Source organism: Streptomyces sp. NBC_00212, assembly GCF_045206365.1.
Taxonomy (GTDB): domain Bacteria; phylum Actinomycetota; class Actinomycetes; order Streptomycetales; family Streptomycetaceae; genus Streptomyces.
The window spans coordinates 6769618-6882610 of sequence record NZ_CP108115.1; the positions used below are offsets into that span (position 1 = coordinate 6769618).

Annotated in this window: 101 protein-coding genes and 2 pseudogenes (2 of these 103 running past the window's edge); 60 read left to right on the plus strand and 43 right to left on the minus strand. The window is 71.6% G+C overall.

Annotated features, from left to right (window positions below; genetic code table 11):
* Positions 1–172 carry the 3' end of an ADP-ribosylglycohydrolase family protein gene (locus OHA17_RS30850; protein ID WP_398879733.1) on the plus strand. 842 nt of this gene lie to the left of the window's left edge, so only the last 172 of its 1014 coding nucleotides appear in the window; its start codon lies beyond the left edge, outside the window; the stop codon is at positions 170–172.
* A gap of 7 nt (positions 173–179) precedes the next feature.
* On the opposite strand, the gene OHA17_RS30855 is transcribed toward OHA17_RS30850, so the two are convergent.
* The 3 genes from OHA17_RS30855 to OHA17_RS30865 form a co-directional block, all read right to left on the minus strand.
* Positions 180–902, minus strand: a complete 723-nt coding sequence (locus tag OHA17_RS30855; RefSeq protein WP_406509241.1) for a DNA polymerase beta superfamily protein — start codon at positions 900–902, stop codon at positions 180–182.
* 17 nt (positions 903–919) lie between these two features.
* Positions 920–1405, minus strand: a complete 486-nt coding sequence (locus OHA17_RS30860) for a Rieske (2Fe-2S) protein (RefSeq protein ID WP_406509242.1) — start codon at positions 1403–1405, stop codon at positions 920–922.
* 221 nt (positions 1406–1626) lie between these two features.
* Positions 1627–1962 (minus strand): DUF952 domain-containing protein, encoded by a 336-nt coding sequence (locus OHA17_RS30865; protein ID WP_406509243.1) that lies wholly within the window; start codon positions 1960–1962, stop codon positions 1627–1629.
* Between the two features lie 236 nt (positions 1963–2198).
* Between OHA17_RS30865 and aroH the strand changes: the two genes are divergently transcribed.
* The 5 genes from aroH (at position 2199) to der (ending at position 6617) form a co-directional block, all read left to right on the plus strand.
* Complete coding sequence (gene aroH, locus OHA17_RS30870) at positions 2199–2561, plus strand: chorismate mutase (RefSeq protein WP_398879725.1); 363 nt, start codon at positions 2199–2201, stop codon at positions 2559–2561.
* Complete coding sequence (locus OHA17_RS30875; protein WP_406509244.1) at positions 2558–3643, plus strand: prephenate dehydrogenase; 1086 nt, start codon at positions 2558–2560, stop codon at positions 3641–3643. The genes aroH and OHA17_RS30875 overlap by 4 nt, the downstream gene beginning before the upstream one ends.
* A gap of 100 nt (positions 3644–3743) precedes the next feature.
* Positions 3744–4451, plus strand: a complete 708-nt coding sequence (gene cmk / locus OHA17_RS30880) for a (d)CMP kinase (RefSeq protein ID WP_406509245.1) — start codon at positions 3744–3746, stop codon at positions 4449–4451.
* The gene (locus OHA17_RS30885; protein WP_053723377.1) at positions 4448–5098 is read left to right on the plus strand and encodes a 1-acyl-sn-glycerol-3-phosphate acyltransferase; all 651 of its coding nucleotides are present in this window, start codon (positions 4448–4450) and stop codon (positions 5096–5098) included. Before cmk ends, OHA17_RS30885 begins: the two co-directional genes overlap by 4 nt.
* A gap of 70 nt (positions 5099–5168) precedes the next feature.
* Positions 5169–6617 (plus strand): ribosome biogenesis GTPase Der, encoded by a 1449-nt coding sequence (gene der, locus OHA17_RS30890; RefSeq protein ID WP_406509246.1) that lies wholly within the window; start codon positions 5169–5171, stop codon positions 6615–6617.
* Between the two features lie 34 nt (positions 6618–6651).
* Here der and OHA17_RS30895 read toward each other — a convergent pair whose 3' ends face one another.
* Positions 6652–7044, minus strand: a complete 393-nt coding sequence (locus OHA17_RS30895; RefSeq protein ID WP_406509247.1) for a hypothetical protein — start codon at positions 7042–7044, stop codon at positions 6652–6654.
* A gap of 127 nt (positions 7045–7171) precedes the next feature.
* Complete coding sequence (locus OHA17_RS30900) at positions 7172–7945, minus strand: hypothetical protein (protein WP_406509248.1); 774 nt, start codon at positions 7943–7945, stop codon at positions 7172–7174.
* Between the two features lie 504 nt (positions 7946–8449).
* Between OHA17_RS30900 and OHA17_RS30905 the strand changes: the two genes are divergently transcribed.
* From OHA17_RS30905 to OHA17_RS30915, 3 genes are all read left to right on the plus strand, one after another.
* Positions 8450–9136: a transglycosylase family protein gene (locus tag OHA17_RS30905; protein ID WP_406509249.1), complete on the plus strand. Its 687-nt coding sequence runs from the start codon at positions 8450–8452 to the stop codon at positions 9134–9136.
* A 239-nt stretch (positions 9137–9375) separates the two neighbouring features.
* Positions 9376–10656, plus strand: coding sequence for a glycosyltransferase family 4 protein (locus OHA17_RS30910; protein ID WP_406510857.1), 1281 nt, complete (start codon positions 9376–9378; stop codon positions 10654–10656).
* Positions 10653–11480 (plus strand): transferase, encoded by an 828-nt coding sequence (locus OHA17_RS30915; RefSeq protein ID WP_406509250.1) that lies wholly within the window; start codon positions 10653–10655, stop codon positions 11478–11480. The genes OHA17_RS30910 and OHA17_RS30915 overlap by 4 nt, the downstream gene beginning before the upstream one ends.
* Here the strand turns inward: OHA17_RS30915 and ctaD are convergent.
* Positions 11477–13198, minus strand: a complete 1722-nt coding sequence (ctaD, locus tag OHA17_RS30920; RefSeq protein WP_406509251.1) for a cytochrome c oxidase subunit I — start codon at positions 13196–13198, stop codon at positions 11477–11479. The two genes, OHA17_RS30915 and ctaD, sit on opposite strands and share 4 nt — an antisense overlap.
* Before the next feature lie 458 nt (positions 13199–13656).
* Here ctaD and OHA17_RS30925 point away from each other — a divergent pair, with 458 nt between their 5' ends.
* On the plus strand, positions 13657–13872 hold the full coding sequence (locus OHA17_RS30925; protein ID WP_053723384.1) for an I78 family peptidase inhibitor: 216 nt from the start codon (positions 13657–13659) through the stop codon (positions 13870–13872).
* Between the two features lie 93 nt (positions 13873–13965).
* On the opposite strand, the gene OHA17_RS30930 is transcribed toward OHA17_RS30925, so the two are convergent.
* Entirely contained in the window at positions 13966–14964 is a 999-nt protein-coding gene (locus tag OHA17_RS30930; protein ID WP_398879708.1) for a phosphatase PAP2 family protein, read from the minus strand.
* 501 nt (positions 14965–15465) lie between these two features.
* On the opposite strand from OHA17_RS30930, the gene OHA17_RS30935 reads away from it, so the two are divergent.
* Positions 15466–17145 (plus strand): MFS transporter, encoded by a 1680-nt coding sequence (locus OHA17_RS30935; RefSeq protein ID WP_406509252.1) that lies wholly within the window; start codon positions 15466–15468, stop codon positions 17143–17145.
* Positions 17146–17218: 73 nt separating this feature from the next.
* Positions 17219–18412 carry an acyl-CoA dehydrogenase family protein gene (locus tag OHA17_RS30940; protein WP_406509253.1) on the plus strand — a complete coding sequence of 398 codons (1194 nt, stop codon included), beginning with the start codon at positions 17219–17221 and terminating at the stop codon, positions 18410–18412.
* Positions 18413–18496: 84 nt separating this feature from the next.
* Here OHA17_RS30940 and OHA17_RS30945 read toward each other — a convergent pair whose 3' ends face one another.
* Both OHA17_RS30945 and OHA17_RS30950 read right to left on the minus strand, forming a co-directional pair.
* Positions 18497–18934: a cell division protein SepF gene (locus OHA17_RS30945; protein ID WP_406509254.1), complete on the minus strand. Its 438-nt coding sequence runs from the start codon at positions 18932–18934 to the stop codon at positions 18497–18499.
* 483 nt (positions 18935–19417) lie between these two features.
* Entirely contained in the window at positions 19418–20383 is a 966-nt protein-coding gene (locus tag OHA17_RS30950) for an ABC transporter substrate-binding protein (protein WP_406509255.1), read from the minus strand.
* Positions 20384–20824: 441 nt separating this feature from the next.
* On the opposite strand from OHA17_RS30950, the gene OHA17_RS30955 reads away from it, so the two are divergent.
* The 10 genes from OHA17_RS30955 to OHA17_RS31000 all read left to right on the plus strand — a co-directional run bounded on the left by OHA17_RS30955 (position 20825) and on the right by OHA17_RS31000 (position 31141).
* Positions 20825–21679 (plus strand): amino acid ABC transporter permease, encoded by an 855-nt coding sequence (locus tag OHA17_RS30955; protein WP_406509256.1) that lies wholly within the window; start codon positions 20825–20827, stop codon positions 21677–21679.
* The gene (locus OHA17_RS30960) at positions 21676–23448 is read left to right on the plus strand and encodes an FAD/NAD(P)-binding protein (RefSeq protein WP_406509257.1); all 1773 of its coding nucleotides are present in this window, start codon (positions 21676–21678) and stop codon (positions 23446–23448) included. The genes OHA17_RS30955 and OHA17_RS30960 overlap by 4 nt, the downstream gene beginning before the upstream one ends.
* 35 nt (positions 23449–23483) lie before the next feature.
* On the plus strand, positions 23484–24368 hold the full coding sequence (locus tag OHA17_RS30965; protein ID WP_406509258.1) for an amino acid ABC transporter permease: 885 nt from the start codon (positions 23484–23486) through the stop codon (positions 24366–24368).
* Positions 24369–24376: 8 nt separating this feature from the next.
* Entirely contained in the window at positions 24377–25129 is a 753-nt protein-coding gene (locus OHA17_RS30970; RefSeq protein ID WP_406510858.1) for an amino acid ABC transporter ATP-binding protein, read from the plus strand.
* Positions 25129–26136: an ABC transporter substrate-binding protein gene (locus OHA17_RS30975; RefSeq protein WP_406509259.1), complete on the plus strand. Its 1008-nt coding sequence runs from the start codon at positions 25129–25131 to the stop codon at positions 26134–26136. The genes OHA17_RS30970 and OHA17_RS30975 overlap by 1 nt, the downstream gene beginning before the upstream one ends.
* A 109-nt stretch (positions 26137–26245) precedes the next feature.
* Complete coding sequence (locus OHA17_RS30980; protein ID WP_406509260.1) at positions 26246–27268, plus strand: LLM class flavin-dependent oxidoreductase; 1023 nt, start codon at positions 26246–26248, stop codon at positions 27266–27268.
* Positions 27255–28595, plus strand: coding sequence for an NtaA/DmoA family FMN-dependent monooxygenase (locus OHA17_RS30985; RefSeq protein ID WP_406509261.1), 1341 nt, complete (start codon positions 27255–27257; stop codon positions 28593–28595). The genes OHA17_RS30980 and OHA17_RS30985 overlap by 14 nt, the downstream gene beginning before the upstream one ends.
* Positions 28596–28599: 4 nt before the next feature.
* Positions 28600–29397, plus strand: coding sequence for a DUF1684 domain-containing protein (locus tag OHA17_RS30990; RefSeq protein WP_406509262.1), 798 nt, complete (start codon positions 28600–28602; stop codon positions 29395–29397).
* A 192-nt stretch (positions 29398–29589) separates the two neighbouring features.
* Positions 29590–30495, plus strand: coding sequence for a S1 family peptidase (locus tag OHA17_RS30995; protein ID WP_406509263.1), 906 nt, complete (start codon positions 29590–29592; stop codon positions 30493–30495).
* A 166-nt stretch (positions 30496–30661) separates the two neighbouring features.
* On the plus strand, positions 30662–31141 hold the full coding sequence (locus OHA17_RS31000) for a hypothetical protein (protein ID WP_053723397.1): 480 nt from the start codon (positions 30662–30664) through the stop codon (positions 31139–31141).
* Between the two features lie 21 nt (positions 31142–31162).
* On the opposite strand, the gene OHA17_RS31005 is transcribed toward OHA17_RS31000, so the two are convergent.
* On the minus strand, positions 31163–32059 hold the full coding sequence (locus tag OHA17_RS31005) for a DUF4231 domain-containing protein (protein ID WP_406509264.1): 897 nt from the start codon (positions 32057–32059) through the stop codon (positions 31163–31165).
* Between the two features lie 207 nt (positions 32060–32266).
* On the opposite strand from OHA17_RS31005, the gene OHA17_RS31010 reads away from it, so the two are divergent.
* The 5 genes from OHA17_RS31010 (at position 32267) to fxsT (ending at position 40803) form a co-directional block, all read left to right on the plus strand.
* Positions 32267–32452 carry a hypothetical protein gene (locus OHA17_RS31010; RefSeq protein WP_406509265.1) on the plus strand — a complete coding sequence of 62 codons (186 nt, stop codon included), beginning with the start codon at positions 32267–32269 and terminating at the stop codon, positions 32450–32452.
* A 138-nt stretch (positions 32453–32590) separates the two neighbouring features.
* Positions 32591–34789 (plus strand): radical SAM/SPASM protein FxsBH, inactivated beta-hydroxylase extension form, encoded by a 2199-nt coding sequence (gene fxsBH / locus OHA17_RS31015; protein WP_406509266.1) that lies wholly within the window; start codon positions 32591–32593, stop codon positions 34787–34789.
* Complete coding sequence (locus OHA17_RS31020) at positions 34770–35555, plus strand: aminoglycoside N(3)-acetyltransferase (protein WP_406509267.1); 786 nt, start codon at positions 34770–34772, stop codon at positions 35553–35555. The genes fxsBH and OHA17_RS31020 overlap by 20 nt, the downstream gene beginning before the upstream one ends.
* Before the next feature lie 3 nt (positions 35556–35558).
* The gene (gene fsxC / locus OHA17_RS31025; RefSeq protein WP_406509268.1) at positions 35559–36899 is read left to right on the plus strand and encodes an FxsC protein; all 1341 of its coding nucleotides are present in this window, start codon (positions 35559–35561) and stop codon (positions 36897–36899) included.
* Positions 36883–40803, plus strand: a complete 3921-nt coding sequence (gene fxsT, locus OHA17_RS31030) for an FxSxx-COOH system tetratricopeptide repeat protein (protein WP_406509269.1) — start codon at positions 36883–36885, stop codon at positions 40801–40803. The genes fsxC and fxsT overlap by 17 nt, the downstream gene beginning before the upstream one ends.
* Positions 40804–40822: 19 nt before the next feature.
* Here fxsT and OHA17_RS31035 read toward each other — a convergent pair whose 3' ends face one another.
* Entirely contained in the window at positions 40823–41689 is an 867-nt protein-coding gene (locus OHA17_RS31035; protein ID WP_398879673.1) for an alpha/beta fold hydrolase, read from the minus strand.
* A 156-nt stretch (positions 41690–41845) separates the two neighbouring features.
* On the opposite strand from OHA17_RS31035, the gene OHA17_RS31040 reads away from it, so the two are divergent.
* Positions 41846–42706 (plus strand): SPFH domain-containing protein, encoded by an 861-nt coding sequence (locus OHA17_RS31040; protein ID WP_406510859.1) that lies wholly within the window; start codon positions 41846–41848, stop codon positions 42704–42706.
* Positions 42707–42927: 221 nt separating this feature from the next.
* Complete coding sequence (gene adhE / locus OHA17_RS31045) at positions 42928–45549, plus strand: bifunctional acetaldehyde-CoA/alcohol dehydrogenase (RefSeq protein ID WP_406509270.1); 2622 nt, start codon at positions 42928–42930, stop codon at positions 45547–45549.
* A gap of 42 nt (positions 45550–45591) precedes the next feature.
* On the opposite strand, the gene OHA17_RS31050 is transcribed toward adhE, so the two are convergent.
* Both OHA17_RS31050 and OHA17_RS31055 read right to left on the minus strand, forming a co-directional pair.
* On the minus strand, positions 45592–46245 hold the full coding sequence (locus tag OHA17_RS31050) for an acetate uptake transporter (RefSeq protein ID WP_406509271.1): 654 nt from the start codon (positions 46243–46245) through the stop codon (positions 45592–45594).
* Positions 46242–47258 (minus strand): DUF3533 domain-containing protein, encoded by a 1017-nt coding sequence (locus OHA17_RS31055; RefSeq protein ID WP_406509272.1) that lies wholly within the window; start codon positions 47256–47258, stop codon positions 46242–46244. The genes OHA17_RS31050 and OHA17_RS31055 overlap by 4 nt, the downstream gene beginning before the upstream one ends.
* 177 nt (positions 47259–47435) lie before the next feature.
* Between OHA17_RS31055 and OHA17_RS31060 the strand changes: the two genes are divergently transcribed.
* The 3 genes from OHA17_RS31060 to OHA17_RS31070 all read left to right on the plus strand — a co-directional run bounded on the left by OHA17_RS31060 (position 47436) and on the right by OHA17_RS31070 (position 52825).
* Positions 47436–48224, plus strand: coding sequence for a VOC family protein (locus OHA17_RS31060; protein ID WP_406509273.1), 789 nt, complete (start codon positions 47436–47438; stop codon positions 48222–48224).
* 123 nt (positions 48225–48347) lie between these two features.
* Positions 48348–51812, plus strand: coding sequence for a DNA polymerase III subunit alpha (locus OHA17_RS31065; RefSeq protein ID WP_406509274.1), 3465 nt, complete (start codon positions 48348–48350; stop codon positions 51810–51812).
* Positions 51809–52825, plus strand: a complete 1017-nt coding sequence (locus OHA17_RS31070) for a hypothetical protein (protein ID WP_406509275.1) — start codon at positions 51809–51811, stop codon at positions 52823–52825. Before OHA17_RS31065 ends, OHA17_RS31070 begins: the two co-directional genes overlap by 4 nt.
* 94 nt (positions 52826–52919) lie before the next feature.
* Here OHA17_RS31070 and OHA17_RS31075 read toward each other — a convergent pair whose 3' ends face one another.
* Positions 52920–53612, minus strand: coding sequence for a hypothetical protein (locus OHA17_RS31075; protein WP_406509276.1), 693 nt, complete (start codon positions 53610–53612; stop codon positions 52920–52922).
* A 205-nt stretch (positions 53613–53817) separates the two neighbouring features.
* A complete protein-coding gene (locus OHA17_RS31080; protein WP_406509277.1) occupies positions 53818–54624 on the minus strand; it encodes an SDR family oxidoreductase in 807 nt (268 codons plus the stop codon).
* 102 nt (positions 54625–54726) lie between these two features.
* Here OHA17_RS31080 and OHA17_RS31085 point away from each other — a divergent pair, with 102 nt between their 5' ends.
* Together OHA17_RS31085 and OHA17_RS31090 are read left to right on the plus strand one after the other, a co-directional pair.
* Entirely contained in the window at positions 54727–55440 is a 714-nt protein-coding gene (locus OHA17_RS31085; protein WP_406509278.1) for a TetR/AcrR family transcriptional regulator, read from the plus strand.
* A 242-nt stretch (positions 55441–55682) separates the two neighbouring features.
* Positions 55683–56543, plus strand: a complete 861-nt coding sequence (locus tag OHA17_RS31090) for an esterase/lipase family protein (RefSeq protein WP_406509279.1) — start codon at positions 55683–55685, stop codon at positions 56541–56543.
* A 74-nt stretch (positions 56544–56617) separates the two neighbouring features.
* Here OHA17_RS31090 and OHA17_RS31095 read toward each other — a convergent pair whose 3' ends face one another.
* Entirely contained in the window at positions 56618–57640 is a 1023-nt protein-coding gene (locus OHA17_RS31095) for a lytic polysaccharide monooxygenase (protein ID WP_406509280.1), read from the minus strand.
* Between the two features lie 205 nt (positions 57641–57845).
* On the opposite strand from OHA17_RS31095, the gene OHA17_RS31100 reads away from it, so the two are divergent.
* Entirely contained in the window at positions 57846–58322 is a 477-nt protein-coding gene (locus tag OHA17_RS31100) for a GNAT family N-acetyltransferase (protein ID WP_406509281.1), read from the plus strand.
* Between the two features lie 41 nt (positions 58323–58363).
* Positions 58364–58942: pseudogene (locus OHA17_RS31105) on the plus strand (class I SAM-dependent methyltransferase); the annotation flags it as partial.
* A gap of 118 nt (positions 58943–59060) precedes the next feature.
* Here the strand turns inward: OHA17_RS31105 and OHA17_RS31110 are convergent.
* Positions 59061–59555: a DUF402 domain-containing protein gene (locus tag OHA17_RS31110; RefSeq protein ID WP_406509282.1), complete on the minus strand. Its 495-nt coding sequence runs from the start codon at positions 59553–59555 to the stop codon at positions 59061–59063.
* Positions 59556–59741: 186 nt separating this feature from the next.
* Between OHA17_RS31110 and OHA17_RS31115 the strand changes: the two genes are divergently transcribed.
* On the plus strand, positions 59742–60116 hold the full coding sequence (locus tag OHA17_RS31115) for a GntR family transcriptional regulator (RefSeq protein ID WP_406509283.1): 375 nt from the start codon (positions 59742–59744) through the stop codon (positions 60114–60116).
* 240 nt (positions 60117–60356) lie between these two features.
* Here the strand turns inward: OHA17_RS31115 and OHA17_RS31120 are convergent, their stop codons facing one another.
* Positions 60357–61451, minus strand: a complete 1095-nt coding sequence (locus OHA17_RS31120) for a DUF5925 domain-containing protein (protein ID WP_406509284.1) — start codon at positions 61449–61451, stop codon at positions 60357–60359.
* 128 nt (positions 61452–61579) lie between these two features.
* On the opposite strand from OHA17_RS31120, the gene OHA17_RS31125 reads away from it, so the two are divergent.
* Positions 61580–62971 (plus strand): xylan 1,4-beta-xylosidase, encoded by a 1392-nt coding sequence (locus OHA17_RS31125; protein ID WP_406509285.1) that lies wholly within the window; start codon positions 61580–61582, stop codon positions 62969–62971.
* A 227-nt stretch (positions 62972–63198) separates the two neighbouring features.
* On the opposite strand, the pseudogene OHA17_RS31130 reads toward OHA17_RS31125, so the two are convergent.
* The 5 genes and pseudogenes from OHA17_RS31130 to OHA17_RS31150 all read right to left on the minus strand — a co-directional run.
* Positions 63199–64392 (minus strand): annotated as a pseudogene (locus OHA17_RS31130) (lipopolysaccharide biosynthesis protein); the annotation flags it as partial.
* Positions 64393–64554: 162 nt separating this feature from the next.
* Positions 64555–65358, minus strand: coding sequence for a polysaccharide deacetylase family protein (locus OHA17_RS31135; protein ID WP_406509286.1), 804 nt, complete (start codon positions 65356–65358; stop codon positions 64555–64557).
* Entirely contained in the window at positions 65355–66380 is a 1026-nt protein-coding gene (locus OHA17_RS31140) for a glycosyltransferase family 2 protein (protein ID WP_406509287.1), read from the minus strand. The genes OHA17_RS31135 and OHA17_RS31140 overlap by 4 nt, the downstream gene beginning before the upstream one ends.
* Positions 66377–67240 (minus strand): glycosyltransferase family 2 protein, encoded by an 864-nt coding sequence (locus OHA17_RS31145; RefSeq protein WP_406509288.1) that lies wholly within the window; start codon positions 67238–67240, stop codon positions 66377–66379. The genes OHA17_RS31140 and OHA17_RS31145 overlap by 4 nt, the downstream gene beginning before the upstream one ends.
* A 329-nt stretch (positions 67241–67569) precedes the next feature.
* Positions 67570–67986, minus strand: a complete 417-nt coding sequence (locus OHA17_RS31150) for a hypothetical protein (RefSeq protein WP_406509289.1) — start codon at positions 67984–67986, stop codon at positions 67570–67572.
* 270 nt (positions 67987–68256) lie between these two features.
* Between OHA17_RS31150 and OHA17_RS31155 the strand changes: the two genes are divergently transcribed.
* Positions 68257–69066 (plus strand): SGNH/GDSL hydrolase family protein, encoded by an 810-nt coding sequence (locus tag OHA17_RS31155; RefSeq protein WP_406509290.1) that lies wholly within the window; start codon positions 68257–68259, stop codon positions 69064–69066.
* Positions 69067–69075: 9 nt separating this feature from the next.
* Here OHA17_RS31155 and OHA17_RS31160 read toward each other — a convergent pair whose 3' ends face one another.
* Positions 69076–70716 carry a serine/threonine-protein kinase gene (locus tag OHA17_RS31160; protein ID WP_406509291.1) on the minus strand — a complete coding sequence of 547 codons (1641 nt, stop codon included), beginning with the start codon at positions 70714–70716 and terminating at the stop codon, positions 69076–69078.
* Positions 70717–70992: 276 nt separating this feature from the next.
* Between OHA17_RS31160 and OHA17_RS31165 the strand changes: the two genes are divergently transcribed.
* A complete protein-coding gene (locus OHA17_RS31165; protein WP_078966037.1) occupies positions 70993–71256 on the plus strand; it encodes a hypothetical protein in 264 nt (87 codons plus the stop codon).
* Between the two features lie 29 nt (positions 71257–71285).
* On the opposite strand, the gene OHA17_RS31170 is transcribed toward OHA17_RS31165, so the two are convergent.
* The 3 genes from OHA17_RS31170 to OHA17_RS31180 are packed head-to-tail and all read right to left on the minus strand — an operon-like array spanning position 71286 to position 74272.
* Entirely contained in the window at positions 71286–72482 is a 1197-nt protein-coding gene (locus tag OHA17_RS31170; protein ID WP_406509292.1) for a CaiB/BaiF CoA transferase family protein, read from the minus strand.
* Between the two features lie 48 nt (positions 72483–72530).
* On the minus strand, positions 72531–73313 hold the full coding sequence (locus OHA17_RS31175; protein WP_406509293.1) for an ABC transporter permease: 783 nt from the start codon (positions 73311–73313) through the stop codon (positions 72531–72533).
* Positions 73310–74272: an ATP-binding cassette domain-containing protein gene (locus OHA17_RS31180; RefSeq protein ID WP_406509294.1), complete on the minus strand. Its 963-nt coding sequence runs from the start codon at positions 74270–74272 to the stop codon at positions 73310–73312. The genes OHA17_RS31175 and OHA17_RS31180 overlap by 4 nt, the downstream gene beginning before the upstream one ends.
* Before the next feature lie 64 nt (positions 74273–74336).
* Between OHA17_RS31180 and OHA17_RS31185 the strand changes: the two genes are divergently transcribed.
* Together OHA17_RS31185 and OHA17_RS31190 are read left to right on the plus strand one after the other, a co-directional pair.
* Positions 74337–75044 (plus strand): TetR/AcrR family transcriptional regulator C-terminal domain-containing protein, encoded by a 708-nt coding sequence (locus OHA17_RS31185; protein ID WP_406509295.1) that lies wholly within the window; start codon positions 74337–74339, stop codon positions 75042–75044.
* A gap of 47 nt (positions 75045–75091) precedes the next feature.
* A complete protein-coding gene (locus OHA17_RS31190; protein WP_053723426.1) occupies positions 75092–75625 on the plus strand; it encodes a GNAT family N-acetyltransferase in 534 nt (177 codons plus the stop codon).
* 23 nt (positions 75626–75648) lie between these two features.
* Here OHA17_RS31190 and OHA17_RS31195 read toward each other — a convergent pair whose 3' ends face one another.
* From OHA17_RS31195 to hmgA, 3 genes are read right to left on the minus strand one after another with little or no spacing between them, the layout of a single operon-like run.
* Positions 75649–76854, minus strand: coding sequence for a type ISP restriction/modification enzyme (locus tag OHA17_RS31195; protein ID WP_406509296.1), 1206 nt, complete (start codon positions 76852–76854; stop codon positions 75649–75651).
* A gap of 14 nt (positions 76855–76868) precedes the next feature.
* A complete protein-coding gene (locus OHA17_RS31200) occupies positions 76869–77621 on the minus strand; it encodes a GntR family transcriptional regulator (RefSeq protein ID WP_406509297.1) in 753 nt (250 codons plus the stop codon).
* A gap of 23 nt (positions 77622–77644) precedes the next feature.
* The gene (gene hmgA, locus OHA17_RS31205) at positions 77645–78970 is read right to left on the minus strand and encodes a homogentisate 1,2-dioxygenase (protein WP_406509298.1); all 1326 of its coding nucleotides are present in this window, start codon (positions 78968–78970) and stop codon (positions 77645–77647) included.
* Positions 78971–79117: 147 nt separating this feature from the next.
* On the opposite strand from hmgA, the gene OHA17_RS31210 reads away from it, so the two are divergent.
* The 5 genes from OHA17_RS31210 (at position 79118) to OHA17_RS31230 (ending at position 86334) form a co-directional block, all read left to right on the plus strand.
* Complete coding sequence (locus OHA17_RS31210; protein ID WP_398879619.1) at positions 79118–79693, plus strand: TetR family transcriptional regulator; 576 nt, start codon at positions 79118–79120, stop codon at positions 79691–79693.
* Positions 79694–79807: 114 nt separating this feature from the next.
* Entirely contained in the window at positions 79808–82033 is a 2226-nt protein-coding gene (locus OHA17_RS31215; protein WP_406509299.1) for a molybdopterin oxidoreductase family protein, read from the plus strand.
* Between the two features lie 122 nt (positions 82034–82155).
* Positions 82156–83550, plus strand: a complete 1395-nt coding sequence (locus tag OHA17_RS31220; RefSeq protein ID WP_406509300.1) for a CitMHS family transporter — start codon at positions 82156–82158, stop codon at positions 83548–83550.
* 247 nt (positions 83551–83797) lie between these two features.
* Complete coding sequence (locus OHA17_RS31225) at positions 83798–85192, plus strand: aldehyde dehydrogenase family protein (protein ID WP_406509301.1); 1395 nt, start codon at positions 83798–83800, stop codon at positions 85190–85192.
* 47 nt (positions 85193–85239) lie between these two features.
* Positions 85240–86334 (plus strand): Zn-dependent alcohol dehydrogenase, encoded by a 1095-nt coding sequence (locus tag OHA17_RS31230; protein WP_406509302.1) that lies wholly within the window; start codon positions 85240–85242, stop codon positions 86332–86334.
* Here OHA17_RS31230 and OHA17_RS31235 read toward each other — a convergent pair.
* Both OHA17_RS31235 and OHA17_RS31240 read right to left on the minus strand, forming a co-directional pair.
* Complete coding sequence (locus OHA17_RS31235; RefSeq protein ID WP_406510860.1) at positions 86331–87320, minus strand: DMT family transporter; 990 nt, start codon at positions 87318–87320, stop codon at positions 86331–86333. The genes OHA17_RS31230 and OHA17_RS31235 overlap by 4 nt on opposite strands.
* Positions 87321–87407: 87 nt before the next feature.
* Complete coding sequence (locus OHA17_RS31240) at positions 87408–88079, minus strand: TetR/AcrR family transcriptional regulator (protein ID WP_398879611.1); 672 nt, start codon at positions 88077–88079, stop codon at positions 87408–87410.
* 66 nt (positions 88080–88145) lie between these two features.
* Between OHA17_RS31240 and OHA17_RS31245 the strand changes: the two genes are divergently transcribed.
* The 3 genes from OHA17_RS31245 to OHA17_RS31255 all read left to right on the plus strand — a co-directional run bounded on the left by OHA17_RS31245 (position 88146) and on the right by OHA17_RS31255 (position 90413).
* Positions 88146–89303, plus strand: a complete 1158-nt coding sequence (locus tag OHA17_RS31245) for an acyl-CoA dehydrogenase family protein (protein WP_406509303.1) — start codon at positions 88146–88148, stop codon at positions 89301–89303.
* Positions 89304–89379: 76 nt separating this feature from the next.
* A complete protein-coding gene (locus OHA17_RS31250; protein WP_053723528.1) occupies positions 89380–89667 on the plus strand; it encodes a YiaA/YiaB family inner membrane protein in 288 nt (95 codons plus the stop codon).
* A gap of 107 nt (positions 89668–89774) precedes the next feature.
* Positions 89775–90413, plus strand: a complete 639-nt coding sequence (locus OHA17_RS31255; RefSeq protein WP_406509304.1) for a TetR/AcrR family transcriptional regulator — start codon at positions 89775–89777, stop codon at positions 90411–90413.
* On the opposite strand, the gene OHA17_RS31260 is transcribed toward OHA17_RS31255, so the two are convergent.
* A complete protein-coding gene (locus OHA17_RS31260) occupies positions 90401–90862 on the minus strand; it encodes a MaoC family dehydratase (RefSeq protein WP_406509305.1) in 462 nt (153 codons plus the stop codon). The two genes, OHA17_RS31255 and OHA17_RS31260, sit on opposite strands and share 13 nt — an antisense overlap.
* Positions 90863–91059: 197 nt before the next feature.
* Between OHA17_RS31260 and soxR the strand changes: the two genes are divergently transcribed.
* Positions 91060–91521 (plus strand): redox-sensitive transcriptional activator SoxR, encoded by a 462-nt coding sequence (gene soxR, locus OHA17_RS31265; protein ID WP_406509306.1) that lies wholly within the window; start codon positions 91060–91062, stop codon positions 91519–91521.
* A gap of 65 nt (positions 91522–91586) precedes the next feature.
* On the opposite strand, the gene OHA17_RS31270 is transcribed toward soxR, so the two are convergent.
* Positions 91587–92294 carry a 3-keto-5-aminohexanoate cleavage protein gene (locus OHA17_RS31270; protein ID WP_406509307.1) on the minus strand — a complete coding sequence of 236 codons (708 nt, stop codon included), beginning with the start codon at positions 92292–92294 and terminating at the stop codon, positions 91587–91589.
* Between the two features lie 149 nt (positions 92295–92443).
* A complete protein-coding gene (locus OHA17_RS31275; protein WP_053723440.1) occupies positions 92444–93055 on the minus strand; it encodes a hypothetical protein in 612 nt (203 codons plus the stop codon).
* A 553-nt stretch (positions 93056–93608) separates the two neighbouring features.
* On the opposite strand from OHA17_RS31275, the gene OHA17_RS31280 reads away from it, so the two are divergent.
* Positions 93609–96443, plus strand: coding sequence for a penicillin acylase family protein (locus OHA17_RS31280; RefSeq protein WP_406509308.1), 2835 nt, complete (start codon positions 93609–93611; stop codon positions 96441–96443).
* Between the two features lie 18 nt (positions 96444–96461).
* Here OHA17_RS31280 and OHA17_RS31285 read toward each other — a convergent pair whose 3' ends face one another.
* Positions 96462–97775: a serine-threonine protein kinase gene (locus tag OHA17_RS31285; RefSeq protein ID WP_406509309.1), complete on the minus strand. Its 1314-nt coding sequence runs from the start codon at positions 97773–97775 to the stop codon at positions 96462–96464.
* Between the two features lie 107 nt (positions 97776–97882).
* Complete coding sequence (locus OHA17_RS31290) at positions 97883–99106, minus strand: exo-beta-N-acetylmuramidase NamZ domain-containing protein (RefSeq protein ID WP_406509310.1); 1224 nt, start codon at positions 99104–99106, stop codon at positions 97883–97885.
* Positions 99107–99681: 575 nt separating this feature from the next.
* Here OHA17_RS31290 and OHA17_RS31295 point away from each other — a divergent pair.
* The 3 genes from OHA17_RS31295 (at position 99682) to OHA17_RS31305 (ending at position 102774) form a co-directional block, all read left to right on the plus strand.
* Positions 99682–100455 carry an SDR family oxidoreductase gene (locus tag OHA17_RS31295; RefSeq protein ID WP_406509311.1) on the plus strand — a complete coding sequence of 258 codons (774 nt, stop codon included), beginning with the start codon at positions 99682–99684 and terminating at the stop codon, positions 100453–100455.
* The gene (locus OHA17_RS31300; RefSeq protein ID WP_406509312.1) at positions 100452–102104 is read left to right on the plus strand and encodes a class I adenylate-forming enzyme family protein; all 1653 of its coding nucleotides are present in this window, start codon (positions 100452–100454) and stop codon (positions 102102–102104) included. The genes OHA17_RS31295 and OHA17_RS31300 overlap by 4 nt, the downstream gene beginning before the upstream one ends.
* 73 nt (positions 102105–102177) lie before the next feature.
* On the plus strand, positions 102178–102774 hold the full coding sequence (locus OHA17_RS31305; RefSeq protein ID WP_398879588.1) for a TetR/AcrR family transcriptional regulator: 597 nt from the start codon (positions 102178–102180) through the stop codon (positions 102772–102774).
* Positions 102775–102786: 12 nt separating this feature from the next.
* On the opposite strand, the gene OHA17_RS31310 is transcribed toward OHA17_RS31305, so the two are convergent.
* The 6 genes from OHA17_RS31310 to OHA17_RS31335 all read right to left on the minus strand — a co-directional run bounded on the left by OHA17_RS31310 (position 102787) and on the right by OHA17_RS31335 (position 107343).
* Positions 102787–104001, minus strand: a complete 1215-nt coding sequence (locus tag OHA17_RS31310) for an acyl-CoA dehydrogenase family protein (protein ID WP_406509313.1) — start codon at positions 103999–104001, stop codon at positions 102787–102789.
* Between the two features lie 9 nt (positions 104002–104010).
* Positions 104011–105033, minus strand: a complete 1023-nt coding sequence (locus OHA17_RS31315; RefSeq protein WP_406509314.1) for a phosphotransferase family protein — start codon at positions 105031–105033, stop codon at positions 104011–104013.
* 112 nt (positions 105034–105145) lie between these two features.
* Positions 105146–105466 (minus strand): DUF202 domain-containing protein, encoded by a 321-nt coding sequence (locus OHA17_RS31320; RefSeq protein WP_406509315.1) that lies wholly within the window; start codon positions 105464–105466, stop codon positions 105146–105148.
* Complete coding sequence (locus OHA17_RS31325; protein WP_100577397.1) at positions 105466–105858, minus strand: YidH family protein; 393 nt, start codon at positions 105856–105858, stop codon at positions 105466–105468. Before OHA17_RS31325 ends, OHA17_RS31320 begins: the two co-directional genes overlap by 1 nt.
* 38 nt (positions 105859–105896) lie before the next feature.
* Entirely contained in the window at positions 105897–106412 is a 516-nt protein-coding gene (locus tag OHA17_RS31330; RefSeq protein WP_406509316.1) for an NUDIX domain-containing protein, read from the minus strand.
* Positions 106413–106446: 34 nt separating this feature from the next.
* The gene (locus OHA17_RS31335; RefSeq protein ID WP_406509317.1) at positions 106447–107343 is read right to left on the minus strand and encodes a DMT family transporter; all 897 of its coding nucleotides are present in this window, start codon (positions 107341–107343) and stop codon (positions 106447–106449) included.
* A gap of 166 nt (positions 107344–107509) precedes the next feature.
* Here OHA17_RS31335 and OHA17_RS31340 point away from each other — a divergent pair, with 166 nt between their 5' ends.
* The 5 genes from OHA17_RS31340 to OHA17_RS31360 all read left to right on the plus strand — a co-directional run.
* Positions 107510–109165 (plus strand): FAD-binding dehydrogenase, encoded by a 1656-nt coding sequence (locus OHA17_RS31340; RefSeq protein WP_406509318.1) that lies wholly within the window; start codon positions 107510–107512, stop codon positions 109163–109165.
* 337 nt (positions 109166–109502) lie between these two features.
* Positions 109503–110453, plus strand: coding sequence for a hypothetical protein (locus OHA17_RS31345; protein ID WP_406509319.1), 951 nt, complete (start codon positions 109503–109505; stop codon positions 110451–110453).
* A gap of 75 nt (positions 110454–110528) precedes the next feature.
* Positions 110529–112118 (plus strand): APC family permease, encoded by a 1590-nt coding sequence (locus tag OHA17_RS31350; protein ID WP_406509320.1) that lies wholly within the window; start codon positions 110529–110531, stop codon positions 112116–112118.
* An 83-nt stretch (positions 112119–112201) separates the two neighbouring features.
* On the plus strand, positions 112202–112933 hold the full coding sequence (locus OHA17_RS31355; protein ID WP_406509321.1) for a molybdopterin-dependent oxidoreductase: 732 nt from the start codon (positions 112202–112204) through the stop codon (positions 112931–112933).
* Positions 112875–112993: the beginning of a cytochrome b/b6 domain-containing protein gene (locus tag OHA17_RS31360; protein ID WP_406509322.1), read on the plus strand. The gene runs 547 nt beyond the window's last position; the window shows 119 of its 666 coding nt (coding positions 1–119); the start codon lies at positions 112875–112877; its stop codon lies off the right edge, out of view. Before OHA17_RS31355 ends, OHA17_RS31360 begins: the two co-directional genes overlap by 59 nt.

The window sequence follows — 112993 nt, forward strand, 5'->3', positions numbered from 1 at the left end:
CACGGCGCTGCGCCGGGCCGCCTGCACCCAGGGCGACTCGGACTCCATCGCCTGCCTGGCCGGCGCGTTCGCGGGCGCCCACCTCGGGGCCGCGGCCTGGCCCAAGGAGTGGGCCGAGCGCATCGAGTACCGCGGCGAACTCCTGACCCTGGGGGCCCTCTGGGACGCCTGAGCCCGGGCTACCGCCCGACGCGCCGCACGACCTCGTCGTACCCGTCCGCCTTCAGGGCCGACTCGCGGCGCACCCGGAACAGGAACTCCGCCACCCGGGCCCGGTCGGGCCCGGGTGGCAGGGGCGAGGTGGCGGCCGCCTCGTCGGAATCGGTGACCAGGCGGGCCATCCAGGACTCCACCTCGGCCCAGGAGATCTCGCCCCGCTTGACCGCGAGCAGCCGCTCGCGCTCGGCGCCGACGTCGATGGTGAGCACGCCGGTGCGCAGCAGATCGCGGCAGCTCATGAGCAGCCGCAGCAGATGCATGGCGTGCTTCCACCGTGGCGCGCCGTGTTGGCGCACATCCGCGTCGAGCTTCTTGCGCTGGCCCAGCGCGTAGCGCGCGAACGTCACGTGGGCCTGACGGGAGAGGAACGCCCCGCGCAGGGCCAGGAGTTCCCGCCCGATGTCGTCGATGTGCTCGACGAGCGGGGAGTGCAGGCACTCCAGGACGTTCGGATTGGCGCGCAGGGCCAGCTCGCAGAACCGCTCCAGCTCCCAGCTGAACTGCTCGTCGGCGGGACCCTCGACATGCGTCGGGGGCTTCTCGAAGCGCCAGAACAGCTCGGTCGGCGCCAGGTAGATCCCGCGGACGTCGGTGTCGCTGTCCTCGGTCGCGAGACCGAAGGCGCGCGAGCCCATGACGCAGGAGTAGACGGTGTGGCCGGCGACGAGTTCCTCTGGCGTCATGGCTCCATCGTCGCTGGTCAGGGCAGCAGGATCGAATCCTTTTCGACGGTGATCGGCTGTACGGGCAGCGGACGCGTGGCGGGCCCGTTGGCGACGGAGGCGTCCGCGATCCGGTACTTGCTGCCGTGGCAGGGGCAGTTGATGGTGCCCCCGGACACGCTGGAGACCGTGCAGCCCTCGTGGGTGCAGATCGCCGAGAAGCCCTTGAAGGTGCCGGCCTCCGGCTGGGTGACGACGACCTTCTGGTCCGCGAAGACCTTGCCGCCGCCGACCGGGATGTCCGAGGCTTTGGCGAGGACCTTGCCGGCCTGGGCGGGCCCGCTGGGCTGGCCGGACATGCTGGCGGGGCTCGCGGGCGGGTTCGCCTGGCCCGGAGCGGCGGAACCGGTGGCCGTCGGAGGCGGCGTCGAACTTCCGCCGCCCCCGGAGTTCGAACAGCCCGCCAGGGCCGCCGCTCCGGCCGCGGCCACGAGTACCGTCCTGCGGCTGTTGACTGCGTCCATCGTGTGCTCCTCAAGTCGTCACGCCGAACGTGAAGCCGTCACGCCGGACATCGGCAAGGTCGACGGTCCGCCCGGAAGAACGTCATGGGTTCCGTCCGGAAGTACGCGCGGCAGGAGCATCCTGGCGTCGAATGCCCCCGGGGCGAAGCACCGACGGCCCGGATGTTCCCGCGCGTTCCCACTCAACTCCCGCGCCGGGGGTGGGAACAGGCCCGCCCAGGTCACATCCGGGGCGTGAGACCCAGCGCGCGCCCCTCGGCGTCCCGGCGCACTTCGAGGACCGCCGTCACGGCCGCCCGCTCGACGGGCCCGTACACATGGGGGAACAGGACGTCCCCGGTGCCTTCCCAGCGGACCTCCGCGGCCAGCGCCGACTCGTCGATGCGCAGCACCAGGAGCGGGTCGGGCACGGCGCGGTAGTGGGCGTCGGCGATGGACAGGGCGGCCGCCTCGTCGGCCGAGCAGTGCACGAAGCCCTCGGCGGCCAGGGAGGGCGGGGCGTAGGGCAGGCCGGGTGCGGCCGACCACTCGTCCAGGGGAACCACGTGCAGGATCATCCGTCGGTTCTACCGCAGAGACGGCCCGGCCGGGTCTCCGGGGCGCGGTTCGCCCAGGTGGCGGAGCCGGACCGACGGGCCACCGCAGGACCTGATCCGGCAGCTCAACCCGGGGCGCGGACCGCCCCGCGACGGCCGTCCTGTCCCGGAGGGCGGCCGCCGCGTCCGCGATGTCGGTGGCGCTGACTACGCTGAACGGGAACGAAAGCCGAAGTCCGAAGTCCGAGGAGTACGTCGTGGCGGTACGAGCGGTCCGTGGGGCCGTCCAGCTGGAGCGGGACGAGGCCGGACACATGGACGAGCAGGTCGGCGCGCTGCTCACCGAGATCCTGGAGCGCAACGGGCTGACCCCGGACGACCTCATCAGCATCTGGTTCACGGCCACCCCCGATCTGCACAGCGACTTCCCGGCCGCCGCCGCGCGCCAGCTGGGCATCACCGACGTGCCCCTGATCTGCGCGCAGGAGCTCGACATATCCGGCGCCATGCCCCGCGTGGTGCGGATCCTCGCGCACGTCGAGACCTACCTCGACAAGGCCGAGATCGCCCACGTCTACCTCGGCTCCGCCGCCGCCCTGCGCAAGGACATCGCCCAGTGAGAACCGCCCTCGTCATCGGTACCGGCTTGATCGGCACCTCCGCCGCCCTGGCGCTCGCGAGCCGCGGGATCACCGTGCACCTCGCCGACCACGACCCGGGCCAGGCCCGCACCGCCGCCGCGCTCGGCGCCGGCACGGACGAGCCGCCCGAGGGCCGGGTCGACCTCGCCATCGTCGCCGTGCCGCCCGCGCACGTGGCCGAGACCCTGGCCGAGGCGATCCGGGGCGGGACCGCCCGCGCCTACATCGACGTGGCGAGCGTCAAGGGCGGCCCGCGCCGCGAGCTGCTCGCGCTCGGCTGCGACCTGAGCTCCTACATCGGTACGCACCCGATGTCGGGCAAGGAGCGCTCGGGCCCGCTGGCCGCGACCGCCGACCTCTTCGAGGGCCGGCCCTGGGTCCTCACGCCGACCCGCGACACCGACACCGAGGTGCTCAACCTGGCGCTCGAACTGGTCGCGCTCTGCCGCGCCGTGCCGGTCGTCATGGACGCCGACGCCCACGACCGGGCCGTCGCCCTGGTCTCGCACACCCCGCAGCTGGTCTCCTCCATGGTCGCCGCCCGCCTCGAAGAGGCCGACGAGACGGCGGTACGGCTCTGCGGCCAGGGCATTCGCGACGTCACCCGCATCGCGGCCTCCGACCCCGGGATGTGGGTCGAGATCCTCTCCGCCAACCCGGGCCCGGTCGCCGATGTCCTGTCCGGGATCGCCGCCGACCTCGACGAGACGGTGCGCGCCCTGCGCTCCCTGGAGTCCGCCGACGACGACAAGCGGCGTGTGGGAACCGCCGGCATCGAGGACGTGCTGCGGCGCGGCAACGCGGGCCGCGTCAGGGTGCCCGGCAAGCACGGGGCGGCGCCCGCCACGTACGAGATCGTCGCCGTGCTGCTCAGTGACGAGCCGGGCGGGCTCGCGCGGCTGTTCGCGGACGCGGGCCGGGCCGGGGTCAACATCGAGGACGTCCGCATCGAGCACGCCACCGGCCAGCAGGCGGGCCTGGTCCAGCTGATGGTCGAGCCGGCCGCGGCCCCCGGCCTGACCGCCGCGCTGCGCGAGCGGGGCTGGTCGATCAGGCAGTGAGGCGGTGAGACACCCGGGCGGGACGGGAGGCTCGCACGAGCCAGTAACCTTGTACGGGGCGGATTTGCGCCCCGAGCAAACCCCGCCCCGTACCAGGAAGGTGTCCGTCACCGTGGAAAGCGCCGCCCGGACCGCTCCGGCAGCAGTGATTGTCGCCATCGACGGCCCCTCCGGCACCGGCAAGTCCAGCACCTCCAAGGCGGTCGCCGCCAAGCTGGGGCTGAGCTACCTGGACACCGGAGCCCAGTACCGGGCGATCACCTGGTGGATGATCAGCAACGGGATCGACATCGACGACCCGGCGGAGATCGCCGTCGCGGCCGCCAAGCCCGTGATCGTCTCCGGCACCGACCCGTCGGCGCCGACCATCACGGTCGACGGCGAGGACGCCTCCGGGCCGATCCGCACCCAGGACGTCACCTCCAAGGTGAGCGCGGTCAGCGCCGTCCCCGAGGTGCGGGCCCTGATCACCCAGCTCCAGCGCGACATCGCGGCGGCCGCCGGGCAGGGCATCGTGGTCGAGGGCCGCGACATCGGCACCACCGTGCTGCCCGACGCCGACCTGAAGGTGTTCCTCACCGCGTCCCCCGAGGCGCGTGCGGCCCGCCGCAGCGGCGAGATCAAGGGCTCCGACGTGGCGGCCACCCGGGAAGCCCTGATCAAGCGGGACGCGGCCGACTCCGGCCGCAAGACCTCCCCGCTGGCCAAGGCCGACGACGCGGTCGAGGTGGACACCACCGAGCTCACCCTGGACCAGGTCATCGAGTGCGTGGTCACCCTCATCGAGGAGAAGCGGGCCGCCAAGTGACAGCAGTTCCTGTCTCCGAGCGGGGCGCGGAGATCGGGCGCCGCATCGGTGTCGGCCTGATGTACGGGCTGTGGAAGCCGCGCGTGCTGGGATCCTGGCGGGTCCCGGCGGCCGGGCCGGTGATCCTCGCCGTGAACCACTCGCACAACATCGACGGCCCCATGGTCATGGGCACCGCCCCGCGCGGCACCCATTTCCTGATCAAGAAGGAAGCCTTCGTCGGGCCGCTCGGCCGGTTCCTCGAAGGCATCGGCCAGCTCAAGGTGGACCGGGCGGTCGCCGACCGCGCCGCGATCACCGACGCGCTGGCCGTGCTCGACCGGGGCGGCGTCCTCGGGATCTTCCCCGAGGGCACCCGGGGCGACGGCGACTTCGCCTCGCTGCGGGCCGGCCTCGCCTACTTCGCCGTACGGTCGGGGGCGCCCATCGTCCCGGTCGCGGTGTTGGGAAGCACCGAAGCCCGGGGACGGTTGATAAAGGGGCTGCCGCCGCTGCGCAGCCGGGTCGACGTCGTCTTCGGCGACCCGTTCGAAGCGGGCGACGGCAGCGGACGCCGCACTCGCAAAGCCCTGGACGAGGCCACCGTCCGCATCCAGGACCGGCTGACCGGCCACCTGGAGAACGCCAGGCGCCTGACCGGGCGCTAGGCCAGACTTTCAGTAGTGGACCGCCCGATCGCGGTCCACCGATCACCACGATGAACGAGGTACGGACTTCATGAACGACCAGCACGAACACGGAGCACTCGGCGACGCCGAGTTCGCGGAGTTCATGGAGCTCGCCGCCGAAGAGGGCTTCGACATCGACGAGGTCGAGGACGCGCTCGGCGAGGCCGGCCACGGCCCGCTCCCGGCCCTCGCCGTCGTCGGCCGCCCGAACGTCGGCAAGTCGACCCTGGTGAACCGCATCATCGGCCGCCGCGAGGCCGTCGTCCAGGACAAGCCCGGCGTCACCCGTGACCGCGTCACCTACGAGGCCGAATGGGCCGGCCGGCGCTTCAAGGTCGTCGACACCGGCGGCTGGGAGCAGGACGTCCTCGGCCTCGACGCCTCCGTCGCCGCCCAGGCCGAGTACGCCATCGAGGCCGCCGACGCCGTCGTCTTCGTCGTCGACGCCACCGTGGGCGCCACCGACACCGACGAGGCCGTCGTCAGGCTCCTTCGCCGGGCCGGCAAGCCCGTCGTCCTCGCCGCCAACAAGGTCGACGGCATGTCCGGCGAGTCCGACGCCGCGGCCCTGTGGTCGCTCGGCCTCGGCGAGCCCTACCCGATCTCCGCGCTGCACGGCCGCGGCACCGGTGACCTGCTCGACGAGATCCTCAAGGCGCTGCCCGAGGCCCCGCCGCAGCGCTTCGGCACCGCGGTGGGCGGCCCGCGCCGCATCGCCCTCATCGGCCGCCCGAACGTCGGCAAGTCCTCGCTCCTGAACCAGGTGGCGAAGGAGGACCGGGTCGTCGTCAACGAGCAGTCCGGCACCACCCGCGACCCCGTCGACGAGCTCATCGAACTCGGCGGAATCACCTGGAAGTTCGTCGACACGGCCGGCATCCGCCGCCGCGTCCACCTCCAGGAGGGCGCCGACTACTACGCCTCGCTGCGTACCGCCGCCGCCGTCGAGAAGGCGGAGGTCGCGGTCGTCCTCATCGACACCAGCGAGTCGATCTCCGTGCAGGACCAGCGCATCATCACGATGGCCGTCGACGCCGGGCGCGCGCTGGTCATCGCGTACAACAAGTGGGACACCCTCGACGAGGAGCGGCGCTACTACCTGGAGCGCGAGATCGAGACCGAGATGCAGCAGGTCGCCTGGGCGCCCCGGGTCAACGTCTCCGCGCTGACCGGCCGCCACATGGAGAAGCTGGTCCCGGCGATCGAGACGGCCCTGGCGGGCTGGGAGACCCGGATCCCGACCGGCCGTCTCAACGCCTTCCTCGGCGAGCTCGTCGCCGGCCACCCGCACCCGATCCGCGGCGGAAAGCAGCCGCGCATCCTGTTCGGTACGCAGGCGGGGACCAAGCCCCCCCGGTTCGTGCTCTTCGCCTCCGGCTTCATCGAGGCCGGCTACCGGCGCTTCATCGAGCGCCGGCTGCGCGAGGAGTTCGGCTTCGAGGGCACCCCGATCCACATCTCGGTGCGGGTGCGCGAGAAGCGCGGCCGTAAGAAGTAACTCCCTTGCGGGAGAGGGCCCTTCGCGAGGGGGGCTAGAGGCCCCGGCGGGGGCCGGGCGGCAGTGCTGCCGGGAGCTGGTGCCCGGCGTACTGCCGCCCGTGCGCGTTCATGGCGGGGTGCAGATGCCAGTTCCCGGCGTACGTGACCGGGAAGTGCTGGGTCTGGTGGCCGGACTGCTGGCCGACACGGTTGCCGTGCGTCGCGGTGAACCCGCCCCCGAGCGCTCCGAACGCGATGAACCCGAGATCCTCCTCGCCGGACCGGTCACCGGGGAGGGTGCGGAAGGACCGGAGGAACTCCGAGTACAGCGCGTCGTAGATCGGCGTGAGGGACGTGGGGGAGTGGGTTCCCGATGCGTCGCCCGACGGGCGCATGGCAGGGATCTGGGCCTGGTACGGCTGGCGGGACGCGTCGTATGTGTGCACGTATGTGCCAACGACCCCGTAAGGCCGGGGATGCGGGGTGTTTCGGCTTATCGGTAGCACGTGGCTCGATGCCCTACGCCCCTTTTGCGCCCACCCCGTACCGGCCGGGGTGGGCGCGCGGGAAGTCTCAGGTGCCGGCCAGCGGCATGGCGGCGGCGACCAGGCGGCCGTCGGCGGCAGCCTTCTCCAGGGCGTCCCTGAGCAGATCCTCGCGCGGCTGCTGGCCGATCATGCCGACCGGGGCCGCGAAGACCAGGACGCGCTGGGACTTGTTGGCCGCCGCGCGCCAGCCGTCCGTCACCTGGAGCGGCTGGTGTGCCTGCCACCAGGAGACCGAGCTGCTGCCGCCGCCGGTGCCGGGCTGCAGGACCGCGTGCAGCTGGCCCATCGCGAGCAGCACGGACCAGCCCGGAAGCACCGAGGGCAGCCGCCCCATGTCGGTCACCGGCACGAAGCCCTGCTCGATGAGGAGCGGGAGGAATTCGTCGGTGCTGCCGCCGGAGCCGGGCCGGGCGATCGGTCCCGTCGGCTCGACGACGAGCGCGGGGTGCAGCTCGCCCTCGATCAGCACCAGACCGCTGGTGATGCCGAGCACCGCCTGCTCGGGTGCCCTGCCGCCCGGCTCCGCGCCCGTGATGGAGCGGACGGCGCCCTGGAGCTGCTCCTCGGCGACCTGGACGACCTGGGAGGGGATGCAGCTGGCATGGGCGAAGGCGAGGACGGCGGTCTCCTCGCCGACGAACAGGACGGTGCTGGTGCGCTCCTGCTCGGAGTCGCCCGGCGTGCGGCAGGAGGTGCAGTCGTAGCTGCCCGGGGCGTTCTCGCCGGCGAGCAGCCGCTCGGCTTCTTCGTCGCCGATCTCGGCGCGGACGTCCTCACTGACGTCGAGCATGCGCGGCACGGGTGGCTCCTAGGAACTGAGTGGATGCGCCGGGCGGTTCCCGGCTTCTCTCGTACAAACGACAACGGACGATCTGTGGCCGGGGTCACGCGCGAAGGCGAACGGAATCGAACCGTCCCCAGCGGAGGGTGAATTCACCCGCGGAACCCCTCACTCCCCGTCAACACCTGTGGGCCGCATGGAAGTTGGGTCGGTGAGCTGAGTCACAGATCACTTCGGAGACAGGTCGACAAAAGGCGATATCCGCGCATCAAGTGGGTGTCCGGAAATCGCCGATACTCCCGGTAACGGGCAACTGGCCTCGAATGACGGGGCATCGGTTGATGCCGGAGCGTGCGGGTCCCTAGATTCCAGCGCCGTGTGCATCGAGCACCGCCCGGGAACGCCCGCCGGCCGCACAGCCAGCTACGACCTTCCGGTGGGCGGGGGCGGCACGGAACGAGGCGCCGGACGCGCCGAAGGCCGCGCAGCCAGGGGGACCCCGGGTCCTTCGAGAGGGATTTCATGTCTGTTGGTACCAGTGGTTCCAGCTCCATACGCAGGCGTGGGACGGCAGTGCTGATCGGAGCCGCAGTCGCGGCACCGCTCGCCCTGCTCGGCGTCGCCGGTCCGGCCTCGGCGGCGGACAGCGGTGTGTGGGACCGCATCGCCCAGTGCGAAAGCGGTGGAAACTGGCACATCAACACCGGCAACGGCTACTACGGCGGGCTCCAGTTCGCCGCCGGGACCTGGCGGGCGCACGGCGGCGGGGCGTACGCGTCCACCGCCGACAAGGCCACCAGGGCCCAGCAGATCGCCGTCGCCACCAAGGTCCAGCGCTCGCAGGGCTGGGGCGCCTGGCCGGCCTGCTCGCGCCAGGCGGGGGCGTACGGCAGCGCCCCGGCGGCGGGCGAGCCCGCCCGGCAGAAGCCCGCCCAGAAGCCCGCCCAGAAGAAGGCCGGGAGCGGCTCGCAGCAGGCCGCCCCGAAGCCGCACAAGGCGCCCGCGCCACAGCCGCGCACCGCCCCGCTCCGCACCGAGAGCGCGCCCGCCACCCCGGCAGGCGGCTCCTACACCGTCAGGAGCGGCGACACCCTGTCCGCCATCGCGGCGGCCCACGGCACCGGGTGGGAGGCGCTGTACGCGGCCAACAAGGCCGTCATCGGGGGTGACCCGGATCTCATCCTCCCCGGGCAGCAGCTGAAGATCTGAGGCCCAGGGCCCCGTCCGGCCGTCCGGACGGGGCTCGCCGCTGCCCGGGAACCGCCCACGCCGCGCTGCCCGCCCGCGTCCCCGGGTGGACCTGGGGTGATCCGCCCGGGGAATACAGGTGACGGGCAACCCAAGTACAGTCCGTTCCTGACCGGAGGGTGTCGGTCCCGACCGAACCGGCCGGCCGAATGATCAAGCGCATGATCGACCGATCGAACGACCAAGGGGACGCGTGGCGCATGCACATCTCATTCCTGCTGCACAACGCGTACAGCCTGGGCGGCACCATCCGGTCGACCTTCAACCTCGCCGGTGAGCTCGCCCGGCGGCACGACGTCGAGATCGTCTCCGTCTTCCGCCACCACGACGAGCCCACCCTCGCCGCGCCCGAAGGCGTCCGGCTGCGGCACCTCGTCGATCTGCGCAAGAGCGGCCCCGGGTACGAGGGCGACCACCCCCAGCACCTCCGGCCGGCCAAGGTCTTCCCGCGCGGCGACGGCCGCCACAGCCAGTACAGCCGGCTCACCGACGCCCGGATCGGCGCCCACCTGCGGGAGACCGGGGCGGACGTCGTCATCGGCACCCGGCCCGGGCTCAATGTGCACATCGCCCGCGAGACCCGGCCCGGCGTGGTCCGCATCGGCCAGGAACACCTGACGCTCGCGGGACACAGCTATCGCCTTCGCAGCGAGATGGCCCACTGCTATCCGCTGCTCGACGCGATCACCACCGTCACCGAGGCCGACGCGGCGGCCTACCGGGCCCTGCGACTGCCCGGCGTCCGCATCGACGCGGTGCCCAACGGCGTACCCACGCCCCGTGTCGAACCCGCCACCGGCGACGGCCGGCTGGTCGTGGCAGCGGGCCGGCTCACCCCGGTCAAGCGGTACGACCTGTTGGTGAAGGCGTTCGCGCAGGTCGTCGCCGTACGGCCGGACTGGAAGCTGCGGATCTACGGCTCCGGCGACGCCTTCGGCAACGAACGCGAGGCTCTGCGCAACCTCATCGACGATCTTGGCCTCTACAACCATGTGTTCCTCATGGGCCTGGCCGGCGATCTCGACAGCGAGTGGATCAAGGGCTCCCTCGCGGCCGTCACCTCAAGCCACGAGTCCTTCGGCATGACCATCGTCGAGGCGATGCGCTGTGGACTCCCCGTCGTCTCCACGGACTGTCCACAGGGGCCACGCGAAATCATCAACGACGGGGTGGACGGCCGGCTCGTCGAAACCGGCAACGCCGACGCGGTGGCCGCGGCCCTGCTCGAACTGATCCAGGACGACGGGCTGCGCCACCGCATGGCCAAGGCGGCCCTGGAGAGCTCCGAGCGCTTCGACCCGGCCCGGATCGCCGAACGCCACGAGGCGATCTTCGGCGAGCTGCACGCCCAGGGCGGCGGCAGCCGCTCCGCCGGGGTGGTGCGCGACTCGCTGCACCGGGCCCGCAGCACCGCCCTCGACGGGGCCTACGCCCTGCGCCACAAGGCCGCCTCCGTGCTCCGGAAAGGGCAGACCGCATGACCACCACCGCCGAGTCCCCGGACACGGGCAGCGCCTCCGCGGCCCCGCGCGCCGACTGCATAGCCGACTCCGCGGGCGGGGTGACCTTCGACGTCACGGGCGCCGGACGGCCGGGTGCCGCCCTCGTCCTGCGCCGCCGCGGCACGAACCCCGGCGCGGATGTGCTGCTGCCGCTCACCCCGGCCGCCGAGGGCCTGCTCAGGGCGGTGCTGCCCAGCACGGTCGACCTCGTCGAGGGCGTGTGGGACGCGTACCTGCGCTTCGGCGAGGGCGCCGAGCAGCGCCTTGAGCCGGGCACCCGGGACCTGCGCGCGCTCGTCGACAGGGAGCCCGGCCCGGACGCCGACCGGTTCGCGGTGCGCATCCCCTACCCGGGCCGCTCCGGCGAGCTCGTCGTCCGCAGCTGGCTGCGCAGACCGCACGCCGAGACCGGCACGATGGGCTTCGGCGCGGGCGGCGTCACGGTGCACGGGCGACTGTACGGAGTGGAGCTCGGCCCGGACGCGATCGTCGAGGCGCGGCTGCGGGGCGGGGGCGGCCGCGTCCACCGGGTGCCCGCGACCGCCGACGGCGACGGCTTCGCCTTCACGCTGCCGTACGCCCCGCTCGCGGAGGGCCTGGACGCCAAGGAATGGCTCTGGGACCTGTGGCTGCTCACCGGCAATGGCGGCCCGGCCGTCCGCCTCGCCCGCATCCTGGACGACGTCCCGCTGAAGCAGGTGATCTTCGTGTACCCGGGGTCGACGGTCGGCCCCGGAGTGGTGCGCCCGTACTACACGGGCGCCAACGACCTGAGCGTGCGCGTCGACGCGGTGCGGGCCTAGGCCCCGGGCTCCGCAGCACCGGGCTCCTGCGTGGACGGCACAGCCACCGGCTGCTCACCGGGCGGCAGGTCGTCGCGGAACGGGGCGAACTCCGGGTGGTGCAGGTCGAAGGCCGGGGACTCGGTACGGATGCGCGGGATGGTCACGAAGTTGTGCCGGGGCGGCGGGCAGGAGGTGGCCCACTCCAGCGAGCGGCCGAACCCCCAGGGGTCGTCGACCTCCACCTTCTTGCCGTACCGTGCCGTCTTCCACACGTTGTAGAAGAACGGCAGCGTGGACAGGCCGAGCAGGAACGCGCCGATCGACGAGATCGTGTTGAGCGCCGTGAAGCCGTCCGCCGCCAGGTAGTCCGCGTACCGCCGGGGCATTCCTTCCGCGCCCAGCCAGTGCTGGACCAGGAACGTGATGTGGAAGCCGATGAACAGCGTCCAGAAGTGGATCTTGCCGAGCCGCTCGTCGAGCATCTTGCCGGTGAGTTTCGGCCACCAGAAGTAGAAGCCGCCGAAGGTCGCGAAGACCACCGTGCCGAACACCACGTAGTGGAAGTGGGCCACCACGAAGTACGAGTCGGTGACGTGGAAGTCCAGCGGGGGCGAGGCGAGGATGACGCCCGTGAGGCCGCCGAACAGGAAGCTCACCAGGAAGCCGACCGCCCACAGCATGGGTGTCTCGAAGCTCAGCGAGCCCTTGAGCATGGTGCCGGTCCAGTTGAAGAACTTCACTCCGGTGGGCACCGCGATCAGGAAGGACATGAACGAGAAGAACGGCAGCAACACCGCTCCGGTCGCGAACATGTGGTGGGCCCACACCACGATGGACAGGCCGGTGATGGCCGCCGTCGCCCCGATCAGGGTCATGTAGCCGAAGATCGGCTTGCGCGAGAAGACCGGGATGATCTCCGTGATGATGCCGAAGAACGGCAGCGCGATGATGTAGACCTCGGGATGGCCGAAGAACCAGAAGAGGTGCTGCCACAGCAGCGCCCCTCCGTTCTGCGCCTCGAAGACCACCGAGCCGAACCTGCGGTCCGCCTCCAGGACGAGCAGCGCCGCCGCGAGCACCGGGAACGCGATGAGCACCAGGATCGAGGTGAACAGGACGTTCCAGGTGAAGACCGGCATCCGGAACATCGTCATGCCGGGCGCGCGCATCCCGATGATGGTGGTCACGAAGTTGACCGCGCCGAGGATGGTGCCGAAGCCGGCGAGCGCGAGGCCCATGATCCAGAGGTCGGCGCCCGCGCCGGGGGAGCGGGTCAGCGAGTTGAGCGGTGCGTAGGCGAACCAGCCGAAGCTCGCGGGCCCGGTGGGCAGCAGCACCGAGCCGAGCACGATCAGGCCGCCGAAGAGGAACAGCCAGTACGCGAACATGTTCAGCCGCGGGAAGGCCACGTCGGGGGAGCCGATCTGCAGCGGCATGATCGCGTTGGCGAACCCGGCGAAGGTCGGCGTCGCGAAGAGCAGCAGCATGATCGTGCCGTGCATCGTGAAGAGCTGGTTGTACTCCTCGTTGGTCATGATCTGCAGCCCCGGGCGGGCCAGTTCGGCCCGCATCAGGAGGGCCATCACGCCGGCGATGAGGAAGAAGACGAACGACGTGATCAGGTAGAGGTGCCCGATCTTCTTGTGGTCGGTGGTGGTCAGCCAGTCCACGATCACCGCGCCCGGCCGTCCGACCCTGGCGGGCTTCGCCGCCGGGGTCACCGTCTCCGTACCCATTGCACCCCCAGAGGTGTCTGGCGTCAGGCCAGGGGCCATGATGCTCGCGCTCGGGCCCGCCGCAACAGGGGGCGTACGCCATCCGGCCGAGCTTCGCCGGGCCCCGGTCACGGGGTTGCGGGTAGGGATTGTGTAAGGGTGCGGTGAATTACCTATGCGTCGTCAATTTCCTGTGGCGGGCTGCCGAGTGAGAATTACCCAAGTGTCCGGCGTAAGAATTCTGTCAATTCCAGTAATGCGTTCGACTGGCCGGAAGTGTGGCATGCGATAACCGGGCAAGGGGTCAGGAACTGCCCGTACGAGTGACAGAGTTCGAAGCCGACCGGGGCCCCGATCCTGTGACAGAAGTGTGACTGGTGGGGTACCGGGGGCGGACAACCAGCGGGTTCCCGGCGGTCCCGCGGGGCCCGGCGGGCCCCCACTTCCGTCGTCGGGGCGGCACGCCTACGGTGGGTGGCATGGCACCGATACCGTCCCACCCCGCACATCCCGACGACGCCCCCGAGTCCTATGTCGGCCTCGACGCCGAGGGCGCCGAGCGGCTCGCCAGGTCGCGCGGCTGGTCCACCGTCAGGTCGCTCCCGCCGGGCTCGATCATCACCATGGAGTATCTGGCGGGGCGGCTGAACTTCGAGGTCGAGAACGGCACCGTGACCCGCTGCTGGCACGGCTGAGCCCGCCCCCGAGCGCGCGTACGACGAAGGCCCCCGGTGAACACCGGGGGCCTTCGTGCTGTGTGCGTACCGTGCGGGTCGTCCGCGGGGCCGTCAGCCGCCCAGGGGGCGGGCCGGGGCGGTGCGTGGCGTCCGCTCGGTGTGCGGGGGGCGCCGGGTGCCCGCGGGGACGACCGGGGGCCGCTCCGAACGGGCCGGCTGGTAGGGCCTGGCCGGGAGCGGCCGGCCGGGACCGCGCCCGCCGGCGACGCCGACCGGCTCGCGCACGGGGGCGTCGTCCTCGTCGTGCCCGCGCTGGGGCGGCATCGCGGGCACCGCCGGGGCGGGCACCGGGGCCGGGACGCTCGCGCGGGACCGCCTGCGCTCGCGCACCTTCTCGCGCACGGCGAAGACGAAGGCCTCCGCGCGGGCGATCAGCGGCTCGAACCAGGGCAGGGCGAGCAGGATGAGCAGCCCGGCCGCCCAGCCCAGGAGCACGTCGCTCACCCAGTGCGTGCCGAGGTAGACGGTGGTCGCGCCGACCCCCAGGGCCACCATGGCCGAAATGACCGAGAGCCAGCGCCGGGCGCGCGGCGTGGTGGCGAGGTAGGCGAGGATGCCCCAGGTCACGACCGCGTTGGCGGTGTGCCCCGAGGGAAATATGTCGCCGCCGGCGAAGAGCTCGGCGGACCCTATCTGCGTCGCGTAGTGCGGGCCGAGCCGGCCGAGGCCGAGCTTGACCGAACCGACCGTCATGTTGAGCAGCAGAAGGGCCGCCCCGAGGGTCAGGAGCGGCCGGAGTGTGTGCTGGCGCCAGGAGCGCCAGCCGAGCCAGGCCATCACCATCACCGCGGTGGGTCCGCGCTGGCCGAGGACCACGAAGTAGTCCAGGAAGGCGTGCAGCTGCGGCCACTGCTCGTACGGCCGGTACAGCATGACCTTCCAGTCCAGCTCGACGAGCCAGGAGGAGCCCAGCACGGCGACGACGATGGCGAGGTAGAACGCCATCGTCGCGCCGAAGAGGACCACGCGGTGACGGCTCATCCGCGGGATCTCTATCTTCGGTGGCTCGGGCTCCCGGTCCAGGCGGGCGAAGATTCGGTCAGTACGCACTCAATCGACGTTACAGCGAGTGAGTGAGCGCCCAGGCCGATCCGGGGTCTTTGTGATGACGATGTGATGTGGAGTATGTCTCACGCCCACCTTTATTCCCGGGCGCCGTGAAATACCTCGGGGCCTTGTCCTCTATTCATTCGACTCGGGGCCGGAAGGCTTGTTTGTATCCATCGGAATTACGTTTGCCGGGTGGGGGAGCGGAATTCACGCTTCGGTCACCGGTCCGGCACGGAGCGTAAAGATCACCCCATGGGTGGACCCCGCGTGGCGCACGCCACACCTCGGCGTCGTTCGCCGTGAGAGGTGGACCACGCGCCACATGGGTGAACTCGCGTAGTCTGACGAATCACTCGCCCGTCGATGCCGGGCCTCGGGGATCCCGATCAGGGCTGGTCACTGGTCCGCCGGGCCCACCGACCGCGAGAGTGGTGGTGGCACGGTCCGTCGCGACCGCACCGTCCCGGACCCGGAGGGTCCGCAGTACTGGGAGGTACGTACATGACAGGGACGACCATGACCGGTGCGCGACCCGGTGTCCGCGCCGGCGGCGCCAACCGCTGGGTCATCCTCGTCGTCCTCTGTGTGAGCCTGCTGTTCGTGGCGCTCGACGCCACCGTCCTGCACGTCGCGATCCCCTCGGTCACCGAGGACCTGCGGCCCGGCTCCGTGGAACTCCTCTGGATCGTCGACGCCTACCCCCTGGTCTGCGCCGCCCTCCTCATCCTCTTCGGCACCCTGGGCGACCGGGTCGGCCGGCGCCGGGTCCTGCTGCTCGGCTACGCGATCTTCGGCGCGGCCTCCGCGGTGGCGGCCCTCGCCGAATCGGCGCCCGTACTGATCGCGGCCCGCGCGCTGCTCGGCATCGGCGGCGCGATGATCATGCCCGCCACGCTCTCCATCCTGCGCGTCGTCTTCCCCGACCGCCGCGAGCGGGCCACCGCCATCGGCATCTGGACGGCGGTCGCCGCGATCGGCGCCGCCGTCGGGCCGGTCCTCGGCGGCTTCCTCGTCCAGCACTTCTGGTGGGGCTCGGTCTTCCTCATCAACATCCCGCTGATGGCGCTGATCCTGCCGCTCGGCCGCTGGATCCTGCCCGAGTCCAAGGGCAGCTCCGACGGACCCTGGGACGTGCTGGGCGCGCTGATGGCGGCCGGCGGCATACTCGCCGTGGTCTTCGGCGTGAAGCGGCTCGGCGCCGGACACGGCATATTCGACGGCCGCACCCTGGCCACCCTCTGCCTGGGCACCGCCCTGCTCATCCTCTTCGTCCGCAGGCAGCGCCGCCGCGCGCACCCGCTCATCGACATCCGGATGTTCTCCAGGCCCGCCTTCGCCACCTCGGTCGGCTGCATCATCGTCGCCATGCTGGCCCTGGTCGGCCTGGAGCTCATAGCCGTCCAGTACCTCCAGCTCGTCCTCGGGCTCTCCCCGCTCCAGACCGGTCTGCGCATGCTGCCGCTCACCTTCGCCGCGATGGCGGCGGGCGCGACCGGCTCGTACACACTGCGCAGGCTCGGCCCGCGCCGGATGGTCTGTACGGGCTTCGCGCTGACCGCGGGCGCCGTGCTGCTGCTCGTCCTGATGGGCCAGACCGACTGGCCGTCGCTGATGATCGTCTCGTTCGTCATGCTCGGCTTCGGGCTCCAGACCACGCTCTTCGCGGCGTACGAATCGATGCTCAGCGAAGCCCCGCCCGAGCGGGCCGGCGGCGCGGCCGCCATCGGCGAGACCTCCTACCAGCTCGGCGCCGGCATGGGCATCGCGCTGCTTGGCAGCGTCATGAACGCCGCCTACGCACCGGGCCTCGCATCCGTCGGCGGGGTCCCCGCCAAGGCGTCGGCCGCCGCGTCCAATTCGCTCGGCGAGGCCTACGAGGTCGCCGGCCGCCTCGGCGGCCCGGCCGGCGAGGCGCTGCGCACCGCGGCCCGCACCTCCTTCGTGCACGGTCTGCACGTCACCCTCTTCGTCAGCGCCGCGCTGCTGCTCCTCGGCGCGGTGGCCGGGCTGCGGCTGCCGCGGATCATGGACTGCTCGGTGGCCGGGCAGGAGCGGGAACCCGAGCCGGAGGTCCCGTTGGGACCCGAGCCGCGCCACGCACAGCAGCTGAGCGTGAAGCTGCCGTCCCCGGCGCGGCCCGGCGATGTGGCGACCGTGGAGTCTGGACGCACGGGACACTGACCCGTAACGTCAGCGCTCAGGTAATAACTATCACTGCTAGTTTTAGTTGAGCGAGAGCCGCGGAGGCGCCCTCATGTCCGCTCCTTCCTCCACGCTGCCCCCCTTCGACCCGGCCGACCCGCTCGGCATCGACGACCTGCTGAGCCCCGAGGACCTCGCGATCCGCGACACCGTCCGCGCCTGGGCCGCCGACCGGGTCCTGCCGCACATCGCCGAGTGGTACGAGAACGGCGAGCTGCCCGGCATCCGTGAACTGGCCCGCGCGCTCGGCTCGATCGGCGCGCTCGGCATGTCCCTGACCGACTACGGCTGCGCGGGCGCCACCGCCGTCCAGTACGGGCTGGCCTGCCTGGAGCTGGAGGCCGCCGACTCCGGCATCCGCTCGCTCGTCTCCGTACAGGGCTCGCTCGCCATGTACGCGATCTGGCGGTTCGGCTCCGAGGGGCAGAAGCGGCGCTGGCTGCCCGGGATGGCGGCGGGCGAGATCATCGGCTGCTTCGGCCTCACCGAGCCCGACCACGGCTCCGACCCGGCCGGGATGCGCACGTACGCGAAGAGGGACGGCACCGACTGGGTGCTGAACGGCCGCAAGATGTGGATCACCAACGGTTCGGTGGCCGGGGTCGCGGTGGTCTGGGCCCAGACCGACGACGGCATCCGCGGCTTCGTGGTCCCCACCGACAGCCCCGGCTTCTCGGCCCCCGAGATCAAGCACAAGTGGTCGCTGCGGGCCAGCGTCACCAGCGAGCTGGTCATGGACGAGGTGCGGCTGCCCGCCGACGCCGTACTCCCCGACGTGACCGGCCTCAAGGGCCCGCTCAGCTGCCTCTCGCACGCGCGGTACGGAATCGTGTGGGGCGCGATGGGCGCGGCCCGCGCCTCCTTCGAAGCGGCCGTCGACTACGCCAAGACCCGCGAACAGTTCGGAAAGCCCATCGGTGGCTTCCAGTTGACCCAGGCCAAGCTCGCCGACATGGCCCTCGAACTGCACAAGGGGATCCTGCTCGCCCACCATCTGGGCCGCCGCATGGACGCGGGGCGGCTCCGGCCGGAACAGGTCAGCTTCGGCAAGCTCAACAACGTGCGGGAGGCGATCGAGATCTGCCGCACCTCGCGCACCATCCTCGGTGCCAACGGGATCTCCCTGGAGTACCCGGTGATGCGGCACGCCACCAACCTGGAATCGGTGCTGACCTACGAGGGCACCGTCGAGATGCACCAGCTGGTGCTGGGCAAGGCGCTCACCGGACTCGACGCGTTCCGGTAACCCCGGCGAGCGCCCTGCCCCAGCTCTGATCGCCGTGTCTTCCCGGGGGTGCCCCCGGACCCCCGGCCGGTGGGCATCTTCGACTCAGCTCTGGTTGAAGAAGCCACCGGTCCGACGGCCGGCGGGCTCGCCGTTGACGATCTGGGTGTCGGCGGGGGTCAGCAGGAAGACCCTCGTCGCCACGCGCTCGATGGAGCCGCGCAGACCGAAGGTGAGCCCGGCCGCGAAGTCGACGACGCGCTTGGCGTCACCGGCGTCCATGGACGTCAGGTTCACGATGACCGGGACGCCCGCGCGGAACAGTTCCCCGATGCCCCGCGCGTCCCGGAAGCCGTCCGGTGTGACGGTGGCGATCCGGCGGCCCTGGTCCTCGGCCGTCTCGGAGGCCACCCGCACCCGCGGGTCGGTCACCCAGGCCTCGCCGGACTCGGCGGCACCTTCGGTGTACTCGTCGTCGTAGTAGCGGTCGTCGTTGTCCTCGACAAGCCCCAGCCAGGCACTGGCCTTGCGCACCGATCCCATGGACGCCTCCTCTCACTGCGGTCTTCTTCTTGCTGCTTCTTCAGTCTCGTGTCCCTATGGTCGTCCATGATGCGGATACCGCGCCAAGTGGATAGTCGCCGTGCAGGTGATTCGTGACGGTACTGGCACAGATCATGTGGCGATTCGTCAGGAATCCTCTGGGATACGCCCGGTACGTGAAGTCCGGCGTAACAAAATTATGTATGTCCCTCCACATGAGTGACACAGGGCTCGTACGGGTGAACGGATCAATCGATACGATGCCTGCCGCACTGAAGAACGAGGCGTTGGGCGGGGTGCCCAACGTCACTCGGGGGAGAGCCGCGTTCGGAATCGACGGGCCCTGTTCGCCTCGGTTCTGACGGAGGCTCAGGCCGAGCGGAGCACCGACTGGCGGGGCACCGCGGGGCCGCCCATGTCACAGCCCCGCGTCTCTTGAGGGCACGGCGGCGCAGCGGCGCTCAAGATGCGTGCCCGGCATGGCTACTTGTGTTCCGGCGGTGAGATCTCGGACCGCTCTATGCCCGACCCCGTCGTGCCCCACTTCGCCAGGATCCTGTCGTACGTCCCGTCCTTCTTCAGCTCGTTCACCGCAGCCTGGAAGGCGGGGGCCAGGGGGGTGCCCTTCTTGAAGGCGAAGCCCACGTCCAGGCGGTGGAACTCGTTGAGGAACTTCAGGCCCTCCTGTTGGCCCACCGCGTACCGCAGGCCGTTGATCGTCGACATGACGACATCGCTGCGGCCCTGCTGGAGCGAGATCCACAGCGCGCCCTGGTCGCTGTAGGTCTGCACCTCGTACGGCTTCTTGCCGGCGGCCCCGCACTTGGCCCTGTTCTTCTCCAGGGTCGCCTCGAACGTGGTGCCCGCGCCGGTCGCCACGTTCAGCCCGCAGAGCTGGGCGAGGTCGGTGACGTCGGTGAGCTTGCTGTCCTTGCGGACGGCGAAGCCCTGGCCGTCGTTGATGTAGGTGACGAAGTCGATGGTTTTGCGGCGCTCGTCGGTGACGCCGAAGTTGCCCGTGCCCAGGTCGTACTTGCCGCTGTCGAGCGCGGGCAGGATCACCTCGAACGAGGCCACCTCGCGCTTCAGCTTCAGGCCGAGCACCTTGGCGACGGCGTCCGCGAAGTCGACGTCCTGCCCGGCCACCGTCTTCCCGTCCTCCAAGTAGGTGGCCCCCGGCGGGGTCCCGACGCTGGTGGCGATGGTGAGGGTGCCCGCCTTGCGGACGCTCTCGGGCAGCAGCGCGGCCGCGGCCTCGTCCTTGTGGACGGCCGACACCACGTCGGCGGTGGGGATCTTCCCCCGCTGCCCGGCGGGCGCGGCGTTGCCGGCCGCCCCCACGTCGGCCGGGTCCCCTGACCCGCAGGCGGTGAGGCCGAGTGCCGCGGCGGTGATCAGGGCGAACGCGGCGTAGTTGCGCGATCTGGTCAGGCTTGGGGACCTGCTCATGACGGGGTGCGCTCCAGGGATTTCGGGCAGGCGGAAGTGCCGACGGGGGCACTGAGGTACGGCGAGGGGAGGGGTGCGCGAGTGATCAGTGAGGTGAAGGCGCGGGGACGCGGCGCGACGGCGCGCGCGGGACGCGGAAGAACAGGCCGTGCAGGGGGTCAGCTCAACAGGAAGAGGACCACACTCGACCGAAGTCGATGTGGGAGCGCGTGACCAGCCACTGCTGCGGATGCATGGCCCAAGTGGAACAGGCATCCGTTTCCGCGTCAACCACGCTGAGACGTAACGCCCACAGTGCGGACAAGCTTGACAACCTCCAGCATGCAGCGCATAGCCTCAGGAACGGAACCCGTGCTGAGGGGCTCGGTTCCGCACCACCTCGCGCCATGTGTTCGTGAAGGCCAATCCCGTGTTCGATCTCTGCATCCACGGAGCCTTCGCATGTCCCTCGCCCTGTCCAAAAGCCCGTCCATAGCTCCCGAGGACGGCACTCCCGAAACCCTGCGCATCGTTCCCCTGCGCCGAACAGGCCAGCGGATCACGGCAGTTGTCGTCGTCGTGCTGCTCGGTCTCGCGCTCGACTCCGTCGTGCGCAACGAGGCCTTCCAGTGGGGTGTGGTCGCCGACTACTTCGCTACCACCGCCGTACTGCGCGGGCTCTGGCTCACCCTGTGGCTCACCGCCGCCGTCATGGCGCTCGGCTTCGCGCTCGGCACGCTGCTCGCGGTCATGCGGCTGTCCGCCAACCCTGTGCTGAGAGCGGTGAGTTGGGGCTACGTCTGGCTGTTCCGGTCGACGCCGATCCTGGTGCAGCTGCTCTTCTGGTTCAACATCGGGGCGCTCTACCCGCAGATCCTCGGCGTGCGCACGGTCGACCTCATGGGCCCGGTGACCGTCGCCGTCGTCGGGCTCACCCTGCACGAGGCCGCGTACGCCGCCGAAGTCGTGCGCGGCGGCATCCTCTCCGTCGAGCGCGCCCAGATCGAGGCCGCCCAGTCACTGGGCCTCGGACCCTGGCGCCGACTGCGCCGCATCGTCCTGCCCCAGGCCATGCGCTCCATCGTGCCGCCTGCCGGGAACATGCTGATCGGCACCCTCAAGGGCACCTCGATCGTCTCCATCATCGCTGTCAACGACCTGCTGTACTCCGTGCAGTTGGTCTACCACCGCACCTACCAGGTGGTCCCGCTGCTCCTGGTCGCCACCATCTGGTACGTCGTGGTGACCTCGCTCCTGTCCATCGGCCAGTACTACGTCGAGCGGTTCTACGCGCGCGGCTCGGCGGGTGCCCGGTGAGCGCGTCCATCGTGGTGGTAGGAGCCGGTCCGCGGGGGACCGGCTTCCTGGAGCGGCTCGCCGCCAACATCCCTTCCCTGTACGGAGACCGGGCCCTCGACGTCCACCTGGTGGACCCGCATCCCGCGGGCGGCGGACGGATCTGGCGGGCCGACCAGTCGCCGCTCCTTTGGATGAACTCCATGGCCGAGGACGTCACCATGTTCACCGACGACACCGTCCAGCAGGACGGCCCGGTGCGCCCGGGGCCCACCCTCGCCGAATGGTCCGGCCTGGACGCCCGCACCTTCCCCAGCCGGCGGGCGCAGGGCGCGTACCTGCGCTGGGTGTACGAGGACGCCGTGGCCGCGCTGCCGGCCACCGTCACCGTGCACGAGCACCGCACCCGCGCCACGCGGGTCAGCGGGCCGCGCGAGGGGCGGCAGCGGGTGTGGCTCGAAGGCCGCACCGAGCCCCTCGTCGCCGACCTGGTGGTGCTCACCCTCGGCCACCTGGACGCCGAACTCGACGAAGAGCAAAGGGAGTTGGCCGACTTCGCCGACCGGCACGGACTGGTGCACCTGCCGCCCGCCTTCACCGCCGACAGCGACCTGTCGGCCCTGCGCCCCGGCCAACCCGTCATCGTCCGCGGCTTCGGACTCGCCTTCGTCGACCTCATGGCCCTGCTCACCGAAGGCCGCGGCGGCCGCTACGACGCGGACGGCGTCTACCACCCCTCCGGCCGGGAACCCGTCCTCCACGTCGGATCCCGGCGCGGGGTGCCCTACCACTCCAAGATCGGCTACACCTGGACCGGCGAACGTCCGCCGCTGCCCCGCTTCTTCGGCCCCGCCGAGGTCGACGAACTCCTGAGCCGCCCGCACCGGCCCGACTTCCGGCGCGACCTCTGGCCCCTGATCGACAAGGAACTGGGCTTCGCCCACTACCACCGGCTTTTCACCGCCCACCCCGAGCGCACCGCCGTCGACTGGCCCGACTTCGAGGAGAAGTACGCCGCCGCCGACCCCGGCAGTCCCGAACTCCAGGCCCTCGTCGCCGCCTCCGTCCCCGACCCCGCCGACCGCCTCGACCTCGAAGCCCTGGACCACCCGCTCGACGGGCTCCGCTTCACCTCGTACGAGAGCCTCCAGGACGGCCTTCGTTCCTACATCCGGGCTGATCTGACTCGGCGTCATGATGCTGGTCACAGCGAGGACTTGGCAGTTTTTCTCGGGTTGTTGTCGGTCTACGGGCAGCTGTTGCGCGTCGGGGACGTGGGTTCCTGGTGGCACGGGTTCTTCAGCTTCCTCGCCTCCGGGCCGCCCGGGCCCCGGCTCCGGCAGTTGCTCGCGCTGTCGGACGCGGGCATCGTGCGCTTCCTCGGCGCGGGCGTCACCGTCGAGGCCGACGAGGCCAAGGGCGTCTTCCGGGCGGGCAGCGCCAGCGTGCCCGGGCAGTGGATCGAGGCGGCGGCCCTCGTCGAGGCCCGGCTGCCCGAGCCCAGCGCGGAACGCCCCGGCAGCCCGCTGCTGCGCGCGCTGTACGAGGAGGGTGCGGGCGCCGCCGACACCGGCCTGCTCCACGTGGACCCCGCCGACGGGCGCGTCACCGGACGCGACGGCCGGGCCCACCCGCGCCGGTTCGCGCTCGGCCCGTTCACCGTCGCGCGCGCGTCGGGGGCGTTCACCAGGCCACGCACCGGAGGCGCGGCCTTCGGACAGAACGACGCCACGGCCCGCGCCGCGCTGACCTTCCTGCGCGACCTCGCGTGTCGTCGCCTCAGCGCCTGACCGCCGCCCCCGTACCCCCTTCCCGAAGGACGCCCATGTCGCTCACCAGCGATCCACCCCTCGACACGGCCGCGCCCGCACTGCGGCCCGACTACGCCTCGCTCGAAGTGGTGCCCGTGCGCCGGCCCTGGCGCTGGGCCGCGGTCGCCGTCACCGCCGTGCTCGTCGCCCAGTTCGGGCACGGGCTGCTCACCAACCCGGCCTGGGAGTGGGACGTCTTCGCCCGCTTCTTCACCACCGAGACCATCCTCAAGGCCGTCTGGATCACCCTCCAACTCACCTTCTACGGGACGGCACTCGGCTTCGCGCTCGGCATCGTCCTCGCCTTCATGCGCCTGTCGGGCAGCCCGTTCCTGAAGGCGGTGGCCTTCGGCTACATCTGGGCGTTCCGCTCGATCCCGCTGATCGTGCAGCTGTTGTTCTGGTTCAACCTGGCCTATCTGTACAAGGAGTTGTCGTTCGGCATCCCCTTCGGTCCTGGCCTGTTCACCTTCGACACGGTGGGGCTCGTCGGCGCGATGAGCGCGGCCGTCCTCGGGCTCGCCCTGCACCAGGCGGCGTACGCGGCCGAGATCGTGCGCGGCGGTGTACTGGCCGTCGACGGCGGCCAGTTGGAGGCGGCGGCCGCCCTCGGCATCCCGCGGCTGCGGCAGATCCGGCGGATCGTGCTGCCGCAGGCGATGCGCTCGATCCTGCCGAACGCCGCCAACGAGATCATCTCGCTCTTCAAGGGCACCTCGATCGTCTCCGTCATGGCGATCGGCGAACTCTTCTACCAGGTCCAGGTCATCTACGGCCGCAACGGCAGGGTCGTACCGCTCCTCATGGTCGCCACCGTCTGGTACGTGCTCCTCACCACCGTGCTCTCCGTCCTCCAGCACTACGTCGAACGCCACTACGCGAAGGGGGCCGTGCGATGAGCACCTCCATGGTCGAAGTCCGGTCCGTGCACAAGAGCTTCGGCCCACTCGAAGTCCTGCGGGGCATCGACCTGGACGTCCGGGCCGGCGAGGTCGCCGTCGTCCTCGGACCGTCCGGCTCGGGCAAGTCGACGCTCCTTCGCACCATCAACCATCTGGAGAAGGTGGACAGCGGCTGGATCACCGTCGACGGCACGCTCGTCGGCTACCGCCGGTCCGGAAGCAAGCTGTACGAGCTGCGCGAGCGCGACGTCCTCAAGCAGCGCACCCAGATCGGCTTCGTCTTCCAGAACTTCAACCTCTTCCCGCACCTCACCGTCCTCGACAACATCGTCGAGGCGCCGGTCGCGGCCCTGAAGCGGCCCCGGAAGGACGCGGTGGCCGCGGCTGAGAAGCTGCTCGCCCGGGTGGGGCTCGCCGACAAGGCGGACGCGTATCCCAAGCAGCTCTCCGGCGGACAGCAGCAGCGCGTCGCCATCGCCCGCGCGCTCGCCCTCGAACCGAAGCTGCTGCTCTTCGACGAGCCGACCTCCGCGCTCGACCCCGAGCTGGTGGGCGAAGTCCTCGACGTCATCAAGGACTTGGCGGCCTCCGGCACCACGATGATCGTCGTCACGCACGAGATCGGCTTCGCCCGTGAGGTCGCGGACACCGTCGTGTTCATGGACGGCGGGGCGATCGTCGAGCAGGGCCCGCCCGCCGAAGTGCTCGACGCCCCCCGGCACGAGCGCACCCGCGCCTTCCTCTCGAAGGTCCTGTGATGTCCCTTCCCAGCAGTTTCAGGAGTACGTACGTGTTCTCGCGCCGCACCCTCGCCGCCGCACTCGCCACGCTGGCCGCCGCCGGGCTCCTCACCGCCTGCGGCACGGGCGACGCCGCGACCGACGAGGTCGCACCCAGGGGCGGCAAGGGCACCGGCATCAACCTCGGCCCCGACCAGTACCGCATCAGGGAGCAGAAGGTCGACGCGATAGCCGCCGAGCTCCCGGCGGGCGTACGCGACCGGGGCACCCTCAGCGTGGGCGTGGCCACCGGGTCGGTGCCGCCGCTCAGCTTCTACGCGACCGACGACAAGACGCCCATCGGCGTGGAGCTCGACATCGCCACGCTGGTCGCCGACACCCTCGGTGTGAAGCCGCAGTTCCAGCCCGTCTCCTGGGAGAACCTCTTCGTCGGGCTCGACAGCGGCAAGTTCGACGGGGTGTTCTCTAACGTCACCGTCACCGAGGAGCGCAAGGACAAGTACGACTTCGCGACCTACCGCAAGGACCAGCTCGCCTTCGAGGCGAAGAAGGGTTCCGGTTGGAAGGTCGGCGGGCCGCAGGACGTGGCGGGCAGGACCGTCGCGGTGTCCTCAGGGACCAACCAGGAGAAGATCCTTCTCGACTGGAGCGAGCAGAACGTGAAGGCCGGGCGCAAGCCCGTGTCCATCAAGTACTTCCAGACGGCGACGGACTACTACCTCGCCCTCCAGTCCGGGCGCATCGACGCCTACCTCGGGCCCAACCCGTCGGCCGCGTACCACGTGGCGTCGGCGGGCCAGACCGAGATCGTCGGCACGTACTCCGGTGGCGGCGCGGGGCTCCAGGGGGAGATCGCCGCGACGACGAAGAAGGGGAGCGGGCTCGTGGCCGCCTATGCGGCGGCTCTGGACCACGTGATCCAGGACGGGTCCTACGCGAAGGTGCTGGCGAGGTGGGGGCTCTCCGCCGAGGCGGTGCCGCGGTCCGAGATCAACCCGCGGGGGTTGCCCAGGGTCGCGAAGTGACCCGGGTCTGGGGGCGCCGCCCTCAGACCCCTGCTCCTCGAACTCCCCCGAGGACTTCGTCCAGGGGGACCCCCAGGGGCTGACCTGCATCCTCCAGAAAGGTTCACCCATGTCCGCACCACTGGTCCGCGGCCCCGTGCACCTCGCCGTCTCCCTCGACGGGGCCGGGCACTACGACGCCGGGCACTTCGTCCGGCTCGCGCGCCTCGCCGAGCAGGGCACGCTCGACTTCGTCACGCTCGGGGACTCCTTCGCCCGGGCCGGGCTCGACGCGCTCGCCGTGCTGTCCCGGGTCGCGCCCGCCACCGAGCGGATCGGGCTCGTCCCGGTCGTGAACACCACCCACACCGAGCCGTTCCACGTGTCCTCGGCCGTGGCCACCCTCGACTGGGTGAGCCGGGGCCGGGCCGGGTGGAGTCCCGAGGTGTCCACCTCCGAGGCCGAGGCGCGGCTCTTCGGGCGGCGGCCGGCGGCCAGAAGAGCCGAGGTGTGGCACGAGGCGCGCGAAGTCGCCGATGTGGCGGCCAAGTTGTGGGACTCCTGGGAGGACGACGCCGAGATACGCGACGAGCCGACCGGGCGGTTCATCGACCGCGACAAGCTGCACTACGTCGATTTCGAGGGGCGTGGATTCTCGGTGCGCGGACCGGCCATCGTGCCCCGGCCGCCCCAGGGGCACCCCGTCACCGTGGTCGACGCGACCGCCGCCGAGCCGAGGGCCGCAGCCGTCCGGCACGCCGACGTCGCGCTCGTACGCACCCAGGATCCGCTCGCCGCCCGCACCGCCCGCGGGGAGTTGCGGGACCGGGCCCGCGCGCACGGCCGGGACCCCGAGCGGCTGCGGGTGCTCAGCTCGATCCCGGTGGCGCTTGCCACCACCGCCGACGCCGTGGAGCTGGCCGGCCTCATCGGCGACTGGCACGAGGAGGGCGCCGTCGACGGCTTCCACCTGCGCCTCGCCGACCCCGAGCGCGACCTCGCGCTCGTCGTGAAGGCCACCGTCCCGGTCCTCCAGCACCGCTGTCTGCTGCGGCGCTTCTATCCGGGCGCCACCCTCCGCGAACACCTGGGCCTGGCACGGCCCGTCAACCAGTACGCCACCGCAGGGGGAGGCCGCCATGAGCGCAGCTAAGAAGCAGATCCATCTCGCCGCCCATTTCCCCGGCGTCAACAACACCACCGTCTGGGCCGACCCGCGCTCCAAGTCGCAGATCGACTTCTCCTCGTTCGAGCACCTCGCCCGGACCGCCGAACGCGGCAGGTTCGACTTCTTCTTCCTGGCCGAAGGGCTCCGGCTGCGCGAGCACAAGGGCCGCATCCACGACCTCGACGTGGTCGGGCGGCCCGAGTCGATCACCCTGCTCAACGCGCTGGCCGCCGTCACCGACTGGCTCGGGCTCGCCGCCACCGTGAACGCGACCTTCAACGAGCCGTACGAGATCGCCCGCCGCTTCGCCTCGCTCGACCACCTCAGCGGCGGCCGGGCCGCCTGGAACGTGGTCACCTCGCCCGACGCCTTCACCGGCGAGAACTTCCGCCGCGGCGGCTTCCTCGACCGGGCGGACCTCCCTCAAGGTCTCGACTCCGCTCGACCAGGGGGGACCCCCATCACCCGCGCCGCCGAATTCGTCGCCACGGCACGGGAGTTGTGGGACTCCTGGGGGCCGGACGGGGCGCCGCGGCCCTTCGCCCACCACGGGCAGCACTTCTCCATCGAGGGGAAGTTCGGCGTGCCGCGCTCCCCGCAGGGGCACCCCGTCGTCATCCAGGCCGGCGACTCCGGCGAGGGGCGCGAGTTCGCGGCCTCGGCCGCCGACGTCATCTTCACCCGGCACGGCACCCTGGAGGCGGGCCGCGCCTTCTACGCCGATGTGAAGGGGCGCCTCGCCCAGTACGGCAGGGAGCCCGACGACCTCAAGATCATGCCCGGGGTCACCTTCGTGCTCGGCGACACCGCGGCCGAGGCCCAGGAGAAGGCCGCCGAGATCCGCCACCAGCAGGTCTCGCCGCAGAACGCCATCCTCGCCCTCGAACAGATCTGGGGCCGCGACCTGTCCGCCTACGATCCCGACGGGCCGCTGCCCGCCGTCGACCCCGACCCGGACTCCGCGCTCGTCCAGGGCCGGGTGAAGATCACCAACGCCTTGGAGATCGCCGCCAAGTGGCGTGCCCTGTCCGAGGCCAAGGGGCTCTCCATCCGGCAGACCGTCATCGAGACCACCGGCCGCCAGTCCTTCATCGGCACCCCGGACACGGTCGCCGCCGAGCTCGACGCGTTCGTGCAGGGCGGCGCCGCCGACGGCTTCATCCTCGTACCCCATCTCACCCCCGGCGGCCTGGACGACTTCGTCGACCAGGTGGTGCCACGGCTCCAGGAACGCGGCGCGTTCCGCACGGAATACACCGGGTCCACGCTGCGCTCGCACCTCGGACTGCGCACCCCGGTATGGAAAGGTTGATCGCATGACCACGCAAGCACCGCAGGACCCCCGGTCCGACCACGCCCTCGACTGGAAGACGTGGCACGAGCACCGCATCGCGTCGGTCTCCGCGCCCTACGGACCGCTCGCCCTGACCGGCACCCACTGGCTCGCGGACGGCGTGCCCGAGGAGCTCGGCCGGTGGCGGGAGGACGGGGACGAGGTGGTGCTCAGTGCCGACGAGAGGTACCAACTGCGGCTGGACGGAGCTCTGTTGACGGGGGAGGCGCGGCTCGGCGCCGACGTCGGGCCGGCCGCCGGGTCCCGGCTCGCGCAGGGCGACCGCAGGCTCGTGGTCCTGCGCCGCGAGGGGCTCTGGGCGGTACGGGTGTGGGACCCCGAGTCCCCGGCGCGGCAGGCCTTCGCGGGCATCGACGCCACCCCGTACGAGGAGCGCTTCCGGCTGCCCGGCACCTTCCGCCCGTACCAGGGGCGGCAGGTGAAGGTGGCGAACGCCGACGGGGTCGAGCGCGGGCTCGAACTCGCGGGGGAGATCGCCTTCACGCTCGGCGGGCAGGAGCACACCCTTCAGGTCTCGGTCGAGGCCGACGGTTCGCTGTGGGCCGTGTTCGCCGACGGGACCAGCGGGAAGTCCACCTTCCGGTTCCGCTTCCTGCGGCCCGAAGCGCCCGGCGAGGACGGCACGGTGACCGTCGACTTCAACCGGGCGCAGCTGCCGCCCTGCGCCTTCGCCGATCACTTCATCTGCCCCTTCCCGCCCCCGGGCAACACCCTCCCCATCGACATCCCGGCGGGGGAGCGGAACATCCGCACCAGCTGACCCCGGCGCGCGCCTCCTCGCGGAGCCCGGCCTGAAGGCGCTCTTGCGCGCCCCGGCCGGGCCCCCGAATACTCCTCCGCAGCGCTTGTCAGGAGCACGGCTTGCGCCTTATTGGGCTGCCGTGGTCCTTGGCTGCGCCTCACGGGGTCCCCCCTTGCACGGGCCCCTCGATTCCCCTCGGGAGGAACAGAAGTGAGGATCAAGCGCACCACCCCCACACCCCCCACCGGTCTCGCGAGACGCACCAGGCTGGCCGCCGTCGCCACCGGCCTGCTCGCCGCGGTGGCCATAGCCGTCCCCAACGCCAGCGCCACCCCGGCCCATACGTTCGGCGTCGCCGCCCTGACCGCCGCGAGCGACGCCGTGCGCGGAGCGGACGTCGCCGGAACCGCCTGGAGCGTGGACAGCGCGACCGGCAAGGTCGTCGTCACCGCCGACTCGACCGTCTCGGCGGCCGGCCTGGCGAAGATCAAGCGCGAGGCCGGGGCCAACGCGGGCGCCCTGCGCATCGAGCGGACCCCCGGCCGGTTCACCAAGCTGCTGTCCGGCGGCGACGCCATCTACACCACCAGCTGGCGCTGCTCACTGGGCTTCAACGTCAAGAAGGGCTCCACCTACTACTTCCTGACGGCCGGTCACTGCACCCAGGGCAAGCCGAACTACTACACCAACTCGTCGCACTCGACGAGCATCGGGCCGACCGTGGGCACCAGCTTCCCGGGCAACGACTACGGTCTCGTGCAGTACACCAACACCTCCCTCGCGCACCCGAGCGCCGTGGGCAGCCAGCACATCTCCAGCGCCGCCAACCCGACGGTCGGCCAGACGGTCACCCGGCGCGGTTCGACCACCGGCGTGCACAGCGGCAAGGTCACCGCGCTCAACCAGACGGTCAACTACGGCAGCGGCGACATCGTCTCCGGCCTCATCAGGACCACCGTGTGCGCCGAGCCCGGCGACTCCGGCGGCCCCCTCTACGCCGGCTCCACCGCCCTCGGCCTCACGTCGGGCGGCAGCGGCGACTGCGCCTCCGGCGGAACGACCTTCTTCCAGCCGGTGGTCGAAGCGATGAACGCCTATGGCGTGAGCCTCTTCTGACGATGCGTCACTGAACGTCGGCCGACCGCAGGCCAAGGCCCCCGCCCGGGCGAACCGGGCGGGGGTTTCCGGCTGGACGCGATGCGCTGTTTTGAGAGGATGTGCAAGGGCACGACGTAGAACAGGTCCGTCAGTGACCGGCGCCGGACACACGGGGTGAGACGCATTGAAGCGCATCGGAGTGACCGGTCACCGCGACATCCCGCCCGACGCCTTCGAGGAGATCCGCGACCGGCTGCGCGCCCTGCTCGGCGGCCACGAGGGCTCCCTGGAGGCGCTGTCCAGCCTGGCCACCGGCGCCGACCAGCTCTTCGCCGACATCGCCCTGGACTGCGGCGCCGCCCTCACCGTGGTGATCCCGAGCGGCGACTACGAGACGGGCTTCGCGGACGCGGCCGAACTGGCCCGCTACCGGGGCCTGAAGCGGCGCGCCAGCCAGGAGATCGCGCTCGGCTACCCGCACTCCACGGACGAGGCCTACTACGCGGCCGGGGCCTACATCGCGGACAACTGCGACCGGCTGGTCGCCGTCTGGGACGGCCTGCCGGCCCGCGGCCTCGGCGGCACCGGCGACATCGTGCAGTACGCCCGCAGCCTCGGCAGGCCCGTCACGGTCATCTGGCGGGACGGCAGCCGCAGGGCGTGACGCGGGCCGGGGCAACGGGGGTCAACTGCGCAGCCGGGCGAGCCAGTCCGTGTGCTGGGGCGAGACGATCCGCTCGGTCTCGTACACGGCCTGCGGCCACTGCCGCTCGGTCACCATGTTCTCCATCGCCACGTGCATCTCCATCAGGTCCTGCTCGACCAGCGCATGTGCCGAGATCAGGGGCTGGTGGCGGCGGATCTCGCTCCAGGCGAGACAGGCCGCGGCCGATGCTGACAGAACACCCGCCATGTTTACCTTCTCCACGACCGAGAAGGTTTGGAGAGTGGCGGAAAAAAGGGCGAGAAGGGTCAACAGTGTGATCGCCGTCGACCACAGCCTGGTCGCGCGCCGCGAGGTCTCCTGGCGGCGCCGGTACCAGTTGCGCTGCTCGATGAGCCGGTCGCGTACGTATGTCTCCTTGCGCACGTTGAACGACTTGCCCCGCAACTCCCGCATGCTCGCGGTCACAAGCCCTCCCGAAGCGAGCTCGCCGTCCTCGCGGGGGTCGCGCCAGCCGACCTTCTTCAGCTCCCGCAGGCCCTCCTCGACGCGGGTGACGAACAGCGCGTCCGGGTCGGGAGCACTGAGGTCGAAGGGGGCGCCGTGAACGGCGTAGCGCCAGCACATCGACTTGATGAACTCGGCGGCGGAACGGTTGAGCTGCCAGTGCGAGGCGGCGTGCCGACGGGCCGCCCCGAAGCTCGCGAGCAGCACTCCCGCGTAGGCGAGCGCACTCAGCGCGCCGAGTACCTGGAAGTCCTCGCCGACCCGGACCTGCGGCAGCGCCGCCGCGAGCGCGCCGACGACGAGGAGCGAGAGCTGGGTGCGGGTCAGCTTGACCGCCGACTGCTGCCGGCCGATCGCCAGCGCGTCCGCGTGGTGGAAGAGGCCCGGCAGATCCGCGTTCCGGAAGACCATGCTCTGCAATGGGCCGGGAATCGCCGTCACATGCACCCCCGTCTGCGGTTTTGCCTTCATTCTTTCGTAGGGATGGCAGGTGTGCGCTCTGTTTGCGTGCTCCATCCACTGGTTGGGATGAGAGTAAAGTCGTCCCGCCGGTACTGCAACGGTGCATGTGCCGGTGCCACTGTCCACGTGCGGTTATCACTCACCCCAGGGACGAACGTGAACCCCACCGTAAATTCAGCAAATTCAGCCTCATTCGCCGCCGCGAAGAAGGACCGGGTGCCGCTGGCCGAACTGGCCGCGAAGGCCGCGGACCGAACCTCCGAAAGGAGCCTCAGCAGGGTCCTGGCCCCCCGGGAAGGCAGCCGCCCGGTCACGGTGGCCACCTTCAACTCGGCGATCTGACACGGGAGTTGGTGGTCGGCCCTGCCGGGTGCGCCCGGTGGGGGCCATGGGGCAACAGGGCAGGGCGGGGGCTCCGGGGCATTCCCGGGGAACTCTCGGGCCGGGCGCCCGAATTCCCGCCCTCGCTAAACTGGTGGAATGACAGGACCGCTGGTCCCATTCCGCGAGATCGTGCTCAAGGTGCACAGCAGGTGCGACCTGGCCTGTGACCATTGTTATGTGTACGAAGCCGCAGACCAGAGCTGGCGGCAGCAGCCCAGAGCGGTCTCCGACGACGTCATAGAGCACACTGCCCGACGGCTGGCCGAGCACGCCGAAAAGCACCGCCTGAGTTCCGTTTCGGTGATTCTGCACGGCGGCGAACCGCTGCTCGCCGGGCCCGAGCGGCTGCGCCGGGTCTGCGAGGTGCTGACCGCCGCCGTCGCACCCGTCGCCGAGCTCGATCTGCGCATCCACACCAACGGTGTGCTGCTCAGCACGCGCCACCTCGACCTGTTCGGCGAGTTCGGCGTGAAGGTCGGCATCTCGCTCGACGGCGACCGCGCCGCCAACGACCGCCACCGGCGCTACGCCGACGGCCGCAGCAGCCATCCAGAGGTCCTGGCCGCCGTCGCACTGCTCCAACAGCCGTGCCACCGGCGGCTGTTCGCCGGGCTGCTCTGCACCGTCGACCTCGCCAACGACCCCGTCGCCGTGCACGACGCGCTCGTCGCCCTCGACCCGCCCCGCATCGACTACCTCCTGCCGCACGCGACCTGGGAGAGCCCGCCCGCGCGACCCGACGAGATCCCGGCGCCCTACGCCGATTGGCTGCTCGCCGTCTTCGACCGCTGGGACGAGCAGGGCCGGACCGTCCCGGTGCGCCTCTTCGACTCGGTGCTCTCCACCCTGCACGGCGGCCCCAGCCTCACCGAGTCCCTGGGCCTCGCCCCCACCGACATCGTCGTGGTGGAGACCGACGGCTCCCTCGAACAGGTCGACTCGCTCAAATCCGCCTACGAAGGCGCCGCCGCCACCGGATTCTCCGTGTTCCAGGACGACTTCGACGCGGTCGCCGCCCACCCGGGAGTGCGCGCCCGCCGGCGCGGCCTCGCCGGGGTCGGCGAACAGTGCCGCCGCTGCCCGGTCGTCCGCTCCTGCGGAGGCGGCCACTACACCCACCGCTACCGCGCGGACCGGGGCTTCGACAACCCGTCCGTGTACTGCCCCGACCTGATGGCCCTGGTGCGCGGCATCGAGGCCCGCACGCCGGTCCCCGAACTTCCCGATCCTCATCAACTCACCGATCGCGGGCTTGAGTTGAACCGGCTCCTGCTCGCCCGGCTGCACACCGGGCTCGACGGGCGGGGCGGCGCCGAGTGGGCCCGGATCTGGGAGCTCACCACCTCCGTCGACGGCCCGGGGCTCGACACCGTACTGGCCCACCCCTACGCCCGCAGCTGGCTCCTCGCCGCACTGGAGGCGCTCGACGCGGGGCGTCCCGAAGCGGTGGCGACGGCCCTGCGCCTGGCCGCGTACACGGCGGCCGCGGCCGTGCACGGCGGCGCCGACCTGACCGTCCCCGTCCGCTGGTGCGACGGCCGGCTCCACCTGCCGACCCTGGGCGAACTGCGCCTGCCCGCCGCCCGGGGCGTGGCCGAGGTCACCGTCGCGGGGCGCGGCCTGCGGATACGGCACGCCGACGGCGAGCGGCACATCGCCCGCCCTGCCGAACCGGCCCCGGGCTGGCGCCCGCCGAGCGGGACCGACGGTCTGGTCCTGGACGACCTCGACCCGTACCGCGACTGCTTCGGCAGCCCCGTACTGCCCCGGTCGGAGCCGCGCGAGGCGGGGGAGTGGGGCCGTCGGCTTGCCCGGGCCCGCGCGCGCCTCGCCGAGAGGGTTCCGCGGTTCGCCGGCGCGCTTGCCGCGATCACCACGCTCACCCCGCTCGCCCACGGAGCGGAGCCGGTGGTGGGGCGGCACGGCTTCGGCGCGCTCGGCCTTCCCGTCGGTCTCGTCGCTCTCGCGGACGAGCCGCTCGCCCTGGCCCTGCTGCGCGGGGCGCGCAGGGCGGCCCTGCGCGCCCTCCTCGACGTCGAGGACCTGTACGACATGGACGGGGCGTGGCAGCATCCGACGCCCTGGGGACCGCTCCCGGTCTCCCGGCTGCTCGCCGAGACGTACGAGGGGGTCGCGGTCGCCGCGTACGGCGGTGGTGCGCGAATCCTGGCGGAGCTCGGCCGGGCGCTGGAGGCTCTGGAGCGGGCGGCCGAACTCACCGTCACCGGAAAGCACTTGGTGCACACCGTGCGCCAGGAATGGGAAGAGGCATCGCGTGGGCGAGAACACCACTGAGGTTCCGGGGGAGCCCGGCCCGGCCGACCAACTGCGCGCCCTCGGCGTGGAAGAGGGCGGGGTCCTGCTCGTGCACGCCTCGCTGCGCGGCACCGGGCTCCGCGCCGAGACGCTCCTGGACGCGCTGCGTACGGTGCTCGGCCCCGAAGGGACACTGGTGGTCCCCGCGTTCACCCCCGAGAACTCCGACACGTCCCCGGCCCACCTGGCCCTCGTGCGCCACGCCCCCGACCCGGTCGCGTTCCGGGCCGCGATGCCGCCCTTCGACCCGGAACACACCCCGTCCCTGGGCACGGGACGCCTCGCCGAGCGGGTCAGGACCACCGGGGGAGCCGTCCGCAGCGACCACCCGCAGACCTCCTTCGCGGCGCTCGGCGCGCGGGCCGCCGAGCTCATGAAGGGCCATGCGCTCGACTGCCACTTCGGCGCCGAGTCCCCCCTGGGCAAACTCGTCGCAGCCGACGCACAGGTCCTGCTCGTGAATGTGGGCTTCGCGGTCTGTTCCGCCTTCCATCACGCCGAATACCTGGTGCCGGCCCACCCGACCCGCACCTACCGGGCGGTGATCAGGGACGAGCGGGGCGGCGCCACCTGGTTCGCGTACGAGGACGCCGTGCTCGACGACAGCGACTTCGCCCGCATCGGCGCCGACTTCCCCGCCGGACACCTGCGCGGCGGACCGCTCGGGCGGCGCGGCGCACGGCTCTTCCCGATCGGGGCGGCGGTCGAGCACGCGACCGCCTGGATGGCCGAGAAACGGCACTGACCGATGACCGGGAAGGACGGTGAGGGTCCCGTGCCCGACGGGCCGTACTTCTTTCTCAGTTACGCCCCCGCCGGGGGGCGCGGCGGGGGCGGACCCGACCCCGACATGTGGGTGGGACGGCTCTTCGAGGACCTCTGCCAGGACGTGGCGGAGCTGACCGCGCTGCCCGCCGGCACACCCCCCGGCTTCATGGACCGCGGGCCGCGCCCCGGCGCCGGCTGGTCCGAACAGCTCGGCCGCAGCCTCGCCTCCTGCCGGGTGTTCGTGCCGCTCTTCTCGCCCCGCTACTTCGCGAGCGAGTGGTGCGGCAAGGAGTGGTACGCCTTCGCGCAGCGCGCCATCCGCCAACGGGCCGCCACCAACCGGCCCGCCGACGCCATCGTGCCCGCGCTGTGGATACCCGTACCGCCTCGCCAACTACCGCTGCCCGCCGAGCAGTTGAGGTTCGATCACCGCGACCTGGGGGAGCGGTACGCCATCGACGGGCTCTACGGTCTCATCAAACTCCGGCTGTTCGCCGAGGAGTACCGGCGGGCGGTGCACTGCCTCGCCCAGCACATCGTCGCGGCGGCCCTCGCCGGCCGCGTCGGCCCCGGCCGCCCCCTCGACCGCCGCACGCTCCCCAGCGCCTTCGGCACCGCCGCGGGGCCCCGCCCGCTGCGGGTCACCGTCGCCGCCCCCACCCGCGACGAGCTCCCCGAGGGGCGCGACGGCGTCTACTACGGGGAGAGCCCGCTCGACTGGAACCCCTACCACCCGGACACGCGGCGGCCGTTGGCGCTGGTCGCCGAGGACATCGCGGGCTCGCTCAACTACCGTCCCACCGTGGCCTGCTTCGACGAGGAGAGCCCGCCGGGCGAGGAGAACGGGCCCCCGAGCCGGCCCGAGATCCTGCTCGTCGACCGCTGGGCGCTCCGGGACGAGAAGCGGCGCGCCCGGCTCGCGGCCCTCGACGCCGCGAACCGGCCCTGGGTCGGCGTGGTGGTCCCGTGGAACCGGGACGACCCGCAGAGCCGGGCCGCGGCCGACGAGCTCACCGCCCGCACGGCGGCTACGCTGCCCAACAGAGCGAACCACGGGCGGCCCGCCTGCCGGGCCGCGGCCCAGGGCGTGGAGTCCATCGACGCCTTCGAGGAACTGCTGCCGCACGTGGTCGAGGCGGCCGCCCAGCAGTACCTGAGACACGCCCCGGCCCACCCCCCGGCCGGCCCCGCACCCCGCCGGCGGCCGCGCCTGATCGGCCCGATGGACAACGGCCCCGAGGCCGGGCACCGCACCGTACAACCGCACGACGCGCTCGATGGGGCACCCGATGTGGAGGACACGGATGACAGCCAGCCGTGACGGACATGTCGTCACGTTCTACTCGTACAAGGGCGGCACAGGGCGCACCATGGCGCTCGCCAACACCGCCCTGATCCTCGCCGCGAACGGCAAGCGGGTGCTCGCGGTGGACTGGGACCTGGAGGCACCGGGCCTGCACCGCTTCTTCCACCCCTTCCTCGACCCGGCCACGCTCGGCGCCACCACCGGCGTCATCGACCTGGTCACCGACTACGCCTGGGCCGCCACCAACCCCGAACACCGCGACGGGGACTGGCACTTGGCGTACGCCCGCATCCAGCCGCACGCGGTGTCGCTGGTGCCGGACCACCTGGGCTGGCAGTTCCCCGACGGCGGCACCCTCGACTTCGTGTCGGCGGGCCGGCAGAACCGCGAGTACTCCGCGACGGTGTCCACCTTCGACTGGGACAACCTCTACGGCCGGCTCGGCGGCGGCACCTTCTTCGACGCCCTCCAGGCCGACATGAAGGCCAACTACGACTACGTCCTGATCGACAGCCGCACCGGGCTCAGCGACGTCGCCGACATCTGCACCGTCCACCTGCCCGACGTCCTCGTCGACTGCTTCACCCTCAGCGACCAGTCCATCGACGGCGCCGCGGCCGTCGCCCGCCAGATCGCCGAGGGCTACGGCGCCCGCAGCATCCGCGTGCTGCCCGTCCCCATGCGCATCGACGAGGGCGAGAAGGAGAAGGCGGACGCCGGACGGGCCCTGGCCCGGCTCAAGTTCGACGGCTTCCCCGCCGGGCTCGCGGGCGACCGGCTCGCCGCGTACTGGGGCTCGGTGGAGATCCCGTACCGCCCCTACTACGCGTACGAGGAGTCGCTCGCGACCTTCGGCGACGAGGCCGGGCTCTCCAACTCGCTGCTCTCCGCCTTCGAACGGCTCACCGCGGTCATCACCGACGGCGAGGTCACCTCCATGCCGGGCGTGGGCGACGAGGCCCGGCTGCGGATCAAGGAGGCCTTCACCCGCCGCCGCCCCGCACAGGCCGTCGACGTCCACCTGTCGTACGCGGCCGAGAACCGGATGTGGGCCGACTGGATCGAGGCGGTCCTGAGCCGGGCCGGGTTCCGGGTCCATCCGCGCGACGTCTCCGACCCGGCGCCCGAACGCACCGAGCCCACCGACAACGGGCGGACCGTGGTGGTGCTCTCGGCCGCCTACCTCAAGTCGGCCCGGGCGATGGGTATTTGGCAGGCCGCGGCCTCCGCCGACCCCACCGGGCTCCGCCGCACGATGCTCTCGCTGCGCGTCGACGACGTACGCCTGCCGGGCGCCTACCTGGACCGCAACCCCGTGGACCTGTTCCGGCTCGACCAGGCGCACGCCACCGAGGCCCTGCTGCGCGCCCTGGACCGGCCGGGCCAGAGCGGCGGGCAGAGCGGCGGCCCGAGGTTCCCCGGCACCGTGCCGCGGATCTGGAACGCGCCGCCGCGCAACCCCGAGTTCACCGGCCGCTCCCAGGCCCTGGAGCGGATGCGCGACCAGCTCGGCAGCGGCCTCGCGGTCGTCCTGCCGCAGCCGCAGACCCTGTACGGACTCGGCGGCGTCGGCAAGACACAGGTCGCGCTCGAATACGCGCACCGGTTCATGGCCGACTACGACCTGGTCTGGTGGATCAACTGCGCCCGCGCCGGCGACGTGGCCGCGGGCCTCGCCGAACTCGGCGGGCGCCTCGGCGGGCAGGGCGGCGACGACATCGGGGTGGCCTCGCGCGAGGCCATCGACCTGCTGCGGCGCGGGGTGCCCACCGAACGCTGGCTGCTGGTCTTCGACAACGCGGACGACCCCGAGGCGCTCAAACGATTCATCCCCCAGGGCGGCCCCGGCCACGTCCTGGTGACCTCGCGCAACCAGGACTGGTCGCAGTACGGCGACGCGCTGCCCGTCGACGTGTTCCGGCGCGAGGAGTCCGTCGAGCACCTCCGGCGGCGGGCGCCCGGCCTGTCCGTCGACGAGGCGGACCGGGTCGCGGCCGCGCTCGGCGACCTGCCGCTGGCCGTCGAGCAGGCGGCCGCCTGGATCGCGGAGACCGCGACCCCCGTCGCCGACTACCTCGACCAGCTCGCCGAGCAGACGGCCGGCGTGCTCTCGCTCAACCAGCCGGTCGGCTACCCCGAACCGGTCGGCGCCACCTGGAACGTCTCCATCGAACTCCTCAAGGACCGTTCCCCGGCCGCGGTCCGGCTCCTCCAGCTCTGCGCCTTCTTCGCACCCGAGCCGATCTGGGCCGGCCTCCTCTACAGCAAGGAGATGATCGACGCGCTCACCCCGTACGACCCCTCCCTCCAGGAGAAGCTGGTGCTCGGCCGGGTCATCCGGGACATCGGCCGGTTCGCGCTCGCCAAGGTCGACCCGGTCGAAGGCTCCATCCAGGTACACCGGCTCGTCCAGGCCGTGGTCCGCTCGCAGCTGACCGAGGCGGAGCGCCACGAGGCGCAGCACACCGTCCACCGGATCCTGGCCGGCGCCCGCCCCGGCGGCGACGAGCCGATCGACAACCCGGAGACCTGGCCGCAGTTCGCCGGCATCTGGCCGCACCTCGGCCCCTCCGAGGCCCGCCGGTGCACCGAGCCCGAACCCCGCAGGCTCCTGATCGACCGGATGCGTTACCTGTGGAAGCGCGGGGAGTTCACCGCGGCCTCCGCGCTCGGCGAAGAGCTGCGCGAACAGTGGCGGGAAGAGCTCGGCTGCAACGACATCCAGTACCTCTACCTGCGCTTCCACATCTCCAACGTCTGCCGCTCGCAAGGGCGTTACACGGAAGCGCTGGAACTGGACGAGGAGACCCTGGAGCGCCAGCGCGCCACGCTCGGGCCCACGCACCCGCACACGTACATGACCACCAGCGCCCTGGCCATGGACCTCGGCGCGCTCGGCCGGTACGAGCGGGCGATCGACCTGGCGACCGAGGCGTACGACGGCTTCCGCACGATCTTCGACGACTCGCACCCGAGAACGCTGGCCGCGGCCAACAACCTGGCCCTCACCCGGCGCATGACCGGCCGGTACGCGGGGGCCCGGGAGCTCGACCAGGACGTGTACGACCGGCGCACCGAAGTCCTGGGCCCGGAGCACCCCTACACGCTCTCCTCCGCGATGTGCCTGGCGCGCGACCTGCGGGAGATCGGCCGGTACGAGGACTCGGTGACGCTCCTCTCGCGTACGTACGCGATCTCCAAGCAGCGCCTCGGGCGCTCCTTCCCCGGCACCCTCGCGGCCGCCAAGAGCCTGTCGGTGGCGCTGCGCAGGACCGGCCGCTTCGAGGACGCCCGGCGCCTCACCCAGGCGGCCCGCTCCCGCTACCGGGCCAAGTACACCTCGGTGAACCCGGACTCGCTGGCCTGCGAACTCAACCTGGCCGCCGACCAGTTCGCGGCGGGCGAGCGCGCGGCGGCCCGCGACACCGCGCGGGAGGTGGTCGAGGAGTACAGCAAGAACCCGGGCCCCGGCCATCCCTACACCCTGGCCGCGCTCAACAACCTGGGCATCTACCAGTGGGGCTGCGGGGAGCTGCCGGCCGCCCGGGCGGTCCTTGAGGGCGCGATCGCGACGATGCGCGAGGTGCTCGGCGCCGAGCACCCGCACACCCTGTTCGCGGCCGTCAACCTCGCCAATGTGAAGGCGGACCTCGGCGAGCTGCACGACGCCCTGGAGATCGAGCGGGCGGCGGTCGCCGGGCTTGGCAAGACGCTGGGCCGCCACCACCCCGAGCGGCTCGCGTGCTCGGCGAACCTGGCGCTGACCCTGGACGCCCTGGGGCGCCGCGAGGAGGCCCAGCGGCTGCGCTCGGAGGCGCTCCTGGAACTCGCCCGGCTGCTCGGCGAGGACCACGTCGTCGTGCGGTCGGTGCGCGAACTGCGCCGCGTGCACCGGGACTTGGAGCCACTCGCGGTGTGAGGGCGAGGGCGGGGGGAGCTCACTCCTCGATGAGCCAGCGCAGCACTCGGGGCAGCGCGTGCAGGGCGTCGAAGTGCGCGGCGGCCGGTTCCAGGACGGCCGTCACGCCCGGGATGCGCTCGGCGAGCCAGTGGTAGTGGCCGACGGGCGAGAACACGTCCTGCTCGCCGTGCCACAGCAGGACGTCACCGGGGATCGTCGCCGGGTCGAACCCCCACGGGTTGCAGAACGCGAGCGCGTCGTCGATCCAGCCGTACGCCGAAGTCCTCAGCGCCTCCTGGTAGTTGCGCAGCAGCATCGAGCGGACCCCGGCGTCCCTGACCACCATGCGGTCGGCGTGGGTGAGCTCTTTGCGCAGGTCGTCGAGGAGCTGCACCGGGTTCTCGCGGATGCGCGCCGAGCGCGCGATGAAGTGCGCGGCCATCTCGTCCGGGTCGGCGACGCCCGTCGTGTAGGCGAGGACGTTGGAGGCGGCCATGCCCTCGAACCAGTCGAGCCCCTCGGCGTCCGGCGGCGCGAGGGTGACCAGGGCGGCGGCCCGGGTGACCCGCTCGGGCAGCAGCGCGGCACAGGCAAGCGCGTGCGGGGCTCCCCCGGAGCGGCCGACGACCGCGAAGCGTTCGAACCCGTAACGGTCCGCCATCGCCTCGACGTCCCGCGCCGCGTCGGCGACCCGGCGCCCCTTGAGCCGGTCGGAGCCGCCGTAGCCGGGCCGGTCGTAGGCGATGACCTGCATGCGGCGGTGGTAGAGCACCATGCTGCGGGGCGCGGGGCCGAGCCTGCTGCCGGGTGTGCCGTGCAGCAGGAACACCGGGCTCCCCAGCGGGTCCCCGAACCGTTCCACCGTGAGAATCCGCCCGTCGGCCGTGCGCACCCGGTCCCGCACCGTGGCCCCCTCACCCGGTCAGGGCTCTGACCGCCGCCTCGTCACCCGTGCGGCCGCAGCCTACTCGCGCGGCGGGGGCCCGACGGGGTCTCCCCTTGGGAGAGCGGCGGAGTTACCGTCGAGGTACACGTCCGATTCGGACCCTTGGGGGCCGTGATGGTCGAGGAGCTGGTGGCGGCGGGCATCGCCGTGGGTTCCGCCGGTGTCGTCTATGCGATGGCGGCGGCGCGGGTCGTCAAACAGTACGAGCGAGGAGTGGTCTTCCGGCTCGGCAAGCTGACGGATTCGGTGCGCGGGCCGGGCTTCACGATGATCCTTCCGTTCGTCGACCGGCTGCGGAAAGTGAACATGCAGATCGTGACGATGCCGGTGCCCGCACAGGACGGCATCACGCGGGACAACGTCACGGTCCGGGTGGACGCGGTGATCTACTTCAAGGTGATCGACCCGGCGGACGCGGTCATCCAGGTCGAGGACTACCAGTTCGCGGTCTCGCAGATGGCGCAGACCTCGCTGCGCTCGATCATCGGCAAGAGCGACCTCGACGACCTCCTGTCCAACCGGGAGAAGCTCAACCAGGGCCTGGAGCTGATGATCGACAGCCCGGCCATCGGCTGGGGCGTGCAGATCGACCGGGTCGAGATCAAGGACGTGTCGCTGCCGGAGACGATGAAGCGCTCGATGGCCCGCCAGGCGGAGGCCGACCGTGAGCGGCGGGCCCGGGTCATCAACGCGGACGCCGAGCTCCAGGCCTCGAAGAAGCTGGCCGAGGCGGCGGGCGTGATGTCGGAGCAGCCGGCCGCCCTCCAGCTGAGGCTGTTGCAGACCGTGGTGGCGGTGGCCGCCGAGAAGAACTCGACGCTGGTGCTTCCGTTCCCGGTGGAACTCCTGAGGTTCCTGGAACGCGCCGCCCCCTTGCCGACGGAGCCGACGGCACCGGCCACGCCGGAAGTGCCCCCGGCGCAGGCGCATTCGGAGATCGGTGACGTAGGAAATGACACCCAGAAAAACTTGTGAAAGTTTTCACAAGCGCGCATGGGTCTAAAGTCCTCACCCACATGCCCAGCTCAAGGGCATGTTTTGCATGACACCCGATCACTTGAAGGGACATTCGGCCCCCAGGAACAGGGCTTTGTCGGGCCCGCGAGCGCGGTGCGCAGGTGTCGAATTGAGACATCGGAAAAGGCATCGCAAACGCTCGCAATGCTCGTAGCGCTCGACAAGAAGGAGTTCCTGCCATGGAGGCCAAGAACGCCGAGAACGTCACGACCGCCGAGGTCATGGTCGACGGACTGGTGCGGGGGGCCCTTTCGGCGCTCGGCCGGTTCGAGACGTTCACCCAGGAGCAGGTCGACCACATCGTCAAGAAGGCCTCCCTGGCCGCGCTGAGCGAGCACGGCGAACTGGCCCGGCTCGCCGTCGAGGAGACCGGCCGCGGCCTCTTCGAGGACAAGGCCGTCAAGAACCTCTTCGCCTGCGAGCACGTCGTCAACTCGATGCGCGGCCTGAAGACCGCCGGCGTCATCGGCCGCGACGAGCTGAACGGGATCACTGAGATCGCCGAACCGGTGGGCGTCATCTGCGCGATGACCCCGGTCACCAACCCCACCTCGACCACCATCTTCAAGGCGCTGATCGCGCTGAAGACCCGCAACCCGATCGTCTTCGCCTTCCACCCCTCCGCGCAGAACTGCTCGGCCGCGGCCGCCCGCGTGGTGCGGGACGCGGCGATCGAGGCCGGGGCGCCCGAGGGCTGTGTGCAGTGGATCGCCGAGCCGTCGATGGAGGCCACCGGGCTCCTGATGAACCACGAGGGCGTCTCCACCATCCTCGCCACCGGCGGAAACGCCATGGTCAAGGCCGCCTACTCGTGCGGCAAGCCCGCCCTCGGCGTCGGCGCGGGCAACGTTCCGGCGTACGTCACCAGGAGCGGCAAGCTCGGCCGGGCCGTGCACGACATCGTCCTGTCGAAGTCCTTCGACCACGGCATGATCTGCGCCTCCGAGCAGGCCGTCATCCTCGACAAGGAGGTGTACGAGCGGGGCCTGGCGGAGTTCGAGCGGCTCGGCGCGTACGTCCTGAGCGCGGCCGAGAAGACCAAGCTGGAGGAATTCGTCTTCGACACCACGGCGTTCGCCGCCAACTGTGCGGGCGCCAAGCTGAACGCCTCGGTCGTCGGCAGGTCGCCGCAGTGGATCGCCGAACAGGCCGGCTTCGAGGTGCCCGCGACCACCTCGATCCTGCTCGCCGAGTGCGCGGAGGTCGGCGAGGGCGAGCCGCTCACCCGCGAGAAGCTGTCCCCGGTCCTGGCCGCCCTCAAGGCCGACTCCACCGAGCACGGCCTCCAACTCTCGGCGCAGATGGTCGAGTTCCACGGCCTGGGCCACAGCGCCGCCATCCACACCGAGGACGACGAGCTCGCCGAGGAGTTCGGCCGGCGGGTCAAGGCGATCCGCGTGATCGTGAACGCGCCGTCCACCTTCGGCGGCATCGGCGACGTCTACAACGCCTTCCTGCCCTCCCTCACCCTCGGCTGCGGCAGCTACGGACACAACTCGGTGTCCAACAACGTCTCCGCGGTCAACCTGGTCAACATCAAGCGGATCGGACGGCGCAACAACAACATGCAATGGTTCAAGGTCCCGCCGAAGATCTACTTCGAGCGCAACTCCATCCGCTACCTCGGCGAGATGGACGGCCTGGAGCGGGTCACCATCGTCACCGACAAGACGATGGGCAGGCTCGGCTTCGTCCAGAAGGTCAGCGACATCCTCCAGGCCCGCCCCGGCCCGGTCGTCCTCCAGGTCATCGACAACGTCGAGCCCAACCCGGAACTGGCGACGGTCCGGACGGGCGCCGCGATGATGCGCGACTTCCGGCCCGACACGATCGTCGCGCTCGGCGGCGGCTCGGCCATGGACGCGGCCAAGATCATGTGGCTGATGTACGAGCACCCGGAGATCGAATTCGCGGACACGAAGGAGAAGTTCTTCGACATCCGCAAGCGCGCCTACAAGTTCCCGGCGCTCGGCGAGAAGGCCCAGCTGGTCGCCATCCCGACCACGTCGGGAACGGGCAGCGAGGTCACCCCGTTCGCGGTCATCTCCGACCCGAAGGCCGCCCAGAAGTACCCGCTGGCCGACTACGCGCTGACCCCGAACGTCGCGATCGTCGACCCGGTGCTCCCGATGGGCCTGCCCGCCACCGTCACCGCCGACTCCGGCTTCGACGCCCTGACCCACGCCACCGAGGCGTACGTCTCGGTCTACTCCAACGACTACACCGACGGCCTCTGCCTCCAGGCCATCAAGCTGATCTTCGAGAACCTGGAGCGCTGCGTCGTCGACGGTGCGGGCGACCCCGAGGCCCGCGAGAAGATGCACAACGCCTCGACCGTGGCGGGCATGGCCTTCGCCAACGCCTTCCTGGGCCTGGTGCACGCCATGGCGCACACGCTCGGCAACACCTTCCACGTCGCCCACGGCCGCACCAACGCGCTGCTCCTGCCGCACGTCATCCGGCACAACGGCCAGGTCTCGGGCAAGGCCACCCCGTGGCCGAAGGCCGAGGTCTACCGGGCCCCGGAGCGCTTCCAGGAGATCGCGAAGATGCTGGGCCTGCCGGCCGCGACCCCCGAGGAGGGCGTCGAGTCCTACGCCCGCGCCGTCGAGGAACTGCGCGCCAAGTGCGGCATTCCCGCCTCCTTCCAGGAGGAGGGCGTGGACGAGACCGCCTTCATCGAGGCCCTGCCGGTCCAGGCGATGAACGCCTACGCCGACCAGTGCGCCCCGGCCAACCCGCGGATGCCGATGATCGACGACATGAAGGAGCTCATGACCCGGGCGTACTACGGAAAGTAGGCCTCTCGAAAGCGGGGCCGTCCCACCCGGGGCGGCCCCGCCTCACGTCTCCGGATGGTCGGGCGGCGAGAGGAAGCGGCCCATCGGCAGGACCGGGCGGCCCCACGTCGAGGCGAGGATCTGGCCCGCGAGGAGGTAGGTCGCCCCGAGCGCCGCGCACAGACCGGCCCACCCGGTGATCCGGGTCCAGATCACCTCGCCCGTGAAGCCGATGCAGACGAGCCCGACGAACACGACCAGTACGCAGGTGAAGGTCGAGAGCAGCGCCAGATGGATGCGCCAGCTGCCCAGCCACAGGACGAACACCACGAACACCCAGGGCAGCGTGAAGAGCCCCATCGCGTCGCCGCGCAGCGGCGGATCCAGGCCCGGCAGCACCCACTGGAGCATCAGCGCCTTCGACATCCAGAACACCCCGAAGCCGCCGAAGACCGTGGCGTGCCAGGTGTCGCCGCGCTGGGCCTGGAAGAGCCCGGCGAGCAGCTGGGCCAGGCCCCCGATGAAGAACCCGACCAGCGGGAGCACGGATGCCGAGAGCTTCTCGGGGAAGATCCCCGCGTCGATGCCGGTGGCGATGACGGTGACCACGATGAACCCGGTCAGGCCGAGCGGACCGAGCTGGGCCTGCGCGCTCGGCTCCATCCGCCGTACGGAGAAGGCCTGTTCGGCAGGACCGGAGCGGCGCGGGACGCTCATGCGCCCACCGGCTTCTCATCGCGGTCCCGGTTGAGACGGGCAAGGACCACGGTGATGACGGCGCCGAGCAGCGCCCAGATCGAGAGCACCTGGAGCGGGCCGCTGATCGACTCGCCCTTGAAGTAGGCGATGGAGCGGGCCGCCCAGGTGCCCGCGCCCGGCGGCAGCCAGGGCCCGATCGCCCGCCAGAACGGCGGGAGCAGCGGATACGGATAGGCGCCGCCCGCGCTCGGATTGCCGAGGACGACGACGACCAGGATCGCCAGGCCGATGCCGACGACCCCGGCGAGCCCCTGGAAGGCGAGTGTCGTCGCGCCCACCGCGAACACGACGAGGGCGCCGAGCCCGGCGAGCCCGATGTAGCTGCCCGGCAGCGCGCCGAGCACCGGCCCGATGATGAGCGAGCCGAGCAGTCCCGCGGCGATCGCGTACACCGCGAGCACCGCGAGCCGGATCAGCGCCCGGTGGGTGTTGGCGGGCCGGGCACCCGCGCTGATCGCCAGGATCGCGGAGCACAGATAGCCGCCGACGCACCAGCCGACGACGAGGTAGAACGAGGACAGGGTGCGGGAGTCGCCCGCGGCGGCGGGCGCGACGTCGACCACCTGCACGGTGCGCTGCTGCGCCTTCTCGGCCGCCGTCGCGATCGCCTCCACGGCCTGCGCGAGCGAGGCACCGCCGCCGCTCGCCACGAGCAGCCTGTCGGTGGTGCCCCGCGGGTCGACGACCAGGACCCCGTCGACACCGCGGTCGCGCAACTGCCGGGTGGCGTCGGCCTCGTCCTTGGCCGTCCGTACGTCCAGCGGGCCGCCGGGCAGCGCGCCCAGCCGCTGCGCGAGCTGCCCGCTGACCTGCGCGGGCGCGACCAGGGCGAAGGGGATGTCCTTCGGCTTCGGGCTGTGGAAGGCGCCGGCATAGGACGCGATGAAGGCGACCGTCAGGCCCAGTACGCCGATGACCAGCAGGGCGGCCCGCACGGTGACGGCGCTCTTCACCTCGTCGACGAAAGTCATGCCCCCACGCTCTGCCGCACTACGCGTTCACGCAGTCGGTGCGGGGCCGAATGGCTTAGAACCCGTGCCTGACCTGAGGCGTCCGGCTGTCGGGGGGAGGGGCCCGCTGCCACGCTGGAGGAAGGTTCCCGGGACCGTCGTTCCGGGGCGGACGACGCACGCGACAGGAGCACCTCAATGCTGACCTCCACACAGGTACCGGGCGGGCTGAACTGGCTCGACCTGGGAACCCCCGACATCGACGCGGCCGTCGCCTTCTACACCGGCCTGTTCGGCTGGCAGTTCCAGTCCGCGGGGCCGGAGGCCGGGGGCTACGGCTTCTTCCAGAAGGACGGCAAGACCGTGGGCGCGGCCGGCCCGCTGACCGAGGACGGCGCGAGCTCGGCCTGGACGGTGTACTTCCGCACCGTGGACGCCGACGCCACCGCCAAGTCCGTCGAGCAGGCGGGCGGCTCCGTCCGCGTCCCGCCGTCGCAGGTCTTCACGGCCGGCCGGATGGCCGCCTTCACCGACCCGGCGGGCGCCGACTTCGCCGTGTGGGAACCCGGCGACACCGACGGCCTGGAGCGCGTCAACGGCCCCGGCAGCGTCAGCTGGATCGAGCTGTACACCACCGACGCCGCGGCCGCGAAGGCGTTCTACGGCAGCGTCCTGTCGTGGGAGACCCGGGACATGCCCATGGGCGGCGGCATCGTCTACTCCATCGCCGGGCCGGCGGGCGGCGGCGAGCAGACCATGCACGGCGGCCTCATGGAGCTGCCGCAGGAGAACCGGGACGCCGGCTCGGCCTCCGAATGGCACCCGTACTTCGAGGTCGAGGACTGCGACGCCACGGTGGCGAGCGCCCAGGGGCTCGGCGCGACCGTCATCATCGCGGCCACCGACGGCGAGGGCGTGGGGCGGTTCGCGATGCTGCTCGACCCGTTCGGCGCCCCGTTCGCGGTGATCACGAGCGCCACGGCCTGACGTTCCCGGAATGCCTGCCGGATCCGCCCGGCAGGCATTCGAACATATGTGTCGCACGCACGTTCGAAACTGGTCTATGGTGGAAGGGAGGGGGAGGTGAGAACGGATCGGTAGGAGGTGCGGATGCCCGGTTTCACGCATCTGCACACCGTTTCGGGATTCTCCCTGCGGTACGGGGCTTCCCACCCGGAGCGGCTGGCCGAACGCGCCGTCGAACGCGGCATGGACGCCCTCGCACTGACCGACCGGGACACCCTCGCGGGCACGGTCCGCTTCGCCAAGGCCTGCGCCGAGGCGGGGATCCGGCCGCTGTTCGGGGCCGAGCTGGCCGTGCCGGAACACCTCGGGGAAACCGGGCCCGCCCGGGGGCAGGCCCGACGGCGCACGCCCGTACGGGGCGGTGCGTTCGTCGACGAGTCCGCCCCCCGGGTCACCTTCCTCGCCCGTGACGGCGCGGTCGGCTGGGCCGAGCTCTGCCGCCTGGTCAGCGCCGCGCACACGGCCGAGGGCCGCCCGCTCCTGCCGCGCGCCGCGCTGCCCGCCGAAGGGCTCACCGTGCTGCTCGGCCCGGCCTCCGAGATCGGCCGCGCGCTCGGCGCGGGCCGCCCCGACCGGGCCGCGAAACTGCTCGCGCCCTGGCGGGAGATCTACGGCGACGCGCTCCGCCTCGAAGCCGTCCACCACGGACTCAGGGGGACCGGCCCGGGATCGCTCCGGCTCGCCGCGCGCACCGTCGGCTTCGCCGCCGAACAGGGCGTACGTGCCGTCCTGACCAACGCCGCGCGCTACGCCGACCCGGGTCAGGGCCCGGTCGCCGACGTGCTGGACGCGGCGCGGCGCCTGGTGCCGGTGCGGGCGCCGTTCGACAGCGGGGAGCGCTGGCTCAAGGGCCCGGACGCCATGTTCAAGATCGCCGAGCGGGTCGCCGAGGCGGCCGGCTGGCGCCGCGACGTGGCCCACCGGCTGCTCGCCATGACCGAACAGACCGCCGCCGAATGCCTCGTCGACCCCCAGGACGACCTCGGCATGGGCACCGCGAGCTACCCCGAGCCGTACCTCGTCGGCGCCGCCCACCGCGCCCCGCAGCGCGTCCTCGCCTCCCGGGCCGCCGCCGGCATGGTGCTGCGCGGCTATGCGGGCCGGCGCGCGTACTGGGAGCGGATGCACCACGAGCTGGACATCATCGCGCACTGGGGATGCGCCTCCTACTTCCTCACCGTCGCCCAAGTCGTCGACGACGTACGGGAGTTGGGCATCCGGGTGGCCGCGCGCGGCTCCGGCGCGGGCTCGCTCGTCAACCACCTCCTCGGCATCGCGCACGCCGACCCCGTCGAGAACGGGCTTCTGATGGAGCGCTTCCTGTCCAAGCGGCGGCCGGTGCTGCCCGACATCGACATCGACGTGGAGTCCGCCCGCCGGCTCGACGTCTACCGCGCGATCATCGACCGCTTCGGCGCCGAGCGGGTCGCCACCGTCGCCATGCCCGAGACCTACCGGGTGCGGCACGCCATCCGGGACGTGGGCGCCGCCCTGTCCATGGACCCGGACGTGACCGACAGGATCGCCAAGTCCTTCCCGCACATCCGGGCCCGCGACGCCCGCACCGCGCTGAAGGAACTCCCCGAACTGCGGTCCCTGGCAGGGGAGATGGACAAGTACGGCAAGCTCTGGGAGCTCGTCGAGGCCCTGGACGCCCTGCCGCGCGGCATCGCCATGCACCCGTGCGGAGTGCTCCTCTCGGACGCCACGCTGCTGCGCCGCACCCCGGTGATGCCCACCAGCGGCGACGGCTTTCCCATGTCCCAGTTCGACAAGGAGGACGTGGAGGACCTCGGCCTGCTCAAGCTGGACGTCCTGGGCGTGCGGATGCAGTCCGCGATGGCCCACGCGGTCGCCGAGATCGGCCGGGCCACGGGCGAGAAGCTCGACATCGACGACCCGGCACAGGTCCCGCCGGGCGACGCCGAGACGTACCAACTCATCCGATCCACCGAGACGTTGGGCTGTTTCCAGATCGAGTCGCCGGGCCAGCGCGACCTGGTCGGGCGGCTCCAGCCGTCGACCTTCCGCGACCTCGTCGTCGACATCTCGCTGTTCCGCCCCGGGCCGGTCGCGGCCGACATGGTGCGCCCGTTCATCGAGGCCCGGCACGGCCGCACCCCGGTCCGCTTCCCGCACCCCGACCTGGCGGACGCGCTGCGCGACACCTACGGGGTGGTCGTCTTCCACGAGCAGATCATCGAGATGGTGAACATCATGACCGGCTGCGGCCGGGGTGAGGCCGACCGGGTGCGGCGCGGGCTCTGTGACCCGGAGTCGCAGGCCCGCATCAAGGTCTGGTTCGCCCAACGCGCCGAAGAGCGCGGCTACTTGCCCGAGGTGATCGCCCGCACCTGGGAGATCGTCGAGGCCTTCGGGTCGTACGGCTTCTGCAAGGCGCACGCGGTCGCCTTCGCCGTGCCCACCTACCAGTCGGCCTGGCTCAAGGCGCACCACCCGGCTGCTTTCTACGCCGGGCTGCTCACCCACGACCCCGGGATGTACCCGAAGCGGCTGCTGCTCGCGGACGCGCGGCGGCGCGGGGTGCCGATCCTGCCGGTCGATGTGAACCGGTCCTCGGTCGCACACAGAATCGAACTGGTGTCCGGTACCTGGGGAGTGCGGCTCGCGCTCTCCGACGTCCACGGGATCAGCGAGGCCGAGAGCGGACGGATCGAGGCCGGCCGGCCCTACGCCTCGCTGCGCGACTTCTGGCAGCGGGCCAGGCCCGGCCGCCCGGTCGCCGAACGGCTCGCCCGGATCGGCGCGCTCGACGCGTTCGGCGCCAACCGGCGCGACCTGCTGCTCCACCTCTCCGAACTCCACGGCGCCCGCCGCGCGCCGGGCGGCCAACTCCCGCTGGACGGCGGCACGTTGACGGCCCCCGCCGGGCTGCCCGACCTGGACGACGCGGAACGCCTCAGCGCCGAACTCGGCGTCCTCGGCATGGACGCCTCCCGCCACCTGATGGAGGACCACACGGCGTTCCTGAACGAACTCGGTGTCGTCTCCGCCAAGCGGCTGCGCGACGCCGAGCACGGCCGGACCGTCCTGGTCGCGGGCGCCAAGGCGGCCACCCAGACCCCGCCGATCCGCTCCGGCAAGCGGGTCGTCTTCAGCACCCTGGACGACGGCACCGGCCTCGTGGACCTGGCCTTCTTCGACGACAGCCACGACGCCTGCGCCTACACCGTCTTCCACTCCTGGCTGCTCCTCGTACGGGGCGTGGTGCAGCGGCGCGGCCCGCGCAGCCTGAGCGTCGTTGGCTCGCGCGCCTGGAACCTCGCCGAACTCGTCGAACTGCGCCGCGAGGGCGGCCTGGACGCGGTCTCCTCCCGCCTCGCGACCCCACCCGAACCGATCGAGGCGCCCGGATCCGAGGCCGAAGGCGCAGCCGGGACCACGGCCGAGAGCTCCGCCGACAACGGCCGCCGCATCCACCTGTCCACCGGCTACGAACTGAACCCCTGGGCCGACCTGCAGCCTGCTGGTGAACGGGCCGCCACCGGGCGGAAGTTGTGGCATTCGAGCCCGGGGAGCGCGGGATGATCCTCTGTGCACGGTTCCACCTCCCTCCGATGTATGAAGCGGCGCTGCCCGCCCTGATCGCGCTGGCCGAGGGCCTCACCCCGGTCGTCCAGGCGCTCCCGCCCGACGGCGTCCTCGCCGATCTGGCTGGCGCCGAGAAGTACTTCGGCCAGGACGCCGGGCAACTCGCCGCCGTCCTTCGGGTCCGCGCGCTCGCCCACTTCGGCCTGGACTGCGCGATCGGGCTCGCGCCCAACCCGGTGCTGGCCAGGATGGCCGCGCGGGACGCCGGACCCGGCACGACCTGCACGGTGCGCCCGGACGAGGTGGACCGCTTCCTCGCTGCGAAGCCGGTCCGAGCCCTGGACGGCGTCGGACGCTCCACCGCCCGCACCCTCTGCGCGTACGGCCTCGACACGGTGGGGCGCCTCGCCGACGCTCCGCCGGGCACCGTCCAGCGGATCCTCGGCGCCCGGCCGGGCCGCGAATTCCAGGAGCGCGCCCGCGGCATCGACCGCACGCCCGTCGTGCCGCCCGCCTCCGCGCTCCCTCAAGCTCTCGGCTTCGGTCGAGCAGGGGATGCGGGCGCCTCCATGTTGGCCGCCGAACGCTCCTTCCCCCGCGACGAGTTGGACCCGGTACGCCACCGCCGGGCGCTGCTCTCCCTCGCCGAGGAACTCGGTGTCCGGCTGCGCGGCGCCGGTCAGGTGTGCCGCTCCCTCAGCCTCACCGTGCGCTACGCCGATCGGTCCACCACCACCCGCACCCGCAGCCTGCCCGAGCCCTCGGCCCACTCGCCCGCACTGGCCGGCCTGGCCTACGCCCTGCACGCGGCGCTCGGCCTGCAACGGGCCAGGGTCCGCGGCATCTCGCTACGGGCCGAGGGGCTCGGGCCCGCCGAACTCGCCGCCCACCAGCTGACGTTCGACCCCGAGGACGAGCGGGCCCGCCGCATCGAGGCGGTCGCCGACCGGGCCCGCGCCAGGTTCGGCCCCCGGGCCATCGTCCCGGGCACGCTGTCGGACGCGGCCTGAGACGGGTGGGTTGGGGGCGGGGGTCGTTTCAGGAACCCCCGATCCAGAAGGGGCGCCTTCGAGGTAGCCGCATGGCCGCTCGCCAGGACGGCCTTCAGGAAGCCAGCCGCTTCTTGACATCGGCCACCTGGGGCCCGGAGTCGACCGGCGGGATCGTCCAGCGGTTCTCGGACTTGGTGGCGTCTGTGTAGATGAGCGTGCCTCCCCCCTTGGCCTGTTCCGGTGTGAGGTCGAAGACCTCGGAGCGCATCTGGTAGGTCCCCGGCTCGATCTTGCCGACGCCGCTGTACCCGGTCACCAGGACCTTGTACGCGGTGCCGTTCCCCTCGGCGACGCTCTGCCCGTTGGCCGCGATCCAACGCCAGCCGCCCTTGGTTCCGTTGGCGCCGGCGGGCTCCTCGTCCGCGGCGTTCGCCGTCAGCGAGGCGTCTTTGGTGGTGATGACCGCGAAGGTGCCGAACCGCGAGGTCGTTCCATCCCCCTCCTTGGTGTAGACGACGGTCGTGGGCGTGATTTCCAGGATGCCTACGAGCTTGGTCCCCACGGTCCGGGACGGCACGCCGAGCGCCAGAGCGGCCTGCCCGGCCCCCGGGTCCGAACCCGGCGTGGCCGAGCCGTCCCCGGAGGTGCCGGGGGGTGTGGATGCGGGCGCAGGCGTTGTGGTGGACGGCTGCCCGCCGGCGGACTGAGAGGCGGACGGCTTGTTCCCGGACCCGCCGCCCCCGGGATTGCAGGCGGTCAGGGTGAGACAGGCGGTGGCGGCGGTCGCGAGCAGGATCTTGCGCATGGTTCCCCCCAAGGCATTGGCACTCGCCGTGAACGTACCGCGATGGGGGTGATACCCAGCGTGAAGTCGCCGGACTGGGACGAACGGGGGGCGTGTCGTTGCGAACTCCCAACAACAGGGCCGGAGTTGAGAGGAATCCAGGCGACTGGGCCTTGCGCGCCCGGCGCTTCGGGCAGCGATTTCGGCTGCCCTCCGGTTCTGTGGTTCACGCCCCCGAAGCCAACCGCGCACCCCCGTCCACCGTCAGTACGACGCCGGTCGTGAAGCTGTTGCCAACGAGGAACGAGATCGCGTCCGCGATGTCCTCGGGGTGGCCGCAGCGGCCGGCCGGGGTGGACTTGGCGTAGGCCGCGAACGTCTCCGCCTTGGCGTCCGCGTCCATCCAGTCCCACCAGGGGGTGTCCACTATGCCCGGCGACACCGCGTTGAAGCGGACCGGGGCCAACTCCACCGCAAGGACCGGGACCATCGCCGCCACCGACGCGTTGACCGCGGCCAGGCCGGCCGTGCCGGGCATCGCGGCGCCTGCCGAAGCCGCGGTCACGAAGGTGATCGACCCGGTGGGGGAGAGGACGTCGAGCGCGGCCCGCGCGGTGAGGCTGTGGGCTATCAGCTTGCCCTCGGTGGCTTGGCGCAGCGCATCGGTCGTCACCGAGCGGAACGGTCCGGCGGCCGTGGAGCCGGTCGCCGCGACGACTACGTGGTCGACCCGGCCGAGCCCCGCGAAGAACTCCCGCGTGGCCGCCTCGTCCTGGGCGTCCACGACCGACCCGCTCACCCTGCCCGGCGCTCCGGACGTGCCGGGTCTGTCGGACGTGTCGGACGCGTCAGGCGTGCTCAACGTGTCCGTCAGTGCGTCCAGTTCATCCAGCGCGTCCCGCAGTCGCTCGGGGTTGCGGCCGGTGACGACGACGTCCCTGCCCTCGCTCAGCTGGCGGCGCGCCGCGGCCAGGCCGATGCCGGAGGTGCCGCCGATGATCACAACTCGCTCGTTCATGACTCGCTCGTTCATGACGCAGTCCTTTCAGGCCCTCTCATGAGGGTCTTCACGCTTTTCGAGACTCACTGCCTCGTAAAGAGTATTCCGAGGCATCGTGCCTTGTAAACTGTCCGCATGAAGAAAATCGAGAACGGATCACAGGGCGGGCCCGCGGACGGCTCCCCGCCTCGCGGGCGCCCCCGCAGCGAGGCGGCCAGGCGCTCGGTGCTCGACGCCGCGCTGGAGCTCTGCCGCCGCGACGGCTACCAGGAACTGACGATCAAGGGCATCGCCGACGAGGCCCAGGTCGGCCGGCAGACCGTCTACCGCTGGTGGCCCACCAAGCAGGACGTCCTCCTCGAAGTGCTGACCGAGCTGCCGCACCGCAGCCCCGCCGAGCTCTTCCCCGACACCGGGGACGTGTACCGAGACGTCGAGCAACTGCTCGGCCACACCTTCCGGCTGACCCGCGGCGCCACCGGCCGGGCCGTGGTCGGGCTGATGGCCGACGCGCAAGCGGACGTCTCGCTCGCCCGCAGGCTGCAGGAAGAGGTGATCGCCCCGCGCCGCGCGGCGCTGCGCGAGATCCTCGAACGGGGCATTGAGCGCGGCCAGTTGCGCCAGAACGGCGCCGTGTCCCTCGACCTCGCGGTCGACTTCGCCTTCGGCGTGATGTGGTACCGCCTGCTCAGCGGCCACGCCCCGGTCGACGAACAGCTGGCGGCGGAGATGGCCACCGCGTTGGAACCGCTGCTCGGAAGCGCCGGAAGGGCCGGAGGTCACGGGAGTCCTGGAGGCCGCGGAAGTGCCGGAAGCCCTGGAAGCGGGGCGGCGGGGCGGCGGCCCTGACGCCGTGATCCGAGCGAAAGGCACCCAGAGGCCGATCCTCGAACCCTTCGTCGGCACGTCGAAAGCACATCGAATTCGCGACACGACACTTTTTACTGACGCGTAACTTCACTCTTACGCTACCCGTGCGTAATTTGGCGTGAGCACGCCCCGTACGCACCCAGTACGGCTCCTCACTTGTGGTCCGGGCCGCAGGGCGAACCCCCCATCGCAACTCCCTTGAGCCGCAAGGAGATCACCCGATGCTGCCCTGGAAACGTGTGCTCAGACCGCTGTCGGCGCTGTTCCTCGCCGCCGCGGCCTCGCTCGCCCCGGCAACCGCCGCGCACGCCCAGTCCGCGCCGAGCAGTGGCTGGAACGACTACTCCTGCAAGCCGTCCGCCGCCCATCCCCGCCCCGTCGTCCTCGTACACGGAACCTTCGGCAACGGCACCGACAACTGGCTGGCCCTCGCCCCGTATCTGGTCAACCGCGGGTACTGCGTCTTCTCCCTCGACTACGGCCAGCTTCCCGGCGTGCCCCTGTTCGACGGGCTCGGCCCCATCGACAAGTCGGCGGCCCAGCTCGCCACCTTCGTCGACAAGGTGCTCGCGGCGACCGGCACGTCCAAGGCGGACCTGGTCGGCCACTCCCAGGGCGGCATGATGCCGCGCTGGTACCTGAAGTTCCTCGGCGGTGCCTCCAAGGTCAACGCCCTCGTCGGGATCGCCCCCGACAACCACGGCACCACCCTCGACGGCCTGACCCAGCTCCTGCCGTACTTCCCCGGCGCCCAGGACCTGCTGACACTCGCCACCCCGGGACTCGCCGACCAGATGGCCGGATCGGCCTTCGTCACCAAGCTCAATCAGGGAGGCGACACCGTCCCCGGAGTTCACTACACGGTCATCGCGACCAAGTACGACGAGGTGGTCACCCCCTACCGCTCGCAGTTCCTGGACGGCCCCGACGTCAACAACGTCCTCATCCAGGACAAGTGCACGCTCGACCTCTCCGAACACGTGGCCATCGGCCTCACCGACCGCGTCGCCTACCACGAGGTGGCCAACGCGCTGGATCCGGCGCACGCCACCCCCACCACCTGCGCCTCCGTCATCGGCTGACCCGCCGTCGGACCGTGCGGCCGCACGCGACCGCCCCTCCCGGCAGCCGGGAGGGGCGGCGTGCGGCGCGCGGGTCAGCGGCCGTGGCGGCCCGCCGCCGCGGCCTTGCGGCGCAGCGTCGCGAAGAGCGCCGCGGCGCCGACGGCGATCGCGCCCGCGCCCCCGATGGCGAGGTACGGGGTGCTGCTGTCGCCCCCGGTCTCGGCGAGGTTCTGCGTGCCGGTCGCGGCGACCGGAGTGGCCGCGGCGCCGTCCGGCTGCGGCTGGTTGCCGGTGGTCCCGGCCGTCGGCGCGGTGCTCGGCTGCGTCCCCGTGGTGGCGCCGCCGTGGTGGTGCTGGACCGTCGACTTGGACGCGCCGTCCGCGATCTCCTTGTCGGTGGGTGCGGAGGCCGCCGGAGCGGGGGCGCCCGCCGCACCGCTGTCCTTTCCGAACACCACGTCGGAGCAGGTGTAGAAGGCCTCGGGGCTGTCGGAGCGCTGCCAGATCGAGTAGATCAGGTGGCGTCCCGAACGGGCCGGGATCTTCCCGTCGAAGACGTAGTCGCCGCCCTGCATCGGCGGGTCGGTGACCTTGACGAACGGCGTCGCCTCCAGGTCCGACCACTTCAGCGGCTTCGACGGGTCGTAGCCGTCCTTGGTGATGTACAGCTCGAACGAGCCCTTGTGCGGCGCCGTTCCCTTGTAGTGGAAGGTGTGGCTGCCCGCCGACAGCTTGGTGGCCGGCCAGTCGGCGCGCGGCAGGTCCAGGCCCTTGTACTTGTCGTTGCCGCCGCTGCACAGCCTGCCGTCCGGGATGATCTCCTTGGACTTGCCCGCGGCGTTGGCCATGTTCACCGCGTTCCAGTCGTAGAAGGCCTGCGCACCGCTGACCGCGACGGCGGCCTTGCACGCCGCCGACTTGGGGCTCTCGGGGCCCTCCGCGTAACAGGCCGAGACCCGGCTGACCGGGTCCGTCATGGAACCGTGGGCCGCGGCGGGCCCGGCAGCGAGCCCCGTCAGAGCGAGCGGCGTGAAACCGAGCGCGGCGACGAGGGCGGCCCTGCGCCGACGGGGTCCCCGCTGCTCGAACGCGGTGGAGAGCTTGGGGAAGGTCATCGTGGCGTACTCCTTCGATGGTGCACGGGCATGGGGCGTGGGGGTTGCTGCAACTGCCGGAGGTCCCGTCCGGCGATCAGCACGCTAGCCCCGCGAAACCGTGAAATCCCCTGCTGGGAGCGGGGGATGGCGATCCTTATGGTCGCTTTAAGGAGCCACTCAGAAGCGATTAAGAACGGGCCCTTCCGCGACGTACCGTGACCCCATGAACGATGAGATCCGGCTCGCGAACCCCGACGACGTGCCCCGCGTGAAGGAGGTCACCGACGCCGCCTACCACCCCTACATCGAACGGATCGGCGTCGTGCCCGTCCCCATGGAGGCCGACCACGCGGCGAACGTCGCGGCCGGGCGGGTCTTCGTCGCCGGTGATCCGGTCGTCGGGGTCCTGGTCCTCGTCCCGGAGCCGGACCACCTCTTCCTCGATTCGATCTCCGTCCACCCCGACGTCAGGGGCACCGGCCTCGGGCGCAGGCTGCTGCACTTCGTGGCCGAGCACGCGCGGGCGCTCGGCCTGCCCGAGGTCCGGCTCTACACCAACGCGATGATGTGGGAGAACCAGAAGATCTATCCGCGGTACGGGTACGAACTCGTCGAGCGGCGGGTGGACGGGCCCTACGACCGCCTCCACTACCGCAAGGTGCTCGGCCCGCGAACCGGTGGTGAGGCGGGCCGGGGCTGATCGCCGGGCCGATTGTCAGTGGTGCCTGGCACGATCGGGGCATGGACATCGACTGGGACGAAGAGGCCGACACGTTCGACGAGAAGCCCGACCACGGGCTGCTCGACCACTCGGTGCGGGCCGCGTGGGACGAGCGCCTCGCGGAGTGGCTGCCGGACCGCGCGGGCGAGCTTCTCGACCTGGGGTGCGGCACCGGGAGCCTGTCGCTCCTCGCCGCCGGGCGGGGCCACCGGATCACGGCCGTCGACCTGTCGCCCCGGATGACCGAGCGGGCCCGCGCCAAGCTGGCCGGCACCGGCGCCGAGGTGCTGACCGGGGACGCGGCGCGGCCGCCCGTCGAAGGCCGCACCTTCGACGTGATCCTGGCCCGCCACGTGGTGTGGGCCCTGCCCGACTACGAAGCGGCGCTGCGGCACTGGTGGTCGCTGCTGCGGCCGGGCGGCCGACTGATCCTGGTCGAGGGCGTGTGGGGCGACACCGGCATACCCGCCGAGCAACTCACTTCCGCACTCGGCGAGTTGAACGCCGAGGCGCGCTACGAACGGCTGTCGGGGGACGCGCGGCTCTGGGGACGCGAGGTGGACGATGAGCGGTATGTGGTGGTCGCCACGGCGGCGCCGGCCGCGGCCTGACCGCGGCACCGGGGGCACGGGCGCCGCGCACGACGGCCCGCCGACGCCCCGGCCGCGCCGCCCCGCATGGCGTACGCTCCCGCAGGCCTGGCAGGCCCGGCGGGTCTCAGTCGATCAGCGCCGTGAACTGGCCGAGTTTCGCGAGGAGTTCAAGCTCGTCCAGGGCGCCCACGGCGCGGGTGGCGGCCTCCGGGTCGCGCTCGGCCAGGCCGCTCTCGGCGAACTCGTCCAGGCGCAGTACGGTCGCGCCGTCGGCCGAGACCCAGAGGTCGAGGTCCAGGTCCTCGGCGATCAGCTCGCCGCCCCGGACCACGGCGGGCCGGGTGATGTCGCAGTACCAGCCCTTCAACGCCGAGTCGGCGTCGCGGACCTCCTTCACGGCGTACCAGCGGTCGCGCCAGTAGTGCTCGGTGAACACATCGCCCGGCTCGAACCGTACGAAGCCGAAGTCACGGACGCCCTCCGCCGCCCAGGGGGCGCGCACGCTCACCCTGGTCCCGTCGTCGGACACCACCGACGCCGGGTAACGCAGCTTCGTGCGCCCGGCCTTGACCAGGACGACCTCGATACGGGTGCCGGCCTCGGCCGAGCTCGCGGACATGACGTACCTCCGTGGCACATATCTCGTAGCGGAAGGATTTCGCACGGTACGTGGGGCCGCAGGTCGGGTGCCTCCCATTTTCGAGGGGGGGCGGGCCGAGTGCTCTCCGCTTCCCTGGGGCGCGTCGGCCCCGCCCACGGCGCCGCCCGTTTTCGTGGAGCGCGGCCGCGGGGGAGAATCGGAGCTGTGACCCTCAAGATCGTGATTGACCAGGGCGCGGCCACCGCGCCGTACGAGCAACTGCGCGCCCAGATCGCCGACCGGGCCAGGTCCGGAAAGCTGCCGGTGGGCTACAAACTGCCCACGGTCCGGGGCCTCGCGGAGGATCTCGGGCTCGCCGCGAACACGGTGGCCAAGGCGTACCGGGCCCTTGAGGCGGACGGGGTCATCGAGACCCGGGGCCGCAACGGGACGTTCGTCGCGGCGGCCGGGGACGCGTCCGAACGGCTCGCGGCGGTGGCCGCGGCGGCGTACGCGGGGGAGGTCCTGCGGCTCGGGCTCGGGCGGGACGCGGCTCGCTCGGCGGTGGAAGAGGCGTTGAGGGCGGCGTACGGGAAGTAGGCGCCTGCGGCGGGCTGTGCCCCGCCCCGCCCCTTCCCTAAAGCCTCCGGCGGCTGAGATTCCATCGGGTGCGGGTCCGTCGTGGCTGGTCGCTCCCCCAAGTTCTCGACTCCTCCCCCAAGGCCTTAAGGGCCAGGGGGGACCCCCATGAACAGGGGGGGACCCCCATCGCGGCGGAGCCGCACAATGTCACAGCCCCGCGCCCCTTTGGAGCACAGGGGGATTGCAAGGCACAGGCTCCTACAAATACAACCCCGCGTCCGCCTCAGCCCGCTGATCCGGGACCGACGCCGGGGACGTGCCCCGGCGTAGGGCGTACAGCTCGGCCAGGGTGGTGCCGTCGCGGGCGACGCCCTCCTCGGTGCCGAGCCAGCCGACGGCCTCCGCCCGGGTCAGCGGGCCGACCTCGATGCGGGCGAGGCAGCGGCCGGGACGCACCACCGCGGGGTGCAGGCGCTCCAGGTCCTCGTTGGTGGTGACACCCACCAGGACGTTGCGGCCCTGGCCGAGCAGGCCGTCGGTCAGGTTGAGCAGCCTCGAAAGGGCCTGGCCCGCTGTGTGCTTGGCCTCGCCGCGGATCAGCTCGTCGCAGTCCTCCAGGAGGAGCAGCCGCCAGCGGCCCTTCGCGCTGCCGTCGTCCTCGCCGATCGCGATGTCCATCAGATAGCCGACGTCGTTGAAGAGCCGCTCCGGGTCGAGCACACAGTCCACCTGGCACCAGTCGCGCCAGGACCGGGCCAGGGTGCGCAGCGCCGAGGTCTTGCCGGTGCCCGGCGGCCCGTGGAGCAGGAGCAGCCGGCCCGCGATGTCGTCCGGGGTCACCTTCATCAGGCGGTCCATCGCATCGGCCACCGGCGCCGTGTAGTTGGGCCGCACCTCGTCCCAGGTGCCGGCCGCGATCTGCCGGGTCGTGCGGTGCGGGCCGCGCCGCGGGGACACGTACCAGAAGCCCATCGTCACGTTCTCGGGCTGCGGCTCCGGCTCGTCCTCGGCGCCCTCGGTGGCCTGTTTCAGCACCTGCGCGGCGAGCTCCTCGGTGGTCGCGGTCACCGTGACGTCCGCGCCCCGGTTCCAGCGCGAGACGAGCAGCGTCCAGCCCTCGCCCTCGGCGAGCGTGGCGCTGCGGTCGTCGTCGCGGGCGGCGCGCAGCACCTTCGCCGCGGGCGGCAGCAGGCTGAAGCCCTTCTTGACCCGGTCGATGGATGAGCTGTGCGAGAACGGCTGCTCGCCCGTGGCGAAGCGGCCGAGGAAGAGCGCGTCGACGACATCGGAGGGCGAATCGCTGTCGTCCACGGTCAGCCGGATCGGCAGCGCGGCTTCTGGGGCAGGGGACATGCCCCCCATGATCCGGCAACACGCCCGCGCGTGCACCTGTTTTGTCCCGTTGATGGTCGAGGGACGTTCTGTCCCTGTTCCGGTAAAACTGGCCGGAATGGCAACTACCGCCGATACGCTGCCCCGTGATGGAACGTCATCGTGGAACGACCGTCCGCAACAGCCGCAGGCCCGGCAGGGCGTCCCGGCCCAGGACCCCGGAGGTACTGGCCGCCGCACTCCTCGCCGCGCTCGCCCTCGTCCTGGCGGTGAGCGGCTGCACGAACAGAAACGCGGGCGAGGCCGGACCCGGCCGGACCGGTGCGAGCAACACCGCCCCCGCGCTCGGCTGGGGCTTCACCCACACCCAGTACAGCGCCGACACCGGTGACGACGACGCGGTGGCGCGCGCCCGCGACCTGCTCTCGGCGCAAGGTCTGCCGCAGGACCAGGCGATCATGGGCTGGGGCGCGGGCAACCCCGAGCCGTCGCCGGGCACGTACGACTTCTCGGACCTCGACCGGCGGGTCAAGTACATCCGCTCCACCGGGGCCACCCCCGTCATCACGCTGTGCTGCGCGCCCGACTGGATGAAGGGCGGGCGGGCCGGGGCGAGCAAGACGGACTGGAGCGTGAAGGCGCTGGAGTCGGCGCCGCTGCCGACCCACTACAAGGACTTCGCGGCCCTGGCCGCGAAGGTGGCCCAACGCTACCCGGACGTACGGCACTTCATCGTCTGGAACGAGCTCAAGGGCTTCTACGACGACACCGCCCAGCGCTGGAACTACGAGGCCTACACCCAGCTCTACAACCAGGTCTACGACGCGCTGAAGAAGGTCGACAGGAACAATCTGGTCGGCGGGCCCTATCTGGTCATGGACAGCTACGGGCCGCAGGACCAGTCGTACGCGTCCGGCCTGAAGGGCCCCTGGGGCTCGGTCGACCAGCGGGTGCTCGACGCCTTCACGTACTGGAACAAGCACAAGAAGGGCGCCGACTTCGTGGTCGTCGACGGCGCCAGCTTCACCCGCACCAACCAGATGCTGCCCAACGCGTTCAGCGCCACCGACAAACTGACCGCCGTCACCGAGTGGCTGCGCAAGCAGTCCGGTCTGCCCGTGTGGTGGGCCGAGTACTACGTCGAGCCCGACAAGTCCGGCTGGAGCGAGCAGCAGCGCGTCGCCACCCAGGCCGTCGGCATGATGGCCCTGGCGCGCGGCGGCACCAGCACCGCGTTCTACTGGAGCCCGCAGGAGCAGAGCGGTCCGTGCCCCGGCTGCCTGTGGACGCCGACCCAACAGGACGACGGGGGAAAGGAGTTGCCCATGTACGAGCTGATCGCCAGGTTCGCCAAGGCGTTCCCGCCGGGCACCGACTTCACCACCGTGAGCATCGCCGCCGACGACGTGCCGAACGTCCGCGTGCTCGCCGGCGGCAAGGACGTGCTCGTCGTCAACACCCTCGACCGGGCCATCGACGCGAAGGTAGACGGCAAGTCGTTCCCCATGGCCGCCTACGAAGTGCGCTGGCTGACCCGCTGAGGCCAGGGCCTGTCCGGCGGATCTTGTCTGGGACGCGCGGCCCTGGCACGCCCTCCTCCAAGGCCTAATGGGCCAGGGGGGACCCCCACCGCGTTGTCGTCAATCGCCGACGCTCCGCGTCGCCTCAATCCTCCGCCTTACAGCTGGACGCACCAGGCCCCCGCTCACCAGCACCACAAGGCCGAGGCACCTCGACGGCGACCAGACCCGCCGGACAGACCCTAGGTCCGCAGCACCCCGAACAGCTTCACCGTCGCGATCGCCGCGATCACCGAAAGGCTCGCGACCTCCGCGATGCCGACACCCGTCAGGCCCAGCGGAGGCAGCAGGGTCAGCGTGGACCCGAGCACGAGGACGCACAACGCGCCCTGGAGGTAGGCGAGTCCGGCCGTCCGGCTCTGTGCGCGCAGCACCGCGAAGTACAGCTCGATCACCACCCGCAGCAGTGCCCCGACCACCAGCCAGCGCAGCAGCGCCGTGGCGTGACGGGCGTACCCCTCGCCGAACACGTGCAGGATGTGCGGCGCGAAGGCGAAGAGGAACGCGCAGATCGGCACCACGATCTTGATCATGCGGAGCAGCGCGGCCCGCGCGTTGCGGCCGAGCCGCTCGGGGTCGTGCGCGCCCTCGACGGTCAGTGAGGCGCCCATGTTGATGGCGAGGAGTTCGACGGTGCCGCCGATGGTCGCGGTGATGTAGAAGTACGCGTTGTCGGCCGAGCTGATCTGCGAGGCGACGATCACCGGCACGAGGTAGACCACGGCAAGGGCGAACAGCGAGCCCGTGTAGTCGCCGGCCAGGAAGCGGCCCAGCTCCCGGTAGCTCGGCGGCCGGGCGGTCCGCACGGTGAGCGCCACGTGGCGGGGGACCAGGCGCCGGAACACCAGCCAGCCCAGCGGCACCACGGACACCGCGATCGCCGCGACCCACGACACGAACACCCCGCTGGTCGGCAGCGAGGCCGCGATCGCCACCAGGAGCAGCAGCTTGACCGCCGAGAACGCGGTGTTGCCGACCGGCACCCAGAACGCGCTGCGCAGCCCGGTAAGGACCCCGTCCTGCAGCGTGAGGATCGACCAGGCGATCACCGCCGCGATGAAGCCGAGCCCCTTGAACGGGCCGTGCAGGAACCGGTACGAGGGTCCCCAGAAGTCCAGTGTCTCCATGAAGACGAGCGCGGCCGGGCCGACGACGCACGCGCTCAGCGCGTAGGTGCGCAGGACGAGGCGGCCGGTGGCGGCGCCCGACACGGGGATGAAGCGGGACATCGCCCCGGTCAGGGTCAACGCGGTGATCCCGGCGAGGAACTTCATCGCGGCGATCGCCGCCGAGCCCTGGCCGACCGCGTCGTCCGTGTAGTACCGGGCGGCGAGCAGCCAGAAGCCGAGCCCGAGCACCGCGCTGATGCCCGTGTTCAGCATCAGGGCGTAGGCGTTGCGGAAGAGGGGGGTGCCCCGGCGCTTGTCCGGGGTCGGCGTGCCGAGGTCCTGGGCGGTGCTCACGTCAGCCACGGGTACCGCTCACCTTCTGGTTCTGATGGTTCGTCAGATCCTGTGCCCGGGTGGGGTCCGGACACGGCTCTCTCAGTCGCCGCCGAGCCTGCGCCCGGCGCGCCGGGCCCCGCGGGCGACGGCGTAGCCCTTCGTCAGGACGCGGTCACCGGCGAAGTTGCGCGCGATGTCGCGGCCGGTGCCCACGACGAGCCGCTCGAACTCGTCGAGACCGGTGGTGCGCCGCACCGTCACCCGCTCCAGGGCGTAGGGCCCCTGGCGCCGCTCGGCGAGCGCGTTGCCCACGGCGAGTGCCTGGGCGAAGCCCGCGGAGCGCACCGTGCGCCGCACCCGCCGGCTGGAGTAGCCGTACGGATAGGCGAACGAGACGGGGCGCCGGCCGAGCTCGTCGGTGAGGATCTCCTTGCAGCGCAGCGTCTCGAACCAGAGCCGCTCATCGGTGAGTTGGTCCATCTGCGGGTGGCTGTGGCTGTGCCCGCCGATCTCGCAGCCGCCCGAGCCGAGCTCGCGCACCTGGTCCCAGTCCAGCATCGTGTCCAGGGTGTTGCCGTCGTCGTGGGCGCCGCGCAGCCAGCCCGTGGAGACGAAGAGCGTGGACGCGAAGCCGTGCTTGGTGAGGACGGGCAGGGCGTGGCGGTGCACGCCCTCGTAGCCGTCGTCGAAAGTGATCAGGACGGGACGGCGTGGAAGCGCTCCCGCCGTGCGCCAGGCGTGCGCCAGCTGGGCCGTGGTGACCGGAGTGCACCCCAGCTCGGCGAGCAGCTCCATCTGGTCGGCGAAGGCGTCCGGCGAGACGGAAAGACCGAAGGCGGCCTTGGTGGGGCTGTGCGCCACCGAGTGGTACATGAGGATGGGCACGGGGCCGCTCGACGTCATGCCGCTTCGCCCTCCTCGCCCGTCTCCGTGGCCGGTACGCGTTCGATGGGGGCCACGGTGAAGGTCACCCCGCCCCTCAACGCCCGTACGGTGCCGAGCAGATAGCCGCCGGTCGCCACGGCGACGCCGGTCACGATCGCGCCCGCGCGGCCCGCGCCGCCGGCCCGGCCGAGCACCGCGTCCCGCACGCCGCGCACCACACCGGCCGGCAGGACCCGCGTCGTGTAGCGCCGCTCGGACTCAAGTCCCTTGCCGGAGCCGACACTTCGGGCCACCAGCGCCTTGGAGAGGCCTTCCGCGTACGCCCTCGTACGGAAGTAGCCGAAGCGCTCGCGCGCCGCGGGCACCCGGTGGTGGATCACCGAGCGGTCGTCTATGAGCAGCACGGCGTCGGGCAGCGCCTTGCTGAGCCGGATGCACAGCTCGGTCTCCTCGCAGCCCAGTGGCCGCTTGTCGCCGTCGCGGCCGATGCCGGTCGCGAAGCCGCCCGCCGCGTCGAAGGCCGACGTACGGAAGGAGGCGTTGCCGCCCAGGACGTTGCGGACCTCGACGCGGCCCGGCGGCAGCCCCCGGTAGGTGCAGCCGACGATCCAGTCGAACTCCTCGGGGAACCAGGCGGGCCTGCGCCCCGAGGCCCAGGCGGGCATGGTGCGGCCGCCGACCGCCATCACGCGCGGGTCGTCGTACCCCTCGGCGAAGTGCCGCAGCCAGTCGCGCTCGGCCACCGCGTCGTCGTCGAGGAAGGCCACGAACTCGCCCCGGGCGAGGGAGATCGCCGTGTTGCGGCCGGCCGAGAGGCCGCGGGGGCCCGCGTTGGCGAGCACCCGCACCTCCCCGGACGCCGCGTACTCCTTGAACTCCTTGGTGAGCCGGTCCAGGAGCCGCTCATTGTGGTCCACCACGAGCAGCGTCTCCAGGGCCGGCAGCGACTGCGTGCGCACCGAGGAGACCGCCGCCAGGATGTCCTCCCAGCGGTCCTCGGTGTACACGCAGATCACCACGGAGAAGTGACGCTCCGTCAAGACATCTCTCCCCGCCGTGTGTTCAGGAAGACGGCCTGCGTGCGCCGGTGGGCCCGGGGCACCGCCTTCTCCCGGAGTATCACCTTCAGGACGCGGATGCCGTCGCGCACCGCGCTGAGGTTGGAGACACCGTGGATCCGGTTGTACTCGTAGCTGGGGACCTCCTGAACGCGCAGGCCCGCCTTGACGATCCGGATGTTGATCAGGGTCTCGATCTCGAACCCGGAGCAGTCGAGCACGATCTTGTCCAGGCAGTGCTTCCAGAAGGCGTTGTAGCCGTAGCAGAGATCGGTGTACCTGGCGCCGAACTTGCGGTTCACGATGCCGCACAGGACGGCGTTGCCGAGCTTGCGGATCGGGGTCATGTCGTCGGTGCCGCCGCCGTTGGCGAAGCGGGACCCCTTGGCGAAGTCGGCGCCGCCGACCAGCGCGGAGACGTAGCTGACGATCTCCTCGCCGTCCGCCGAGCCGTCCGCGTCGACCATGACGATGATGTCGCCGGTGCAGGCCGCGAACCCACTGATCAGGGCGTCGCCCTTGCCCTTGCCGACCTGCTTGACGACCTTGACGTCGGGCCACAGTTCGCGGGCGACCTGCACGGTGTTGTCGGTGGAATTTCCGTCTACCAGGACGACTTCGTGGATCCAGTCCGGAAGTGTCTTGAACACGTGCGGAAGATTTTCTGCCTCATTCATGGCAGGGATCACGACGCTCACGGGCGGCGCAATGGCGAGATTCGCCGAGACCGGTCGATACGCGGCGGATATTCGACTGGTGGTCACGGAATCCGAGTGACTGTTCGGCGATTCCGCAATTAATTGATCTTGGCCCGGGATGGCCGGGCGCACGGAAGGAGTCATGATGAGTCTCTGTCCCTCTCGTCCGGTGGACCGCCCGCCCCCGGGCGGTCCGGATGAGTTTCCGGTTACGAAAGGGGGGTTCTCACCCCGGTCATGACGGCATGGCACACCGCACTGATTGGGTGAGCTGGCTTTGCTGGCCGCGCGGCCCGTGTTCCGGCCCACGCAAGGCGAAGACCGAGCACGGCACCCCCCTACCGCGCCCCGCCCCGGTATCCATCGCGACGCTTGAGCCCTCCCCTAGTGCCGCTTTGCATGATGGACCGTTGCGGGTGGATGTAAGACGGTATTGATGATTGGGACTGTATGGCAAGACCTCAGTCGAGGCCTCACGTTTCTGTGTTTTTGCACGGACTTTCACGGTCACATCCGGAGCGATTCACCCCCGTCCCAAGCAGGAAGAGGAGAAGGCTGATCACGCCCACGGCTGTGATGCCGTTGCGAGTCGACCAAAGGTGCAGACCTGCCATGCTTTCGGCGGTCAGCACATCGATGAGTACTGCTCCTGATAAAGACGCCACCATGCGGGCGAGCGGTTCCAGTCGGCGCAGTGCGAATACGGCCGCTTCCGCGGGTGCGGCCACCAGGTAGAAGAGCGCGAGCGGAGCGCGCAGCGGAGAGTCCAGGCCGGCGAAGGCCAGGGCGGCGCCCACGGCCGAGACGGCGAGCGCGGCTCCCGCGAGCACGGGCAGCAGGTCGGCGGCGACGGGCGCGCCAACTGCCGATCTGTCACTGATGGTCTGCATTGGCGACGGTTCCCCCCGATGCGCCGGATGCGAGGCTTCAATGTGACGCAGTCCGGACAGTCCCGTCAAGACGCCGATTCGTGTGCCGTGAACGGAGATTGACGGCCCGTCAGCGGAGTGTGGTGCTCCGGTGAAGGATTACTCGCGAGTTGCTGACGGATCACCAGATACGTGCAGATGTCCCTCCGTTGTTCTTGGCATGGACACTTCCCGCGACCTGTGGGGGCTGGTACCACTGCCGTGGCGGAAAACCCGCTACAAGGAGGTTCCATGAAACTGTCCCGAATCGCGGCATATGCATGGGCGCTCGTGCTGGCTGTCGCGCTTTCCCTCACCGGGGCCGGCGTGGCAGCGGCGGCAACCCAGGCGGCCGGATCCCACTACGTGGCCCTCGGCGACTCGTACTCCTCCGGCCTTGCGGCCGGGAGCTACGACAGTTCGAGCGGCAGTTGCAAGCGCTCCACGAAGGCCTACCCGGCCCTGTGGGCGGCGGCGCATTCCCCCGCCTCGTTCGACTTCACCGCGTGCTCCGGCGCTCGTACGGGTGATGTGACGTCGAGCCAGCTCGGCCCGCTCAGCTCCACCACCGACCTCGTCTCGATCACCATCGGAGGCAACGACGCCGGCTTCGCGGACGTCATGACCAACTGCGTCCTGTACTCGGAGTCCACCTGTCTCAGCAAGGTGGCATCGGCCCGCGCCTACGTCGACTCGACGCTGCCCGGCCTGCTCGACTCGGTGTACTCGGCGATCAGATCCAAGGCACCCAACGCCCACGTCGTCGTCATCGGCTACCCGCACTTCTACAAGATCGGCGGCAACTGCGTCGCGGGCCTCAGCGAGAACTCCCGCTCCGCGATCAACGGCGCCGCGGACGAGCTCAACTCGGTGACCGCCAAGCGCGCCGCCGACCACGGCTTCAGCTTCGCGGACGTCGCGCCGGCCTTCACCGGACACGAGATCTGCTCCAGCAGCCCGTGGCTGAACAGCGTCGTCTGGACCAACATCAGCGAGTCCTACCACCCCACCGCCGCCGGCCAGTCGGGCGGCTACCTGCCGACCTTCACCAACGCGGCCTGATCTTTTCGCTCACCCGCCGGGCGAGGACGAGCCCGGCGGCGAGTACGAGGAGGAGGCCCCGCCCGTCGGGGTCTCCTCCTTGCACGTCACCTTGTACGCCCCCGGGCCGGACGACACCTTCACCGGCTGCCGCACCTCGACATGGACCTCGTTGGAACCGCTCTGCGCCGGCGACTCGGTGTGCGCCACCTGCCGGGTGCGCGGCCCGCCCGAGGGGAACGAGAGCGTCTTCCACCCCGGGTCGGAGGACTGCCCGTCCTTCGTGACCCAGCGGTACTCCACATCCACCGGCGTACGCCCCACGGTGAAGACGGCGACCATCGAGGGCGCCTGGGCGTTCGGCGCCGGGCACGCACCCTCGTAACTGCCCCGCACCACCTGGAGGTTGACCTCCACCGACTGGGCGGGCGGCGGCGAGGAGGAGGACGCCGAGGGGGAGGGGCTCGGGCTGCTGGACGACGGGGAAGGGCTGCTGTTGCCGCTCGTGGCGCCGGACGTGCCGGATGCCTGGGAGGAGTGCGACACGGAAGGTGCGGGCGAGCCGCCGCTTGATGAACCCCCTGTGCCGCCCTGCCCGTTGTCCCGCATCAGCGCGTACACCAGCCCGCCGAGCGCGAGCAGCAGCACCAGGATCCCGGTGAGCAGGACCGCCCCGGTGTGCCGGGAGGGCTCGGCGCCCCGCGTCGCCGTCGTACCGCCGCCGGGAGCCGCAGCGGGGAGCGGCATCGCGGGAGTCGGCGGCATGCCCGGAGCTCCGGCCGCCACCGTCGTCGCCTCGGACCGTCCCAGCGGGGCCCGCACCGAGCCGCCCGCCGCGACGATCCGCAACTGGTGCTCGGCCTCCTCGCCCGCCCACCGCTCGGCCGGGTCCTTGCGCAGCAGCCCCTCGATCACCGGCGTCAGCGGGCCCGCCCGGCGTGGCGGGGGCAGCGCGTCGTCCACCACCGCCCGCAGCGTGGACAGCGGGGTGTCCTGCCGGAACGGCGAGTTGCCCTCGACCGCCGCGTACAGGAGCACGCCGAGGGACCACAGGTCGGAAGCCGGACCCGGCGTGCGCCCCAACGCCCGTTCAGGGGCCAGGAATTCGGGCGAGCCGACGACCTCGCCGGTCATGGTGAGCGTCTGCGTCCCCGCCACCATGGCGATGCCGAAGTCGGTCAGGACCACCCGGCCGTCATTGGCGAGCAGCACGTTCGCCGGCTTCACATCGCGGTGCAGCACCCCCGCCTCATGGGCGGCCCGCAGCGCCGCGACCACCTCGGCGCCGATGCGCGCGGTGCGCTGCGGACCCAGCGGGCCCTCCGCGTCCAGGACGTCGGACAGCGCGAGGCCGCGCACCAGCTCCATGACGATCCACGGGCGGCCGTCCTCGGTGGCCACGTCGTACACGGTGACCACGTTGCGGTGCGAGATCCGGGCCGCCGCCCAGGCCTCCCGCTCCAGGCGTGCGTACAGCCGCCGCACCTCGGGGGAGTCCAGGGAGGGCGGGGCCAGGACCTCCTTGACGGCGACCTCGCGGCCCAGGACCTCGTCCCGCGCGCGCCACACGACGCCCATGCCGCCCCGGCCGAGCGGTGAGAGGAGCCGGTAGCGCCCCGCGATCAATCGCTGTTCACTGCCCGGCACTTCGCTCACCGGCGAGCCCCCCATCCGCGGCGGAGAAACCCTTCCAAGTTAGCTCAGGGCCGGGCCGCTGCCGCCCCCTTGAACGGCAATCCATACCCAGTACGAACACAGGTCGCGACTCTGTGTGATGACCAGTCAGCGATCTGTCCAACTCGCCCTGGAATCAGCGCTATTCGGAGCGTAGTTGTCAACCTGGGGCCCCTCAAGGTGAATCCTGCCACCGGGATACACGAGTGTGATGCGGGGGCGATAGGGTTAACCTGCCCGGGGCCGGGTGCCCTCGTACGGGTGGGGAGTGACATGGAACAGATAACAGTGCGCAGCAGGGCGCGAGTGCCTGCCATCACGTGCGGGAGCAGTGCGACCAGCTCGCGGCTCGACCGCCACCTCTCGGTGCTCGGCGGCCCTGCCGTCCCGCAGCGCGAGGCGGCCGAGGCGACGTTGCTGATGCGCGAGCTGACCTCGCGTGACGTTGCGCACACCCGCAAGAGCAAGACCGCTCGCGTTTCGCTCTTCGCGCCGCTGCGGCGGCTGCGCCGCTCGCTCTTCGGCAGCCGCGGCTGAACCCACCCCCGACTCCGAGCGCCCCGCGTTCAGGCGATCACACCGTCCCGGCGCAGCTCTGCCAACTGCTCGTCCGTCATTCCCAGGGCCCGCAGTGTTGCGCAGGTGTGCTCGCCGAGCGCGGGCACCGCACCCATTCGCGCCTCCTGACTGCCGCCCAGATTGATGGGCGGCAGCAGCGCCCGCAGCGGCCCCACCGGTGATTCCACCTCCCGCCAGCGGCTCCGTGCCGCCAGCTGCGGATGCGCGGCCACGTCCTCGACCGTGTTGAGCCGGGCGCAGGCGATCCCCGCCGACTCCAGCCGCTCGACCGCTTCGGCCGCCGTCAGCCCGGCCAGCGCCTGCGCCACCACCTCGTCGGTCTTCGTCCGGTGCGTGACCCTCGCCGCATTGGTGGCGAAAGCCGGATGGTCTGCCAACTCCGGCTGCTCCAGGACCAGTTGGGCGAGCCGGCGCCATTCCCGGTCGTTCTGCACCGAGAGCAGCACCTGCCCGCCGTCGGCCGTGGGATAGGCGTCGTACGGCGCGATCACGGCGTGCGCGACGCCGGTGCGCGCCGGTTCGGTGCCCCCGTGCATCACATGGTGCAGCGGATGCCCGAGCCATTCGGCGAGCGCCTCCAGCATCGAGATCTCCACCGGCCCGCCGCGTCCCGTCGTGCCACGACGCACCAGGGCCGCCAGGACGCCCGAGAAGGCGTACATGGCGGCCGCGATGTCGGCGGCCGGGATCCCGGCCTTGACGGGCTGCTCGGGCGTCCCGGTGACCGACACCAGACCCGCCTCGCACTGCACCAGCATGTCGTAGGCCCGCTTGTGCGCGTACGGGCCGTCGGAGCCGTAACCCGATATGTCCACGGCGACGAGCTTCGGGTGCGCCGCGCACAGGGTCGCCGCGTCCAGGCCGAGCCGGGCCGCGGCGCCGTGCGCGAGGTTCTGCACGAAGACGTCGGCGTCCGCGATCAGCCGGCGCAGTACGTCCAGGCCGCGCGGGTCCTTCAGGTCGAGGGCCACCGACTCCTTGCCCCGGTTGCACCACACGAAGTGCGAGGCGAGACCGCGGGCCGCGGTGTCGTAGGCGCGGGCGAAGTCGCCGCCGTCGGTGCGCTCGACCTTGATGACGCGGGCCCCCAGATCGGCGAGCTGGCGGGTCGCGAACGGTGCCGAGACGGCCTGTTCGACGGCGACGACGGTGATGCCCGCGAGGGGCAGCGGCTGAGTGCTCATAGCCGTACCTATCGCGTACGGGCCGCCCTTGTCACCCCTTGGCGCTGCTCAGCGGCCCGAACTCGCGTAGCGGCGCACCGCGAGCGGCACGAAGATCAGCAGCAGGACGGCGCACCAGGCGAGCGAGCCCGCGACCGGGTGGGCGACCGGCCAGGCGGCGTCCGGGGCGGGCGAGGCGTTGCCGCAGAGGTCGCGGACGGCGGAGGCGACCGCGCTGATCGGGTTCCACTCGGCGATCGTGCGCAGCCAGCCGGGGAGCTTGTCGGTGGGGATGTACGCGTTGGAGAGCAGCGGCAGGATGAACGTCGCCGAGCCGAGCTGCCCGGCGGCCTCCTCGCTCTGGGTGAGCAGGCCGAGGAACGAGCCCATCCAGGTCGTCGCCAGGCGGAGCAGCATCAGGAGCCCGAAGGCGCCGAGCGCGCCGAGCGGCCCGGTCTCGATCCGCCAGCCCACCGCGAGGCCCACGAGCATCAGCGGGATCATGCCGAGCGCGGTGGTCAGCAGATCGGCCGCGCTCTGGCCGACCGGCACCGCGGCCCGGCTCATCGGCAGGGTGCGGAGCCGGTCCATCACGCCGCGGTGGGAGTCCTGCGCGGCCTGGAACATTCCGGTCATCAGGCCGTTGGCGGCGGTGGCCACCAGGAGGCCGGGCACCAGATAGGCCCGGTACTGCTCGCCCGGCATGGCGAGCGCGCTGCCGAAGACGTAGCCGAAGAACAGCAGCATCGTGATCGGCATGGTCTGGGTGAGGATCAGCACGCCGGGCGCGTGCTTGATGCGCTGGAGCTGGCGGCCGAGCAGGGCCGTGCTGTCGTACGCGAGCGAACTCATGTCACAAGCTCCTTGCGGGAGTTGGTGGTGTCGGTGAGGCGCAGGAACACCTCGTCGAGGGTGGGCGGGCGCAGGCTCGCGTCGAGGATCGGGACCCCGGCCGCGTCCAGTTCGCGCACGATGCGGGGCAGGGTGAGCGTCGGGTCCATGGAGACCGCGCCCACCGTCCGCTCGGCGGCGTCGAGCTGGGGCTCGGCTCCGGTCAACTGGTCGAGAACGGCGGCGGCCTGAGCCATACCCGCCTCGCTGGCGACCACCACCTGTGCGTACGAGCCGATCCTGGCCTTGAGCTCGGCGGGGGTGCCGGCGACCGCGGCCCGGCCCTGGTCGATCAGGACGATGTCGTCGGCGAGCTGATCGGCCTCCTCCAGGTACTGGGTGGTGAGCAGCACGGTCGTGCCCTCGGCCGTCAGGGCGCGCACGGCGGCCCAGATCTGGTTCCGGCTGGCCGGGTCGAGCCCGGTGGTGGGCTCGTCGAGGAACAGCACCCGGGGGCGGGTGAGCAGGCTCGCGGCGAGGTCGAGGCGGCGTCGCATGCCGCCGGAGTACGTGCCCGCCGCCCGGTCGGCGGCCTCCAGCAGGTCGAACTGGCCGAGGAGTTCGGCCGCGCGCTCGCGTCCTGCCGTGCCGCGCATGCCGTGCAGCTTGGCGAACAGCTGGAGGTTCTGCCGCCCGGTGAGCTCGACGTCCACCGAGGTCGACTGGCCGGTCACGCCGATCTGCCGTCGCACCGCGTCCTGCTCGCGCACCACGTCGTGCCCGGCCACCCGCGCCGAGCCCGCGTCCGGCGCGAGCAGTGTCGTCAGGAGGCGCACCGCCGTCGTCTTGCCCGCGCCGTTGGGGCCGAGCACCCCGCAGACGGTGCCTTCGGCGACCGCGAGATCGAGGCCGCGCAGCGCGTGGACGTCGCCGAAGCGCTTCTCCAGACCTTCACTAAGTACAGCGTACGTAGTTGTCATGCGGCTCACCATAGCGCACTACGTACGGCGTACGTAACTACGATGGGGGGCGAGGTGATGATCCATGGCAGGGCGACCTGCTGAACCAGAAGTGATCTGGGCGCGCCCCGAGCGCGCCGGACGGGGCCCCAGGCCCGCATTCAGCCGTGCCGACATCGCGGCCGCCGCCGTGCGGATCGCGGACGCGGACGGCATCGACGCGGTCTCCATGCGCCGTGTCGCGGCCGAGCTCGGCTGCGGAACCATGTCGCTGTACAACTACGTGCCGCGCAAGGAGGACCTGTACGAGCTGATGGTGGACGCGGTCAGCGCCGAGTACGAGCTGAGTGATCCGACCGGGGACTGGCGGGCCGACATGCTCGGCCTTGCCCACCAGACCCGGGCGCTCATGCACCGCCACCCGTGGATGCCGGGCCTGATGTCCCCGGTGTACGGCTTCAGCCCGAACGCGCTGCGGTACCTGGAGCACTGCATGACCGTCCTGGATCCGCTGGAGGCGAGGTACGGCACGAAGATGGAGCTGGTCGCCTCGGTGACCAGCGTGGTCACCACCTACGTCGCCAACGAGATCGCCACCGCCGAGCGCACCCGGTCGCTGCCCTGGTCGGCGGAGCAGGAGCACGGGGTGCGGATCGGCTACCTCCTGAGTCAGGTCTCCACGGGCCGCTATCCGCGCCTGGCCGCGGCCTTCGCGGAGGACTCGGGGCCCATCGACCTGGACGCGGTCTTCGAGCGGGCGCTGGGCCGGACGCTCGACGGGTTCGGCACGTAGCGGGGGGCGGATTTCCGGCTCGGCCCCGGCCCGTGCAGGATGGCCCCATGACCGAGATCCACACCCCCCGCCTCCTCCTGCGCCGCTGGACCGACGACGACCTCGTCCCCATGTCGGAGATCAACGCCGACCCGGAGGTCATGCGCTGGATCGGCGACGGCTCGGTCCGCGATCTGGAGCGGACCGCCGCGGACATCGAGCGCTGGGAGGACGAGTGGGACGACGAGGGCTTCGGGCTCTTCGCCGTCGAGCTCCTCGGCTCCGGCGAGATGATCGGCTTCACCGGCCTGTCCGTGCCGTACTTCCTGCCCGAGGCGGCCCACGAGGTGGAGATCGGCTGGCGGCTCGGCCGGCCGTTCTGGGGTCAGGGGTACGCGTCCGAAGCGGCTCACGCCTCGCTGGAGTTCGCGCTCCAGGACCGCGGGCTCGACCGGGTCATCAGCATCTCCCGGGTGGGCAACGACGCCTCCGAGAACGTGATGCGCAAGCTCGGCATGAAGCTGGAGCGCGAGACGACGCACCCCGAGTTCGGGCACGCGCTCAACATCCACTCCATCGACCTGACGGAGTATCAGGCCTGAGGCCGGGGGGCTCGCGGCCCTGTTCAGATGAGGGCGAACTGGCCCCCGGGTCCCTCCTCGTGGTGATCGAGTACGGACGCGGGATGCCGTGCCCCGTCCGGCACGGGCAGTACACCGGCCGCGCGCAGCTCGCCACGCGTCACCGGCTCCGTGATCGCGTCCGTCAACTCGGCCTGCCGCGAACGCAGTTCGCCGAGCAGGGCGAGCACCGTGATCAGTTCGAGCAGGTCCGAGGTCCACTCCTGGGGCCAGGCGGCCGGGCCGACCGCGCCCGGCGTGCCGGGCTCGGCGGCCTCCGTGCGCCGCTGGAACCACAGATCGAGGATCCGCACCCCGCCGACCTCGAACTCCCACGCCTGGGACGGCACCGGCGAGATGCGGCCGCCGTCGCCCACGTGCAGGGTCTCGTCCTCTGCGTCGTAGCGCAGTTCGTGCGGGCGGGCCGGGAGCGCCGCCCGCACATAGGGCCGCCGCCCGCCGGGCAGCCGCGGCTTCTCGCCACCGCGCGCCCCGCGCACCATCAGGGCGCTGATTCGGCGCCCCAACTCGACGCCGGTGGACCAGAGTTGGGGATCGCGCGTCAACGGCACCACGCACCTCGCGGCGCTCGGGCGGGCGGCCGCCGCGGCCCAGGCGAGCACGTCGTGCGGGGTGACCTCGCATCCGTACGCCTTCGCGAGGAAGGGGAGCAGGCCCGGCGCCAGGTTCGGTTCGCGGCCGCCGGGGCGGCGGTACAGCGGGCGGATGCGGCCGGGGCGCCCGGCGGGGGAGCGGCCGTCGGGCAGTACGGCCGAGACGGTCAGCGCGGGACCGGCGTCCTTCGGCACGTACCCCTGCTCCACCACGAAGAGCTGCTGCTCGTCCGCCACCCGCCACAGCTCGGGCCGGGCGGCGTCGATCAGGCGCTGGTCCGCTATCAGCCACTGCTCGTCGAAGGGCCCGCACCGGATGCGGACCGGCGCCGGGCAGGGGCCCCGCTCCTGCGCGAACGGGCCGGTTCCGCCGGTGCGGCCGGGAAGGGCGGCCACGGAAGTCCGGAGCGTACGCGACCGGGTCGGGCCGAACAGCCGCTCCCGCTCGGCCCCTTCGGAGCGTACGAGCAGATCCCAGCGGGAGCGCAGGGTGCGCTCGTCCGGGGCCACCACCCAGTCGCGCCCCAGCCGCAGCGCGGCCACCGACCAGGGCATCAGGTCGTCGAGGAGAGGCACGTCATCGCTCACAGCCAGCATGCTAGTGAGTGCTCTCAGCGCGCTTCGACCGTCACCGAGAACGAGAAGCGGTCGCCGCGGTAGTGGATCCGGGCCACATCGACGACCTGGCCCTTTCCGTCGTACGTCACGCCCGTGTAGTGCAGGATCGGCGAGAGCAGCGGGACCTGGAGCAGTTCGGCGGTCACCGGGTCGGCCAGGCGGGCCTCCACCGTGTCCGTGATGCGTGCGATGTCCACCCCGACCGCGTCCCGCAGCACCTTGGTCATCGGCCAGCGCTCCAGATCCGCGAGGTCGATCGCGGCGGCCACCTCCGGACGCACCGCGTTGTGGGCCCAGTTGGTCGGCTCGCCGCTCTCGTCGTCGCACCGCAGCCGCCGGTACGTCACGACCTCGGGGCAGCCGGGAAAGTACTCGGCGAGGTCACCGGGGACCGGTTCCGGGCCGTGGCCCAGGATCGTGGTGCGCTCGCCCGACTGCTGGGCCACGATCGCGTCGATCGAGCCGAGCAGCCGGACCGGGGACGCCCGCCGGGCGGCCGGCTCGATGAACGTGCCGCGCCGCCGGTGCCGGCTGATCAGGCCCTCCTCCTCCAGCTCCTTGAGTGCCTGACGCATCGTCAGAACGCTCACCCCGTAGTGCGCCGCGAGCTGCTCCTCGGTGGGCAGGCGCAGCGAGGCGTCGGGGGAGCGGCCCAGTATCGAGGCGCGCAGCGACTGGGAGACCTGGTACCAGAGCGGCAGCTTCCGGTTCAGGACCAGGGAGTCGGGTGCGAAGGAGGAGGTCACAGGGATTCCGTATCAGGTGGTGCTCAGGAGCGGAAGTGGCGCTGGAGACCCTGCCACACCTCGTCGTAGCCCCGCTGGAGGTGGTCGGCGCTCGCCGCCTGCTCGGTGGCGGTGACCGGCCAGCGCGTCTCGAACATGAACGCAAGCCCGTCGTCGATCTTCTGCGGCTTGAGCTCGGCGGCGCTCGCCCGGTCGAAGGTCTCCCGGTCCGGGCCGTGCGCCGACATCATGTTGTGCAGCGAGCCGCCGCCGGGCACGAAGCCTTCGGCCTTGGCGTCGTACGCGCCCTCGATGAGGCCCATGTACTCGCTCATCACGTTGCGGTGGAAGTACGGCGGGCGGAAGGTGTCCTCGCCGACCAGCCAGCGCGGCGCGAACACCACGAAGTCGACGCCGGCCAGGCCCGGGGTATCGGACGGCGAGGTGAGCACCGTGAAGATCGACGGGTCGGGGTGGTCGTAGCTGATGGTGCCGATGACATTGAAGGTGTGCAGGTCGTAGACGTACGGCGTGTGCGTGCCGTGCCAGGCGACGACGTCGAGCGGCGAGTGGTCGTACGTCGCGGTCCAGAGGTTGCCGCAGAACTTGTTGACGACCTCCACCGGGCCCTCGACGTCCTCGTATGCCGCTACCGGGGCCCGGAAGTCCCGGGCGTTGGCGAGCCCGTTGGCGCCGATCGGGCCGAGCTCGGGCAGCTCGAAGGGCCGGCCGTAGTTCTCGCAGACGTAACCGCGGGCGCTCTCGTCGAGCAGCTCGACGCGGAAGCGGACGCCGCGCGGGATCAGGGCGACCTCGCCGGGGCGGGTGGCGAGCAGGCCGAGCTCGGTGCGCAGGAGCAGGCCGCCGCGCTCGGGGACGATCAGGAGCTCGCCGTCGGCGTCGCTGAACACCCTTGTGTTCATCGAGGAGTTGGCGTGATAGAGGTGCACGGCCATGCCGGTGCGCTGGGTCGCGTCGCCGTTGCCGCCGAGCGTCCACAGGCCCGCCAGCCAGTCGGTGCCCGCCGGGGGCTCGGGCAGCGGGTTCCAGCGCAGCCGGTTCGGGTCGGGCACGGTCTCGGTGAACGGGGCGGAGCGCAGGTGTCCGTTGTCGGCGCGGGTGAACGGGGGGTGCGCGGCCGATGGCCGGATCCGGTACAGCCAGGAGCGGCGGTTGTCCGCGCGCGGCTCGGTGAAGGCGGATCCGCTCAGCTGCTCCGCGTAAAGACCGAGCGGGGCGCGCTGGGGCGCGTTGCGACCGTGCGGAAGGGCGCCGGGGACGGCCTCCGAGCTGTGCTCATTGCCGAAGCCGTGGGAGTGGCCGAGGCCCTCCGCGATCTTCCTCGCCTGTTCGCCGGTAGATGTCGTCATCGTCCGCTCTCCTGCTCCCGTGCCGGAATCCTATGCTCAACCGTAGGATTACGATGCGGTCGCGTCAACGGGAAAACCGGCCGGGCGGGGCATGATGGGCGCGTGTCTCCTGCCCCTGATCTCCACGCGAACCTCCGTCGGGCGCCCGTGCAGCAGCGCAGCGCCGAGCGGCTGTCCCGGATACTCGACGCCTGCGCCGAGCTCCTCGACGAAACCGGCTACGAAGACCTGTCCACCAGGGCGGTCGCCCAGCGCGCGGGCGTGCCCATCGGGTCCGTCTACCGCTTCTTCGGCAACAAGCGCGCGATGGCGGAGGCGCTCGCCGCCCGCAACCTCGACCGCTACGCCGGCATGATCAACGCGCGGCTCGAAACGATCGAGGCGGCCGACTGGCGGGGCGCCGTCGACGCGGTCCTGGACGAGTACCTCGTCCTGAAGCAGACCGTGCCCGGATTCAACCTGGTCGACTTCGGCGGCCCCCAGCCGGTGCCCGACCCGGACTCCGACGCCAACCACCTCCTGGCCGACCGCCTCGCCGAGCTCCTCCCGAGCCAGTTCGGCCGCACCCTGGACGCGGATCTGCGCCGGGTCATCCTGGTCGCGGTGGAGGCGGCCGACGCCACACTGCGCCTCGCGTTCCGCACGGACCCGCAGGGAGACCCGGGCATCGTGGCGGAGACGCGGCAGCTCCTGCACGCCTACCTCGCCCGCACCCTGGACTGAGAGCCGGTGTCCGGACCCCGTCCGGATCGGACTTCGGCCCGACCAGGGGCTCCCCCGCATGCCTACCGGTCGGTATGCTCGAACGGCCCGCGCGCCGACGCCCTGGGAGGACGAATGTCCCGCACCGCCCTGCGTATCTGCCCGCTCTGCGAAGCCACCTGCGGGCTGAGCCTGACCATCGAGGGCAGCCGGGTCACCGGCGCCCGCGGCGACGCGGACGACGTGTTCAGCCAGGGGTTCATCTGCCCCAAGGGCGCCTCCTTCGGGGAGATCGACGCCGACCCCGACCGGCTCACCGGGCCGCTCGTGCGCCGCAACGGCGTTCTGGAGGAGGCCAGTTGGGCCGAGGCCTTCGACCTGATCGCGGCCCGCCTGCGGCCCCTGGTCGAGGAGTACGGGCCGAACGCGGTCGGCGTCGTCCTCGGCAACCCCAACGTCCACACCATGGCCGGCGCGCTCTACCCGCCCGTCCTGCTCGGCGCGCTGCGCACCCGCAACCTCTTCACCGCGAGCACCCTCGACCAGATGCCCAAGCACGTCTCCAGCGGGCTCCTGTTCGGCGACCCGTTCGCCATCCCGGTGCCCGACCTCGACCGCACCGGCCATCTGCTGCTGCTCGGCGCCAACCCCCTTGAGTCGAACGGCAGCCTGTGCACCGCCCCCGACTTCCCGGGCAAGCTGAAGGCGATGCGGAGGCGCGGCGGCACCCTCACCGTCGTCGACCCGCGCCGCACCCGTACCGCGAAGCTCGCCGACCGGCACGTCGCGATCCGGCCCGGCACCGACGCCCTGCTGCTCGCCTCGATCGCCCAGGTGCTCTTCGAGGAGAAGCTGGCGGCGCCGGGCGAGGCCGAGGCGCACATCGAGGGAATCGGTGAAGTGGCCGACGCGGTAAGGGAGTTCACGCCCGAGGCCGTCGGGCCCGTGTGCGACGTGGACCCGGACGGCATCCGGGCCATCGCCCGCGAACTCGCCGCCGCACCCACCGCCGCCGTATACGGCCGGATCGGCAGCTGCACCGTCGAGCACGGCACCCTGGCCAGCTGGCTCGTCGACGTACTCAACGTCCTCACCGGCAACCTCGACCGGCCGGGCGGCGCGCTCTTCCCGCTCTCCGCCACCGACCGCACCCCCCGCCCGGCGGGCCCCGGCAAGGGCTTCGCGCTCGGGCGCTGGCACAGCCGGGTCGGCGGACACCCCGAGGTGAAGTCCGAACTGCCGCTCGCCGCCCTCGCCGAGGAGATCGAGACGCCGGGGGACGGCCGGATCCGCGCGGTCATCGCCTGCGCCGCCAACCCGGTCCTCTCCGCGCCCGACGGGGACCGGCTCGACCGGGCCCTTGCCGGGCTCGACTTCATGGTCAGCATCGACCCGTATCTCAACGAGACCTCGCTGCACGCCGACGTCGTACTGCCCCCGCCGCCGCCCTCCCAGAGCGCGCACTTCGACTTCGCGTTCAACGGCTTCGCCGTCCGCAACCAGGTCCGCTACACCCGACCCGCCGTGCCGCTCGCCGAAGGGCGCATGGACGAGTGCGAGATACACGCCCGGCTCGTGCTCGCCGCGAGCGGGATGCACGGCGCGGAGCCCGCCGCCGTGGACGCGATGGTCATCGACAGCGCGCTGGCCAAGGCCGTCGCCGACCCGCACTCGCCCGTGCACGGCCAGGACGCGACGGAACTCGCAGCCCTGCTCACCGGCACCAACGGCCCCGAGCGGCGCCTCGACCTCATGCTCCGGCTCGGCCCGTACGGCGACGGCTTCGGCGCCGACCCCGACGGACTCACCCTGGACCGCGTGCTCGCCCACCCCCACGGCATCGACCTCGGGCCGCTTCGGCCGCGCCTGCCGCAGGTGCTCAGGACCCGCAGCGGCCGGATCGAGCTGCTGCCCGCGCCGATCGCCGCCGACCTGCCCCGGCTGCGCGCCGCCCTGAGCGAGCGGCCCGCCTCCCTGGTCCTCGTCGGCCGGCGCCATCTGCGTTCCAACAACAGCTGGCTGCACAACATCCCCGCCCTGAACGGCGGTTCCAACCGCTGCACTCTCCAGATCCACCCCGAGGACGCGGCCCGGCTCGGCCTCGCCGACGGCACCGACGTACGGATCACGGCGGACGGGGGAGAGATAGCGGCCCCCGTGGAGATCACCGACAGCGTCCGCAGGGGTGTCGTGAGCCTGCCGCACGGGTGGGGACACAGCAGGCCCGGCAGCCGGCTCGCGGTGGCCGCGGGCCGCCCCGGCGTCAACGTCAACCAGCTCCTCGACGGCTCCCGGTTCGACCCGCTGTCGGGGACCTCCGTGCTCAACGGCTTCCCCGTCGAACTCGTACCCCTATCGTGACCTGGACTTTTGCTCGTATTGCTCAGGTGTCAACATCTTGTTAAGGATTGAAACGGCGACCTAACGTCATCCGCACCGCCAGCCCCTGGTGGGAGTTCAAGGGTGAACGTTAGGTGTCCTCCATGCTGACCATCCTCGGCTTCGGCATGATCGCGACCTTCCTGGTCCTGATCATGCTGAAGAAGATGTCGCCGATCGCGGCGCTGGTTCTGATCCCCGCTCTCTTCTGCGTCTTCGTCGGCAAGGGAGCCCATCTCGGCGACTACGTCATCAAGGGCGTCGGCTCGCTCGCGCCGACCGCCGCGATGCTCATGTTCGCGATCGTCTACTTCGGCGTGATGATCGACGTGGGCCTCTTCGACCCGATCGTGCGAGGCATCCTGCGCTTCTGCAAGGCCGACCCGATGCGCGTCGTCGTCGGCACGGCGGTGCTCGCCGCGATCGTCTCGCTCGACGGCGACGGCTCCACCACCTTCATGATCACCGTCTCGGCGATGTACCCGCTGTACAAGCGGCTCGGCATGAGCCTCGTCGTGATGACGGGCGTCGCCGCCATCGCCAACGGTGTCATGAACACGCTCCCCTGGGGCGGCCCCACCGCCCGCGCCGCGACCGCCCTCAAGCTGGACGCCTCCGACATCTTCGTGCCGATGATCCCCGCGCTCGCGGTGGGCCTCGTCGCCGTCCTCGTCCTCTCGTACGTGCTGGGCATGCGCGAGCGCAAGCGCCTGGGCTACCTGTCCCTCGACAAGGTCCTGGAGCCGGAGAGCGAGACAGTCCTGGTCGGGGCCGGCGGCTCGGGTTCGGGCTCGGGCGGGACCTCGGGCAAGGCGAGCGGCGGCGGCGCCGGTACGGACGCCCCCGACGGCGACGACTTCCAGGGGCTCGACCCGGTCCGGGAGACCCTGCGGCCCAAGCTGTACTGGTTCAACGCGCTGCTCACCGTCGCCCTGCTCACCTCCATGATCATGGAGTGGCTGCCGATCCCGGTGCTCTTCCTGATCGGCGCGGCCCTCGCGCTGACCGTGAACTTCCCGCACATCCCGGACCAGAAGGCCCGCATCGCCGCCCACGCCGACAATGTCGTCAACGTCTCCGGCATGGTCTTCGCGGCCGCCGTCTTCACCGGCGTCCTGAACGGCACCGGCATGGTCAAGCACATGGCCGACTGGCTGGTCGGCGTGGTCCCGGACAGCATGGGCTCGCAGATGGGCCTGGTCACCGGAGTGCTCAGCCTGCCGCTCACGTACTTCATGTCGAACGACGGCTTCTACTTCGGTGTCCTGCCCGTCCTCGCCGAGGCCGGTGCCGCGCACGGCGTATCCCCGCTGGAGATCGCCCGCGCCTCGCTGGCCGGACAGGCCCTGCACATGTCGAGCCCGCTGGTCCCGGCGGTGTACGTCCTGGTCGGCATGGCCAAGGTGGAGTTCGGCGACCACACCCGCTTCACCGTGAAGTGGGCGGCGCTCACCTGCCTGGTGGTGCTCGGGTCGGGCATCCTCTTCGGCATCATCTGACCCCTCCCTTTCGGCCGACTCCGCCGGCGCGGCACGTCCTTCGTGCCGCGCCGGCGTTCGTCGTGGGCGGCGCCAGTGCGTGGCCGAAGGGGGCGCCTGGCGGAGTGCCGGCCGGGACCAGGAGGATGGCGCCGGTGAGAACCACCGCGCGACCGGGCCCCGGTCGCGCGGGCCGCCCCTGGCGCCCAAAAACTAACGGCGCTAGTTTGAGCGGCGCAGGACACTGGCTCGGCTCGGGAGGAATGCCATGAAGGCCCACGACGGGATGTACATCGGCGGCGAGTGGCGAGCTGCCGCAGGCCAGGACGCCATCGCGGTGGTGAACCCGGTGGACGAGCAGGTCATCGCCCACGTCCCGGCGGGCACCGCCGAGGACGTCGACAGCGCGGTGCACGCCGCCCGCGCGGCACTCCCGGCCTGGGCCGCGACCCCGCCCGCCGAGCGCGCGGCGAAGCTCACGGTGCTGCGGGACCGGCTGGTCGCCCGCAAGGACGAGATCGCCGCGACCATCAGCGCCGAACTGGGCGCACCGCCGGCCTTCGCCCAGGCCGTGCACACCGGTCTGCCGATCGCGGTCGCCGGTTCGTACGCCGAGCTGGCCGCCACGTACGCCTTCCAGGAGAAGATCGGGAACTCCACGGTCTACCAGGAGCCGGTCGGGGTCGTCGGCGCGATCACGCCCTGGAACTATCCGCTGCACCAGATCGTCAACAAGGTGGCTCCCGCACTGGCGGCGGGCTGCACGGTCGTCCTCAAGCCCGCCGAGGACACGCCCCTGACCGCGCAGCTCTTCGCCGAGGCGGTGCACGAAGCCGGCCTGCCCGCCGGTGTGTTCAACCTGGTCACCGGCCTCGGCCCGGTCGCGGGCCAGGCGCTCGCCGAGCACGAAGGGGTCGACCTGGTCTCCTTCACCGGCTCGACGGCCGTCGGAAGGACGATCGGCGCCACGGCGGGCGCCGCCGTCAAGCGGGTCGCCCTGGAGCTGGGCGGCAAGTCCGCCAACGTCATCCTGCCCTCCGCCGACCTCGCCAAGGCCGTGGGTGTCGGCGTCGCCAACGTGATGGGCAACTCCGGCCAGACGTGCAGCGCCTGGACGCGGATGCTGGTCCACGCCGACCAGTACGACGAGGCCGTCGAGCTGGCCTCGGCCGCCGCCGCCAAGTACACCGTCGGCGACCGCGTCGGCCCACTCGTCAACGCCAAGCAACTGGCGCGCGTGCGCGGCTACATCGAGCAGGGCGTGCAGGAGGGCGCGCGCATCGTCGCGGGCGGCCCCGAAGCACCCCTGGAGCAGGGCTACTACGTCACGCCGACGGTCTTCGCGGACGTCACCCCCGAGATGACCATCGCCCAGGAGGAGATCTTCGGCCCGGTCGTCTCCATCATCAAGTACGTGGACGAGGACGACGCGCTTCGGATCGCCAACGGCACCGTGTACGGCCTGGCGGGCGGGGTCTGGGCGGGCGACGAGGCGGAGGCCGTGGCCTTCGCGCGCCGCATGGACACCGGCCAGGTCGACATCAACGGCGGACGCTTCAACCCCCTTGCTCCCTTCGGCGGTTACAAGCAGTCGGGCGTGGGCCGCGAGCTCGGTGTCCACGGCCTGACCGAGTACCTCCAGACGAAGTCGCTCCAGTTCTGAGACCGCAACCCTTCCCCTCTTCCCACCGTTCAGGAGTAACGCCAGTCATGGTTCGCGCCGCCGTACTGCCCGCCGTCGGCTCTCCGCTGGAGATCACCGACATCGACCTCCCCGAGCCGGGCCCCGGCCAGGTGCGGGTTCGCCTGGCCGCCGCCGGGGTATGCCACTCCGACCTCTCGCTCACCAACGGCACCATGCGGGTCCCGGTCCCGGCCGTCCTCGGCCACGAGGGCGCGGGCACCGTGGTCTCCGTCGGCGAGGGCGTCACATCGGTGGCCCCCGGCGACGAGGTCGTCCTCAACTGGGCGCCGTCCTGCGGGAGTTGTCACCCCTGCTCGCTGGGCGAGGTGTGGCTGTGCGTCAACGCGCTGAACGGCGCGGCCTCGGTGTACGCGCGCACCGCCGACGGCACGGAGCTGCACCCGGGCCTGAACGTGGCCGCGTTCGCCGAGGAGACCGTGGTCGCCGAGAACTGCCTGATCCCGCTGCCCGAGGGCGTCCCGCTCACCGAGGCCGCGCTGCTCGGCTGCGCGGTGCTCACCGGGTACGGGGCGATCCACCACTCGGCGAAGGTGCGCGAGGGCGAGACGGTCGCGGTGTTCGGCGCGGGCGGCGTGGGCCTGGCCACGCTCCAGTCGGCCAGGATCGCGGGCGCCGCGCGGATCATCGCCGTCGACGTCTCCCCGGAGAAGGAGGAGCTGGCCCGCCGGGCGGGCGCGACCGACTTCGTCGTCGCCTCCGAGACCACGGCCAAGGACATCCGGGGGCTCACCGGCGGCCAGGGAACCGACGTGGCCGTCGAGTGCGTGGGCCGCGCCGTCACCATCCGTACCGCCTGGGAGTCGACCCGGCGCGGCGGCCGCACCACCGTCGTCGGCATCGGCGGCAAGGACCAGCAGGTCACCTTCAACGCCCTGGAGATCTTCCACTGGGGCCGCACGCTCGCGGGCTGCGTGTACGGCAACTCCGACCCGGCGACCGACGTCCCGGTCCTGGCCGGACACATCCGCGCCGGCCGCCTGGACCTCAACGCGATGGTGTCCGAGCGCATCGCCCTGGCCGACATCCCGACCGCCTTCGACAACATGCTGGCGGGGAAGGGGGGACGGGCGCTGGTGGTGTTCCAGCCGGCTGCTGGTTAGTTGACCCGCTCCCCAGGACGGGGCTCGGGGGTGGGCCCGGACGGCCCGCCCCCGTCCGCGGAGCCGGCCCCGGACGTCACCGTGGCCCCGCCCCCGGAGGCCCGCGGCCGGGACCGCGAAACAGCCACACCCGCGAGGCAGATCGCGCCGCCCACCAGGGTGAGCGCGGCCGGGACCTCGTCGAGGACCGCCCAGGACATCAGCACGACCATCGCGGGCACCACGTACGTCGTCGCACCCATCCGACTCGCCGAGGTCCGGGCCAGCGCGAACGCCCACGTCGTGAAGGCGAGCGCGGTCGGGAACACCCCCAGGTAGACCATGTTGAGCGTCGCGGAGAGCGGCGCGTGCGAGGCACCCGAGAGCAGCTGCCCGCTGAACGGCAGGCAGGCCACCGCCCCCACCAGGCAGCTGAAGAAGGTGACTTGGAGCGGGCTGCCGTGCCGCAGGGCCGGCTTCTGCAGGACGACCCCGGCCGCGTAGGTCGCCGCCGCGACCAGGCACAGCACCACGCCGAGCACCGAGGCGTGCCCGTCGCCCGACATCGAGAGCCCCACCGCTATCGCGCCCGCGAACGAGACGGCCATGCCGGCGACCAGCCGCGGCGGCAGCGCCTCGCCGAGGAAGCGCGAGGCGAGCAGCGCCATGAGGATGGGCCCGATGTTGACGATCATCGCGGCGGTACCGGCATCGACCTGCCGCTCGCCCCAGTTGAGGGCCACCATGTAGCAGCCGAACCACAGAAAACCCGACGCCGCGATGCCCGGCCAGGCGGCGCGCGGCGGGAGCCCCTCTCGGCGTATGAGCAGGAAGAGCCCGAGCACGAGCGACCCGGCGAGGAGGCGGCCGAGGGCGAGGGCGCCGGGGGAGTAGGCCTCCCCGGCGCTGCGGATCGACACGAAGGCCGAGGCCCACAGCACGACGGAGACGGCCACCGCGGCCAGGGCGAGCCGAGCGGAGCGGCGCTCGGTGGAGGGGTTGGTCATGGTCATGCAAGGACAGTAGGCGCAGGGAGGCCGGGGGCCGGCCGAATTATCGTGCCGGGCCCGGGCTCCCGAACGATCGGGAAACGATCAGGAGGGGACCGGGGCCTCCGGTGCCGACTGGTCGCCCAGCGCCCGGTACTGCATCGAGAGCCCGTCGAGCAGGGCCCGCAGCCCCGTCTCGAAGGCGCCCTCGTCGATCTTCTCCTGCCGCTCGGCGAGCAGGTGCGCCTGGCCCAGATGCGGATAGTCCGCCGGGTCGTACGCCGCCTCGTCGTCCACGAAGCCGCGGGCGAAGGAGCCGAGCGCCGAGCCCATGATGAAGTACCGCATCAGCGCGCCGATCCGGGTCGCCTGGGCGGGCGGCCAGCCCGCCGCGACCATCGCGCCGAACACCGCGTCCGCGAGCCGCAGACCGGCCGGGCGCCGGCCCGGCCCCTGGGCGAGGACCGGAACGATGTTGGGGTGGCGGGTCAGGACCGCGCGGTAGGCGAGCGCCCAGTCGTGCAGGGACGTACGCCAGTCGCGGTCGTCGTCCGGGTCGAACATCGACAGGTCGACCTGTGCGGAGGTGGCGTCCGCGACGGCCTCCAGGATCTCGTCCTTGGTGCGGAAGTGGTTGTAGAGCGAGGGCCCGCTGACCCCGAGCTCGGCGGCGAGGCGGCGGGTCGAGACGGCCGCGAGGCCCTCCGCGTCCACGAGCGCGCTCGCCGCCGTGACGATGCGGTCGGTGCTCAGGAGGGGCTTGCGCGGTCGGGCCATGCGGCACATAGTAGGGCCTGCCAACCAAAAACTAGCAGTGGTAATTAAATCTGGGGTGCAGCCGAAATGAACCTGGAGCTGAGCGAGGAACAGGCGGCCGTGCGGCAGCTCGCCGCGGAGTTCGTCGGCCGCGAGATCGCCCCGCACGTCGTCGAGTGGGACCGCTCCGAGAACGTCGACAAGTCGATCGTGAAGAAGCTGGGCGCGCTCGGCTTCCTCGGGCTCACCATCGACGAGGAGTACGGCGGCTCGGGCGGCGACCACCTCGCCTACTGCCTGGTCACCGAGGAACTCGGCCGCGGCGACTCCTCGGTCCGCGGCATCGTCTCCGTCTCGCTCGGCCTGGTCACCAAGACGATCGCGTCCTGGGGCAGCGAGGAGCAGAAGCGCGCCTGGCTGCCGCGCCTCACCTCCGGCGACGCCATCGGCTGCTTCGGCCTCACCGAGCCGGGCACGGGCTCGGACGCGGGGAACCTCACCACGAAGGCCGTCCGGGACAGCGCGTCCGGCGACTACGTGATCAACGGCGCCAAGATGTTCATCACCAACGGCACCTGGGCCGATGTGGTGCTGCTCTTCGCCCGCACCAACGACGCCCCGGGCCACCGCGGCGTCTCCGCCTTCCTCGTCCCGACCGACACCCCGGGCCTGACCCGGCGCACCATCCACGGCAAGCTCGGCCTGCGCGGCCAGGCGACCGCCGAGCTCGTCCTCGACGACGTACGGGTCCCGGCGGGTGCGCTGCTCGGCCCCGAGGGCAAGGGCTTCTCCATAGCGATGTCGGCGCTCGCCAAGGGGCGGATGTCGGTCGCGGCCGGCTGCGTCGGCATCGCCCGGGCGGCGCTGGACGCGGCCGTCAAGTACGCCGGCGAACGCGAACAGTTCGGCAGGTCGATCGCCCACTACCAGCTCGTCCAGGAGCTGATCAGCGACATCTCGGTGGACGTGGACGCGGCCCGGCTGCTGACCTGGCGGGTCGCCGATCTCGTCGACCGGGGCGAGGAGTTCGCGACCGCCGCGTCCAAGGCGAAGCTGTTCGCCTCCGAGGCCGCGGTGCGCTCCGCCAACAACGCCCTCCAGGTCTTCGGCGGCTACGGCTACATCGACGAGTACCCGGTCGGAAAACTGCTGCGCGACGCCCGCGTGATGACCCTGTACGAGGGCACCAGCCAGATCCAGAAGCTGATCATCGGCCGCGCGGAGACCGGGGTTTCGGCCTTCTGACCCCCTGGCCGTCTGAGTACGTACTGAGTACGAGAGCGGATGTGGCGCGCGCCACATCCGCTCCATGCTGTGCGCCATGAGTGAGACACCGGTCAAGCAGCAGAACACCGCGGCGTACTACGGACAGGCCGTCGCCGCCTTCTCGATCGCGCTCGTCGCCACCGCGATCGGCATCCTCCGCCTCCAGGCGGACGCCTGGGTGCGGGCCTTCCTCGGCATAGCGGTCCTCTACCTCGTCACGTCCGCCTTCACGCTGGCCAAGGTGATCAGGGACCGGCAGGAGGCCGGGCAGATCGTCAGCCGCGTCGACCAGGCCCGCCTGGAGAAGCTCCTGGCCGAACACGACCCGTTCCAGAAGCTTTAGGCCGACGGTGACCAGGCCCGCCGGACAGGCCCTAAGCGCTTGCTCACCCTCGGGGTATGGTGTTCGTCCTGCTGAACGGAAGCGCGGACGGACGGAAGGGGCGAGCGATGGGCACGGCTGACGTGACTGAGGAGACGGCCGGCGGCGAGGAGAAGCCGTGGGGCGAGGTCACGCCCGAGGCTGCCAGGAGACTGCTCGTCGCCGCCGTCGAGGCCTTCGCCGAGCGCGGGTACCACGCGACCACGACCCGGGACATCGCGGGCCGGGCCGGCATGAGCCCGGCCGCGCTCTACATCCACTACAAGACCAAGGAAGAGCTGCTCCACCGGATCAGCCGGATCGGCCACGACAAGGCTCTGGAGATCCTCCGGTCCGCGGCCGAGAGTGAGGGCAGTGCCGCCGAGCGGCTCTCCGCCGCGGTGCGCTCCTTCGTCCGCTGGCACGCGGGGCACCACATGACGGCCCGCGTGGTCCAGTACGAGCTCGACGCGCTCGGCGCCGAGCACCGCACCGAGATCGTGGAGCTGCGCAGGCAGAGCGACGCCGCGGTGCGCCGCATCCTCAACGAGGGCGTGGCGGCGGGCGAGTTCGACGTGCCGGACGTGCCGGGCACCACGCTCGCCGTCCTGTCGCTCTGCATCGACGTGGCCCGCTGGTTCAACACCGAGGGCCGCCGCACGCCCGACGAGGTCGGCGCGCTGTACGCCGACCTCGTGCTGCGGATGGTGGGGGCTCAGAAGAAGTAGCGCGAGACCGACTCCGCCACGCACACCGGCTTGTCGCCGCCCTCGCGTTCGACGGTGACCTTCGCCGTGACCTGGATGCCGCCGCCCGCCTCCACGACCTCCGTGAGGACCGCCGTGGCGCGCAGCCGCGAGCCGACCGGCACGGGGGAGGGGAAGCGGACCTTGTTGGTGCCGTAGTTGATGCCCATCTTCATGCCCTCGACGCGCAGCACCTGCGGGACCAGCGTCGGCAGCAGCGACAGGGTGAGATAGCCGTGCGCGATGGTCGACCCGAAGGGACCGGCCGCGGCGCGCTCCGGGTCGACGTGGATCCACTGGTGGTCGCCGGTGGCGTCGGCGAACAGGTCGATCCGCTTCTGGTCGATCTCCAGCCAGTCGCTGTGCCCGAGCTGCTCGCCCACCCCGGCCTTCAGCTCCTCGGCGGACGTGAAGATCCTCGGCTCTGCCATGTCCCTGGTCCCTGCCTCTCGCGACGCTCTCGCAGTCATGAACAAGTACATGCGCAAGCACCTGTACAAGCGCTTGCTCAGCTAGCTCAGCATGGTTGGGGCCGCCGGTCCTGTCAACGACGTACGGGGGCGGGGGCCAGGCCCGTCGCGTAGGGCGCCCGGGCGGGGCCGGGGCGGGGGCCAGTAGGGTTCGAGGGGTGCCGCAGATTCCAGAGAAGATCCACGAGCTCACGGTCGGGCAGCTGTCCGCGCGCAGCGGGGCCGCCGTCTCCGCCCTGCACTTCTACGAGTCCAAGGGCCTGATCACCAGCCGCCGGACCTCCGGCAATCAGCGCCGCTACTGCCGGGACACTCTGCGCCGCGTGGCCTTCATCCGGGCCGCGCAGCGCGTCGGCATCCCGCTGGCCACGATCCGGGACGCCCTGGCCGGACTCCCCGAGGAGCGCACCCCCACCAAGGAGGACTGGGCCCGCCTGTCCGAGAACTGGCGCGCCGAACTCGACCGGCGCATCACACAGTTGGGCCGGCTGCGCGACCACCTCTCGGACTGCATCGGCTGTGGCTGTCTGTCCCTGGACAATTGCGTGCTGTCCAACCCGGACGACGTCTTCGGCGACAGCCTGACCGGCTCCCGGCTGCTCGCCGAGCGCAAGGCCTGAGTGCCGCCCGGCCCGTTGCGAGCAGGCCCCAGCCCCCGTACTGACAGCCCCCGACGCCCTACGGGTTACGAGCAGGCCAGCGCCGCCCGTACCAACTGGGCGTTGGACTCGGCCCGCTCGCCGTCCGGCAGTACCAGCACGTCCTCCAGCCCTATTCGGGTGTCGAGCCCCAGCCTGCGCGCCAGGCGCAGCACCGGCCAGGTGCCTCCGTCATGGCTGTGCAGGAGGATGGGCCTGCCGTGCGCGGTGCCCAGCTCGCTGAGCAGCGCGTGGGCCGTCGGCTCGGCGGCCTCGGCGGACGTGCCGATCACCTCGGCGAGGATGCGCAACACCCTTGAGGAATGGGGTGAGTTGAGGAAGTGCTGGGCGGCGGGGGTGTCGGACCAGATGCCCGCCTCGATGCCCACGCCCCGATCGAGCAGGGCGGCCGCCACCTCGTCGGCGCCGTCCTCGTGCCAGTTGACCGACGCGTAGTCGGGCAGCACCGTCCAGGACCGGACGCGCTCCAGCCGGCGGGCCGGATCCGGCTCCGCCCAGGCGCCCGTGGTCACCCCGACCGGCACCGACACCGCGGCCCGTATCGCCTCAAGCGCCGGGCCCACCACGCGTGATGAGAGCGAATCGCTTCCGCAGGGCGTCTTGGGGTGGACATGGACCTCGGCGGCACCGGCGGCCACGGCCGCTGCCGCGGACTCGGCCAGGGCGGTTGGGGACAGCGGCACCGCCGACCCGTCCTGAGCACTTCGTACGCCGTTCAGGCAGACCTGGATCATGCCTTCGATGGTGCCAGAGCCCACTGACAACGCGGGCTCCACCGACAGTGCGGGCTCCACCGACAACGCTGGCTCCGCCGACAGCGAGGACTCCGCCGATGGAAGCCCCTCTGGCAACGCGGGGGAGAGTCGGCTCGCCCCCGCGCCGCTCACGCCACCGATGCCAGTTCTCCGCGCCGTGCCGCCTTGGCCCGTGCCACCGCCTCGGAGGTCAGCACCGGGCGCGGCACCAGAATCCCGCAGCCCGAGCAGACCGGTCCGAACCACGGCTCGTGGGTCAGATCCTGGTTCCACACCAGCCGGCTCCCCCCGCACACCGGGCACACCGTGCCGGGCGCGGCCCGCAGTGCCGCGATCATGCGGCCGAGCACCTCGGCCAGCGGCTCGGTGGGGTGCGTCGTGGGATCGTCGCACCAGGCCACCCCGAAACCGCCCCAGGTGCGCCGGTGCCAGTCGTCGAAGGAGCCCGGGCGCCGCAGCCCCGCGTGCTTCTCGCGCTTCCTGCGCTCCGCGAACTCCACTTCGTAGGCGAGCCAGACGGCCCTGGCCGCCTCCAGCTCCTCCAGTGCGGCCACCAGCCGCGCCGGATCGGGTGCCCGGTCCTCGGGCCCGATGCGGTGCCTGCCGCACAGATGGTCCCAGGTCGCCCTGTGCCCGTAGGGGGCGAACCGCTCCAGACACTTGCGCAGCGAATAGCGCCGCAACGCGAGGTCGTTCCTCGGGTCGCGCACCTGTCTCGCCAGACTGCGGAAACCAGCCATGGCCCTGCCACCTCCGTCGCTCGTACTTCGGCGTCGAGGAATGGACGTACCCGAAGGCGATCCGGCTCCATCGAAATTCCGATGGCGTCCATTACGGGGGATTCGCCTACCCTGTCCCAACCGTTGGAATCCCATTCTCATGAACTCCTCAGAACGTGGCCCGTATGGACCGTTCCCCCCGCCGACCTGCTGGAACGGCTCAAGAGGCCAGGTAGTGGCGGTGCCGGGGGAGTGCCGAGGCGGACAAAGGATCAGGCCCTTGGGCACATCCGGAATCCCTTCAACCGGTTTGGCCCCTATGGGCACTTGGGAACCAGCGGCACGGCCGGTATTCGCCCGTCCCACATAACCCTGCGGAGCCCGGAAGGAATACGCGTGCCGGCGGAGGCCGAAAGGGCACAGCTTCCGCAGCCGGCTCGCCGGCCGGCCCGCCGTGATCGCGGAGCGGGTCGGGCGGGCGTGTGGGGATTCGGAGAAGGTGACGCATGTTCACCTTACGGCGCGGCGTTACCCCAAGTAGCCTCCCGCGCATCGGCCCCCACTAGGAGCGCGCATGCGACGACGCACCGCAAGGCTCACAACAGCCATAAAAACCAGCAGACTTCGACTCCTGACGGGCACAGGACGCGGCAGAGCCGCCGCCTGCGCCGTCACCGTCATCGCTCTGTCCGCCGCCCTGCTCGGTCCCGCGGTCCCGGCCGGCGCGGCCGAACCCGCGGACGGCGACCTCTGCCAGGGGCAGTGCTCCGACATCCTGCCGCCCGGCGCCAACGGCAACGCCACCCTCGTCGAGATCCTCGGGAACAAGGTGTTCGGGACCCATCCCGCACACAGCGACGACGAGCTCGGCAAGTACGACGCCCTGGTCGCCGGCCAGTCCTCGCTCACCGACGACAAGCTCAACAGCTTCTTCAACGACGCCTCCTTCGGCGTCCCGAACGGGCAGGTGGAGTCCACGACTTCGCCCCGCCCCGACGTCACCATCACCCGCGACAAGGCCACGGGCGTACCGCACATCAAGGGCACCACGCGGTACGGGACCGAGTACGGCGCCGGGTACGCGGCCGGGCAGGACCGGCTCTGGCTCATGGACCTCTTCCGCCACATCGGGCGCGGCGAGCTCACCTCGTTCGCGGGCGGCGCCCTCGCCAACCAGGGCCTTGAGCAGGAGTTCTGGCCGCAGGCCCCGTACACCGAGGCCGATCTCCAGGCGCAGGTCGACCGCATCCGTACCGCCAACGGAGCCCGCGGCGAGCAGGCCATGGCCGACGCCCAGGCCTATGTCGACGGCATCAACGCCTATGCCAAGCAGTCCAAGGACGGTCGCTACTTCCCCGGCGAGTACGTCCTCACCGGCAAGATCGACTCCATTACGAACGTCGGCGAGATCCAGCCCTTCAAGCTCACCGACCTGATCGCGCTCGCCTCCGTGGTGGGCGGGCTCTTCGGCGGCGGCGGGGGCGGCGAGGTCCAGGCAGCGCTGTCGCTCCAGGCCGCCCAGGCGAAGTACGGCGTGGCCGAGGGCACCAAGGTCTGGGAGTCCTTCCGCGAGCGCAACGACCCCGAGTCGGTGCTCACCGTCCACGACGGCACCAGCTTCCCGTACGCGGGCAAGCCCGCCGACGCGCAGGGCGCCGCGATGCCCGACCCCGGCACGGTCGTCCCCGAACAGCTCGTCTACGACCGCACCGGCTCGGCGAACACCAATGCCAAGGCGGACGTGAAAGTTCCCCGGCAGCTCAAGCCGTTGAAGGGCGTGTACGACAACGGCGTGCTGCCCGGCATCGACCTCGGCAAGCCGCGCGGCATGTCCAACGCCCTCGTGGTGTCCGGCTCGCACACCGCGAGCGGCAACCCTGTAGCGGTGTTCGGTCCCCAAACCGGCTATTTCGCGCCACAGTTGCTGATGCTCCAGGAGATCCAGGGCCCCGGCATCAGTGCCCGGGGCGCCTCCTTCGCGGGCGTCGGCATGTACGTCCAGCTCGGCCGCGGCCAGGACTACGCCTGGTCGGCCACGTCGGCGGGCCAGGACATCACCGACACGTACGCCGTCGAGCTCTGCCAGGACGCCACCCACTACCTCTACCGGGGCGTGTGCACCCCGATGGAGAAGCTGGAGAAGACCAACTCCTGGAAGCCGACGGTCGCCGACACCACGGCGGCCGGCTCCTACCGGATGCAGGTGTGGCGCACCAAGTACGGCATCGTCACCGCCCGCGCCACCGTCGGCGGCAAGCCCGTCGCGTACACCTCACTGCGCTCCACCTACCGGCACGACGCAGATTCGATCATCGGCTTCCAGATGATGAACGACCCCTCCTACGTCAAGGACGCCAAGACCTTCCAGGAGGCGGCCCAGCACGTCGACTACACCTTCAACTGGTTCTACGCGGACTCCCGCACCGCCGCCTACTACAACAGCGGCCTGAACCCGGTCCGCAACCCGAACGTCGACCCCTCGCTGCCCGCCAAGGCGGAGCAGGCCTACGAGTGGCAGGGCTTCGACCCCGCGAACAACACGGCCGCCTACACCCCGCCCGCCCAGCACCCCCAGTCGATCGGCCAGGACTACTACGTGTCCTGGAACAACAAGCAGGCCAAGGACTACTCCACGGCCGGCTTCGGTGACGGCTCCGTGCACCGTGCCAACCTCCTCGACGACCGCGTGAAGGCGCTGGTCGCCCAGGGCGGCGTCACTCGCTCCTCGCTCACCCGGGCCATGGCCCAGGCCGCCGTCACCGACCTGCGCGGCGAGGACGTCCTGCCCGAGCTCCTCAAGGTGCTGCGCAGCGCGCCGATCACCGATCCCCAACTGGCCACAGCGGTCCAGCAGTTGGAGGCCTGGCAGGCCGACGGAAGCCAGCGCCGCGAGACCTCGCAGGGCTCGCACGCCTACACCCATCCCGACGCGGTGCGCCTGATGGACGCCTGGTGGCCGCTGCTCGTCGAGGCCGAGTTCCGCCCCGGGCTCGGCGACCCGCTCTACAACGCCCTGACCGCCAACCTCGGCATCGACGAAGCACCCTCGGCCGGGCACGGCCCGACCGGCTCGCACGCCGGGTCCGCCTTCCAGTACGGCTGGTGGAGCTACGCCGACAAGGACCTGCGTACGGTCCTGGGCGAGCCCGTGCAGGGGCCGCTGGCCCGCGGCTACTGCGGCGACGGCAAGCTCGACGCCTGCCGCGACAGCCTGCTCGGCACGCTCAAGCAGGCCGCCGCCAAGACCCCGGCGCAGGTCTACCCGGGTGACGCCGGCTGTGGGGCCGGCGACCAGTGGTGCGCCGACAGCATCGTGCAGCGACCGCTCGGCGGCATCACCCAGTCCGCGGTCAACTGGCAGAACCGGCCGACGTACCAGCAGGTCGTCGAGTTCCCCAGCCATCGCTAGGACGTGAACGGCCGCGGGTCAGGTCCTGCCGATCCGGCCCGCGGCCAGCACCACCTGGGCGAGCTCCTTGTGGCAGATGTCGCTGTGCGCGCCCGAGGGCGGCCCGCCGTCCTTCACCACGGCGGCCGCGTCCACGCTGACGCAGCCCGAGTCCGGCACCCCGTCGCGCAGCGCCTCGGCCAGCGTCAGCGTGGTGCAGGGGCTGACGGCCTGGATGCCGTCGTGGCCGATCGCCCACCACCGCTTGTCGAGGCCGGGCAGCGCGCTCGCGTAGTCCCCGGACAGCGCGGACGCCAGCGGGTAGATGACGCCGAGCGCGGTGTCGAAGTGCGAGTAGCAGGAGACGACCGGGCCGTCGATCCGGCCCTGCGCGTCGCTCAGCGCGCCCGCCCCCGCGAGGCCGTCGGGCAGGTGCCCGGCGAAGACGTAGTGCGAGAAGGCCCCTTCGAGCAGCGTCACCGACTTCAGGTTGCGCGCGCCCGCGGGCAGCCCCTTCAGCGCGAACGCGACCAGGCGCGCGCCCTGGCTGTGTCCGACGAGGTGCACGCGCAACTCGGGCCGTGCGGCGGCCAGTTGGCCGATCAGCGGGCCGAGGCCGAGCTGCCCCACTTTGCCCGCCCGGCGCTTCATCTCGTAGTAGGTCGCCTGGCGCAGCACTTCCTTCGCGCCGTCCCACAGGTGCTTGAGGGAGCCGCCGATCGAGAACGAGGGCCCGGGCGGTCCCGGTTGTACGTCCATGCCGGTGTCGGCGAGCGCGGCCGTGAACGTCCGGCACAGCGCCAGGATGTCGTCGGTCAGGATCGCGGGCGAGGCGCCGAGCCCGTCCTCCGCCGCCAGGTCGCCGACGGTCCCGGCCCCGCTCGTGGCGGCCGTCGTCACGAGCTGCCGGGTCAGCCGCCCGAAGTCGTTGAACGCGTCCTCGGAGTCGGGCTGCCCGGCGAGGTGGGCGGCGATCCGGTCGACGGTCGCGTCCTGGCCGGGGAAGAAGCCCTTGAGCGCGGATACGGTCGCGTCGTCGAGCCCGGGCCCTGCGGCGGCCGCCGTGGCGTGCGGAAAGTTCGGGATGGTCTCGTCGGTGAAGCGGATCGACGGCCAGATCACGCCGCCGTACCCGAGCCGCACCTGGGGCGAGTTCGCGAGCAGCGCGGGGAACGCCGCGAAGAAGGCCTGGTACAGGCTGCGGGCCGCCGACGGGGTGTTGTTCCAGCCGTGGCAGAACAGCACCAGGTCCGTGGCGTCCACGCCGGCCAGGGCCGCGCGCTCGGCGGGATCCGCGTCGCCGTCCGCGTCGAAGGTGATCTCCCGGTACGGCTCGACTCCGATGTCCGTCATGGCCCGACCTCCGGTCCGCTCGACGATGAGCGCCACCCATCGTCCCGCCGCACCGCGGAGCTGGCCATATGCGTGACACGAGGAGGTCCGGGCGACCTCGGTTCGGCTCAGCTGTACATCAGGTGCTTCCGGCGTACGGTCCGGAACGCGTCCAGCCCCGGCTGCCAGGCGGCGACGATCTCGTCCGTCCCGGCGCCCGCGTCGACCATCGTGCGAACCAGCGCCGAGCCCGTGAGCTTGTCGATCCAGTTGTCCGGCCGCCAGGCGAAGCCGCGCCACACCCGCTTGGCGGTGACGAGGAGGGCGATCCCGGTGCGCACCGGGTCGAACAACTCCCTGTTGTGGACGTGTAGTTGGACCCCTCCGGCCGTCTTCCCCTCGAACTTGGAGAAGGTCGGCGCGAAGTAGGCCTCGCGGCAGCGGAGGCCGGGCAGGGCGAGCTCATTGAGCGTGGCGGCCCACTTGCCGTCGATCCCCTCCGCGCCGAGCAGCTCGAACGGCCGCGTCGTGCCACGCCCCTCCGACAGGTTGGTGCCCTCGAAGAGGCAGGTGCCGGAGTAGACGAGAGCGGTGTCCGGGGTGGGCATGTTGGGGCTGGGCGGCACCCAGGGGAGCCCGGTGTCGTCGAAGAAGGCGGATCGCCGCCATCCCGTCATGGCCACCGTGGTCAACTGGGCCTTGCCGCCCAGGAATTGGGCGTTGAACAGGCGGGCCAGCTCGGCTGCCGTCATCCCGTGCGCCTGCGCGATCGGCTGCCGCCCGACGAAGGTGGCGAACGCCGGGTCGAGGACCGGGCCGTACGCCGCGCGGCCGGTCACCGGGTTGGGCCGGTCCAGGACCACGAAGCGCTTGCCGGCGAGTGCGGCCGCCTCCATGCAGTCGTACAGGGTCCAGATGTAGGTGTAGAAGCGCGCGCCGACGTCCTGGATGTCGAAGACGATCGTGTCCACGGCGGAGGTGGTGAAGATGTCCGCGAGGGGCCGGCCGCTCTTCGTGTACGTGTCGTACACGGGGAGCCCGGTCGCCGGGTCGTTGTAGCGGCCCTCGGAACCACCGGCCTGGGCGGTGCCGCGGAAGCCGTGCTCGGGGCCGAAGACGGCGCTCAGGTGCACGCGGGGGTCGGCGTGCATGACGTCCACGATGTGGCGTACGTCCTGGGTGACGCCGGTGGGGTTGGTGACGATGCCCACCTTTTGCCCGGCGAGGGTGGCGTAGCCGTCGGCGGCGAGGCGGGCGAAGCCGGTGCGGAGCGGGGCTTCGGAGGGGGTGGGGGAGGTGAGGGTGCCCGTCGCTAGCGTGCCGGCGAGCAGGGCGCGTCTGGAGAGGGTCATCCGTACACCTCCGGGTTCGTACGGGGCCGTCATGCCTCCCGCACGGTAGCGGGCGACGGGGGCGCGCCGGGTTGGGCCACGCCCTGGGGCTCCGCCCCGGGCCCCGGGATGCCCCACCCCGCCCCTTCCCGAAACCCGCCGGGGGATGTCGTTCGGGTGCGGCCAGGTGGTCGTCTCCTGGGGCTCCGCCCCAGACCCCGTTCGCGCCTTAAGGGCGCTCGTCCTCAATCGCCGGACGGGCTGAAATGCCCGGTGCGGGCCAGCACCGACGCCGCTAGGGGCGCGGGGCTGTGACATTGTGCGGCTCCGCCGCGTGGGCGCGAGCAACCACGCACGGCCCGCAGTCGAAGGCGGGTTTAGGGGCGCGGGGAACTGCGCGACCAGCCACGCACGGTCCGCAGGCGACACCAGAGCCGATAAGGGGCGCGGGGAACTGCGCGATCGTCCACCCCGCCCGCCCGCAGGGCGAATCGCACGGGGGCTGGGGCGCAGCCCCAGGGGGGTGGGCCCTTCCCAGGGGACATACCGACTGGTTAGTCTGTCGGGGCATTCGGCACGCAGAGAGGCGGGTCTCCATGAGCACGGGACAGGCGGTCCAGGGCGCCGCAGTGGTCGTCACCGGAGCGGGCGGCGGCATCGGCGCAGCCCTGGCGCGCAGATTCGCGGCGGAGGGCGCCCGCGTCGTTGTCAACGACCTGGACGCGGACAAGGCCCGTAAGACCGCCGAGGAGGTCGGCGGCATCGCCGTGCCGGGTGATGCGTCGGCCGTCGTCGGAGCCGCCCGCGACGCCCTCGGCGGGACCGTCGACATCTACTGCGCCAACGCGGGCCTGGGATCCGGCGGTTCGGAGTCCGCGCCCGAGGACGTGTGGGCCGCGGCCTGGGACGTCAACGTGATGGCCCACGTAAGGGCCGCCCGCGAGCTGCTCCCCGACTGGCTGGAGCGCGGCAGCGGACGCTTCGTGTCCACCGTCTCCGCCGCCGGGCTGCTCACCATGATCGGCGCGGCTCCCTACAGCGTCACCAAGCACGGCGCGCTCGCCTTCGCGGAGTGGCTGTCGCTGACCTACCGCCACCGCGGCATCCAGGTCCACGCGATCTGCCCGCAGGGCGTGCGCACCGACATGCTGGACGCCACAGGATCCGCCGGCGACCTCGTGCTCAAGCCCACTGCCATCGAGCCGGACGAGGTGGCCGAGGCCCTCTTTGCCGCCATGGCCGACGACCGCTTCCTCGTGCTGCCCCACCCCGAGGTCGCCGACTACTACACGGCCCGCGCCGCCACCCCCGACCGCTGGCTGACCAGCATGAACCACCTCCAACAGAAGTGGGAGACGAGCGCCGAATGACCTCGATCTACGCGGCCAAGCCCTGGCTCGCCCAGCTCAGCGACGCCCAGCGGGCGGACATCACCCCGCCCGAGACCGTGCTGCACTCCTTCCGCGCCGCCGTCGCCCGCGCCCCCGAACGCACCGCGCTCACCTACTTCGACGGCCGCCTCAGCTACGCCGAGACCGACGCGCTCTCCGACTCCGTGGCCGGCCACCTCGCCGCCCGGGGCCTGGTCCGCGGCGACCGCGTCGCGCTCATGCTGCAGAACACCCCGCACTTCGTGATCGCCCTGCTCGGCGCGTGGAAGGCCGGGGCCACCGTCGTCCCGCTCAACCCCATGTACAAGTCGGGCGAGGTCGCCCACGTGCTGCGGGACGCCGAGGTCAGCGCGCTGATCTGCGCCGACCGCGCCTGGGAGAGCTACCTGCGCGACACCGCGGCCGAGTCCCCGGTCCGCATCGCCCTCACCGCCTGCGAGCTCGATCTTCAGACGGAGAACGACCAGAGGGCGCTCGGCTTCGAGCGGGTGCCTGCGCCCGGCGACACCGATGACCTCGTCGCCGTTGCGCGGCAGGGGCTCAACGCTCCCTCCGGGCGGGAACTTTCCGCCGACGACACGGCGTTGATCAGTTACACGTCCGGCACCAGCGGCACCCCCAAGGGCGCGATGAACACCCATCGCGGCATCACCTACAACGCGGAGAGGCAGCGCACTGGACATCCGATAGCAGAAGGCTCGGGCTACTTCGCGCTCGCGCCGCTCTTCCACATCACCGGCATGGTCTGCGAGCTCGCCGCCTGCATCGCCAACGCGGGCACCCTGATCCTGGCCTACCGCTTCCACCCGGGTGTCGTCCTCGACGCCTTCGCCGAACACCGCCCCGCCTACACGGTCGGCCCCTCCACGGCCTTCATGGCGCTCGCGGCCACCCCCGGCGTCACCCGGGAGCACTTCGCGTCCTTCGAGGTCATCTCGTCGGGCGGCGCGCCCCTGCCGCCCGCCCTGGTCGAGAAGTTCCGCGAGGGCTTCGGACCGTACATCCGCAACGGCTACGGTCTGACCGAGTGCACCGCCCCCTGTGCCTCGGTGCCGCCCGAGAAGGAAGCGCCCGTCGACCCGGTCTCCGGCACGCTCTCGGTGGGCGTGCCCGGGCCCGAGACGGTGGTGCGGATCATCGACCTCGAAGGCAACGAGGTGCCGTTCGGAGAGCAGGGCGAGATCGTGGTGCGCGGGCCGCAGGTCGTGCCCGGGTACTGGCGCCGCCCCGACGCCACCGCCGAGGCGTTCCCCGACGGCGAGCTGCGCACCGGCGACATCGGGTTCATGGACCGCGACGGCTGGCTCTACGTGGTCGACCGGATGAAGGACATGATCAACGCGTCCGGGTTCAAGGTCTGGCCGCGCGAGGTCGAGGACGTCCTGTACACCCACCCGGCGGTCCGCGAGGCGGCCGTCGTGGGCATCCCCGACGCGTACCGGGGCGAGAGCGTCAAGGCGTACGTCAGCCTGCGCCCGGGCGCCGAAGCCGACCCGGCCGAGCTCGCCGCGTACTGCAAGGAGCGGCTCGCCGCCTACAAGTACCCGCGCGAGGTGGAGATCCTGCCGGAGCTTCCCAAGACCACGAGTGGGAAGATCCTCAGGCGGGAACTGCGCACCCAGGCGTAGCGACCGGTACACACGACCAGCACGGCACGACCAGCACACAGCTTCGCGCACGTACGAGAGAAAGGTGGCGGCGATGGCCAAGGCGACGGACACAAGCGGCACCACCCCCGTCCCCCAGCGGCTGCTCGCCGCCGCCACCCGCCTCTTCGCGGAGAACGGCTACGACCGCACCTCCGTGCAGGAGATCGTCGAGGCGGCGGGCGTCACCAAGGGCGCGCTCTACCACTACTTCGGCTCCAAGGAGGACCTCCTCCAGGAGGTGTACGCCCGGGTGCTGCGGCTCCAGCAGGAGCGGCTCGACGCGTTCGCCGACGCGGACGAACCCGTCGAGCGGCGGCTGCGCGAGGCGGCCGCCGACGTGGTGGTGACCACCATCGACAACCTCGACGACGCGGCGATCTTCTTCCGCTCGATGCACCACCTCAGCCCGGAGAAGAACAAGCAGGTCAGGGCCGAGCGGCGGCGCTATCACGAGCGGTTCCGCGCGCTCATCGAGGAGGGGCAGGCCGCCGGGGTGTTCTCCACCGCGACCCCGGCCGACCTGGTGGTGGACTACCACTTCGGTTCGGTCCACCACCTGTCCACCTGGTACCGCCCGGACGGCCCCCTCACCGAGCAGCAGGTCGCCGATCACCTGGCCGACCTGCTGCTGCGCGCGCTGCGTCCCTGAACTGACCAGCCGCTACAGGTACTTCTTCAGCTCGCGGCGGGCCAGCGAGCGCTGGTGGACCTCGTCCGGGCCGTCCGCGAGCCGCAACGTCCTTGCCGCGGCCCAGAGTTCGGCCAGCGGGAAGTCCTGGCTGACGCCGCCCGCTCCGTGCAGCTGGACCGCGTCGTCGATGATGCCGACGACCGTGCGCGGGGTGGCGATCTTGATCGCCTGGATCTCGGTGTGCGCCCCGCGGTTGCCCACGGTGTCCATCAGCCAGGCCGTCTTCAGGACGAGCAGCCTGAGCTGCTCGACCGCGACGCGGGCGTCCGCGATCCACTCCTGGACCACGCCCTGCTGGGCGATGGGCTTGCCGAACGCCGTACGGGACACGGCCCTTCGGCACATCAGCTCGATCGCCCGCTCGGCCATGCCGATCAGCCGCATGCAGTGGTGGATCCGGCCCGGCCCGAGCCGCGCCTGGGCGATGGCGAAGCCGCCGCCGGCCTCGCCGACCAGGTTGCTCGCGGGCACCCGGGCGCCGTGGAAGACGACCTCGGCGTGACCGCCGTGGGAGTGGTCCTCATAGCCGTACACCTGCATGGCGCGGCGGATCTCGACGCCCGGGGTGTCGCGCGGAACGAGGATCATCGACTGCTGGCGGCGCACATCGGCGTTGGCCGGGTCGGTCTTGCCCATCACGATGAAGATCTTGCAGTCCGGGTTCATCGCGCCGGAGATGTACCACTTGCGACCCGTGATGACGTACTCGTCGCCGTCCCGCTCGATCCGCGTCTCGATGTTGGTGGCGTCCGAGGAGGCGACCTCCGGCTCGGTCATCGCGAACGCGGAGCGGATCTCCCCGGCGAGCAGCGGCTCCAGCCACTGCTTCTTCTGCTCGTCCGAGCCGAACTGGGCGAGCACCTCCATGTTCCCGGTGTCCGGGGCCGCGCAGTTGAGGGCGGTGGGCGCCAAGTGCGGGGAGCGGCCGGTGATTTCGGCCAGCGGGGCGTACTGGAGGTTGGTGAGCCCCGCGCCGTACTCCGCGTCGGGCAGGAACAGGTTCCACAGGCCCTGCCCGCGCGCCTCGGCCTTGAGGTCCTCCACCACCTGCGGGGTGTCCCACGGGGATGCGAGCAGGGCGCGCTGCTCGTCGGCGATCGCCTCGGCGGGGTGGACGTGACTGTCCATGAAGGCGAGGAGCTTGGTCCGCAGTTCTTCGGTGCGGGTGTCGAATGCGAAGTCCATGAGGGGCGTTCAGCCTTCCTGAAGGGTGGTGAGGCCGTGCTCGATGAAGACCGGGACCAGCTCGCCGATGCGGTCGAAGCCGGCGCCCACCGTCTGGCCGAGGGTGTAGCGGTAGTGGATGCCTTCGAGGATCACGGCGAGCTTGAACCAGGCGAACGCCGTGTACCAGGAGATGGCGGAGGTGTCGCGGCCGGAGCGGGCCGCGTAGCGTTCGATCAGCTCGGCGGGGGAGGGGTGGCCGGCCGCGCCGGCCGTGGTGGAGACCGGCGAGTTTGGGACTTCAAGCTTCGCGCTGTACATCACGAGCAGGCCGAGGTCGGTCAACGGGTCGCCCAGCGTGGACATTTCCCAGTCCAGAACCGCCTTGATCCGGTCGTCGTCGCCGATCAGCACGTTGTCGAGGCGGTAGTCGCCGTGGACGACGGTCGGGGTGGGCGAGACGGGGAGCTCACGGCCGAGGGCGGCGTGCAGCTCGTCGATGCCGGCCAGGTCGCGGTTGCGGGAGGCGTCGAGCTGCTTGCCCCAGCGGCGCAGCTGCCGGTCGAGGAAGCCCTCGGGCCGCCCGAAGTCGCCGAGCCCGACGGCCTCGGGGTCCACCGCGTGCAGCTCGACGAGCGTGTCGACCAGCGCGAGCACGGCCGCCCGGGTCCGCTCGGCGCCGAGCGGGGCGAGCTGTTCGGCGGTGCGGTACGGCGTCCCGGCCACGTACTCCATGACGTAGAACGGCGAGCCGAGCACCGACTCGTCCTCACAAAGGAGCACCGGCTCGGGCACCGGGACGGCCGTGGGGTGCAGGGCGCTGATCACCCGGTGCTCGCGCTTCATGTCGTGCGCGGTGGCGAGCACATGGCCCAGCGGCGGCCGCCGCACGACCCACTGGCCCACTCCGTCCGTGACGATGTACGTCAGGTTGGAGCGGCCCCCCTCGATCAGCCGGACCCTGAGCGGTCCGCTCACCAGACCCGGCCGCACGCGGTCGAGGTAAGCCCGCAGCTGCTCCGGGTCGAGGCCTGGCGGGGGGACTGTGCTCATGTTCGGCACCTCCGGAACGGGGTCGGGCGTCCTGTCCGGAGACAGGCTACCGACCAGTCGGTATGCCGTCCAGGGTGGACCGCGGATTTCGGCGTACCGAAGGAGGTGGGTGTCAGAACAGTATGGCGAGCGCGAAGCAGGCCAGGGCCACCGTGCAGGCGGCCGTGGCGATCGCGGCGCGCACCCCCAGGACCCGGGGCGGTGCGGCGCCGCTCAGGGTCTGGATGCGGCGGTGCGCGACGGCCAGGAACCCGAGCCACACAAGACCGCTGAGCGTCAGCGCGACGAGCCCGAGCGGTGAACTCCCTTGGTGCACCGCCTGTTTGGCGGCGAGCACGGCGGCCACCGTGCAGGACAGCGTGGTGCGCCGCCAGGCGAGCCGGGTCCGCTCCGGCTGGAGCCCCGGGTCCCGGGTGGGCACGGGCGAGGGCATCAGCCGGCCCAGCCGAAGACGACGACCACCACCATCACCACGGCGACGACCGCGACGGCGAGGCTCAGGAGAGTGGGGAACCGCGACACCGGCAGATCCTCGCCGCGCCGCATGGCCCGCTCGCAGCGCACCCAGTGGTTCACCGCCCGCAGCGCGCACAGGACCCCCGCGGCGAGCAGCGCGAGGGCGAGCGCGACCCGGACGCCCCAGCGCAGGTCGGGCAGGAACTGGTCGACCGCGAAACCGCCCCCGACCAGCGCGAGCGAGGTCCTGATCCAGGCCAGGAAGGTGCGCTCGTTGGCGAGCGAGAACCGGTAGTCGGGGGTCTCGCCCTCCTCGCCGATGCGCTGGGGCGCGAACCACAGCCGCAGGGTCTGCACGATCGTGATCACCCGCCGCACCCTACCCGGCGGTACCCGGACACAGGCTCTCAGGACAGGCCGACCCCCGACGCGCGCAGCCGCCGCCAGGCCGCGAGGCCGTCCGGCACCCACTCCCACGCCCCGATCCGGCGCTCCAGCTCGGCGAGCGGCAGGAAGTCGTGCCAGGCGACCTCCTCGACCTGCGGATTCACCGGGAGCTCGCAGCGCACCTCGTACACGGCCGACCACCAGCTCTGCTCGCCGTTCTCGTAGAGGAACTTGAACAGCGGCACGGGCTGCGGAAGGCCCGAGACCCCGAGCTCCTCCTCGGCCTCGCGCAGCGCCGCGGCGTCGTACGACTCGCCCGCGCCGACCACCCCGCCGACGAACATGTCGTACAAGGAGGGGAAGACGAGCTTCTGCGGGGTGCGGCGGTGCACGAAGATCTGGCCCGCCGCGTCTGTGGCCAGGATGAACACGCAGCGGTGCCGCATGTTCCGGGCGTACGCGTCGGCGCGCCGGGCCTGCCCGATCACGGTGTCCTGCGCGTCGACGATGTCCAGGATTTCGTCAGCCGGATTCATGGGGCCATGAAATCACCGACTCGCGCGGTGCCTCTCAGTGCGGCTGGAGGTCGCGGGCCTCCTCCTGCGGCGCGGTGCCCGACGGCATCGCCGGGTGCAGCCCGAGCAGCACGATGCCCGCCACGATCGCCGCGAGCCCGGCCGCCTCCCAGGCCAGCGCTCCCGAGTCGGTGCGCAGCCGGTCGCCGAGGAAGCCGACCCCGCAGGCGATCCCGGCGAGCGGCTGGGCGGCCGTCAGGGCGGGCAGCGACATCCGCAGCGGGGCCGCCTCGAAGGCGCTCTGGACCAGGACCAGGCCGGTCACCCCGAGCGCGATCACCCCGTACGGCTGCCAGCTCGTCATCAGCTCCGGCCAGCCGCCGCCCGACAGGCGCTGGCCGCTGATCCGGGTCAGCGCGTCCTGGAGTCCGTAGAGCAGGCCCGCGGCGATGGCGAGCATCACCGGGGCCGCGACGCTCAGCCGATCGTGTTTGGCGAGGCCCGCCAGCATCAGCGCGATCCCGACCACCAGGCCCACGATCAGCCAGTGCCGCAGCGCCCCCGCCTCCGAGACGCTGCCGTGCGGCTGGCCGGCCACGATGAACGCGGTCACCCCGCCCGCCAGCAGCGCGAGCCCCGCCCAGCCCTGGCGGCCCAGCGGCTGGCGGGTCCAGAGTCTGGACAGCCACATCGCGAAGAACAGGTTGGTCGCCACCAGCGGCTCGACGAGCGAGACCTCGCCCCAGCCCAGCGCGAGGGCGCTGAGCACCATGCCCGCCACCATCAGGCCTATCCCGGCCAGCCAGCGCGGCATCCGCACCAGGTCGAGCAGCAGCCGCGGCGACATGAAGTCGCCGATCGGGGCGTGCTGCGCCGCGTTCTGCTGCAGCACGAAGCCCGAGCCCAGACAACACGCTGCGCTCACGGCGAGGACGAGGACCAGAACCGACACGACGTACACCTCAAGTACGGCCGGGGGGAGCCGACTTGGCCGACGATAGCGCCCCGGGGGCGCGGCTGCCTCCTGGGTGCCCGCACCCGGGCGGTTGACGCCGGGTGACTGCCCGCCGAAGATCTGACGCACGGGTAACTTGGCGGACGAGCGGAGTGACGGGCCCATGGCGTACGACGCCGATGTGATCGTGGTCGGGGCAGGGCTCGCGGGCCTGGTGGCCACGGCCGAGCTGGCGGACGCCGGCAAGAAGGTGATCCTGCTCGACCAGGAGCCCGAGCAGTCGCTCGGCGGCCAGGCCCATTGGTCCTTCGGTGGGCTCTTCCTCGTGGACTCGCCCGAGCAGCGCCGCATGCGGATCAAGGACAGCCGGGCCCTCGCGCTCCAGGACTGGTACGGGACGGCCGGCTTCGACCGGGACGAGGACCACTGGCCGCGCGCCTGGGCCGAGGCCTACGTCGACTTCGCGTCCGGCGAGAAGCGGGCGTGGCTGCACGCCCAGGGGGTCCGGTTCTTCCCCGTGGTGGGCTGGGCCGAACGGGGCGGTTACGACGCCAACGGGCATGGCAACTCCGTTCCCCGCTTCCACATCACCTGGGGCACCGGGCCGGGCATCGTGGCCCCGTTCGAGCGGAGGGTGCGGGAGGCCGCCGCCCGGGGGCTTGTTCAGTTCGGGTTCCGGCACCGTGTGACCGGCCTCGGGCGCACTGCCGGGGCCGTCGACACCGTGACCGGCGAAGTCCTGGAGCCGTCCGGCGCCGCGCGCGGGACCGCGTCCACCCGGACCGTGACCGGTTCCTTCGAGCTTACGGCGCAGGCGGTCATCGTGACCAGCGGCGGCATCGGAGGCAACCACGACCTCGTGAGGTCACAGTGGCCCCAGCGGCTCGGCACCCCACCCGAGCACATGCTCTCCGGCGTGCCCGCACATGTCGACGGCCTCATGCTCGGCATCGCGGAGGCGGCCGGCGCCCACCACATCAACCGCGACCGGATGTGGCACTACACCGAGGGCATCCAGAACTGGAACCCGATCTGGGCCCGGCACGGCATCCGCATCCTGCCCGGCCCCTCCTCGCTGTGGCTGGACGCGTGCGGCAACCGGCTGCCCGTGCCGCTCTTCCCCGGCTTCGACACCCTGGGCACGCTCGACCACATCATGAAGACCGGCCACGACTACACGTGGTTCGTGCTCGACCAGAAGATCATCGGCAAGGAGTTCGCACTGTCGGGCTCCGAGCAGAACCCCGACCTCACCGGCAAGTCCGTACGCGGTGTCATCGGGCGGGCCCGGGCCGACGTGCCGGGCCCGGTGAAGGCGTTCATGGACCACGGCGCCGACTTCGTCGTCGAGAAGGACCTGGCCTCGCTGGTGCGCGGCATGAACGCGCTCACCAAGGAACCCCTGATCGACGAGGCCGCGCTGCGCCGCGAGATCGTGGCCCGCGACCGCGAGATCGCCAACCCGTTCACCAAGGACCTCCAGGTCACCGCGATCCGGGGGGCGCGCAACTACCTCGGCGACAAGCTCATCCGCACCGCGGCCCCGCACCGCATCCTCGATCCCAAGGCTGGCCCGCTGATCGCCGTCAAGCTCCACATCCTGACCCGCAAGTCGCTCGGCGGACTGGAGACCGACCTCTTCTCCCGCGTCCTCACGGCGGGCGGCGAACCCCTGCCGGGCCTGTACGCGGCCGGGGAGGCGGCCGGCTTCGGCGGCGGCGGCGTCCACGGCTACCGCTCCTTGGAGGGCACCTTCCTCGGCGGCTGCATCTTCTCGGGCCGGGCGGCGGGCCGGGCGGCGGCGAAGGCGGTTTCGTAGGGCAAGTGGGTCCAGGTGCAGCGCCCCTTCAGGGGTGCGGGGAACTGCGCGACCAGCCATGGGCGGCCCGCAGTCGCATAGCAGCCGTTCACATGGCAGTCCTGCAAAGGTCAACAGGAGTTCGGGCAAGGCCTCTTGACCTGTAGCCAAACCGCCCGCAGCGGGCACCGGAGACGCTCAACTCCCTTGAACAAGGCTCACGTTCGCTGATCAAACAAGGGCCGAACGGCCTTGACGCGGAGCATCGCGTACCGCTTTGCTGTCGGCGACCATCGCGCACGTGTTCAGCGTTCACATGTGTGCCCGCACGGCATCACCTCACACAGGAAGTGCGCGGATGTCCCCGCCTCCGCCCCCGCTCGGCCGCCCCCGCCGATGGGGCAGCCGGTCGTTCGACCCGGCCCTCGACGACACCGAACTCGCCACGGTCCGGGACCAGTTGGCGCAGGGCCGGTGGACCAGGGTCCGCTCGCTGCTCGGCGCGACGGGTGACGACTGGGACCGCCGCGGCCACCGGCTCACCGTGCTCGCCGAGCCCGCCACCAGCGCCGTCTGGGCCCGCGAATGGCTGCTCGCCGAACCCGACAGCGCGGATGCCGCGGCCCTGTTCGCCTGCGCGAGCGTCCAGCGGTGCCTACGCGGCAAGGAGTCCGAGGACCGCGCCCGCCGGGCCTGCCTGACCGCGGCCGGGCGCGCCCCGGCCGACCCCACCCCCTGGCTCGCGCTGCTCGCGCTGGCCCGCGCGTTCGGCACCGAGGACGAGACGGTGCGCGCCTTCGAGGAGGTGCGCACCCGCCACCCCGAACACCACCACGCCCACCACCTGATGGCGGCCCGGCTCGCGGAACGCCGCCCGGGCGAGGGCCCCGACCTGCTGCACGAGGTGTACGAATTCGCCGTCTCCTCGGCCGCCCGGGCCCCCGCCGACTCCCCGCTCGCCCTGCTCCCGCTGATCGCCCACGCCGAGCGCTACCGGGTGCTCGCCGCGTCCGGGGGCCGGCCGGGCGACCCCGCCGCGTCCGGGCACTGGACCGGCCGCCGGGCCGGCCAGGTGATCAGGACCGCGTTCGACTGGTGGCTGGAGTGGGAGCGCGAGGACCACCCCAGGGCCGGCATCGACCTCAACTTCCTTGCCCACGCGAAGCATTGCGAGGGCCGCACCGCCGAGGCCGCCGCCCTGTTCCACCGCATCGGGCGCCACATCACCCCCGCGCCCTGGTCCTACCCCGACCGCGACCCGTACCGGGCCTTCCACGCCGCGCGCAGCGCCGCGCTCGGTTCCGTGTAGCGCGCGCACCCGGCCCGCATCATGGCCGCACCCCCCGTCCTGTTCCGAAGGCAGTACCGAAAGGGCAGACCCCGCATGCCGAGCCAGACCAGCGAGACCGAGATCAGAACGTACAAGGGGCAGGACCGGGCGCTGCGCGCCGACCGCCTCGGCACGCCGGGACTGCTGCTCTCGGTCCTCGCGGCGAGCGCGCCCCTGATGGTCGTGGCCGGCGTGATGCCCACCGCGTTCGCCGCGATGGGCGTGGTCGGACAGCCGCTGCTGTTCCTGATCCTCGGCGCGGTCCTCGCCCTGTTCAGCGTCGGGTACGCCGAGATGAGCCGCCACGTGCACAACGCGGGCGCCTTCTACGCGTACATCGCGCGCGGGCTCGGACCGACCGCGGGCGCCGCCGCCTCCTATGTGGCCCTCGCCGCCTACAGCGCGCTCCAGGTCGGCATCTACGGCATGTTCGGCTTCGAAGTGTCCGGGCTGCTCGACACCTACCTCCACGTCAGCATCGACTGGTGGGTGCCCGCGCTGCTCGCGGTCGCCCTCGTCGGCGCGCTGGCCTGGCTGAAGATCGACCTCAACGCCAAGGTGCTCGGGGTGCTCCTGGTCCTGGAGGTCGTGATGGTCGTCGCCTTCGACGGTGCGGCCGTGGCGAAACCGGCCGCCGACGGGCTCTCGCTGCACGCCTTCAGCCCGCACAGCCTGAGCGGCGGCAGCGTCGGCATCGCCCTGTGCTTCTGCATCGCCGCGTTCACCGGCTTCGAGCAGGCCCCGGTGTACGCCGAGGAGACCAGCCGCCCGAACGTCGTCGTCAAGCGCGTCATGTTCCTCGCCGTCGGCTTCGTGGCCCTCTTCTTCGCGTTCAGCTCCTGGGCGCTCACGCTGGCGACGGGCCCGCGCGACATCGTCGACTCCGCCCAGAAGCAGGGCCCCGGGCTGCTGTTCGCGCTGGCCGACAAGAACCTCGGCTCCACGTTCACCGACGTACTCCACGTCCTGTTCGTGACCGGCATGTTCGCGGCACTGCTCAGCTTCCACAACGTGGTCGCCCGCTACGTGTTCGCCATGGGCCGCGAGGGGCTGCTGCCCGCCGGCTTCGGCCGCACCAGCAGCGCCAGCGGCGCCCCGGCGGGCGGTTCGCTGCTCCAGACCGTGATCTCGGTCGTGGTCGTCGCGGCCTTCGCGCTGACCGACCACTGGCCGGCCGGCGACCCGACCGCCCCCGTCATGCACCTGTTCACCTGGATGGGCAACGTCGGCGCGCTCGGCGTGATCCTCCTGATGGCCGCGGCCTCGCTCGCCGTGATCGTCTTCTTCGTACGCCGGGGAGCGGCCGGGACCCAGCTGTGGCGGCTGCTCGCCGCGGGCGCCGCGGGCATCGCGCTGCTCGGCATCGCCGCGTACACCGTCAAGCAGTTCCACGTGCTGGTCGGCGCGGGGCCGGACGACGCGCTCAACTGGGTGCTGCCCGGGATCATCGTCCTCGCGCTGGTGGCGGGCCTGGGCTACGGCCTGGTGCTGCGGGCGCGCAGGCCCGAGGTGCACGCCCGGATCGGCCTGGGCAACGAGGCCTTCCAGCTGGAGCGGACGGCCGCAGCCGAGCGCGGCACCGGTGTGGTGCCGGGCAGCCGTCGGCCCGGGGAGCGGGAGTCGGGCCGCGCCGCCGAGCTGTGAGCCGGCTTGGGGAATTCTGACGGAACGGTGACGGACGGCCGGGGCCCCTGGCAGGACCGGCCCCAGGGTGTTCGAATCGTCGGGTGACACCAGAACCAACGCCGCCGCCCGCGCGCGGCGCACCCGTCGGGCGCCGGCTCGTGCTCGGCATGCTCGGCCTCGGCGTGGCCGGGGTCGCCTCGGCGCGCTACGTCCAGGGCGGCCTGGAGTCGTTCCTGGGCGCGGCCGCCGACAAGGACCCGACCGGGCTCACCAATCTGCTGCCCAACGGCGGCGGCTTCCGCTACTACTCGGTCGCCGCCTCCGTGCCGAACCGGAGCGCCGCCGACTACCGGCTCACCGTCGACGGCCTGGTCACCAGGCCCGCCACGTACACCCTCGACGCACTGCGGGCGATGCCGCAGACCCGGCTGGTGCGCGATGTGCAGTGCGTGACCGGGTGGCGGGTTCCCGGCACGCCGTTCGCGGGCGTCCAGCTGTCCCGGCTGCTCGACGCGGCGGGGGTTCGGCCGGGCGCCGGGGCGGTCCGCTTCACCTGCTTCGACGGCGCGTACAGCGAGAGCCTCACCCTCGAACAGGCGCGCCGCGACGACGTGTTGATCGCGCTCAGCATGCAGGACAAACCGGTCAGCCACGCCCACGGCGGCCCGGTCCGCCTGTACGTGGCGCCCATGTACTTCTACAAGTCGGCGAAATGGCTGTCCGGGATCACCGTGACGGAAAAGGTCGAGCGGGGATTCTGGGAGGAGCGAGGCTATGACACCGACGCCTGGGTCGGCCGGTCCAACGGACGCGAAGACACCCCCACCTCCTGAACTCCCGCACAGCGTAAGGAGGTTCACGCCCGCGGTGCGATGGGTGCACCGGACCACGGC

What these genes read in the sequence shown, in the direction of transcription:
- OHA17_RS30855 (WP_406509241.1), bottom strand. Translation starts at nt 902, where the DNA reads ATGACGCCAGAGGAACTCGTCGCCGGCCACACCGTCTACTCCTGCGTC.
- OHA17_RS30860 (WP_406509242.1), bottom strand. Translation starts at nt 1,405, where the DNA reads ATGGACGCAGTCAACAGCCGCAGGACGGTACTCGTGGCCGCGGCCGGA.
- OHA17_RS30865 (WP_406509243.1), bottom strand. Translation starts at nt 1,962, where the DNA reads ATGATCCTGCACGTGGTTCCCCTGGACGAGTGGTCGGCCGCACCCGGC.
- der (WP_406509246.1), top strand. Translation starts at nt 5,169, where the DNA reads ATGAACGACCAGCACGAACACGGAGCACTCGGCGACGCCGAGTTCGCG.
- OHA17_RS30905 (WP_406509249.1), top strand. Translation starts at nt 8,450, where the DNA reads ATGTCTGTTGGTACCAGTGGTTCCAGCTCCATACGCAGGCGTGGGACG.
- OHA17_RS30910 (WP_406510857.1), top strand. Translation starts at nt 9,376, where the DNA reads ATGCACATCTCATTCCTGCTGCACAACGCGTACAGCCTGGGCGGCACC.
- OHA17_RS30915 (WP_406509250.1), top strand. Translation starts at nt 10,653, where the DNA reads ATGACCACCACCGCCGAGTCCCCGGACACGGGCAGCGCCTCCGCGGCC.
- ctaD (WP_406509251.1), bottom strand. Translation starts at nt 13,198, where the DNA reads ATGGGTACGGAGACGGTGACCCCGGCGGCGAAGCCCGCCAGGGTCGGA.
- OHA17_RS30925 (WP_053723384.1), top strand. Translation starts at nt 13,657, where the DNA reads ATGGCACCGATACCGTCCCACCCCGCACATCCCGACGACGCCCCCGAG.
- OHA17_RS30935 (WP_406509252.1), top strand. Translation starts at nt 15,466, where the DNA reads ATGACAGGGACGACCATGACCGGTGCGCGACCCGGTGTCCGCGCCGGC.
- OHA17_RS30940 (WP_406509253.1), top strand. Translation starts at nt 17,219, where the DNA reads ATGTCCGCTCCTTCCTCCACGCTGCCCCCCTTCGACCCGGCCGACCCG.
- OHA17_RS30945 (WP_406509254.1), bottom strand. Translation starts at nt 18,934, where the DNA reads ATGGGATCGGTGCGCAAGGCCAGTGCCTGGCTGGGGCTTGTCGAGGAC.
- OHA17_RS30950 (WP_406509255.1), bottom strand. Translation starts at nt 20,383, where the DNA reads ATGAGCAGGTCCCCAAGCCTGACCAGATCGCGCAACTACGCCGCGTTC.
- OHA17_RS30955 (WP_406509256.1), top strand. Translation starts at nt 20,825, where the DNA reads ATGTCCCTCGCCCTGTCCAAAAGCCCGTCCATAGCTCCCGAGGACGGC.
- OHA17_RS30965 (WP_406509258.1), top strand. Translation starts at nt 23,484, where the DNA reads ATGTCGCTCACCAGCGATCCACCCCTCGACACGGCCGCGCCCGCACTG.
- OHA17_RS30970 (WP_406510858.1), top strand. Translation starts at nt 24,377, where the DNA reads ATGGTCGAAGTCCGGTCCGTGCACAAGAGCTTCGGCCCACTCGAAGTC.
- OHA17_RS30975 (WP_406509259.1), top strand. Translation starts at nt 25,129, where the DNA reads ATGTCCCTTCCCAGCAGTTTCAGGAGTACGTACGTGTTCTCGCGCCGC.
- OHA17_RS30980 (WP_406509260.1), top strand. Translation starts at nt 26,246, where the DNA reads ATGTCCGCACCACTGGTCCGCGGCCCCGTGCACCTCGCCGTCTCCCTC.
- OHA17_RS30985 (WP_406509261.1), top strand. Translation starts at nt 27,255, where the DNA reads ATGAGCGCAGCTAAGAAGCAGATCCATCTCGCCGCCCATTTCCCCGGC.
- OHA17_RS30990 (WP_406509262.1), top strand. Translation starts at nt 28,600, where the DNA reads ATGACCACGCAAGCACCGCAGGACCCCCGGTCCGACCACGCCCTCGAC.
- OHA17_RS31005 (WP_406509264.1), bottom strand. Translation starts at nt 32,059, where the DNA reads ATGGTCTTCCGGAACGCGGATCTGCCGGGCCTCTTCCACCACGCGGAC.
- fxsBH (WP_406509266.1), top strand. Translation starts at nt 32,591, where the DNA reads ATGACAGGACCGCTGGTCCCATTCCGCGAGATCGTGCTCAAGGTGCAC.
- fsxC (WP_406509268.1), top strand. Translation starts at nt 35,559, where the DNA reads ATGACCGGGAAGGACGGTGAGGGTCCCGTGCCCGACGGGCCGTACTTC.
- fxsT (WP_406509269.1), top strand. Translation starts at nt 36,883, where the DNA reads ATGACAGCCAGCCGTGACGGACATGTCGTCACGTTCTACTCGTACAAG.
- OHA17_RS31040 (WP_406510859.1), top strand. Translation starts at nt 41,846, where the DNA reads ATGGTCGAGGAGCTGGTGGCGGCGGGCATCGCCGTGGGTTCCGCCGGT.
- adhE (WP_406509270.1), top strand. Translation starts at nt 42,928, where the DNA reads ATGGAGGCCAAGAACGCCGAGAACGTCACGACCGCCGAGGTCATGGTC.
- OHA17_RS31050 (WP_406509271.1), bottom strand. Translation starts at nt 46,245, where the DNA reads ATGAGCGTCCCGCGCCGCTCCGGTCCTGCCGAACAGGCCTTCTCCGTA.
- OHA17_RS31055 (WP_406509272.1), bottom strand. Translation starts at nt 47,258, where the DNA reads ATGACTTTCGTCGACGAGGTGAAGAGCGCCGTCACCGTGCGGGCCGCC.
- OHA17_RS31060 (WP_406509273.1), top strand. Translation starts at nt 47,436, where the DNA reads ATGCTGACCTCCACACAGGTACCGGGCGGGCTGAACTGGCTCGACCTG.
- OHA17_RS31065 (WP_406509274.1), top strand. Translation starts at nt 48,348, where the DNA reads ATGCCCGGTTTCACGCATCTGCACACCGTTTCGGGATTCTCCCTGCGG.
- OHA17_RS31070 (WP_406509275.1), top strand. Translation starts at nt 51,809, where the DNA reads ATGATCCTCTGTGCACGGTTCCACCTCCCTCCGATGTATGAAGCGGCG.
- OHA17_RS31075 (WP_406509276.1), bottom strand. Translation starts at nt 53,612, where the DNA reads ATGCGCAAGATCCTGCTCGCGACCGCCGCCACCGCCTGTCTCACCCTG.
- OHA17_RS31080 (WP_406509277.1), bottom strand. Translation starts at nt 54,624, where the DNA reads ATGAACGAGCGAGTCATGAACGAGCGAGTTGTGATCATCGGCGGCACC.
- OHA17_RS31085 (WP_406509278.1), top strand. Translation starts at nt 54,727, where the DNA reads ATGAAGAAAATCGAGAACGGATCACAGGGCGGGCCCGCGGACGGCTCC.
- OHA17_RS31090 (WP_406509279.1), top strand. Translation starts at nt 55,683, where the DNA reads ATGCTGCCCTGGAAACGTGTGCTCAGACCGCTGTCGGCGCTGTTCCTC.
- OHA17_RS31095 (WP_406509280.1), bottom strand. Translation starts at nt 57,640, where the DNA reads ATGACCTTCCCCAAGCTCTCCACCGCGTTCGAGCAGCGGGGACCCCGT.
- OHA17_RS31100 (WP_406509281.1), top strand. Translation starts at nt 57,846, where the DNA reads ATGAACGATGAGATCCGGCTCGCGAACCCCGACGACGTGCCCCGCGTG.
- OHA17_RS31110 (WP_406509282.1), bottom strand. Translation starts at nt 59,555, where the DNA reads ATGTCCGCGAGCTCGGCCGAGGCCGGCACCCGTATCGAGGTCGTCCTG.
- OHA17_RS31120 (WP_406509284.1), bottom strand. Translation starts at nt 61,451, where the DNA reads ATGTCCCCTGCCCCAGAAGCCGCGCTGCCGATCCGGCTGACCGTGGAC.
- OHA17_RS31125 (WP_406509285.1), top strand. Translation starts at nt 61,580, where the DNA reads ATGGAACGTCATCGTGGAACGACCGTCCGCAACAGCCGCAGGCCCGGC.
- OHA17_RS31135 (WP_406509286.1), bottom strand. Translation starts at nt 65,358, where the DNA reads ATGACGTCGAGCGGCCCCGTGCCCATCCTCATGTACCACTCGGTGGCG.
- OHA17_RS31145 (WP_406509288.1), bottom strand. Translation starts at nt 67,240, where the DNA reads ATGACTCCTTCCGTGCGCCCGGCCATCCCGGGCCAAGATCAATTAATT.
- OHA17_RS31150 (WP_406509289.1), bottom strand. Translation starts at nt 67,986, where the DNA reads ATGCAGACCATCAGTGACAGATCGGCAGTTGGCGCGCCCGTCGCCGCC.
- OHA17_RS31155 (WP_406509290.1), top strand. Translation starts at nt 68,257, where the DNA reads ATGAAACTGTCCCGAATCGCGGCATATGCATGGGCGCTCGTGCTGGCT.
- OHA17_RS31160 (WP_406509291.1), bottom strand. Translation starts at nt 70,716, where the DNA reads ATGGGGGGCTCGCCGGTGAGCGAAGTGCCGGGCAGTGAACAGCGATTG.
- OHA17_RS31165 (WP_078966037.1), top strand. Translation starts at nt 70,993, where the DNA reads ATGGAACAGATAACAGTGCGCAGCAGGGCGCGAGTGCCTGCCATCACG.
- OHA17_RS31170 (WP_406509292.1), bottom strand. Translation starts at nt 72,482, where the DNA reads ATGAGCACTCAGCCGCTGCCCCTCGCGGGCATCACCGTCGTCGCCGTC.
- OHA17_RS31175 (WP_406509293.1), bottom strand. Translation starts at nt 73,313, where the DNA reads ATGAGTTCGCTCGCGTACGACAGCACGGCCCTGCTCGGCCGCCAGCTC.
- OHA17_RS31180 (WP_406509294.1), bottom strand. Translation starts at nt 74,272, where the DNA reads ATGACAACTACGTACGCTGTACTTAGTGAAGGTCTGGAGAAGCGCTTC.
- OHA17_RS31185 (WP_406509295.1), top strand. Translation starts at nt 74,337, where the DNA reads ATGGCAGGGCGACCTGCTGAACCAGAAGTGATCTGGGCGCGCCCCGAG.
- OHA17_RS31190 (WP_053723426.1), top strand. Translation starts at nt 75,092, where the DNA reads ATGACCGAGATCCACACCCCCCGCCTCCTCCTGCGCCGCTGGACCGAC.
- OHA17_RS31195 (WP_406509296.1), bottom strand. Translation starts at nt 76,854, where the DNA reads ATGCTGGCTGTGAGCGATGACGTGCCTCTCCTCGACGACCTGATGCCC.
- hmgA (WP_406509298.1), bottom strand. Translation starts at nt 78,970, where the DNA reads ATGACGACATCTACCGGCGAACAGGCGAGGAAGATCGCGGAGGGCCTC.
- OHA17_RS31215 (WP_406509299.1), top strand. Translation starts at nt 79,808, where the DNA reads ATGTCCCGCACCGCCCTGCGTATCTGCCCGCTCTGCGAAGCCACCTGC.
- OHA17_RS31220 (WP_406509300.1), top strand. Translation starts at nt 82,156, where the DNA reads ATGCTGACCATCCTCGGCTTCGGCATGATCGCGACCTTCCTGGTCCTG.
- OHA17_RS31225 (WP_406509301.1), top strand. Translation starts at nt 83,798, where the DNA reads ATGAAGGCCCACGACGGGATGTACATCGGCGGCGAGTGGCGAGCTGCC.
- OHA17_RS31230 (WP_406509302.1), top strand. Translation starts at nt 85,240, where the DNA reads ATGGTTCGCGCCGCCGTACTGCCCGCCGTCGGCTCTCCGCTGGAGATC.
- OHA17_RS31235 (WP_406510860.1), bottom strand. Translation starts at nt 87,320, where the DNA reads ATGACCAACCCCTCCACCGAGCGCCGCTCCGCTCGGCTCGCCCTGGCC.
- OHA17_RS31240 (WP_398879611.1), bottom strand. Translation starts at nt 88,079, where the DNA reads ATGGCCCGACCGCGCAAGCCCCTCCTGAGCACCGACCGCATCGTCACG.
- OHA17_RS31245 (WP_406509303.1), top strand. Translation starts at nt 88,146, where the DNA reads ATGAACCTGGAGCTGAGCGAGGAACAGGCGGCCGTGCGGCAGCTCGCC.
- OHA17_RS31250 (WP_053723528.1), top strand. Translation starts at nt 89,380, where the DNA reads ATGAGTGAGACACCGGTCAAGCAGCAGAACACCGCGGCGTACTACGGA.
- OHA17_RS31255 (WP_406509304.1), top strand. Translation starts at nt 89,775, where the DNA reads ATGGGCACGGCTGACGTGACTGAGGAGACGGCCGGCGGCGAGGAGAAG.
- OHA17_RS31260 (WP_406509305.1), bottom strand. Translation starts at nt 90,862, where the DNA reads ATGGCAGAGCCGAGGATCTTCACGTCCGCCGAGGAGCTGAAGGCCGGG.
- OHA17_RS31270 (WP_406509307.1), bottom strand. Translation starts at nt 92,294, where the DNA reads ATGATCCAGGTCTGCCTGAACGGCGTACGAAGTGCTCAGGACGGGTCG.
- OHA17_RS31275 (WP_053723440.1), bottom strand. Translation starts at nt 93,055, where the DNA reads ATGGCTGGTTTCCGCAGTCTGGCGAGACAGGTGCGCGACCCGAGGAAC.
- OHA17_RS31280 (WP_406509308.1), top strand. Translation starts at nt 93,609, where the DNA reads ATGCGACGACGCACCGCAAGGCTCACAACAGCCATAAAAACCAGCAGA.
- OHA17_RS31285 (WP_406509309.1), bottom strand. Translation starts at nt 97,775, where the DNA reads ATGACGGACATCGGAGTCGAGCCGTACCGGGAGATCACCTTCGACGCG.
- OHA17_RS31290 (WP_406509310.1), bottom strand. Translation starts at nt 99,106, where the DNA reads ATGACCCTCTCCAGACGCGCCCTGCTCGCCGGCACGCTAGCGACGGGC.
- OHA17_RS31295 (WP_406509311.1), top strand. Translation starts at nt 99,682, where the DNA reads ATGAGCACGGGACAGGCGGTCCAGGGCGCCGCAGTGGTCGTCACCGGA.
- OHA17_RS31300 (WP_406509312.1), top strand. Translation starts at nt 100,452, where the DNA reads ATGACCTCGATCTACGCGGCCAAGCCCTGGCTCGCCCAGCTCAGCGAC.
- OHA17_RS31305 (WP_398879588.1), top strand. Translation starts at nt 102,178, where the DNA reads ATGGCCAAGGCGACGGACACAAGCGGCACCACCCCCGTCCCCCAGCGG.
- OHA17_RS31310 (WP_406509313.1), bottom strand. Translation starts at nt 104,001, where the DNA reads ATGGACTTCGCATTCGACACCCGCACCGAAGAACTGCGGACCAAGCTC.
- OHA17_RS31315 (WP_406509314.1), bottom strand. Translation starts at nt 105,033, where the DNA reads ATGAGCACAGTCCCCCCGCCAGGCCTCGACCCGGAGCAGCTGCGGGCT.
- OHA17_RS31320 (WP_406509315.1), bottom strand. Translation starts at nt 105,466, where the DNA reads ATGCCCTCGCCCGTGCCCACCCGGGACCCGGGGCTCCAGCCGGAGCGG.
- OHA17_RS31330 (WP_406509316.1), bottom strand. Translation starts at nt 106,412, where the DNA reads ATGAATCCGGCTGACGAAATCCTGGACATCGTCGACGCGCAGGACACC.
- OHA17_RS31340 (WP_406509318.1), top strand. Translation starts at nt 107,510, where the DNA reads ATGGCGTACGACGCCGATGTGATCGTGGTCGGGGCAGGGCTCGCGGGC.
- OHA17_RS31345 (WP_406509319.1), top strand. Translation starts at nt 109,503, where the DNA reads ATGTCCCCGCCTCCGCCCCCGCTCGGCCGCCCCCGCCGATGGGGCAGC.
- OHA17_RS31350 (WP_406509320.1), top strand. Translation starts at nt 110,529, where the DNA reads ATGCCGAGCCAGACCAGCGAGACCGAGATCAGAACGTACAAGGGGCAG.